Annotated in this window: 106 protein-coding genes and 4 pseudogenes (1 of these 110 cut by a window edge); 61 read left to right on the forward strand and 49 right to left on the reverse strand. The window is 70.9% G+C overall.

The window, feature by feature from the left end:
• Nucleotides 1-77: 77 nt before the first annotated feature.
• Together BS83_RS08730 and BS83_RS08735 are read right to left on the reverse strand one after the other, a co-directional pair.
• Nucleotides 78-728 (reverse strand): hypothetical protein, encoded by a 651-nt coding sequence (locus BS83_RS08730; protein ID WP_037603300.1) that lies wholly within the window; start codon nt 726-728, stop codon nt 78-80.
• Nucleotides 729-1,478: 750 nt separating this feature from the next.
• Complete coding sequence (locus BS83_RS08735; protein WP_037600638.1) at nt 1,479-2,144, reverse strand: DUF4097 family beta strand repeat-containing protein; 666 nt, start codon at nt 2,142-2,144, stop codon at nt 1,479-1,481.
• A gap of 230 nt (nt 2,145-2,374) precedes the next feature.
• Here BS83_RS08735 and BS83_RS08740 point away from each other — a divergent pair, with 230 nt between their 5' ends.
• Complete coding sequence (locus BS83_RS08740) at nt 2,375-3,088, forward strand: MarR family transcriptional regulator (RefSeq protein ID WP_037600640.1); 714 nt, start codon at nt 2,375-2,377, stop codon at nt 3,086-3,088.
• Nucleotides 3,089-3,676: 588 nt separating this feature from the next.
• On the opposite strand, the gene BS83_RS08745 is transcribed toward BS83_RS08740, so the two are convergent.
• Entirely contained in the window at nt 3,677-4,915 is a 1,239-nt protein-coding gene (locus tag BS83_RS08745) for an IS256 family transposase (RefSeq protein WP_037603301.1), read from the reverse strand.
• 356 nt (nt 4,916-5,271) lie between these two features.
• A complete protein-coding gene (locus BS83_RS45255; RefSeq protein WP_157597081.1) occupies nt 5,272-5,667 on the reverse strand; it encodes a DUF6188 family protein in 396 nt (131 codons plus the stop codon).
• 1,032 nt (nt 5,668-6,699) lie between these two features.
• Between BS83_RS45255 and BS83_RS08755 the strand changes: the two genes are divergently transcribed.
• The 3 genes from BS83_RS08755 to BS83_RS45260 all read left to right on the forward strand — a co-directional run bounded on the left by BS83_RS08755 (nt 6,700) and on the right by BS83_RS45260 (nt 8,725).
• Nucleotides 6,700-7,803, forward strand: a complete 1,104-nt coding sequence (locus BS83_RS08755) for a helix-turn-helix domain-containing protein (protein ID WP_037603303.1) — start codon at nt 6,700-6,702, stop codon at nt 7,801-7,803.
• A 21-nt stretch (nt 7,804-7,824) separates the two neighbouring features.
• Entirely contained in the window at nt 7,825-8,403 is a 579-nt protein-coding gene (locus tag BS83_RS08760) for an HD domain-containing protein (RefSeq protein WP_037603305.1), read from the forward strand.
• A gap of 178 nt (nt 8,404-8,581) precedes the next feature.
• The gene (locus BS83_RS45260) at nt 8,582-8,725 is read left to right on the forward strand and encodes a hypothetical protein (RefSeq protein WP_157597082.1); all 144 of its coding nucleotides are present in this window, start codon (nt 8,582-8,584) and stop codon (nt 8,723-8,725) included.
• A 1,087-nt stretch (nt 8,726-9,812) separates the two neighbouring features.
• Here BS83_RS45260 and BS83_RS08765 read toward each other — a convergent pair.
• Nucleotides 9,813-10,631: a hypothetical protein gene (locus BS83_RS08765; protein WP_037603306.1), complete on the reverse strand. Its 819-nt coding sequence runs from the start codon at nt 10,629-10,631 to the stop codon at nt 9,813-9,815.
• Complete coding sequence (locus BS83_RS08770) at nt 10,628-10,927, reverse strand: PadR family transcriptional regulator (protein ID WP_037603307.1); 300 nt, start codon at nt 10,925-10,927, stop codon at nt 10,628-10,630. Before BS83_RS08770 ends, BS83_RS08765 begins: the two co-directional genes overlap by 4 nt.
• Before the next feature lie 75 nt (nt 10,928-11,002).
• On the opposite strand from BS83_RS08770, the gene BS83_RS08775 reads away from it, so the two are divergent.
• A complete protein-coding gene (locus tag BS83_RS08775; protein WP_157597083.1) occupies nt 11,003-12,064 on the forward strand; it encodes a hypothetical protein in 1,062 nt (353 codons plus the stop codon).
• 176 nt (nt 12,065-12,240) lie between these two features.
• Here BS83_RS08775 and BS83_RS08780 read toward each other — a convergent pair.
• The 5 genes and pseudogenes from BS83_RS08780 to BS83_RS08795 form a co-directional block, all read right to left on the reverse strand.
• Nucleotides 12,241-12,564 (reverse strand): annotated as a pseudogene (locus tag BS83_RS08780) (IS701 family transposase); the annotation flags it as partial.
• Between the two features lie 201 nt (nt 12,565-12,765).
• Entirely contained in the window at nt 12,766-12,912 is a 147-nt protein-coding gene (locus BS83_RS08785) for a hypothetical protein (RefSeq protein ID WP_157597084.1), read from the reverse strand.
• Between the two features lie 625 nt (nt 12,913-13,537).
• A complete protein-coding gene (locus BS83_RS08790) occupies nt 13,538-13,894 on the reverse strand; it encodes a hypothetical protein (protein WP_037603310.1) in 357 nt (118 codons plus the stop codon).
• A 322-nt stretch (nt 13,895-14,216) separates the two neighbouring features.
• Complete coding sequence (locus BS83_RS45265; protein WP_157597085.1) at nt 14,217-14,726, reverse strand: hypothetical protein; 510 nt, start codon at nt 14,724-14,726, stop codon at nt 14,217-14,219.
• A gap of 151 nt (nt 14,727-14,877) precedes the next feature.
• Entirely contained in the window at nt 14,878-15,309 is a 432-nt protein-coding gene (locus BS83_RS08795; RefSeq protein WP_037603311.1) for a hypothetical protein, read from the reverse strand.
• A gap of 795 nt (nt 15,310-16,104) precedes the next feature.
• Between BS83_RS08795 and BS83_RS41570 the strand changes: the two genes are divergently transcribed.
• The 4 genes from BS83_RS41570 (at nt 16,105) to BS83_RS08815 (ending at nt 19,878) form a co-directional block, all read left to right on the forward strand.
• Nucleotides 16,105-16,542 (forward strand): hypothetical protein, encoded by a 438-nt coding sequence (locus BS83_RS41570; RefSeq protein WP_051942845.1) that lies wholly within the window; start codon nt 16,105-16,107, stop codon nt 16,540-16,542.
• 120 nt (nt 16,543-16,662) lie between these two features.
• Entirely contained in the window at nt 16,663-18,039 is a 1,377-nt protein-coding gene (locus tag BS83_RS08805; protein WP_037603312.1) for an IS1380 family transposase, read from the forward strand.
• 510 nt (nt 18,040-18,549) lie between these two features.
• Nucleotides 18,550-18,915, forward strand: a complete 366-nt coding sequence (locus tag BS83_RS08810; protein ID WP_051942846.1) for a methyltransferase domain-containing protein — start codon at nt 18,550-18,552, stop codon at nt 18,913-18,915.
• Nucleotides 18,916-19,212: 297 nt separating this feature from the next.
• Nucleotides 19,213-19,878 (forward strand): hypothetical protein, encoded by a 666-nt coding sequence (locus BS83_RS08815; protein ID WP_157597086.1) that lies wholly within the window; start codon nt 19,213-19,215, stop codon nt 19,876-19,878.
• A gap of 305 nt (nt 19,879-20,183) precedes the next feature.
• Here the strand turns inward: BS83_RS08815 and BS83_RS08820 are convergent, their stop codons facing one another.
• A complete protein-coding gene (locus BS83_RS08820; RefSeq protein WP_037603314.1) occupies nt 20,184-20,618 on the reverse strand; it encodes a hypothetical protein in 435 nt (144 codons plus the stop codon).
• A 156-nt stretch (nt 20,619-20,774) separates the two neighbouring features.
• On the opposite strand from BS83_RS08820, the gene BS83_RS08825 reads away from it, so the two are divergent.
• The 12 genes from BS83_RS08825 to BS83_RS08885 all read left to right on the forward strand — a co-directional run bounded on the left by BS83_RS08825 (nt 20,775) and on the right by BS83_RS08885 (nt 32,477).
• Nucleotides 20,775-21,293 (forward strand): SigE family RNA polymerase sigma factor, encoded by a 519-nt coding sequence (locus BS83_RS08825; RefSeq protein WP_037603315.1) that lies wholly within the window; start codon nt 20,775-20,777, stop codon nt 21,291-21,293.
• The gene (locus tag BS83_RS08830; protein WP_037603316.1) at nt 21,290-22,360 is read left to right on the forward strand and encodes a hypothetical protein; all 1,071 of its coding nucleotides are present in this window, start codon (nt 21,290-21,292) and stop codon (nt 22,358-22,360) included. Before BS83_RS08825 ends, BS83_RS08830 begins: the two co-directional genes overlap by 4 nt.
• Nucleotides 22,361-22,636: 276 nt before the next feature.
• Nucleotides 22,637-23,566 (forward strand): hypothetical protein, encoded by a 930-nt coding sequence (locus BS83_RS08835; RefSeq protein WP_037603317.1) that lies wholly within the window; start codon nt 22,637-22,639, stop codon nt 23,564-23,566.
• 137 nt (nt 23,567-23,703) lie between these two features.
• Entirely contained in the window at nt 23,704-24,183 is a 480-nt protein-coding gene (locus BS83_RS08840; RefSeq protein ID WP_037603318.1) for a hypothetical protein, read from the forward strand.
• Nucleotides 24,184-24,261: 78 nt separating this feature from the next.
• On the forward strand, nt 24,262-24,702 hold the full coding sequence (locus tag BS83_RS08845) for a hypothetical protein (protein ID WP_232248177.1): 441 nt from the start codon (nt 24,262-24,264) through the stop codon (nt 24,700-24,702).
• Between the two features lie 162 nt (nt 24,703-24,864).
• Nucleotides 24,865-25,380 carry a SigE family RNA polymerase sigma factor gene (locus BS83_RS08850; RefSeq protein WP_037603320.1) on the forward strand — a complete coding sequence of 172 codons (516 nt, stop codon included), beginning with the start codon at nt 24,865-24,867 and terminating at the stop codon, nt 25,378-25,380.
• The gene (locus BS83_RS08855; RefSeq protein WP_037603321.1) at nt 25,377-26,384 is read left to right on the forward strand and encodes a hypothetical protein; all 1,008 of its coding nucleotides are present in this window, start codon (nt 25,377-25,379) and stop codon (nt 26,382-26,384) included. Before BS83_RS08850 ends, BS83_RS08855 begins: the two co-directional genes overlap by 4 nt.
• 222 nt (nt 26,385-26,606) lie before the next feature.
• A complete protein-coding gene (locus BS83_RS08860; protein WP_051942847.1) occupies nt 26,607-27,941 on the forward strand; it encodes an FAD-dependent oxidoreductase in 1,335 nt (444 codons plus the stop codon).
• A 533-nt stretch (nt 27,942-28,474) separates the two neighbouring features.
• Nucleotides 28,475-29,194 carry a hypothetical protein gene (locus BS83_RS41575; RefSeq protein ID WP_051942848.1) on the forward strand — a complete coding sequence of 240 codons (720 nt, stop codon included), beginning with the start codon at nt 28,475-28,477 and terminating at the stop codon, nt 29,192-29,194.
• 174 nt (nt 29,195-29,368) lie between these two features.
• Nucleotides 29,369-29,917 carry a hypothetical protein gene (locus BS83_RS08875; RefSeq protein ID WP_051942849.1) on the forward strand — a complete coding sequence of 183 codons (549 nt, stop codon included), beginning with the start codon at nt 29,369-29,371 and terminating at the stop codon, nt 29,915-29,917.
• A gap of 5 nt (nt 29,918-29,922) precedes the next feature.
• Nucleotides 29,923-31,272 carry an MAB_1171c family putative transporter gene (locus tag BS83_RS08880; RefSeq protein WP_037603322.1) on the forward strand — a complete coding sequence of 450 codons (1,350 nt, stop codon included), beginning with the start codon at nt 29,923-29,925 and terminating at the stop codon, nt 31,270-31,272.
• Between the two features lie 23 nt (nt 31,273-31,295).
• Nucleotides 31,296-32,477 carry a cytochrome P450 family protein gene (locus BS83_RS08885; RefSeq protein WP_037603323.1) on the forward strand — a complete coding sequence of 394 codons (1,182 nt, stop codon included), beginning with the start codon at nt 31,296-31,298 and terminating at the stop codon, nt 32,475-32,477.
• A 315-nt stretch (nt 32,478-32,792) separates the two neighbouring features.
• Here BS83_RS08885 and BS83_RS48260 read toward each other — a convergent pair whose 3' ends face one another.
• From BS83_RS48260 to BS83_RS08890, 3 genes and pseudogenes are all read right to left on the reverse strand, one after another.
• Nucleotides 32,793-32,924 (reverse strand): hypothetical protein, encoded by a 132-nt coding sequence (locus tag BS83_RS48260; RefSeq protein WP_269664844.1) that lies wholly within the window; start codon nt 32,922-32,924, stop codon nt 32,793-32,795.
• 14 nt (nt 32,925-32,938) lie between these two features.
• Nucleotides 32,939-33,316: pseudogene (locus tag BS83_RS48840) on the reverse strand (NUDIX hydrolase); the annotation flags it as partial.
• A 172-nt stretch (nt 33,317-33,488) separates the two neighbouring features.
• Complete coding sequence (locus BS83_RS08890; RefSeq protein WP_037603324.1) at nt 33,489-35,669, reverse strand: cellulose binding domain-containing protein; 2,181 nt, start codon at nt 35,667-35,669, stop codon at nt 33,489-33,491.
• A gap of 427 nt (nt 35,670-36,096) precedes the next feature.
• Here BS83_RS08890 and BS83_RS08895 point away from each other — a divergent pair, with 427 nt between their 5' ends.
• Nucleotides 36,097-36,939 (forward strand): DUF427 domain-containing protein, encoded by an 843-nt coding sequence (locus BS83_RS08895; RefSeq protein WP_198035185.1) that lies wholly within the window; start codon nt 36,097-36,099, stop codon nt 36,937-36,939.
• An 8-nt stretch (nt 36,940-36,947) separates the two neighbouring features.
• Here the strand turns inward: BS83_RS08895 and BS83_RS43690 are convergent.
• Nucleotides 36,948-37,091 (reverse strand): annotated as a pseudogene (locus BS83_RS43690) (transposase family protein); the annotation flags it as partial.
• Between the two features lie 201 nt (nt 37,092-37,292).
• Here BS83_RS43690 and BS83_RS08905 point away from each other — a divergent pair.
• Complete coding sequence (locus BS83_RS08905; RefSeq protein ID WP_037603327.1) at nt 37,293-37,736, forward strand: hypothetical protein; 444 nt, start codon at nt 37,293-37,295, stop codon at nt 37,734-37,736.
• 159 nt (nt 37,737-37,895) lie between these two features.
• Here the strand turns inward: BS83_RS08905 and BS83_RS08910 are convergent, their stop codons facing one another.
• The 4 genes from BS83_RS08910 to BS83_RS08925 form a co-directional block, all read right to left on the reverse strand.
• Nucleotides 37,896-38,468, reverse strand: a complete 573-nt coding sequence (locus BS83_RS08910) for a hypothetical protein (protein WP_037603328.1) — start codon at nt 38,466-38,468, stop codon at nt 37,896-37,898.
• A gap of 460 nt (nt 38,469-38,928) precedes the next feature.
• Nucleotides 38,929-39,399: an LVIVD repeat-containing protein gene (locus BS83_RS08915; protein WP_037603329.1), complete on the reverse strand. Its 471-nt coding sequence runs from the start codon at nt 39,397-39,399 to the stop codon at nt 38,929-38,931.
• Nucleotides 39,396-39,926: an LVIVD repeat-containing protein gene (locus BS83_RS08920; protein WP_037603330.1), complete on the reverse strand. Its 531-nt coding sequence runs from the start codon at nt 39,924-39,926 to the stop codon at nt 39,396-39,398. Before BS83_RS08920 ends, BS83_RS08915 begins: the two co-directional genes overlap by 4 nt.
• Before the next feature lie 72 nt (nt 39,927-39,998).
• Entirely contained in the window at nt 39,999-41,213 is a 1,215-nt protein-coding gene (locus BS83_RS08925) for an RNA-guided endonuclease InsQ/TnpB family protein (protein WP_037603331.1), read from the reverse strand.
• Nucleotides 41,214-41,388: 175 nt separating this feature from the next.
• Here BS83_RS08925 and BS83_RS08930 point away from each other — a divergent pair, with 175 nt between their 5' ends.
• From BS83_RS08930 to BS83_RS08940, 3 genes are all read left to right on the forward strand, one after another.
• A complete protein-coding gene (locus BS83_RS08930; RefSeq protein WP_037603332.1) occupies nt 41,389-41,835 on the forward strand; it encodes a hypothetical protein in 447 nt (148 codons plus the stop codon).
• A gap of 403 nt (nt 41,836-42,238) precedes the next feature.
• Nucleotides 42,239-42,550: a hypothetical protein gene (locus BS83_RS08935; protein WP_157597087.1), complete on the forward strand. Its 312-nt coding sequence runs from the start codon at nt 42,239-42,241 to the stop codon at nt 42,548-42,550.
• Nucleotides 42,551-42,709: 159 nt separating this feature from the next.
• Nucleotides 42,710-42,940 (forward strand): hypothetical protein, encoded by a 231-nt coding sequence (locus BS83_RS08940; RefSeq protein ID WP_051942850.1) that lies wholly within the window; start codon nt 42,710-42,712, stop codon nt 42,938-42,940.
• Nucleotides 42,941-43,021: 81 nt separating this feature from the next.
• Here the strand turns inward: BS83_RS08940 and BS83_RS08945 are convergent, their stop codons facing one another.
• Nucleotides 43,022-43,270, reverse strand: coding sequence for a hypothetical protein (locus BS83_RS08945; RefSeq protein ID WP_037603335.1), 249 nt, complete (start codon nt 43,268-43,270; stop codon nt 43,022-43,024).
• A gap of 147 nt (nt 43,271-43,417) precedes the next feature.
• On the opposite strand from BS83_RS08945, the gene BS83_RS08950 reads away from it, so the two are divergent.
• The 3 genes from BS83_RS08950 to BS83_RS08960 all read left to right on the forward strand — a co-directional run bounded on the left by BS83_RS08950 (nt 43,418) and on the right by BS83_RS08960 (nt 45,912).
• Nucleotides 43,418-43,855 (forward strand): hypothetical protein, encoded by a 438-nt coding sequence (locus tag BS83_RS08950; RefSeq protein ID WP_037603336.1) that lies wholly within the window; start codon nt 43,418-43,420, stop codon nt 43,853-43,855.
• A gap of 55 nt (nt 43,856-43,910) precedes the next feature.
• Nucleotides 43,911-45,209, forward strand: coding sequence for an IS701 family transposase (locus tag BS83_RS08955; RefSeq protein WP_037603337.1), 1,299 nt, complete (start codon nt 43,911-43,913; stop codon nt 45,207-45,209).
• Between the two features lie 67 nt (nt 45,210-45,276).
• Complete coding sequence (locus tag BS83_RS08960; RefSeq protein WP_037603338.1) at nt 45,277-45,912, forward strand: hypothetical protein; 636 nt, start codon at nt 45,277-45,279, stop codon at nt 45,910-45,912.
• A 240-nt stretch (nt 45,913-46,152) separates the two neighbouring features.
• Here BS83_RS08960 and BS83_RS08965 read toward each other — a convergent pair whose 3' ends face one another.
• Nucleotides 46,153-47,406, reverse strand: a complete 1,254-nt coding sequence (locus BS83_RS08965; RefSeq protein WP_051942678.1) for an IS701 family transposase — start codon at nt 47,404-47,406, stop codon at nt 46,153-46,155.
• A gap of 310 nt (nt 47,407-47,716) precedes the next feature.
• Between BS83_RS08965 and BS83_RS08970 the strand changes: the two genes are divergently transcribed.
• A complete protein-coding gene (locus BS83_RS08970; protein WP_157597088.1) occupies nt 47,717-48,115 on the forward strand; it encodes a hypothetical protein in 399 nt (132 codons plus the stop codon).
• 21 nt (nt 48,116-48,136) lie between these two features.
• Here BS83_RS08970 and BS83_RS08975 read toward each other — a convergent pair.
• The 3 genes and pseudogenes from BS83_RS08975 to BS83_RS41580 form a co-directional block, all read right to left on the reverse strand.
• Nucleotides 48,137-49,056: pseudogene (locus tag BS83_RS08975) on the reverse strand (IS630 family transposase).
• A 59-nt stretch (nt 49,057-49,115) separates the two neighbouring features.
• The gene (locus BS83_RS08980; RefSeq protein ID WP_198035186.1) at nt 49,116-49,385 is read right to left on the reverse strand and encodes a hypothetical protein; all 270 of its coding nucleotides are present in this window, start codon (nt 49,383-49,385) and stop codon (nt 49,116-49,118) included.
• A gap of 158 nt (nt 49,386-49,543) precedes the next feature.
• Nucleotides 49,544-49,846: a transposase gene (locus BS83_RS41580; RefSeq protein ID WP_157597089.1), complete on the reverse strand. Its 303-nt coding sequence runs from the start codon at nt 49,844-49,846 to the stop codon at nt 49,544-49,546.
• A gap of 195 nt (nt 49,847-50,041) precedes the next feature.
• On the opposite strand from BS83_RS41580, the gene BS83_RS08990 reads away from it, so the two are divergent.
• Complete coding sequence (locus BS83_RS08990; protein WP_051942852.1) at nt 50,042-53,110, forward strand: COR domain-containing protein; 3,069 nt, start codon at nt 50,042-50,044, stop codon at nt 53,108-53,110.
• 161 nt (nt 53,111-53,271) lie between these two features.
• Here the strand turns inward: BS83_RS08990 and BS83_RS08995 are convergent, their stop codons facing one another.
• The 9 genes from BS83_RS08995 to BS83_RS09035 form a co-directional block, all read right to left on the reverse strand.
• Complete coding sequence (locus BS83_RS08995) at nt 53,272-54,933, reverse strand: APC family permease (RefSeq protein WP_037603341.1); 1,662 nt, start codon at nt 54,931-54,933, stop codon at nt 53,272-53,274.
• Nucleotides 54,930-56,396 carry an MFS transporter gene (locus BS83_RS09000; protein ID WP_084713262.1) on the reverse strand — a complete coding sequence of 489 codons (1,467 nt, stop codon included), beginning with the start codon at nt 56,394-56,396 and terminating at the stop codon, nt 54,930-54,932. The genes BS83_RS08995 and BS83_RS09000 overlap by 4 nt, the downstream gene beginning before the upstream one ends.
• A 61-nt stretch (nt 56,397-56,457) precedes the next feature.
• Nucleotides 56,458-57,606 (reverse strand): ABC transporter substrate-binding protein, encoded by a 1,149-nt coding sequence (locus BS83_RS09005; RefSeq protein WP_051942853.1) that lies wholly within the window; start codon nt 57,604-57,606, stop codon nt 56,458-56,460.
• Complete coding sequence (locus tag BS83_RS09010) at nt 57,603-58,472, reverse strand: alpha/beta fold hydrolase (protein ID WP_037603342.1); 870 nt, start codon at nt 58,470-58,472, stop codon at nt 57,603-57,605. Before BS83_RS09010 ends, BS83_RS09005 begins: the two co-directional genes overlap by 4 nt.
• Nucleotides 58,469-59,179: an ABC transporter ATP-binding protein gene (locus BS83_RS09015; protein WP_198035187.1), complete on the reverse strand. Its 711-nt coding sequence runs from the start codon at nt 59,177-59,179 to the stop codon at nt 58,469-58,471. Before BS83_RS09015 ends, BS83_RS09010 begins: the two co-directional genes overlap by 4 nt.
• Complete coding sequence (locus tag BS83_RS09020; RefSeq protein ID WP_037603344.1) at nt 59,172-60,809, reverse strand: branched-chain amino acid ABC transporter ATP-binding protein/permease; 1,638 nt, start codon at nt 60,807-60,809, stop codon at nt 59,172-59,174. The genes BS83_RS09015 and BS83_RS09020 overlap by 8 nt, the downstream gene beginning before the upstream one ends.
• Nucleotides 60,810-60,813: 4 nt before the next feature.
• Nucleotides 60,814-61,689 carry a branched-chain amino acid ABC transporter permease gene (locus BS83_RS09025; protein WP_037603345.1) on the reverse strand — a complete coding sequence of 292 codons (876 nt, stop codon included), beginning with the start codon at nt 61,687-61,689 and terminating at the stop codon, nt 60,814-60,816.
• A gap of 80 nt (nt 61,690-61,769) precedes the next feature.
• Entirely contained in the window at nt 61,770-62,297 is a 528-nt protein-coding gene (locus BS83_RS09030) for a YbhB/YbcL family Raf kinase inhibitor-like protein (RefSeq protein WP_037603346.1), read from the reverse strand.
• Nucleotides 62,298-62,330: 33 nt separating this feature from the next.
• Nucleotides 62,331-62,987: an IclR family transcriptional regulator gene (locus BS83_RS09035; RefSeq protein ID WP_084713264.1), complete on the reverse strand. Its 657-nt coding sequence runs from the start codon at nt 62,985-62,987 to the stop codon at nt 62,331-62,333.
• Nucleotides 62,988-63,097: 110 nt separating this feature from the next.
• Here BS83_RS09035 and leuC point away from each other — a divergent pair, with 110 nt between their 5' ends.
• The 5 genes from leuC to BS83_RS41590 all read left to right on the forward strand — a co-directional run bounded on the left by leuC (nt 63,098) and on the right by BS83_RS41590 (nt 67,978).
• The gene (gene leuC / locus BS83_RS09040; RefSeq protein ID WP_037603347.1) at nt 63,098-64,495 is read left to right on the forward strand and encodes a 3-isopropylmalate dehydratase large subunit; all 1,398 of its coding nucleotides are present in this window, start codon (nt 63,098-63,100) and stop codon (nt 64,493-64,495) included.
• Between the two features lie 27 nt (nt 64,496-64,522).
• Nucleotides 64,523-65,143, forward strand: coding sequence for a 3-isopropylmalate dehydratase small subunit (gene leuD, locus BS83_RS09045; protein WP_037603348.1), 621 nt, complete (start codon nt 64,523-64,525; stop codon nt 65,141-65,143).
• A gap of 75 nt (nt 65,144-65,218) precedes the next feature.
• On the forward strand, nt 65,219-65,878 hold the full coding sequence (locus BS83_RS09050; protein WP_051942855.1) for an L-threonylcarbamoyladenylate synthase: 660 nt from the start codon (nt 65,219-65,221) through the stop codon (nt 65,876-65,878).
• Complete coding sequence (locus tag BS83_RS41585) at nt 65,875-67,164, forward strand: MFS transporter (protein WP_051942856.1); 1,290 nt, start codon at nt 65,875-65,877, stop codon at nt 67,162-67,164. The genes BS83_RS09050 and BS83_RS41585 overlap by 4 nt, the downstream gene beginning before the upstream one ends.
• Before the next feature lie 130 nt (nt 67,165-67,294).
• Nucleotides 67,295-67,978 (forward strand): response regulator transcription factor, encoded by a 684-nt coding sequence (locus BS83_RS41590; protein WP_157597090.1) that lies wholly within the window; start codon nt 67,295-67,297, stop codon nt 67,976-67,978.
• 35 nt (nt 67,979-68,013) lie between these two features.
• Here the strand turns inward: BS83_RS41590 and BS83_RS09070 are convergent, their stop codons facing one another.
• The 5 genes from BS83_RS09070 to BS83_RS09085 all read right to left on the reverse strand — a co-directional run bounded on the left by BS83_RS09070 (nt 68,014) and on the right by BS83_RS09085 (nt 72,955).
• Nucleotides 68,014-69,399 carry an MATE family efflux transporter gene (locus tag BS83_RS09070; RefSeq protein ID WP_084713265.1) on the reverse strand — a complete coding sequence of 462 codons (1,386 nt, stop codon included), beginning with the start codon at nt 69,397-69,399 and terminating at the stop codon, nt 68,014-68,016.
• A 93-nt stretch (nt 69,400-69,492) separates the two neighbouring features.
• Nucleotides 69,493-70,500: a TauD/TfdA family dioxygenase gene (locus BS83_RS09075; protein WP_037603351.1), complete on the reverse strand. Its 1,008-nt coding sequence runs from the start codon at nt 70,498-70,500 to the stop codon at nt 69,493-69,495.
• Between the two features lie 339 nt (nt 70,501-70,839).
• A complete protein-coding gene (locus BS83_RS46355) occupies nt 70,840-71,139 on the reverse strand; it encodes an acyl-CoA dehydrogenase family protein (RefSeq protein WP_198035188.1) in 300 nt (99 codons plus the stop codon).
• Nucleotides 71,058-71,939, reverse strand: a complete 882-nt coding sequence (locus BS83_RS45270) for an acyl-CoA dehydrogenase family protein (protein ID WP_051942859.1) — start codon at nt 71,937-71,939, stop codon at nt 71,058-71,060. Before BS83_RS45270 ends, BS83_RS46355 begins: the two co-directional genes overlap by 82 nt.
• Nucleotides 71,933-72,955, reverse strand: a complete 1,023-nt coding sequence (locus tag BS83_RS09085) for a ScbA/BarX family gamma-butyrolactone biosynthesis protein (protein WP_084713267.1) — start codon at nt 72,953-72,955, stop codon at nt 71,933-71,935. Before BS83_RS09085 ends, BS83_RS45270 begins: the two co-directional genes overlap by 7 nt.
• A gap of 179 nt (nt 72,956-73,134) precedes the next feature.
• On the opposite strand from BS83_RS09085, the gene BS83_RS09090 reads away from it, so the two are divergent.
• Both BS83_RS09090 and BS83_RS09095 read left to right on the forward strand, forming a co-directional pair.
• Nucleotides 73,135-73,809, forward strand: coding sequence for a ScbR family autoregulator-binding transcription factor (locus BS83_RS09090; protein ID WP_084713268.1), 675 nt, complete (start codon nt 73,135-73,137; stop codon nt 73,807-73,809).
• A 106-nt stretch (nt 73,810-73,915) separates the two neighbouring features.
• Entirely contained in the window at nt 73,916-75,052 is a 1,137-nt protein-coding gene (locus BS83_RS09095; protein WP_037603353.1) for a hypothetical protein, read from the forward strand.
• A 148-nt stretch (nt 75,053-75,200) separates the two neighbouring features.
• On the opposite strand, the gene BS83_RS09100 is transcribed toward BS83_RS09095, so the two are convergent.
• Together BS83_RS09100 and BS83_RS09105 are read right to left on the reverse strand one after the other, a co-directional pair.
• Nucleotides 75,201-75,836 (reverse strand): hypothetical protein, encoded by a 636-nt coding sequence (locus tag BS83_RS09100; protein ID WP_051942860.1) that lies wholly within the window; start codon nt 75,834-75,836, stop codon nt 75,201-75,203.
• A gap of 260 nt (nt 75,837-76,096) precedes the next feature.
• Nucleotides 76,097-76,741, reverse strand: a complete 645-nt coding sequence (locus BS83_RS09105; protein WP_232248178.1) for a ScbR family autoregulator-binding transcription factor — start codon at nt 76,739-76,741, stop codon at nt 76,097-76,099.
• 314 nt (nt 76,742-77,055) lie between these two features.
• Here BS83_RS09105 and BS83_RS41600 point away from each other — a divergent pair, with 314 nt between their 5' ends.
• From BS83_RS41600 to BS83_RS09175, 14 genes are all read left to right on the forward strand, one after another.
• A complete protein-coding gene (locus BS83_RS41600) occupies nt 77,056-77,649 on the forward strand; it encodes a TetR/AcrR family transcriptional regulator (RefSeq protein WP_198035190.1) in 594 nt (197 codons plus the stop codon).
• A gap of 235 nt (nt 77,650-77,884) precedes the next feature.
• Nucleotides 77,885-78,553, forward strand: coding sequence for a class I SAM-dependent methyltransferase (locus BS83_RS09115; protein ID WP_037603354.1), 669 nt, complete (start codon nt 77,885-77,887; stop codon nt 78,551-78,553).
• Between the two features lie 4 nt (nt 78,554-78,557).
• Entirely contained in the window at nt 78,558-79,610 is a 1,053-nt protein-coding gene (locus BS83_RS09120; protein ID WP_232248180.1) for a pyridoxal-phosphate dependent enzyme, read from the forward strand.
• Nucleotides 79,611-79,725: 115 nt separating this feature from the next.
• Complete coding sequence (locus BS83_RS09125) at nt 79,726-81,483, forward strand: hypothetical protein (RefSeq protein WP_157597092.1); 1,758 nt, start codon at nt 79,726-79,728, stop codon at nt 81,481-81,483.
• Nucleotides 81,484-81,610: 127 nt separating this feature from the next.
• Nucleotides 81,611-82,072, forward strand: a complete 462-nt coding sequence (locus BS83_RS09130; RefSeq protein ID WP_232248182.1) for a DUF2000 domain-containing protein — start codon at nt 81,611-81,613, stop codon at nt 82,070-82,072.
• A gap of 33 nt (nt 82,073-82,105) precedes the next feature.
• On the forward strand, nt 82,106-83,122 hold the full coding sequence (locus tag BS83_RS09135) for a hypothetical protein (protein ID WP_037603356.1): 1,017 nt from the start codon (nt 82,106-82,108) through the stop codon (nt 83,120-83,122).
• Nucleotides 83,123-83,213: 91 nt separating this feature from the next.
• The gene (gene ahcY, locus BS83_RS09140) at nt 83,214-84,650 is read left to right on the forward strand and encodes an adenosylhomocysteinase (protein WP_037603357.1); all 1,437 of its coding nucleotides are present in this window, start codon (nt 83,214-83,216) and stop codon (nt 84,648-84,650) included.
• A 36-nt stretch (nt 84,651-84,686) separates the two neighbouring features.
• The gene (metK, locus tag BS83_RS09145) at nt 84,687-85,913 is read left to right on the forward strand and encodes a methionine adenosyltransferase (RefSeq protein WP_037603358.1); all 1,227 of its coding nucleotides are present in this window, start codon (nt 84,687-84,689) and stop codon (nt 85,911-85,913) included.
• A 131-nt stretch (nt 85,914-86,044) separates the two neighbouring features.
• Nucleotides 86,045-87,028 (forward strand): carbohydrate kinase family protein, encoded by a 984-nt coding sequence (locus BS83_RS09150; protein ID WP_037603359.1) that lies wholly within the window; start codon nt 86,045-86,047, stop codon nt 87,026-87,028.
• A complete protein-coding gene (gene metH, locus BS83_RS09155) occupies nt 87,025-90,549 on the forward strand; it encodes a methionine synthase (RefSeq protein WP_037603360.1) in 3,525 nt (1,174 codons plus the stop codon). Before BS83_RS09150 ends, metH begins: the two co-directional genes overlap by 4 nt.
• A gap of 13 nt (nt 90,550-90,562) precedes the next feature.
• The gene (metF, locus tag BS83_RS09160) at nt 90,563-91,495 is read left to right on the forward strand and encodes a methylenetetrahydrofolate reductase [NAD(P)H] (RefSeq protein WP_084713269.1); all 933 of its coding nucleotides are present in this window, start codon (nt 90,563-90,565) and stop codon (nt 91,493-91,495) included.
• A 36-nt stretch (nt 91,496-91,531) separates the two neighbouring features.
• Entirely contained in the window at nt 91,532-93,001 is a 1,470-nt protein-coding gene (locus BS83_RS09165; protein ID WP_037603361.1) for an FAD/NAD(P)-binding protein, read from the forward strand.
• Between the two features lie 88 nt (nt 93,002-93,089).
• The gene (locus BS83_RS09170; protein ID WP_051942862.1) at nt 93,090-94,328 is read left to right on the forward strand and encodes an ATP-grasp domain-containing protein; all 1,239 of its coding nucleotides are present in this window, start codon (nt 93,090-93,092) and stop codon (nt 94,326-94,328) included.
• A gap of 2 nt (nt 94,329-94,330) precedes the next feature.
• The gene (locus BS83_RS09175; RefSeq protein ID WP_037603362.1) at nt 94,331-95,329 is read left to right on the forward strand and encodes a hypothetical protein; all 999 of its coding nucleotides are present in this window, start codon (nt 94,331-94,333) and stop codon (nt 95,327-95,329) included.
• A gap of 85 nt (nt 95,330-95,414) precedes the next feature.
• Here BS83_RS09175 and BS83_RS09180 read toward each other — a convergent pair whose 3' ends face one another.
• Nucleotides 95,415-96,581 carry a hypothetical protein gene (locus tag BS83_RS09180; protein ID WP_037603363.1) on the reverse strand — a complete coding sequence of 389 codons (1,167 nt, stop codon included), beginning with the start codon at nt 96,579-96,581 and terminating at the stop codon, nt 95,415-95,417.
• Between the two features lie 261 nt (nt 96,582-96,842).
• Here BS83_RS09180 and BS83_RS45275 point away from each other — a divergent pair, with 261 nt between their 5' ends.
• The gene (locus BS83_RS45275; protein WP_037603364.1) at nt 96,843-97,934 is read left to right on the forward strand and encodes a hypothetical protein; all 1,092 of its coding nucleotides are present in this window, start codon (nt 96,843-96,845) and stop codon (nt 97,932-97,934) included.
• Here BS83_RS45275 and BS83_RS09190 read toward each other — a convergent pair.
• The 3 genes from BS83_RS09190 to BS83_RS09200 are packed head-to-tail and all read right to left on the reverse strand — an operon-like array spanning nt 97,865 to nt 101,702.
• A complete protein-coding gene (locus BS83_RS09190; protein ID WP_063774139.1) occupies nt 97,865-99,127 on the reverse strand; it encodes an MFS transporter in 1,263 nt (420 codons plus the stop codon). The genes BS83_RS45275 and BS83_RS09190 overlap by 70 nt on opposite strands.
• Nucleotides 99,124-100,392 carry an ATP-grasp domain-containing protein gene (locus BS83_RS09195; protein WP_051942863.1) on the reverse strand — a complete coding sequence of 423 codons (1,269 nt, stop codon included), beginning with the start codon at nt 100,390-100,392 and terminating at the stop codon, nt 99,124-99,126. Before BS83_RS09195 ends, BS83_RS09190 begins: the two co-directional genes overlap by 4 nt.
• Nucleotides 100,393-100,415: 23 nt before the next feature.
• On the reverse strand, nt 100,416-101,702 hold the full coding sequence (locus tag BS83_RS09200) for an ATP-grasp domain-containing protein (RefSeq protein WP_051942864.1): 1,287 nt from the start codon (nt 101,700-101,702) through the stop codon (nt 100,416-100,418).
• Between the two features lie 149 nt (nt 101,703-101,851).
• Between BS83_RS09200 and BS83_RS09205 the strand changes: the two genes are divergently transcribed.
• Nucleotides 101,852-103,111, forward strand: a complete 1,260-nt coding sequence (locus tag BS83_RS09205; RefSeq protein ID WP_051942865.1) for an ATP-grasp domain-containing protein — start codon at nt 101,852-101,854, stop codon at nt 103,109-103,111.
• A gap of 24 nt (nt 103,112-103,135) precedes the next feature.
• On the opposite strand, the gene BS83_RS09210 is transcribed toward BS83_RS09205, so the two are convergent.
• Entirely contained in the window at nt 103,136-105,028 is a 1,893-nt protein-coding gene (locus BS83_RS09210) for an AfsR/SARP family transcriptional regulator (RefSeq protein ID WP_051942866.1), read from the reverse strand.
• 231 nt (nt 105,029-105,259) lie between these two features.
• Between BS83_RS09210 and BS83_RS09215 the strand changes: the two genes are divergently transcribed.
• The 7 genes from BS83_RS09215 to BS83_RS09245 all read left to right on the forward strand — a co-directional run bounded on the left by BS83_RS09215 (nt 105,260) and on the right by BS83_RS09245 (nt 111,948).
• Nucleotides 105,260-106,207, forward strand: a complete 948-nt coding sequence (locus BS83_RS09215; RefSeq protein ID WP_198035192.1) for a ScbA/BarX family gamma-butyrolactone biosynthesis protein — start codon at nt 105,260-105,262, stop codon at nt 106,205-106,207.
• 2 nt (nt 106,208-106,209) lie between these two features.
• Complete coding sequence (locus tag BS83_RS09220; protein WP_037603365.1) at nt 106,210-106,470, forward strand: hypothetical protein; 261 nt, start codon at nt 106,210-106,212, stop codon at nt 106,468-106,470.
• A gap of 36 nt (nt 106,471-106,506) precedes the next feature.
• Nucleotides 106,507-107,235, forward strand: a complete 729-nt coding sequence (gntA, locus tag BS83_RS09225) for a guanitoxin biosynthesis heme-dependent pre-guanitoxin N-hydroxylase GntA (protein WP_037603366.1) — start codon at nt 106,507-106,509, stop codon at nt 107,233-107,235.
• A gap of 75 nt (nt 107,236-107,310) precedes the next feature.
• Nucleotides 107,311-108,057: an SDR family NAD(P)-dependent oxidoreductase gene (locus BS83_RS09230; RefSeq protein WP_232248186.1), complete on the forward strand. Its 747-nt coding sequence runs from the start codon at nt 107,311-107,313 to the stop codon at nt 108,055-108,057.
• A gap of 6 nt (nt 108,058-108,063) precedes the next feature.
• Nucleotides 108,064-109,098, forward strand: a complete 1,035-nt coding sequence (locus BS83_RS09235; protein WP_037603368.1) for a hypothetical protein — start codon at nt 108,064-108,066, stop codon at nt 109,096-109,098.
• A 67-nt stretch (nt 109,099-109,165) separates the two neighbouring features.
• Nucleotides 109,166-110,632, forward strand: coding sequence for an aminotransferase-like domain-containing protein (locus BS83_RS09240; RefSeq protein ID WP_063774331.1), 1,467 nt, complete (start codon nt 109,166-109,168; stop codon nt 110,630-110,632).
• On the forward strand, nt 110,629-111,948 hold the full coding sequence (locus tag BS83_RS09245) for an MFS transporter (protein ID WP_037603369.1): 1,320 nt from the start codon (nt 110,629-110,631) through the stop codon (nt 111,946-111,948). The genes BS83_RS09240 and BS83_RS09245 overlap by 4 nt, the downstream gene beginning before the upstream one ends.
• Here BS83_RS09245 and BS83_RS09250 read toward each other — a convergent pair.
• The 3 genes in view from BS83_RS09250 to BS83_RS09260 are tightly spaced (each overlapping or abutting the next) and all read right to left on the reverse strand, a layout consistent with a single transcriptional unit that may run on beyond the window.
• Nucleotides 111,926-112,276: a hypothetical protein gene (locus tag BS83_RS09250; protein WP_037603370.1), complete on the reverse strand. Its 351-nt coding sequence runs from the start codon at nt 112,274-112,276 to the stop codon at nt 111,926-111,928. The genes BS83_RS09245 and BS83_RS09250 overlap by 23 nt on opposite strands.
• Entirely contained in the window at nt 112,273-113,061 is a 789-nt protein-coding gene (locus BS83_RS41605; protein WP_051942869.1) for a GNAT family N-acetyltransferase, read from the reverse strand. Before BS83_RS41605 ends, BS83_RS09250 begins: the two co-directional genes overlap by 4 nt.
• A protein-coding gene (locus BS83_RS09260; RefSeq protein WP_051942870.1) for an ATP-grasp domain-containing protein crosses the window boundary here: on the reverse strand, nt 113,058-113,620 show its final stretch. Its footprint extends 718 nt past the window's final position; 563 of the gene's 1,281 nt are visible here — the last part of the coding sequence; its start codon lies off the right edge, out of view — the gene reads right to left on this strand; it ends in the stop codon at nt 113,058-113,060. The genes BS83_RS41605 and BS83_RS09260 overlap by 4 nt, the downstream gene beginning before the upstream one ends.

The raw sequence follows: 113,620 nt of genomic DNA on the forward strand, positions 1-113,620 counted from the left end.
AGGACCGCGCCGGAGTTCACCGCGGACAGCAGCGCGTCGACCGAGTCGAAGAGGTCCTCTGGCACCGGGCGTCTCCTTCAGCGTGCGTTCGGGCGGGTCGGATCCACACGCGGGTCGCCGTGGAGCGCGTCGAAGACCGGTTCGGCCATGCACGCCGTCAGATCGGCCGAGTCGCACCGCAGCGTGAAACCGGCGCTGCGTCCCAGTGCGGCGGCCGAGACCGGTACCCGGGGCCGGTAGTAGCACTCCAGCTCACGGCCGGTGAACCCGTTGCCGGTGCCATGCGCGAGGCCGGGCGCGGTGGCCGGTGGCGTGGGTGGAAGGGGGAACGACGGCAGCGCCACGATGTCGTCCTCGGCGGCCAGGTGCAGGATGCCGTCGTCGGCGGTACGGAACGCGATCACGAGGTCGACTCCCCCGCCGCGGCGGTCCGTCGGCAGGCCGTGGCCCTCCAGGACCCGGCTCAGCTGGGACGGCGCGATGCCCGCGGCCGTGCTGAGGGTGCGCCGGTTCGCGTAGGGGCCGGAGGTGTCCGCGCGGGCCAGGGCGATCTCCTTCACCGTGCTCAGGCGGGCGTTCAGGCGCTGGAGGTCTGCGACCAGCTCGACCAACTCGTCGAAGTCCGTCGCCGTGGGCGGTGCCACAGGAGCCCCGCGCAACGCGCCGGCCAGCACACGGGCCAGATCGTCCGTGATGTCGAACCGCTCCCCGCCGATCTCTACCCGCATCCCCCACCGCCCTCAAAAGCTACACCTGACTCAAATGCTACAGAGGGGTGTTGTTTTCTCCGCACGGCACGCGCGGGTGCCGTGCGGGTGCCGTGCGGTTGTCGTGCGGTTGTCGTGCGGTTGTCGTGCGGGGGCGATGAGGTCGGAAGGGCGCGGGGGTGTTCGGGCGTGGGTGGGTGGGGTGTCGGGTTGTGTCCGGCTGCTGGTGGGTCCGGGTGGGGTGGTCGGCGACGTGGCGTTGCGGCGTGCGACCGTCGGGGCGCGGCGCTCGGGTTGGTCGGTGTGGGGTGGCGGGTCCGTGTGCGGTCGCTGCGCCGTGGCTCTTCAAGGCCCGGGCTACCGGGCGTAGCGTCCACACCCATGACGCCGCCCGGCAGGCCTGCGGATGCCGCCGGGCGCTGGGCGCTGGGCGCGGCGTGCCGCAGCCGCGCTGCTCTGGGTTTCGATCACTCGCGGCCGGTATGCCGGCACCGGCGTCGACCCGGCCCGGGCCTGGTTCGTGACCGGGAGCCGGCGGATCGGGTCGGACCCGCCGCCGCCGAGGTCGCGCGTGGGCTGGTGGAGTCGGTTTCGGTATCGCGTCGCGCGCCGGGTGTGGCGGGGACAGGACGGTCGGGCCGGGTGTGGCCGTCGGCAGGGCGGGGGCAGGGGCGCGGTGGTTCCGGCGGATCGGGTCGGGCATGGTGTCGTGGCGCTCGGGGCGGGGTTCTGGGCCGGTGTGCGGCGTTGGGATCCCCGCCCCGTTCCGGGTCACAGGCTGTGGGCGGTGATGTCGCCGCGGTGGGTGGTGGCGCGGATGGTGAGCCCGGTGGCGCCGTCGTTCTTCAGGGCGTTGCTGACACGGCCGTGGCCGGTGCCGGCGTTCAGGGAGGCGGAGACGCCGGGGGCGGCGGCGACGGTGACGTGGCCGTCCTGGGTGCGCAGGTCGACGGTGCCGCGGTGGGCCTCGGCGACGGTGATGTCGCCGCGGTGGGTGGTGATCTGGGCCGGGCCGGTGATCCGGCCGATCTCCACGTTCCCGTCGACGGCGGTCAGGCGCAGGCTCGCGGCCTCGTCGACCTTGATGTGCTGGTAGGCGCCCTCGAAGACCAGGTCGCCCAGGCGTCCGACGACGCGCAGTTCACAGGCGTCGGCCTTGGTCTGGACGTGGGAGCCGGCGGGCAGCTGCACGGTGACCTGGACCGACCCGGACGGGCCGAACAGCTGGTTCTTCGGCTCGGCGGTGCTGATCCGCAGCACGCCGTCGGTGTGGGCGACCGAGACCTGCTCGGCGGCCTTCACGTCCCGGCTGCGGGACGGGTCGGCGGGGCGGACCTCCACGGTGATGTCGGTGCGGTCGGCGGCGATCAGGTGGACGCGTCCGGAGGGGATGCCCAGGACGGCGGTGACCGGGGCGGTGGCGGGGAACTTCTGCATCATGCTCTCCTGTGTGCGTTGCTGTTTCTGATGTCGAGAACGCTACGTTGCGTTCTAGGTTTCGGCAACACACTTGTTGCGCCAAATCAGCTTCAGTACAGGTCAATGCCTGGATTTCGTTGCACCGAGCTTAGATCTAACGCAACGACAGGAGGAGGGATTCGTTGCATTGATGTGGAGTGAACGCTAGGGTGGCGGCGAAGAGGACAGCTCACACGAGGGAGACGCAGGTGCCGGGAGGCCGACTCACCGCACAGGAACGCCAGCAGATCGCCTCAGGGCTGGCCGACGACCTCCCCTACGCCGAAATCGCCCGCCGCCTGGACCGCCCCACCTCCACCGTCACCCGCGAGGTCGAACGCAACGGCGGCCCCACCGCCTACCGCGCCGACCTCGCCCACCGCGCCACCGAACACCGCGCCCGCCGCCGCAAGCAGGCCGCACCCCGCGGCCCGGGCCCGGCGGGGCGCGGACGCGACGACGTCGCGCTGCGGGAGTACGAGGAGAGCTTCACCACCCTGCTGATGGGCCAGGGCCTGCCCCGGATGACCGCCCGGGTCCTGACCCGCCTGATGACCGCCGACACCGGCGTCACCGCCGCCGAACTGGCCACCGGCCTCGACATCAGCGCGGCGTCCGTCTCCAAGGCCATCACCTTCCTGGAGGCACAGGGCCTGACCCGCCGCGAACGCGACGAACGCCGCCGCGAGCGCTACTTCGTCGACGAGGACGTCTGGTACCAATCCACCATCGCCGCCGCACACGGCATCGCCCAGGTCGCCACCACCGCCCGCCAAGGCATCCCCGTCCTGGGACCCGACACCCCCGCCGCCACCCGCCTGGAAAACATCGCCCGCTTCAGCGACTTCATCAGCGAAACCATGCTCCACGCCGCCGAACAGGTCCGCGCCATCCTCCACACCAAACCCCCCACCACCCACTGACCGGCCAACCCCCAAGCCACCCCCTAGTGCTCCAACGCGGCTTCGCGACCCAGCCGGCCCCCGGCCCACCGCGCCCACCCCCGGGGCACGACACGCACACCACACACCACAAGAACCGGCAGGACCCAGCAGAAACCAGCCACCACCACACACAAGAGGGACCCGGCGGCCACCACCGACCCCGACCCGGTGATACCCATCCCCGAAACCAACCGACCCACAGCCCCGCAGCCACCACCGAACCCGAACACACGCCCCGAACCGAGGCACGGCCACCCACACAGAGCCGGGCCGAGTCGCGCAGCGCGCCCGCGTGCAGCGGGACCGGACACCGCCTCACCCCCCGAACCGACCCCGCATCAGGCGACGCCGGCCTCAGCGGAAATGTCCGCCAAGGCGGCCACCCACCGGGCCGCACAAACCCACTCCAGGACGGGCACCAGGCAACCACCAGCCCCGCCGAGCCTGCTGAGCAAGGCCGACCCCGACCCCACAGCAAACAAGCACCACCGAGAAACCCGTGCCTAGAAGCAAGGTCACGTCCGCTGGCGTGGTGTATCGACGGCCAGTCGGTGATCTCTTTGCAGATTAGGCGGTGAGGGCGGTCGGGTTGGTGTCGTCGGTGGGTTCTCCCTCGATCGGGTGGAGGCGGCAGCGGCCGAGGATCTCGGACCCGATGTAGCGCCGTTGCTCGGCCCATTCGTCGCTCTGCTCGGCCAGGACAGCGCCGACCAGCCTGATGACGGAGGCTCGGTCGGGGAAGATCCCGACGACGTCGGTGCGGCGGCGGATCTCCTTGTTCAGCCGTTCCTGCGGGTTGTTGCTCCAGATGCTCTTCCAGACCGTGCGTGGGAAGGCGGCGAACGCCAGCAGGTCCTCGCGGGCGTTCTCCAGGTGCTCGGCCGCGGCGGGGAACTTCTCGTGCAGCGAGCCGATCACCTGACCCATCTGCTGATGGACCGCGTCGGCGTCGGGCTGCTCGAACACGGTCCGCAGCAGTGTGGCGACCCACGGCTGGGCCGATTTGGGGACCTTAGTCAGGAGGTTGCGGGCGTAGTGGGTGCGGCAGCGCTGCCAGCTCGCGCCGGGCAGGACCCCGGCGACGGCGTCGACCAGGCCTGTGTGGGCGTCGGAGACAACCAGCTTCACCCCGGCCAGGCCGCGGGCGACCAGGGACCGCAGGAATGCGGTCCAGCCGGCTCCGTCCTCGACGGTGGCGACGTCCAGGCCCAGGACTTCGCGCTGGCCCTCGTTGTTGACGCCGACGGCGACCAGGCATGCGATGTTGACCACGCGGCCGCCCTCGCGGACCTTCTGGGTCAGCGCGTCGAGCCAGACGAAGGTGTAGGGCCCCTGGTCCAGGGGGCGGTTGCGGAACTCCGCGACCCGCCCGTCCAGGTGCTTGGCCATCTCGCTGACCTGGGACTTCGACAGCTGGGTGACGCCCAGGGTCTCGGCGAGCTTCTCGACACGGCGGGTGGAGACGCCGAGCAGGTAGGCGGTGGCGACGACCGAGATCAGGGCCTGCTCGGCCCGGCGTCGGCGTTCCAGCAGCCAGGTGGGGAAGTAGGAGCCCGACCGCAGTTTGGGGATGGCCAGCTCGACGGTGCCGGCGCGGGTGTCCCACTCGCGCGGGCGGTAGCCGTTGCGGTGGTTGACGCGTTCGTCGCTGACCTGCCCGTATTCGGCGTTGCAGAGAGCGTCGGCCTCCGCGGACATGAGCGCGTCGGCGAACGTCTTGACCATCGCGCGCAGCAGATCGGGACTCGCCGAGGCCAAGTTCGCCTCAATCGTGGCGTGCAGGGGCAGACTGTCAGGTGCGGTCATCGTGCTGGTCTCCTTCGGGCTTAGACACCTCGAAGATCAGCCGATGGCCGTTCAACTATGCGGGCACCCAACCGATTCAGGAGCAAACCCCCGGATCAGGTGGAAACCCGTACACCATTTCCCAGGACGCAACCATCTTTCAGACACGCTCCGAGGTCGAGCTTCCCAGCGACCGGCACCCAGGCCGAGATCCGGGGAATCCTCGGCGGCTCCCTCGACAGGCCGTCTACCACCGCGACGCACTGCTGTGGATCCACGGGAACGGCGCGAACGAGAGCCTACGGTCAACGCTGCAGGGAGCCCGCCGGAAAATCCGGAGGACTCCCTGTCACAGACAATCCGTCACCGGGCCAAGCCTAGCCCGCCGAAGAGTTTCCCTCGCAAGACCAGGAAAATACTCCCGGAAATGAGATCTCTACCGTCGAGCCACGCCCGGCTGCTCGCGAGTTCAAATGGATACCCGAATCGAAGACCAATCGAAGCGCGCCAGACTTAAAGGCCACTGCAGACAGAATCCGCGACCGAGTAATATCCTCCAAAATCTCCTCAGACACCGCTGCGAGAGATTCAGTACGAGCCCTTGGAGCTGTTACCGCCCCGACTGAAACAACTGCAGAGTTTCCGACCTTGATCCAGCCGTCGGCACCGAGCTCGATGGTTGTTACCTCTCCGCGACGAACTGCACTGATACGCGTATTGCGGAGTCCAAGGATCCATCGATCATCATTTTCGAGAACCGTCAGTTGGCTCATGGCGCCATCCTACTCATCGGGAAGGTGGTCAAACAGGTTGCCAATGCTATCCTCTGCCGGACTTCCGTCCGGGAGCTGCGGGTAGACCTCGCCCGTCTTGAGGTCGACGAGAATATCTGGATTCTTGTTACCACCTATACCACGCCATCCCTTCCCGGCCTTGACAGCATGGATCGCATCCTTGATCTGCTTTGTCCTTTAGCCGAGATCGCTGGCAATTGCCCCCTCCTTTGATGCCAGATCCATGTCCTCGGCATCGGATGCAGCTCCGGTCGACCAGCCGGAATTGGCTTCGTTCATCATCGTGCTGATGTCATTGCCGAAGCCCTGGGCGCCCGCAATTCCTATCTTCAGCCCGCCGTATGCGACGCCCGCAGCACCCAGCAGGTGCAGCCGCAGGGCTCCTGATGGCTGTGGACGACGTCGCCAGCGCGCGGGGTGAACACGCGGGACACAGACGGTGCAGCCGTGGATGCGTCTCGCCGCGGCAGGCTCCGGAGTGCGCGTGGGTCGCCGTCACGGAGACGACTCACCGTCACCTGGTTCGACGTGACAGGAGCAGGCGCAGGGCACCTTCACCCAGCCGAGTACTCGGTCTTGGTAACCCGGGTGGTGGCACATCTCATGCAGGTCGGGCCAACGGTCGGCACCAGTCCGGCACTCCGGAGTCGAGTACGCCCGCGGCAGCGGACCGGACACTACGCCCTTCACCGGAATCGTCACGGCTGACTCCAGCACGCCGCACACTTCACCACGGCGACCACCCTGCGGGCCACACGCTGCAGGCCGGCCGGAATCAACAGGGCAGCCCGGTTCCCGCAGGAGACGCACGACTCGCCCAGGATCTGCGCCCTCGCCAGGGCGACCGCAAGCGGTTGGTTCGCGGCAACGGTGGTTTCCACGGGTCAGCCCTCCACTACGCTGAGTTGCTGGCTTGAAATGCGTAGGTATGACGGTAGAAATCAGCGATCTCCGCCAGAAGTGACCCGCAGTACGAGTTGCGGAGCCCGCGCGACGGTACGAAGGCGACACATGTCCCCCGAGCCCCGCCCAACCCTGACCGGCAGTCAGGGTTCCCTTCCGCGTGCCCGCAGCGGAGTGATCAGCGGCTACGTCCTGCGCCTTGTCCGGGAACACCTCGCCCTCACGCAAGAGCAGCTCGCACAGCACCTCAGCGTCTCCCTCGACACGATCGCCGGCTGGGAGACAGGCCGCAGGGCCCTCACCGCCGTGTCGGTCGGCCAGATGCTCATGTACCGGCACACCCTGCTGAACTTAGGCGCGACTGCCGATCTGGTGACCGCGCTCGACCGTGCCATGGAAGCCGACGTGCTCCTCACCTCCGCCCTCGAGGAGCGGCCCACTGAGGCGAGCCCGCTTGGTGCCTGGGTGATGCAGCGCGACCTCGCGGAGATGCTCACCTGGCCATTGCACGGCCGCGCACCGGAAGCAGCCGCAGCACCGGCCGTCCGGCCGCGCCGCGGCCCCGTCCCCAGCGGCCCAACTCTCGGCGAGCAGGAAAGGACGAGGTTCTTCGCCTCACTGCGCACCACCGCCGAGCAGGCCCGCCAGCCCGAACAGTTCCTGCTCCGCCGCCAGGCGCTCTACTTGGCGGGCTACGATCGCAGCCCGGACACCGGCGGCTGGGTCGCCCACCAGGAACACGAGACCCGGCCCGGCGACTGGCTGCAGCACTGGCTCACCGCCCGCTCCGTCGCCTCCATCGGCGCCCGCCAAGGCGACCACGACCGGGTTGCCTCGTTCGTCCGCACTGCCGTCGCCGGCGACGACCGCGGCGAGGCCGCGAACCTCAACTACTGGGCCTACTGGGTCGGCGAGACCTCCACGATCCAACTCGACGACTCATTCATCGCCACCGGGCAGGCGGGCGACTGGACCGGCCGACGGCTCCTGCAGCACCTCGTCGACCGCCTTGACCCGCGCTTTGGCTACCGCGAGCTGTATATCCACACCCTATGGGCGCTGATCGCCGCCCGCCCCGGCCTCCTGCAGTCCACCGACCGCGTGGTCCTGCGCGACCGCATGGAGATCCTGTTGGATAGCGGGGAGATCTCGGCCCAGGCCGGCCGGGAGCTCGAAGGAGTCAGGTACGCGCTGCGCCTCGCCCCTGGGTGAGCGCCGGAAGAGGGGCTCACGGTGACCGAAGACCTGTCCAAGGTGGCGGACTTCCTGTTCGAGACCGGCACGCTCAAGAACGCCCGCCGCACGGGCTGGTGGATGGCAGGAGTCCGTGACCCAGAGAGTGTCGCCGAGCATTCCTGGCGCACGTCGCTGCTGGCCTCCGTCATCGCAGGCCTAGAGGGTGCTGACCCGGCGCGCGCCGCGCTGATGGCGGTCTGGCACGACTCCCAGGAGTCCCGCACTGGGGACGTGAACCACCTCGGGAAGAAGTACCTGGGCCAGGAGGCCGACCCCGTCCACGTGACCGCCGACCAGACTGCCGGGATGCCCGCGGCGCTCGCGAAGTCGATTCAGGACGTGGTCGCCGAGTATGAGGCCCGGCAGACACGGGAGGCGATCTGCGCGCGGGACGCGGACAAGCTGGAGTGCCTGCTGCAGGGCATCGAGTACAAGGCGCAGGGCTACGAGCACGCGCAGCGGTGGATCGACAACAGCCGCGGCCGGCTCACGACAGAGTCCGCGAAGCGCCTGGCGGACGAGCTCATCGGTCGCGGCTCAATCGGCTGGCTCAAGACAGTGATGGGCGAGAGCTGATGGATCGACTCTGAGCGATACGGCCCCGAAGGCCCCGGACCGCGCACCGCCACGCGTAGGGAACTTGGCGCCCCGCACGCGGCCGGATCGTGGACGCATCTGTACATCTGAGCCTGTCAACGAGCACGCCAACGGCCCCGCCCGGTTCGCCAGCGCGGGGCCGTGGCATCATCGCGGCATGCTGATCGCTGCAAGCGTCCCGCGTGCCGGAGCAGGAATGTCGATGCCTGCGTGGCTTGCGGTGGCTCTGATCGTGGCCTCCACCGGAATTGCTGCGGTGGTCTTCGTGATCTCTTCCCGGCGCGAGGCTCGGAAGAAGTAGCCGCCGCAGGCTGTGTCACCGCGCTGGGTGGAGGCCCCAGACCATCCCCGCGGGTGCGGGGAGCAGATGCTGAGCACGGCGGACATGAACGCTTCGAAGGGACCATCCCCGCGGGTGCGGGGAGCACACCAGGATGCGCAGGTTCTTGCGCTCCCAGTCGGGACCATCCCCGCGCCCACGGGGATGATCTCCCGGAGACCCGGAGGCCATCTACCAGGCGAACCGGGACGGCTGCACCCTGCGCTCGCAGGGATGGTCCCAACCAGGTGGCCTATATCGCATCATCGAGCGCGTCTGCTCCCGGCAAGTGCGGGGAGGGTCCCATGCCGTTGGCCAGGGCGTCCGTCGGGGTGCCTTGTTCCCGGGCCCGTCACGACGTGGGCTGACGACTGCTTCCCGCGACTGCGGGGATGCTCCCTGCGTCGGCTCGTTCACCGGGACGTTCGAGCGCTGCTCCCCGCGCCCGCGGGGATGATCCCTTCACGTAGGCCGCGCTGTTCGGGTGGCTGATCTGCTCCCTGCACCTGCGGGGATGATCCCGAAGTCCTCGGGCGGCCGCTTCCCCGACACGAGGACCGCGCTGGTCACCCCCGCGTCGGCGAAGAGCAGGCCGCTGGTCAGGCAGGGTCCGGGCCGAGGTTCGAGACACCGGGAGCACCGTCACGCCCCGAGGATCGCGAGGTTGGCGGGCCGACCACCCCGCCAACGCGTGAGACCGATGATAGTGAGCGTCCTCGCGGCCCTGCTGGAGGTACTCTCTCCTGACGCGGGACGCAGATGCGCTCCCTGGGCTGGCTCTGCAGCGTCAGCCTGGGTCTGTGCGGCTGGGAAGCCGCGTTGCCGTCAGTGTCATCTGGCCGCTGACGGACGACGCCGAGGTCCTGCAGATCGCGCTCGTTGTCCCCATCGCCGCAGGCGGTGGGCCCGGCATGGTCCGGGAGCTACCAGTGGCGGCACGGCCACACCGAGCCTCCGCCGCTGCGACGCCGCGTGGCACGGCCCGTACTCGAACGGCTCCTGGGTGTCCGAAGGGCCCGTCGATCCAGGTTGGGGCGGTGGAGCCACGGGCGAGCTCGCGTACTCGACGTCAGTTCCCGGAGATCACCCTCAGATCGCGCAGGGTCGCGGCCAAGGCGCCGGCCAGGAGGACGAGGCAGCCGGCCGCCGCCACGGCGATCCGGTCGGGATGGGGACGACCAAAGCAAACGGCGAGGGCCACCGCCCCGGTGAGCAGGCTGCCTGCGGTCAGACTCCACAGGCCCAGGCGCAGGCTCGCAGCGGATGGCAGGACGAGCACGGCGCCGCCGACGTCCGAGACCGCACGAGCGGTCTGGACCGCGGCCGCGGCCAGGGCGAGCCACCAGGAGGCGACTGCCAGGTGCTCCCACAGCCCGGCTCGCCCCGTGTGGACCCGCGCGAGCACCACCACGCCAGCCCCGAGCAGCGCGGGAACGCCCAGACGACGGGCGGCACGACCCGCCAGGACGCCCAGCGCGCCCGCCGAGAGTTTCGGGCGCGGCGCGGCGAGCCCGAGCCCGAGCAGCAGCAGGGCGGCACAGGCGCGCGCCGGCCAGGGTCCGCCCGGCGCGTCGGCGAGGGGGGCACCCTGCTCCCCGATTGCGTGGCCGAGCAGCACGGTGAACAGTGCGACCGTCACGCCGAGTGTCGCGGCCCGGCCGAAGCGTCTGTCGCGGGCGTCGGCGCGGCGAACGTCAGTGGGCCCGGCATCGACGAGCCCGGGGTCGACGGGCCAGAGGACCGGGTGCAGCCACAGGTCGGCGGCGCCGCGCAGTGCGTCGGACCAGCCGCGCCAGCCGGCCGCCCGCACCTCCTCGGCCATGGCCTCGCCCCAGCGGTCACGGAAAGCGGGCGGGTAGAGCCGCACCAGTCGGTCGGCGACGCTCATGTGGAGCTCACTCCCAAGCTGCGCAGCCCCGCGGCGGCCACCTTGGCCATGGACCGCAGTTCCCGTTCGAGCACCGCCCGCCCCTCGGCAGTCAGCCGCACGGGGCGCTGCCGCCCCGATTCCTCGACCGGCTCGACAAGCCCCTTGGCCTCCAGCCGGGTGAGTGCACCGTACAGGCTGCCGGGGCCGAGGCGCTCCCCGACCAGCCGCTCAATGGCCGCGTTCACGGCATAGCCGTGCAGCGGCCCGTCGGCCAGGGCGCAAAGGACCAGCCTCTGGGCGTCGTTGGCCTGCATGCCGACCGCCTCCCTCCGTACGCAGGGACTCAGATTACTACGCACTGTGTAGTACGCGGCATGTACTATGCCGCCATGCCCAACCGTCCCGACGCGCAGCCCGCCGACGTGACGCTCCCCGCCGGCCACCCCGCCCGGGCCGCGGTCCGCCGGGCCGCCCGCGACGCCCTCGCCGCGGCCGTGCTATTCACCGCCTTCGCCGAGGTCACCTCCCACATCCGGGCAGTGCGCGCGGGCAGCCCGTGGCAGGACGACCCCTACGACGCCGTGGTCTCGTTCACCCTGTTCCTGGTCCCGGCCCTGGCGGCGCTCGCCGCCGCTCGGTCTCTTCTGCTGCGAAAGGACGAGCCGCAGCCGCGCTTCCGGATCGGTCAGCTCCTGCGCGCCTGGGGCGTGTGCGCCGCACTGATCGCGACCACCGCGCTCACCGACTGGACGGCCGTGGCCCTGCGCGCCGACCGGAGTCTGTGGAGCAGCGTGACGCCCTGGGTCGTCGCATCCCTGGTGCTCCCCACAGCGGCGGCCGCCGTGGCGGGCGCGCGCGTCCTGCGAGCTCGCCGGCTCCTCCCGCCGGGCCCTGGCGGGCGCGGGGACGGTCCGGTGGCGGGTGACTGGCTCGACGATCTGGCGCCCACGGTCCGGTACCTGGCCGTGCTTCTCCCAGCGCCGTTGACGCGTCGAGTGGACCGAACTGTGACGCATCAGCGCTTCGCCTCCACCGTGCGGTTCACCCGCCAGCACATCGTCGGCCTCGCCGGGGCGGCGGCCGGGCTCGGCGGCGCGCTGCTGGCCGCCGCGGAGGCCGTCGGCGAGGGCTGGACCGACCCGCTGCTCTGGTTCACCGCCGCATGCGTCCACGCGGGCGGGTTCTTCGCCTTCGCCATGCTCTGCAACACGGCGCTGGCGATCTCCGTACCGCGCCCGAACGACCGCCGTCGCGGGCCCGCGCAAGCCGTGCGCTACGCCGTCACGGCGGCGGCTCTCGCCGTTCCGCTCACCGGAGCGCTGCGGGCACCGTTGCGTCCGCTGATCGGCCCTACGGACACCGTTCCGGCTCTCGCCGAACTGGTCCTCACCGGCGCCGCTGTCGCGGGCGTACTCACCTTCGTGATCACCATCGCGCTCGGCTCCGACTAGTACTCCAGTGAGAGTTCTTCGTTTTCCCTGGTCAGCAGCCTGGCGGTCAGGAGTGAAGCGGGGCTGCGCCGGGGGTGGAGGAGCGTTCGCGGGATGTCACGCGAACGAGCGGCCGCGCCGCATGTAGTGGCAGCGACGTGCGTGTGCCTTCTGGCGGCGGCGCCAGGTGGACCAGGTCAAGGTGCGGTCGCGGGACGCAGGATAGTGGCGGGGCCGAGTTGCCAGCAGACGGCGAATCTCGGCCGGGGTGAGATCCACGAGATCGGGCGTGTCCCGAGCGCGTCCCCCTTTTCGCGCTCCTGGGCTGCCATAACCGCGAGGAATGCGTGGGCGAGCATCGCGAGGGTGATGTGCCGGTACCAGCCCACGAAGCGCCGCACTTCGTACTGGTCCAGGCCGCGCGAGCCAGCGATCTGGACCAAGTCCGCGAGGGTCGCGTCCAGCGGTGCGAAGGCAAGGTAGAAGGCAATCTCGTCGGCCCTGGTGATGCCGCGGCGTGCAGCGCACGCTCAGGTCGTCGACTGGGGTGCGAAGCTGGTGGACGACAGCGGCGGCGACCGCAGCTGGCGGGTCTTCGCGGACCGGCGGGCCATCCGTTCTGCCTCTGCGGCGTGCGGAGCCGACTGAGCCAGCGGGGCCGAAGGCAGCGCAAAGCCCCCGGTGCGCCGGAATCGGAGGCTTCGTGCTGCCCGCGTGAGGGATCAGACGGTCACGCCTTGCGCCCGCAGGTAGGCGAGCGGGTCGACGTCCGAGTTGGGCGTGGCGCACGCCTCGACGTGCAGGTGTGGACCGATGACGTCGTACCAGGCTGCGGCGATGGCGGCGACCTCGTCCCGGGAGAAAGCCATGAGGGTCCGGAACTCCCAGTCCGGGAAGAACGGCCCGGTCACACGGCGTCCAAGCGCTGCTCGATGGTCTTCGTGTACTACCACAACGTCCGGTAGGCCACGAGTGCCTGGCAGGGCTGCGCCGGCCTGACCGCGCGAACGGCGACCCACGGGTCGCCGCCCAGGTCAGCACCTGGGGTCGGCCTCGTGAGAGGCCTCTCCGTGGAGTCATCGCCACCAGGATGGTCCGGCACGCCTTCGCGCGCCGGACCATCCTGCGCCGCGGTTCGCGGCGGTGCCTTCGATGCATATCGGCTTGGTCGCTCTGATGCGGTGTGATGATCTTCTTCCTGGACCGGGCTGCGAGCGAGCCAGGTCGTCGCCGAGGTGACCGGCGCAAGCGCGGAGCGGGTCGCGCCGCTCTCAGGTCCGGATCTCGTGCGCGAGATCATGGACGGCCCACCCTGCCGCCGCCCCGGGGCAGCACCACTTCGGTGCCGTTCCAGGCGGGCGAAGATGCTGCTGGCTCGCCGACCTCTGCCGCCGTCACCTCGCTGCCGCAACCGAGCAGGAGTGATCCATCAGCGAGGACGGTGCCACCGGGCGAGACCGCCACCGCGTCGTAGAGATGGCGCCTGGCCTGGTATCAGCCGGCGTCGGCTTCAGGGCCGGACCAGCTGCCGCTCTCCTGCGGCCGGAGGATCGCCTCGAAAGTCAGGTCGCCTGCACTGCAGGTGAACGTCGGCGAGTAGTTGATGTCCCAGACCTGGTCGCTTCTGTCGTTCCAGTTGATGTCGTACACGTCGCCGCACCCGCTCGCCAGGCGGAGGTAGAAACGCTCGTCCGTGCTGGCGAACGCCTGGTCGACGTCCCAAGTGGCGTAGGCGCGGTCCCAGGTGACGTAGTGCAGGCACAACGTGTACCGGGCCCCGAAGTTGCTGTGATAGGGCTGTGAGCAGAAGACGGGCTCGTCGGCGTGCGCGGCCCCGGCGCCCAGACCCACGAGTCCGGCGGTCGCGAGGCCCCAGGGCTGCAGCAGTGCGGGCGACTATGGCGAGTTTCGAATTCATGTGCCTTCCATACTCGTTGGCTTTGGTTCCGCTCGAGTGGGGCAGACCAGTACTCAGCAAGGCAGGTTGACAGGCGAGGTCCAAGGCTGGGACACCCCGAGACGGCCTCAGGCTTGCCGGCTCAGGGGCCGGTCAAGGGCCCGTCGGGGCCGTGCGCCGCAGCAGCATTCGGACCCCTGGGTGATGTCCTTGACACACCTGATCCTTGTCGGCTGTGTCGTCAGGGAGATGACGCGTCAGAATCGGGGACGCAGCTCACCGGAAGCAGTCTCCAGGCGATTCGGCGGGACCGTACACGTGGCCACTCTCGGTGAACCACATCTTGGTGTAGTAGCAATAGCCAGGGGTGACGACTTCGCCGAATTCGTCGGTGATGTTGATGGCCTTGGCGAAGCTTCCCTGAAAGTCGCCCCAGTCGGAGACCGAACTGTCCCAGTTCGGCTCTCCCGGGACCGGGCTTCCGTTGGAGCCGAGGTACTTCCATCCCGTCTGCGTGTAGAGATGGATGGCGGTACTTGGGGAATAGGCGCTGCCGCCTCCCCAGAAACGGCTCGTTTCCTGAACGGAGTCGAAGCAGGGGTTGAGCTGAATTCCATACGGGTAGACGCCGGGAGCGGTGTTGCCCCGGCACGCCGCGGTGTTCCCCCAGTAGGTGGTCGCCGCTTGAGCGTTACCGCCGGCCGAGAGCAGCGCGCCCGCGGTGAGTCCGACGGCACATATGACCCTTGCTGCCGCAGCTTTCCTGCTTCGCGTGAAAATACGCATAATGGTCCTCTCGATGGTCGGGGTGGAGTGAATCGATGGCTGCGATCCGGATGCCGGCACCTGGCCGGCGTTCTCGCCCTGGATCCCGTCACGGCAGGTCTTGCCCTGCGAGCCGCAGTCATCCGCGATCGGGATCCGGCCAGCATTCCTCTTACGTGTAGTCCGGGCTGCATTCGATCGGGGACCTCGTCGTGAGGTCCCACACGCACACCGCGTCGTACAGAACGTCGCCGCTGCTCGCCGACCCGTGCCACCAGGTGGGCGTGTCGGCGCCGGTGTTGGGCGCGTACGCGTCTGCGGCCTTGAAGGCGTCGGGCCATTCGGGGGACTCGTTGGACTTCCACTGCGCAATGCTGATCTCGCAGTCGTCATGAGCGTGATCCCAGGTATGGCCGGTTACGTGATTGCCGTCCCAGGTGGTCCAGCCGAAACAGTTGCCCGACCAGGCAGACCAGTTGGCGCCATCGGCGTGGGCGCTGGGCGCCACGAGGAGGCCGGCGGCGACGGTCGCGAAGGTACAGAACGCGACCGTGACGGACGCGGGTCGTGCGACGCAGCGCTTGAGCGCCCGCAGTGCATGCAAGGTCCCTACTCCAATTCGGCATTGTGTGTCCGCCCCCCAGGACCGTCCCGCTTTCAAGGACGAGTCGCTGCAGCATGCTGTCCCGAGTCGTGTCGGCACCGGCGCGCCGGAATCACGGACAGGTGCGTTTACTCGACGGGGCTTTGGCGGGCAGCTGATCGTGCTCGGTGCGGCGGATCGCCCTGGACGATGATCCACCGTCGGGTGCCTGTCCGCCAGGAATGTGAAGTGTCCATGCTGCGAAGACAGCGCCGGAGGACACGAGTGGACACCAGTGGACACGGGCGGACCTGCTCGACCGCGCCGTTGTGAGGGTTCGCGACGCCTGCCGCTCCCACCGCTTCGCCCCGCGGCCGACGTGGCGGAGGCCGTCAGACGGACCGCAGGACACCGACCGGCCGACTGAGCCGGCGTACCTTGCGGGTCCACGACGCCTTGCGCTCTCGCTTCACGTGCCTATGTCGCGGGAACGGAAAAGCGCGACACTCATGGACACGACTGGACGGGTGAACGCGGCACTGGACACCAACGACTCGGGAGCGAGAGTTCGCGCGCGCCTGGAGCGGCTGTGCCATGAACCAGCCGGGCCGGCTCGCGTTCAAGTCGATTCCCGGCAACAAGTGGTGCTTCTAGCCTCGGGCTTTCATGAATGTCGGACGAGGTGTGAGGGCCGGACGCCAGCCCTTGTCGCTGACCTGCCGCGATGCCCTTCTGGCTTCTTGCGGCTGTGACTTGCTGCTCTGCACCTGCTGGTGAGGGTTACGCCAACACAGACTGTCTGAAACGCTGTGCAGCATGGACGTATCCCAGCTCACCGCCGAGGACTACGCGTCCGCAGAGGACGCCCAGCAGCGGCTCGCGAGCCCGTCCGGTGCCGCGCCGAGCCTCTTTCGACAGATGAAGTCGTGGCAGGACTTCGTGACCGGTGTCGAGGAGGGCTTCGACACGACGTGGCTCTGGGAGTACCACAACGACCTGGGTTGCCGTGATTGGCTACACGACGCCGGTCCGCTGCTCACCCCGGCGTTGCGGACGCTGTGTCAGACCGTGATCGATGAGTGTGACGCCCGCTACCGCGCGGCGACGGGGCCGGCCATGCCACAGGTACCCGGGGCAAGCCGGTGGACGGTGCAAGGCAGGTGGTGGCACGACCGCTTTCCGTTGTTGATCGACCATGACGAGGACGTGGAACTGCCGCCGTCCTGGTCGCCGACGCCCAAGCGCCTGCTCTAGCGGGATGTCGCCGGAAGCGATCCCGTCCCATCCTTGATCAAGTAAATGGAGAGCACTGCTGACCTGCAACGATGGGACTTCTCTAGGGTCCTGTCAGCTGCAAGGAAAGAAACTCTCCAGGTGAGCAAACGTAGTGGGCTGTACCCGCGTGTCCGCGTCCGGGGCGATGGTGAGGGGGCGGTCTCGCAGGCCGGCGGGGTGCTGCTGGTGGAGGCCGCCCGCCGGGTCGGCCTGGACGCCGGCCTTTCGAAGGCGCTCGCACCGTGGCGCAAGCCGCGCACAGTTCATGATCCCGGCAAGGTCCTGCTCGACCTCGCCCTGGCGGTCGCGTTCGGTGGCGACTGCCTGTCGGACATCGGCGTGCTGCGGGCCGAGCCTGCCGTGTTCGGCCCGGTGGCATCCGACCCTACGGTGTCCCGGCTGGTTGAGGCCCTGGCCGCAGCGGGTCCCCGCGCGCTGGAGGCCATCCGCCAGGCTCGGTCCGACGTGCGCCAGCGAGTCTGGAAGCTGGCCGGCAACGCCGCGCCGGACTTCGGCGGCGAGGTGATCGTGGACATCGACGGCGTGCTGGTCCTGGCCCATTCGGAGAAGCAGGACGCCGCCGCAACGTGGAAGAAGACCTTCGGTCACCACCCCCTGGTCGCGTTCGTCGACCACGGCCGCGAAGGGTCGGGAGAGCCTGTCGCGGGTCTGCTGCGGCCCGGGAACGCGGGCAGCAACACCGCTGCCGACCACATCACTGTCACCCGCCAGGCACTGTCCCAGCTCCCGAAGAAGTACCGCCGTGGACGGCGCACGCTGATCCGAACCGACTCCGCCGGTGGCACCCACGAGTTCCTGAACTGGCTCACCCGGCGTGGGCGGTGGCTGTCCTACTCGGTCGGGATGGGCATCACCGACGCCGTCCACCAGGCCGTTCTCCTGGTTCCCGACTCGGCCTGGACCCCGGCCGTCGAACCCGGCGGCGACATACGCCACGGCGCGTGGGTCGCCGAGATCGCAGGCGACGTCCTGAAGGGCTGGCCGAAGGGCATGCGGCTGATCGTCCGCAAGGAACGGCCCCACCCCGGAGCCCAGTTGCGGTTCACCGACGCCGAGGGGATGCGGCTGACCTGCTTCGCGACGAACACCACCGGCACCGCGACCGCGGCCCTGGAACTACGGCACCGCCAGCGCGCGCGGGCCGAGGACCGCATCCGGGCGGCCCGCGACACCGGCCTGCGGAACCTGCCCCTGCACCACGCCGCCCAGAACCAGGTCTGGCTGGAGGTCGTCCAACTCGCCCTGGACCTGCTGGCCTGGATGCCGATGCTCACCCTGACCGGCGAAGCCCGCCGATGGGAGCCCAAGCGCCTGCGGTTGCGGCTGTTCTCCGCCGCCGCCCGGCTCGTCACCACCGGCCGCCGACGCTGGCTCCGACTCGGCCGGCACTGGCCCTGGATCCCGGTCATCATCGCCGCGTTCGAACGACTGCAGGCCCTACCTGACCCCGGCTGACCAGCAACAACACCCGCCCCGACGAGCAGCACCACACCCGGAGCAGTGGAACCCGGCGCCCACCCGACGTGACAAGCCGGGCCGCAGCCATGCCCACGACCAGCCCGAACAGCCGAAACGGCCCGCCGAGCAAACCGACGGACCGTCACGAAACATCGAGGCTAGGACGGCGGGCAGCCCAATGTCGGCTCCCTCGACATCGATATCGGCTACGTCTGCAACAACACCCCGTACGACATGCAGCTTCACGGCGGCCCGTTCGGCCACTACGAAGAGCGACTGGCCCAGCTACTCCAGACTCACGGCCGGGGTTCGCGAAGCTCGTTTCGCTCTCGCCGAGGCATCGCAACTTCTCGGCTCCCCGGCCGCGGATTTGGGCCGCCCCACCCAGGGGGAACCGAGTCTCAACCAAGGGCTGGGGCCCCGAGGCTATATGCGCCCTGCGGAGCGTTCCCCGACCGGGTACTGGCTGAGGTATGCCGCGTCCTGCGCCCGGGCGGCCGGCTGGTCGTGGCGGAACCCGACTGGGAGTCCCTGGTCTTCGACCACCCGGACCTGGAGGCTTCGCGCGCCTACACACGCCACCTGGTCGACAGGATCGTCCGCAACGCCCTCATGGGACGTCAGCTCGCCCGTCGTGCGGAACAGGCCGGGCTCCAGGTCCGCGACGTCGTGGCCGTCACCTCGGTTCTGCGCGACGCGCGCGAGGCAGACCGGGTGCTGGGGCTGCAGCGCAATGCCCAACGGGCCGTGGACGCCGGCTACCTCACCGCGACCGTGGCGCAGCGGTGGCTGGACGGCCTCACGCGTGAGCCGTTCCTGGCCGCCGTCACCGTCTACATCGTCGCGGCCGACCGTGCCGCCGGCGCAGCGTGAGAACCCGCAACGTCAGGAACCTGTCACCCGCGGCGAGGCCGCATCACCCAGCGAAGACAACCGTGCCGGTCAGTAGGGGCGCTGACGAGGGTCAGCGCTGTGCTGGGGGCGAGCGTGCTGCGGACGCTGTTCAACCCGGTGGCAGCCAGGATGCTGCCCCGCAGCCCGAGCGAATACAGCTAGCGATCACCGGCTGAGAAAACCTTGAATGTGCCTCATCACTGACACGCCGGTCGGGCAGGGGCACAATCGCATCGGCGGCCGGTCCAGGAGAGCCCGGCGCCTGTGGAGCGGGGGATGACGATGGGCGACGTGCCGTCCGACGCCGAACTGGAGCGACAGTGGGCACGGATCATGCGCGAGTTGCCTCCAGGTGCCGCTCAGAAACTGGACAACCTGGCGGAAGCGCTGCGGACGGAGCTGGTGGCGCCAAAGAAGGCCTGGAGCCGCGAGTGGGGCAGCGTTCTGGGGCAGTACCCGGACCCGGAGAGCGGCTGGTCGTTGCCTCATCTGCGCTGGGCTGCCGTGATGCACGCCCGGCTTGCCAACAACGAACTCCTCAGGCACAGGCTCGTAGTGCACGACGGTCTCGAGAGCCTCCCGCGCCCGTGGCGGCTCGACCGGGACCAGGGCCGGTTGGAGTGGGACCACCCCGTGTCGTTCCGACGTCCGGACGGCGTCCGGGTGGAGGCCGTGCCGGGCAGCGTTGCCCTGATCGTCGGCTACGCGGACGCACCCGCCGTGGCCCAGGCCTTCTCCGTGGATGACCTCGGCGTGGCTCGTTGGCCATGGCAGAGCGACCTGCTGATAATCGTCGTCGACGTCTTCAAGGTCGTCCAGGGGCCGGGAACCCAGGTCGACCTGCTGACCGAGATCGCCGCTGCGATGCGGCGCGAACTCGCGGCGATAGGCGTCACCGATCCCGTGGCTTGGCTGGACTCCCTGGACACGACCGGCGACTGACGCGCCGCCCCTGGGCATGACCGCGAGCACCGAGCAGGCACCGGCCCGGCTGGGTCAGCAGCGTCGGTCAGGACGGAACCCGAGCTGGATGCAGCCCGGCATGGGCTAATCCATGGGCGCGGGACCGGGTTTGGCGCGCCTCGTTCCTGCCGCAGCCTGTCCCGTCGGATGCGCCGTGATTCCGGTGCGACGCTCTCGTGCGGCGGATTGAGCTGCCCGACCCTCGCCGCCAGATCCTCGAGCCGAGTGAGGCTTGCCGACAGTTCTTCGAAATTGATGGCGCTGCCCGTGCACGCCAGGTCGGTCTATGCTCTGCGGCGCTCTCGGCGATCCTCCGCCAAGGAGCCGAGCTGGTCGCGGAATTGGGGCGGCACGAGGAAACGCGGCCGGTTGAGCGTCACGATGACGCCCACCAGCAGGCCGCTCACCGCGGTTCCTACCAGGATCGCCACGAGGAAGATCATGAGGACCGTGGTACCCCAGCCGTGCTTGTTCGCTGACTCCCCGGCGAGGCCGAGGAAGTCGACCGCGAGGATGAGGCAGCTGACGAGCCAGAGGAAGACGGCCTCCGGCACCAGGGCACGCACGATGCCCTGCTGCAGCCCCTTGCTCACCGCCGGGTTCGGCCGGGTCAGCCATGCCGGGCACGGCAGGTTCCGCCAGGTGAGCCGACCGGCGCGGAACATCGCGGTGCCCGACCACGCACAGATCAGCACCACGACTGCTGCCAAGATGATCATTGGGCCTCACTGCTAGGACCGGGCGCCGGCCAGCGTATGGGCCACGCCGTCGATACGGAAGCCACTGGTGGCGCTCGTCACACGCGACCGGCGCCGTTCGGTGTGCAACCCTTCCGTCTTTCATCGCATTAGACGGGTGTGAAGGGAGGTGGACCGGTGACGGAACACCAGGGTGATGCCGAGTTCTGCGAGTTCGCGGCCGCGCGAGTGACGTGGCTGCGGCGGATCGGATATCTGCTGTGCGGGGACTGGCACCAGGCGGACGACCTGACGCAGATCGCACTGACGCGGCTCTACCGACACTGGGGGCGGGTCAGCCGCATGGACAATCCCGACGGCTACGCCCGCACGACGCTGGTCAACGCCTTCCTCGCGGAGCGGCGCTCGCCGTGGCGGCGGGTCCTGCTCCAGGCGCCTCCCGAGCGGGAGCTGCCGGTGGCGGACCTGGTCGCGATCCTCGACGTAAGGGAGGCGCTGGCCGCTCTGCCGCCGAGACAGCGAGCGACGGTGGTGTTGCGCTACTACTGCGACCTGAGTGTGGAGCAGACCGCACAAGCGCTGGACTGTTCCGTGGGGAACGTGAAGAGCCAGACCTCGCGCGGGCTGGACGCCCTGCGCCGGGCACTTGCGGCGTACGCCACTGACACTGCGGCGACGGAAGGGCTCCGGCGATGATCGACGAGCGAGAAGAGCTCCTGACCCGGGCCCTCGGTGCGCTGGCCGGGGATCCGGCCCCACCGTGCCGGGTCGACATCGGCTCGGTGGTCGCCGCCGGGCGCCGCGACCGCGGCAGGCGCCGCGTCTGGAAGGTCGGCAGCGCTGCCGCACTCGCCGGCGTGGTGATCGGCGCGGGTCTGGTCATCCACCACGGCGACGACGTCGAATCGACACCCGCGCACAGACCCCACAAGTCACTCCGCGCCCCTGCCCCTGTGCCGGCTCTCGCGCTCACCCTCACCCCGGACGACCCGCACCAGGTCCTGAAGCCCGGCGGACAGGCCGGGATCGTCCTGATGAAGATCACCAACACGACCGGAGCCGCCGAACAGTTCACCGGCCTTGTCAGCTTCTGGCCCAAAGGCTCGCTGACCTTGAGCCGGCACGACACCGACGTCACGTTCACCTCCGTGGGCGGCGCCCCCAAGCTGCCGGCCACGACCGACGGCTGGACGCATCCCGTCTCGATCCCCGCCCACGCCAGCTACACCTGGAAGGCGGCGGTGCGGGCGACGACGGCTTGGCCGCGCAACGACAGCGGTCTCGGCTTCGAGGTCGGCGTCCTCGGCCAGAACCCCTTCGTCATCAACAAGCAGATGACCTGGTACGCCGTCGGATCCGCGAAGACCGGCCCCATCGTCACCGCCTTGGCCGGAGACACCCGTCTGGCCCCCGGCCACCCGGCCGTCGAGAAGCTCACCGTGACCAACCACAGCGGCGCCAGGATCGACCAGCCGCTGACCATCCAGGCGAGCCTCGCCCCGCCCGGCCCCACTCGGCTGGCCATCGACGAATGGATCGGCACCACCGCCCACGGCCACTGGCAGGCCCTCACCAACCCCACCCTGCAGGTCCCGGCAGGTCTGGACAACGACGCCACCAGCACCTTCACCCTGCGCGTCCGGGTGGTCAGCTACAGCGGGCCCACCAGCCAGGTCAACGCCGACCTCATCGCAATGGACCAGGACACCACTGGCCCCGGCACCACCGCCGACCAGCCACTCACCGTCCTGCGAACACTCTGACCCCTCAGGTGACCCTCCCGGCGATGCGGGGTGTGGCGGTGACGCAGGGGCGTCGGCGGGAGGGGATCTTCGTGGTGTCGTGGACCGCGGCCCGGGGTTTCGCGGACGAGCCGGCGGTGTGGTGGGCCGCGTCGATGACCGCAGGGTCGAAGCCGGGTGTTCGTGGGCCTGAATAATGCTCCCATGAGGGCAGAGCTTGTAACGAAGGTTCAGATGCCGCAGCCGGGACTCAGCCGGCTCAAGGGCGGTCGCGGATGGCAGCTGCAGGAGGGAGGCATGCTCAAGCTCCTCGACTCGGAGTTTGCTCCGGTCCGGCAGTACGACCTCGGAGGCCAGGTCTCGTCGTTGGCCGTCAGCCCGGACGGGGCTCGCGTCGTCGTCGGCGGGAAGGATGACATACGCCTCGTCGACGAGCACGGCGACGTTCTCTGGTCCGTACGACACGCCCCCTGGGGAACCGGGTATTCGTACTCCGGCTCGTGTGAATTCTCGGCGGACGGACAAACCGTCTGGGCCACCGTCCCCGAGACCGAACTGGACTCCGACGAGGAGGACGGGCTCTGGGGAGACGATCAGGAGGTGGAGACGGCGGCTCCCAGTGGCAGCTGGAGTGCGCCCGAGGGCTGGGGCGACCAGTGGTGGGTGATCGACGCCACGACCGGCAAGATCATCGGGCGCAGGTGGCTCGGGTGCGAGGCCACGGGCTCGGTGACGCTTCGCCATGCGGACGGGGTGCACATGGGCCTGAATGTCGGGGAGGGTCAGGACGGCTCACGCATCTACTGGGGCAGTGTCAATGACGGCTCTCCGCAGGTGGTGACCAACGGTGACGTGTCGCGGGCCCTGGCCGACCTTCATCCCGACGGTGCCACCTACGTGACCCTCCCGCGCGATTCGGACGGGCTCATGCTCCACGACTTCTCCAGCAGGTCCGTGATCGCGCACCGGCCGAACAGCGATTTTCTCGAAAGCGACGAGTGGCCGCTCCACGCCCAGTACCTCGACCGGGAGACAATTCTCCTGGAGACGGTTGACAGAAAATGGAAGACTGCCCGCCATCTCGCTTTCGACGCCCTTCGCCTGGAATACCTGGGAGAGGTCGTGTACCCCACGGGCATCGACAGCTCGACATTTCATTCCGTCCACGCCGGCACGTGGGCGACGAACGATGCCGGCGGTCTCTGTCAGTGGCGGCTGACTGTATAGTCCCGCACCCCGGACGGCGGCGGACGGTGCTGGCGCGGAAGGGGCCGGTCGGCGTCAGATCCGGTAGCAGCAGGGGTGACCTCGACCCTGGTTGCTGGGATCGGTCGAGGCGGGAATTCGAGTTGGGGTGACGTCATATGTCGGACGAGAGCGAGATCGAAGCCGTCCTGGCCCGGCTGCGGGCCTCCGGAAGCGACGAGGAGTCCGAACCTCATCCGCTGGCCGGTGAGCTGGTTCTCCCCGACGGGCGGCCCGCACCGGAGTGCATCCGCGCGTGGGCGGCATTCGACAGCTTCTACCCGTTGAACGGTGGCCGCAGCAGCGTGCCGGTCGCCGACCTCGAGGGCGTCCTCCTCGTGCAGCCGATGAGCCATGTTCTGCGCCATGTGTGCCTCGAGTCGATCGAGGACGAGGTCGACGAGGAGACGACGGAATACCTCGAGGAGCTCATCGAGGACCTGTCCGCAGACCTTGAGGGCTATGGGGCCGTCCTCGCGAACGAGCACCCGGACCCGGTCCTGTGGATCTCCGGCACGGGCGAGGTGAGCATCCTCTGGTACAAGCACGACGCCTTCGACCGGCGGATCCGGTTCCTCGACATGGTCGCCGGGCTCTGAAGCGACGTGACCGTACTTCTCGGAGACAAGCGCCGGTTCGCCGCCGAGGTCGGCGACTGGGACAACGCACTGTGTCGGGTGGACCTGTGGGCTGCTGAAGAGTGGCTGACCTGCGACGACAACATGGCCTTCGCCGGGCAGTTTCGCCGTGGCGTGCTGGACACGGCCGCCTGGCTCCGTACGGGGCAGGGCTCCCCGCTGCCGTTCGACGGCTTGTCCCCGCAGTCCACGCACCGGCGTCTCCTGCGCAACGCCGGGACCGACGACGAAACCGAAGCAGAGTACGAGCTGCGTACCCGCTTCCGGGCCCTGACCTGGGGGCCGACGACCGACAACGTGATCGCTCACCTCTTCCGCGACGCGGACCGCTTGCTGCTCACTGTTCAGTTCTGGCGCGAGGAACACCTGATCAAGCATCCCGAGGACGCGGGCAAGGTCCTTGTGGCGGAGATCCCGACCGTGGAGTTCGTCACGGTCCTGGAAGACCTTGCCGTGGTGCTCGCCGGTGGGGCCCGCTGATCTCCACCGCGATGGTCGAGGAGGGGTGGCGGGTGGGGCCCGTTGTTCGCGGTTCCTGCCCGCGGTGGCACGGCGCCCGTGCTCGGGGCGCTCGGTGAACGCCTCCGATCTCGTGCAACCATTCGGACCCGCCGGGGATTAGGGAGGCGGAAAGGAGGCCGAGTGACAGGAAACGATCGGGATGAGGACTTCACGGCGTACGTCAGCGCCAAGCTGGCCTGGCTTCGGCAGGTCGCGCTCGTCCTGTGCGGTGACTGGCATCGTGCGGACGACCTCACCCAGACGACGATCACCAGGCTGTACACCCACTGGCCTCGGGTGAGCAGGATGGACAACCCCGATGGCTACCTCAGGACGATGCTGGTCAACGCCTTCCTCAAGGAGCAACGCTCCATCAGCCGGTGGCGGTTCATGCGGACCGCGGAGGACTGGGCGGCCCCGCAGTTCGACGTGGAGGCGGGGCTCGACCTGCGCCGAGCGCTTGCCGCGGTTCCGCCGCGTCAGCGCGCGACGGTGGTGCTGCGTTTCTACGAGGACCTCACTGTGGAGCAGACCGCCGAGGCGCTCAACTGCTCGACCGGAACCGTCAAGAGCCAGACGGCACGCGGCCTGGAGGCGCTGCGCCGCGTGCTCGAACCACGCAGTCCGGCGATGGCCGAAGGAGGTGCAGGTCAGTGACTGACCAGTCGTACGAGCAGGACTCTCTGGCCCGGGAGCTGGCGGAACTCCCACCCGTCCCGGCCCCGCTGGGCACGGTGGACGTGAACAGGGCCGTCCATGACGGGAGGGCCCGGATCCGGCGGCGGCGCGGAGCCACAGCCGCTGCGGCGGCCGGGCTGGTGGCGGTCGCCGTGCTCGGCCTGCTGGTGGGCGGGGTCGGAGGGTCCGACTCCAGCTTGCCGGTGGAAGTCACCTCATCGCGTCCCACCGTCGATCCGCACGATCCGCTCACCCTGTCCGCCGGCTTCGGCTGGCTGCCTCCGGGGTTCACCAAGGTCGTCCGGTCCCGGGGGAACGGGCAGGAGTACTTCGGGGCCTACGTTCCCGACCCGCACAGCTCGCTTGCCGTCGCGGACGTTCTGGTCTCCTTCGAGACGGGCTCCCCTGTGCTCCCGAAGACGGCCACCTCTGCCCCGGACGTGAACGGACGCCCGGGGTACTGGATCACCGCGAGCAAGCCGGTCAGCCCGAACCGCGCCCTGGTCCTGCTGTGGCAGGCCGCCGACGGGCGCTGGGTGAGGATGGAGGCCAGGAGCATGCCGGGGACTGACCCGAAGCGGGACCTGCTGCGCACCGCGGCCGGGTTCGACGTTCGGGAGGTGTCGGTCCCCCTGCCCTTCCACGTGTCGAACACGGAGTCGGGGCTCACGGTGGACAACATCCAGATGACGACGACGGACAGCGGCGCCAAGTGGATGGTCACCGCGAGCTTCAAGAAGGGGAACTACGACGTCGGCCTGCTCGTGGGCCCGGCGAACGCCTACGACGCGAGTAACTTCTCCGGCCTCGTGAACTGCGCCATTCACGCGGGGATCAAGGCCTGCACCTTCGGGGGCGAGCTCGCCTACCGCGCCGAGCCGGTCCCGAGTGACGCGGCGTGGGTCAAGCGGTTCATGTCCCTCGCCGACGTCACCCTGCTCGACACGGACGCCCGTCACTGGACCACCGACGTCCTGCGCTGATGCCATGCGTTCTCCGGCGCGTGCGCCGGGGGCGACGGTTCTCCCGAACCGGGTGGGCCGTCGCCCGCGCGCACGTGCATCAGTTTCGACCGGCCGATTCGTGCCCCTGACAGGACCGAGTCGGGTACGGAAGGATGACGCCGAAGATCATGTCGGGTGCGGTCGAGCCAGGATGTTGAGGTCCGGATGGGCGAGGGCGGCAGGGTTCGTTGGGGTCGAGCGGTGATCGTGGGCGGGAGCTTCGCGGGCCTGGTCGCCGCACGGGTTCTTGCCGACCACTTCGACGAGGTGGTGCTGGTGGAGCAGGACGAAGTGACCGATGAGACGGGCGTCCATCCGCATACTCCGCAGGGTCATCATGCCCACGCGATGCTCGCCAGAGGCGCCGAGGTCCTCGAGGGGCTCTTTCCGGGCCTGCGTGCTGAGTTGGCCAGGCTGGGCGCGCCCGTCTACGAGTACGGCGAGCGCATCAACTTCCTGCTGCCGACCGGCTTCGCCCCGCGCTGCGAAACCGGGGTGCTCATTCAGTCGTTCACCCGCGGCACCCTGGAACGCACGCTGCGCCGCAGGGTCCTCGAGTCTCCGCGCGTCGTGGCGCTGTCGTCGGTCCGCTGCGAGGCTCTGGTCTCCGCCCGGGCGGGTGCGGTCACGGGTGTCCGGTACCGTCCCGTCGGCGGCGGCGGTGAGTCGGTCGTGCTCGACGCCGACCTCGTGGTGGACGCCTCAGGTCGGGCGGGGGGTCTGGACGAGCGGCTCGGCGCCCTGGGTGTCGTCGTGCCGGCCCCGCGGGTCCTGGACGGGCGTGTCACCTACGCCTCGCTCAACTTCCCCCGGACGCGGACGGCGGACTTCGATGTCGCCTACCAGATGACCTTCGCGCCCGGGATCGCGCGGGGCGGTGTTCTGGTCGCCGTGGAGGGCGACCGTTGGACCTGCTCGCTCTTGGGCCACAAGGACCAGGCTCCTCCCGTCGACGCGGCCGGCTACCTGGGCTTCGCCCGCTCGTTGGGCAATCCTCGGCTGGCCGACCACCTCACGGAGCGTTCCGAGGCCGAGCGTGTCCATCGCTACACCCACGTGCACAGTCGCTGGAACCAGTACCACCGCGGGAGGGGCTGGCCTGAACGGCTGGTCGTCGTCGGGGACGCCGTCGCGGCCTTCAACCCGGTGTACGGACAAGGCCTCACCGTCGCGGCGTTGGAGGCCGAGCTGCTGCGTCGCAGCCTGAGTGCCCGTCATTCCCGCGGCGGCGGCCTCGACGGTGTGAGTCGTCCGTTCCAGCGTGGGGTGGCCGGGCTCGTGCGCGGGCCCTGGACCTTGTCCGGCAGCTCGGACTTGATGTGGGACCAGCGGAAGCAGCCCCTTACGGCCAGGATCTCGCACTGGTACAACCGCCGCCTGCTCGCCGCCGCGGTCGACGACCCGAAGGTGTGGACCCGGTTCGTCAGGGTGATCAACATGAGCGCCTCCCCCGGCACACTGTTCCATCCCACCGTCGTGGCCAAGATCGTCCGGACCGCCGTGCTCACCCGCGCTGCGCCGACGGCGCGCCGGTAGCGGCCGCGTGAGTCGAGCACCAGCCGCCGGCACGGCTCTCGGCGGCGCGGGCACGCGCGCCCTGCTCGGCGGACGGGTGCGCTGGGCACCCAGGGCGGCGGCATGCCGCGGCGGACCAGTCGGTGCGGCCCCCCGGCCGCGGCACCTCCTGGTCCGCCACGGATATGCGGAGCCGGACACAAGGCCCGGCCCTTCGTCTGCCCGGAGCGATGCGGATGGCGCTCGTGGCAGGGGTGACTGGAAGGACCCCCTTGCGAGCTCTCCGCCGGGCAAGCCGACTTCACTGTCCGCGACCGGAATTGGCCACGGTTCGGTCCCCCGTCACGCTGTGGTCCCGTCCCAGGGCACGCCACCAGGTGCATCCGTCGGTTCGGCGGCCCATCGTCACGTCAGGTGGTCGGCACGTCCACGATCGTGCAGATTCCCCCGACTTCTTGTCAAGCCCAATAGATGGATGACATAGGCGAGCTGATCTCTCGTCAAGTAGAGTAGATGCGCGGGGGGATCCGGTGGAGTCTGAAGGAGTTGATCGAGTGGGTGACGCCTCACTCGCGGCCCGCGTGGCCGAGAGGCTCGACTACCTCATGCGGACCGGCCATCCCGACGGCGGCGGTCCCACCGACTACGCAGCCGTCGCGGAGGCGAGCCATGCCTACGCGCGCGAGCACGGCGGACCCACCATCAGCCACCAGGGCGTCTTCAACCTACGCAACGCGAAGACGGCGAACCCGAGCGTCAACAGCCTGGAAGCCCTGGCCCATGTGTACGGGGTCGACATCACCTACTTCCTCGCCGAACCGGACCAGGGCGGCGACCGGCCTGCGCCGACGACGGATGACGCGGGCGCGGGCGCCGCCGACCCGGAGGCGGTGCTCGGCCGGCTGTTGCTGCTGGTCTCGATCAGGGAGCGCCGTGATCTCGAGGGGAACTACGGCGACAAGGAGCTGGCGAGGCTCGTACAGGGCCAGGGCGGCCATCTCACGGAGGACGACATCGTGCGGCTGCGCGGCGGCGAGTGGCAGCCGCACCTGACGGCCCGGCTGACGTCGTTCGCCACCGCCAGCGGCGTGCCCGCGGCCTTCTTCTTCGACGACGAGGTCGCCGCCAGGGTGTCCGAGGACCTCAAGCTGCTGAGCGCCTTGAGGGACATCGGGGCCCGGCAGGTCGCGATGCGCATGGTCGAGCTCGACCCCGAGGACGTGTCGGCGATCAGACCGATGATCGAGCACTTGATCAGCCGGAAGAAGTCGTAGGGCGCGGTGGTTCTGGCTGACGGGGCGCGGCGGGCCCGGCGGGGTCGGGCGCGCCGGGCCGGGATAGGCTCCGGCCCGGTCGTCATGATTCGCGAGAGCTGGGGCCGGACGCCCGGGGGGTCACATGAGGTCCGTATCTTGGCATGATCCGGTCATAGATGGGGAGGTCGGGAGTTGAACGACAGGGAGCTGAGGCGCGCCTGCGCCGACCTGGTCGACGGCCTCGACGTCCCGCGCCCGTTCTCCATCCCGGCGCTGGCCGAAAGCATCGCGGCGCGCCGCGGCCGGAACATCGAGATGGTGCCGATGCCCATGGCTCCTCGCCCGGCCAGCCCTTGCGGGTTGTGGGTGGCCACGGACCACACCGACTACGTGATGTATTCCGAGCAGACGACGCGTCGGCAGCAGCAGCACATCCAACTGCACGAGCTCGCCCACATCGTGCTCGGCCACAAGTCGACCGAGTCCGACGCGGACGAGATGTCCCGGCTCCTCATGCCGAACCTCGATCCCGCTCTGGTCCGGCTCGTGCTCGGCAGAACGGTCTACGACACCGAGGAGGAACGCGAGGCCGAGACCGTGGCCAGCCTTCTCCCCCTCCACGCCGGACGCCAGGCGGCGGTCCCACCGACGCAACGCCCCGAACTGTCCAGGGGGACCGAGAACCTGGCCTGGCATCTCGGCGCCGCCCTCGAGCGCAGCGCCCGACGGAATCAGGACTGACCGACATGCTGCTGTTCACCGTCGTCTACGGTGTCCTCGCTCTGATCAACACCTGCGCGCTGGTCTACAAACTGCGGGACCTGGTGCGGGACCCGCGCAACCGGGAACTCCGGCTGCTGTGCCTGGCCATCGCGACCTACGACGCCCCGTTCGTGCTGGCCTCCCCCGCCGTGTACACGGGCATCGACCACGTGCTGGGGATCGCGAACTTCGCGACGCTCCTCGTCTACATCAGCGTCGCCGTCTGTCTGACCGCCTTCGTCGCGCTCCTGGTGAGCTGGTCCTCGGCCCAGGACAAGATCCGCCTGCGACACCGTCTTCTGGTGAGCTACTCCGTGGTCACCCTCGCTGTGATGACGGCGTTCTTCTTCCTCGGCCAGAGCCACGTCGACGGCGTGGAGCACCCGATGGACTTCGACGTGCACTTCGAGGCCACGCCGTACATCTCGGTCTTCCTGATCTCCTACCAGCTCCTTTTCTGCGTGAGCCAGGCGATGCTGGGGATCCTGTGCTGGCGGTACGCCCGGATCGTGTCGGACCGCCCCTGGCTGGCCAGGGGCCTGCGGATCGTGACGGTCGGCTCCGTGTTCGGCGAGGGCTACTCCGTCCCGAAGATCGTCAACATGGTGTGGGACCAGGTGGGCCCGAGCCCGATGCACACCTTCAGCAGCGTCGTCGCCCCGATGAGCGCCAGCGTGGCCGCGGCCCTGTTCTCCCTCGGATTCACCATGCCGGCCTGGGGTTCCGGGTACGCCCGCACCCGCGAGCGGGCCGCGGCCTACCGCCGCTATCAGCGCATCTACCCGCTCTGGCGCGACGTCGCCGACACCCTGCCCGGCCTCGTGCTGTTCAACAGCCCGCCGCGCACCACGCGCTGGACGGCGGGAAGGCTGTGGCGCCTGGCGGGCCCACAGGTCGTCGAGGTGCGCGACGGACGGGTGGCCCTGCGGCCGAAGAACGACCCCGAGGTGCAGTACACCCTCGACGACATCGCCCTGCTCCTCGCCCGGCAGATCACCGAGATCCGCGACGCGCAGTGGCAGCTGCGGCAGCTCTTCACCGCCCAGACCGCCGCCGTCGCTCGGTCGCTCGCCGAGGACCAGGGCCTGACCGGTGAGGACGCCGACGCCGTGGCCGAAGCCGCGCAGCTCGCCATCGCGCTGCGGGCGCGCGCGGCCGGGGTGCAGGTGCCCGGCGAGGACGGGAGCCCGCTGATCGATCCCGGCGGCGAAGGCGGCGCAGGCGACGACGACGAGGCGGCATGGCTCATGAAGGTCGCCGACGCCTACCGCACTTCGCCGATCATCCCGATCGCACTGTCCCGCACCTTCGAGAGCGAGTGGGCCGACGCGTGACCCGCACATCACCCTCCCCTGCGATGCCGTCGCTGTTCACCGCGGCTCTGCTCGACGACCCGCACACCGGCTACGCCGCCCTTCGGGCCGCAGCCCCGATCCAGCGCACCACGACCCCGGACGGCGCCCCGGTCTGGCTGGTCACGCACTACCAGGACGTACGCCGTCTGCTCGCCGACGACCGGCTCTCGCTGAACAAGGCGACCGCCTCGACCGTCGGCGACCACGGCGCCTCCATGCCGCCGGAGCTGGACGCCCACATGCTCAACGCGGACGCGCCCGACCACACCCGGCTGCGGCGCCTGGTGTCGAAGGCCTTCACGCCCCGCAGCATCGAGGCCATGCGCCCGGTCGTGGTCCGACGGGTCGACGAGCTCCTCGCGGCCCTGGAGGATCGGGAGAGCGTCGACCTGATGGCGGCGCTGGCCATGCCGCTGGCTCTGTCCGTGATCTGTGACGTCCTCGGCATCGAGGAGGCCGACCGGGCCGACTTCCGGCAGTGGACCAACACGCTGCGCTCCCCCGCGCCGGACGCCGCCGTGGCCTCACGCCAGGCCCTGAAGAGCATGCACGCCTTCCTGCGCGACCTCATCGCCGGCAAGCGCGCCGGCACGCCGGGCGACGACCTGCTCTCCCAGATGATCGCCGCACGTGACGAGGGGGACCGCCTGTCGGAGGGAGAACTGGTCGCGATGGCGTTCCTGCTCCTCTTCGCCGGCTACGACAACGCGGCGAACCTCCTCGGCACGACGCTCCTCGCGCTGCTGACTCACCCGCCGGTGCTCCACGACCTCCGGTCGGGCACCGTGCCACTGGACCAGATCCTGGACGAGGCGCTGCGGTGGGAAACCCCCTCGATGCTCGCCTCCCGGCGGTTCGCACGCGAGGACATCGAGTTCGACGGCCACGTCATCGCGGCCGGCGACCGTGTATGGCTGTCGCTGGTGTCCGCCAACCGGGACGAAGACCAGTTCGCAGCGGCATCCGAGTTCCGTCCCGACCGCGGAGGAGCCGGCCACCTCGGCTTCGGCCACGGCCTGCACTACTGCCTGGGCGCTGCGCTGGCGCGTCTGGAGGCGAGCGTGGCGATCGAGGCCCTCGTGACCCGCCTCCCACGGCTCGCCCTGGCGCGTCCGCCGGAGGAACTGGAATGGGCTGCGTCCTACCGCTCGCGAGGGCTGGTGACCTTGCCGGTCACCTGGTAGCGGTCGGCAGTGCCGGGCGACGCCGACGGCAGCGCCGCGTGGCGGCTCGCGTCGTCGGGATCGGACGGTGCGCCGGCGCACACGCGACGAGGCGGGCGGAGATCCGAGGACCAGGAGCCCGAGGCAGCCGGAAGAGCCCGGCAGAACGAGCAGACGGCCCTGGTCACCTGCTCGGCGAGCCGCCCCCTGCACTGTCGGGTCGAAGACTCAGAGACAGGTGACGGCGCGGCCGAGACCGCGTGCGGCGGCGAGCGTACCGGTGTCGATGAGGGTGTCGGAGTGTCCGGCGGACCGGACGGACGCGACTCGCCGCCGCTACACCTGCTGCTCCACGGGGCCGTCCACGCTCCGGGTCCGCCGGGCCAGCTGCTCGTAGGCGCCCAGGCCGTAGACCTCGTACGCGACCTGGGCGACAGCGGCTGCCTGGGCCTCACCGGGCGGCCCCAACGCAGCCGCTGTCCTGCGGCGGCCAGCGGCACCCAGGCGCGCCGGTAGACGATCCCGTTGTCCGGGTCAGGGGTCTGCTCGAGCCACTCATCGACGCGGGCCACGACGCGCAGTTGCGCGATCGAAGCCTGCTGGTCCTCGCTGACCAGTTGGAAGCCCAGCGGGACGAGGTCCCGCAGGGTCACGTCCGCTTCCTCAAGGGCCTCGCGTCGGACCGTCGCCTGCCAGTCGGCGTCGGTGTCCTCCGGCGTCCCTCCAGGGAGGTTCCACGCGCCGGGCATCTCGATCAGGAGCACACGGCCCCGGTCGTCGACGATCCAGGCGTACACCTGCCGGACGGGAATGCCCGCCGGGGCGGGCCAACTCGGATGCCAGGCGTAGGTGGTGGTCACAGCTCGTCAGGGTAGCGGCGTCCGGCCCTGCGGTACGGGCAATCCGCCGGGGCCGGACGGGCCGGGCACCGGGCCGGTGCCTGATGTTCCGCCGCGCGGCCGGGCACCACGGGCGGTGTGCCGTCGGCGGACACACCGCCCGGCATCTCCAACCACTCTCGCCTGTCGCACTTCAGCCGCAGGCGGCGCCGTTCAGCGTGAAGCCGCCAGGCGCCTGGTTGCTCCCCGAGTACGAGGCGTTGAAGCCGACCGTGGTGCTCGCGCCCGGTGCCAGCGTGCCGTTGTAGGAGAGGCTCGTCGCGGTCACCGTGCTGCCCGACTGGGTCCAGGTGGCGTTCCAGCCGTTGGTCAGCTTCTGGTTGCCGGGCCAGCCGAAGAAGAGTGTCCATCCGTCGACCGGCGTGCTGCCGGTGTTGGTGAGCACGAGGGTGGCGGTGAAGCCGCTGCCCCAGTCGTTCACCGAGTATCCGACCTTGCAGCCGCCGCCGGTCGCCGCAGGCGTGGTGACGGTGAGGGTGCCCGAGCGGGCCGAGCGGACTCCCGCCGTGTCCTTCGCGTAGACGGCGAAGGTGTACGCCGTGTTCGGTTGGAGCGCGCTCACCGTGGCACTCGCACCGGTCGGTGAGGCGACCACGGTCTCCGTGCTGCCGGACACCTGCACCACCTGGTAGCCCGCGAGGCCCGTCTGGCTCGTGGACGGCGCCCAGCTGAGGTTCACCGAGGTGCTGGTGACGCCCGTGGCGGTCGGCGTGCCGGGGGTGGTCGGCGGCGTCGCCGCGCCGCCCGGTTGCAGGGAGAGGAGCACCGCGCTGTACGGCGCGACGGTCTGCGAACCCGCCGCGCCTGCGCTCGCGGTGGTCAGCGTCGCGGCGGCTCCTGCCATCGTGGTGACCGTCGGCGCGCCGGAGGCGGGGGTGAATCCCGCGTAGGACAGGCTCACCTGGTAGGTGTTGACCGGATCGTCGTTCACGAGCAGGACGCGCAACGAGCCGTCGGCGGCCTTCACGCTGTAGGCCTGGAGCAGGGACTGGCTGGAGCCGGCGGAGACCAGGGTGTCGCCCGGGTGCGCGAAGCGGCTGAGCAGCGTCATGCCGTTGTACGCCGGGAAGGGCGTGTCGGCCGCCGGCTCGCACAGCTGGGCGCCCGCGACGGCGGCGCAGCTTCCGTCGGCGAGCATGCCGTAGTCGCCGTAGGCGGCCGTGCCGTTGAGCGAGGAGCTGTTGTCACCGGTGGTGACGATCCCGTTGTGGATCTGCCACCAGTCCACGCTCGAGACGCCGCCTGCGAGCCAGCCCAGGTAGTCCTGCGGCAGGAACAGGGCGTTGACCAGGCCGACGGTCTGCTTGCCGGGGTTGGACGAGACGGAGTTGGTCTCGGTCACCATGACCGGCACCGACGAGCTGCCGGCGTACTGGCCGAGCTGTGAGCGCAAGGTGCTCACCATGGTGGGGATCTGTGCGGCGTCGGCGAGCAGTCCCGCGTCCGTGGGGCCGGGCGGGGTGACGCTGCTCGGGTTCTGCGGGTACCAGTGCACGTCGGCGAACCCGATCTGCCCGGCCAGGGCCGTCATCACGGTCTGGTTCCACGGCTGCGGGCTGCCCGCCGAGGTCGTGCCGTCGGGCCAGTTGCCGGGCGCGGTGAGCACGACGCCCACCTGGATGGTGGGGTCGACGGCTTTCATCGCGGCGATGTACGCCTTGACGTTCTGCGCGTACACCGCCGGCCCGCAGTTGGCCGGGTTCGCGCCGGTGGAGCAGTGCTTGTCGGTCTCCCAGTCGGCGCCGTAGGTTCCGTTGCCGTAGATCTCGTTGCCGATCTCCCAGTACTTGATGTGGTAACCGTGCGTGATGTTGGCGTACCGCACCCAGTCCGCGGCCAACTGCGCGCCGGTCTCGGCCGGGGACTCGGCGGCGCCGATGACGTCTCCGCTGCCGTAGTTGACCGTCACCATGCCCTGGGCGCCGGACTGCTGGAGCATGGTGGCGTACTGGTCGAAGTCGACCGCCTGGGTGCCGTTGGTGAGGTCGCTGTTGGTCTTCCAGTTGTAGCTGTCGGACGAGCTGCCGCCCGGGAAGCGGACCAGGCCGACGCCGGCCTGCTTCAGCAGGCCCGGTACGGCGGCGTCGGTCAGTTTGCTGTCGTAGACCGAGGCGTTGGTGCCGATCGCGGTGGTCGGCACGGTGGCGAGGGACTGTGCTGCGTTCACGCTCACCGTGGCCGTGGTTGCGGAGGTGGCCGCGCCGGAGGTGGCCGCGCCGGCGGTCGGCGCGGAACTCCACAGCGGTCCGGCCGCCAGCAGGGCTGCGGTGGCCAGGAAGACGGGCAGGCGTAACGTGCGCGATGGAGGTCGCATGGGCGTGGACCGTTCTGTCTCGACGGGTGGGCTACCGGCGGGGCATCGCGACGGGTGTGGGTCCGGCCGCCGACCGTGCCCCGAGGGTCGGACGGCGAGTCGGCCGACGTCAACGGCGCCACCTTCCGTCACGATGGGCGCCTGGCTCACCTGCGGAGATCTACGGGATCACCGGATGTAGCTTTCAGGACCCAGGCCTTCCGCAGGAATGGAACCGCCCGCCGGCATCCACGGCTCATCCCGGTTCTCCGGGCCGGCCGACTCTTGGAGGGTGTTGCACATCCCGAGGCGCGGACAGGCCTACCCCTGAACTGAGCTGCGGTTTCGCGCGTCGAGGGCGAGGCTGGACATGTGTGTGACGGCTTGGACCTACAGTGGATCTTGCCAGGAGATGTGCGGGCGGAGGGAGTCGGTGATGAGTACGCGAATGCGCAGCTTGCTTGCCGCAGGGCTGGGTGAGCTCCGGTACGAACCGATCGACAAGCGCATCCGCGCCGTCCTGGACGGCGGCACGGTCGTGGACACCACGAGGGCGGTGCTGGTGTGGGAACCGCGCCGGATCGTGCCGTCGTATGCCGTTCCTGCGGATGACATCGCCGCGGAGCTGACGCCGGTCGGCCTGGTCGCCACGGACACGGCGGACAGCACCGGCGCGCGCATGCCCGAGCTGTCCGCCCGGCCGGTGCTCGACCCCTCCGTCCCGTTCACGGTGCACAGCGCCGAAGGCCGCGCGGCCGATCTCAGAGCCGGGCGGCGGCAGCTCGCGGGCGCCGCGTTCCGTCCCGCCGACCCCGCCCTGGACGGGTACGTCGTCCTGGACTTCCGCGCCTTCGACACCTGGTACGAGGAGGACGAGCTCAACGTGGCCCACCCCCGCGACCCGTTCCACCGCATCGAGGTGATCCCCAGCTCCCGTCACGTGCGCGTGGAGCTGGACGGCCACGTCCTGGCCGAGTCGTCCCGGCCCACGCTGCTGTTCGAGACCATGCTGCCCACCCGCTACTACCTGCCCGCAGACGACATCCGCGCCGAGCTCACCCCCAGCAGCACCCGCACCTGGTGCGCCTACAAGGGCGAGGCGTCCTACTGGTCAGCAGCGGCGGGTGATCGCGTCGTGGCCGACATCGGCTGGACGTACCAGGAGCCCCGGCACGACGCCGCGCACGTCCAGGGCCTCGTCGCGTTCTTCAACGAGCGACTCGACTTCATCGTGGACGGTGAACGCGCCGAGCGACCGATCACCCCGTGGTCGCCCCGACCGAAAGCCTGAAGGCGGCAGCGATGCCGCTGCTCGAGCACCAGGAGTGGCCCGGTGCGATCGACGATGCGGTCCGCCGCGGACTTCGACAGCCCGAACAGAGGCGCAAGCTGTCACAGCGTCAGGTTCGTGCGCCGGTAGGCCGCCACCAGCGGCACCCGATCCATCCGGCCCGGTGCCAGTTGGCGATCATGAAGACGGCAGGCAATACCGACAGGCCGATGACCCAGCCCTCGGACAACCATTCAGACGCTTCGCCACGGTCGCCCTTCCGACCGGTCTCGCCGCAGCCGTCCGCGGCGGAGACGACGTCGGCCAGGTGCCCGGAGCGCTCCGCGGTGGACGGCCCCACGTAGTCTCGAGCCGTGGTGGACGAACACGTGGCAAACGACGCCTTCAAGAACCGATGCACGAACGCGGCGCTGACGTTGAGGTCATGCGGCGGCTACTTCATCGAACGCATCACGTTGGACCGGTCCAACGAGGACAACAAGGACAAGGCGCTGGACGTGTGGCTGCGAGAGGGACCTTGGAAGCCCGATGTGGTCGTCTCCCTGTCCAATCTCTACTCCGTCCGCCCGTGGGAACCCGCCTTGGGAGCTTCGCCCATCTTCGGGATCTCCCTCATCCACCTGCCGAAGATTCCCTTGCCCTGGCCTGCAGAAGCCGTCGGCCGTCTCGACCGTTCCGAGGATCTTCCCGAACTGGTCTGGCTGAGGATCTCGGGCCCGGTCGAGGTCGACGCTGTCGCCTCGATTGTGACTGTCTATCAGGCACAGAGCGACGATGAGGCTTCCGAGCTCCGGTGACGGTCCGAATCTGACGCAGTTCTTCACGCGCGACCCGCATCCCAGATCACCGGCTCCCATGGAAGGGCGGGCGGAGAGCGGCTGTCTGCCGCCCTCGGGGTGGCCTGCGGAAGTCCCGATGGAACAGGACTGCCCCAGTTCACTACCGCGTGGCCGGGACTACTTCATGATCGCCGTGCGCCTGGCTTCGGCTCGATCGAAGATCACCGTCACGTCGTCGGTGGCGAACTGGAACCGGTCACCCTGCCAGCGTCCGGCTGCGATCCATACCGATTCCGGCGTGGATCGCTGCATCGCATCGGGGCCGAGGTCCAGGCGCACCCAGCACGGTGTCGCACCTCCCGAGGCCCAGTCGACCCACGCCAACTCGGTGCCGACGATCTCCCGACCCAGCAGTTGCTGCCAGCGAGGATGGCTGGCAACCGGTACGACGACTGGACCCCATAGCTCGCCAATGTTGGTGAGGAACGCCTCGAGGGGTTGCTCGAAGACCTCCAAGCCGTAGCAGCCGAAGGTGTTCCCCCAGGTGAAGGTGAACCGGACTCCCAGGTCCGTGGTGAGCCGGCACCCGTGGGTCGGCTCGTGGGATGTGCCGCGGTCCCAGGTCAGCGGCTCGCGCCCATCCTCGTCGCTGCCGGTCATCAGGGCGTACTCGACTCCCGTGACGCGCAGTCCGCGCAGCGAGGCCACGACGCGCTCGAGCTGCGAGTGGGTGAGCCGAGGAGGGGTCATGCCGTGATCATCTCACTGCTCGGCCACGGTGTTGGACAGGCGAACGGGCGGGTGGGTGGTCCGGCATTTGGTGGCGGCGACAACCGACGGGCTGCGGCTTTGACGTGCGCCACGAGGATGCGTTCGCCGGGGCAACAGCTGCGAGCCGCTGCCAGCGGAACCGGTGACTTCGCCGCCAGCACCTCCGCGCCCGCTTGCAGCGCGGCCGCAGTCAGCTCGCACAGCTCGGCCTCCGTGGTTACGCCGGCCCCGTAGAACCCTTCGGGTCCGAGCTGGGTCGGCGCACCCGAGGCATGGATGGCGATGTCGTTGACATCCTCCCCGCGCTAGACCACGGGACTCCGGCCGCACCCGCGGTGTGGGGCTGGCGCCCTATACCGCCGGCGTTCCGGTGGGTTCCTGCCGTTCCGTGCGCTGGCCGGTTCCGGCGCCCGGACTGGACTCGCTCGGCTCCGGGCGTCTACGGGCAGGGCTTGCGGAAGGCTGATTCCGGCGCGTAGGTGCCCCATTGGGCCGCGGTGACGGTGTTGCCGGTGACCGTGCACAGCTGGGCGGCCACTGCCCTGGGGTCGGTGTCGACGAAGGACACGGAGTACTCACGCTGGATCAGCAGCTTCCTGCCGTCCGTGGTGAAGCCCATCGAGGCGATGGTGTCGACCGCGTCGCCCGGCGGGGTGAGGGTGGCGAGCCGGACCGGGTGGGCGGGGCTGGTGATGTTCCACAGCTCGATCGCGGTGCCGTTGGTGACGGCCATCATGGTGGCGCTGTGGTTGATGCTGACGGAGGTGACTCCGGTGAGCGTGGCCATGTCGGCGACCTGGCGCGGGTGTCCGGGGTCGGTCGTGTCCCAGAGGGTCAGGGCGTCGTTGCTGGGACCGGTCGTGGCCAGCAGCCGGTTGTCGTCGGACAGCGCCAGTTGCGGTCCGATCATCCCCTCGGGCGCGGATGACGTGACCGGTGTCCCGCCCAGGACCTTGACCAGGTGCATCTGCGCCCCGGAGGTCCCGGCGGCGGGCTCGAACGCGACGACGTCGCCGTCGGGTCCGCCGCCGGGGGCCGCCTGGCCGAGATCGTTGCTGAGTCGACCGGTGTGACGCCCCGCTTGACGGGGTGCGCGGGGTCGCGGACATCCCACCAGTCGAACCCGGTCGGCGTCAGAACCAAGGCCGTCTTCCCGTCCGGCAGGACCACGGCGACCGTGGTCACTCCGTGGGTGTCCGGATAGGGGAAGGAACCGGCCTCCGTGGCCCGCATCGCGCCGGAGAGCCGCCAGAGGTGCACCCGGCCGTCCTCGGACAGCACGGCCGCCAGGTCGCCCGCGGAGTCGGCGCTGACGTAGTTCTGGAAGCGGGGAATCAAGGTCTCGGTGTGCCGGTCGGCCGTACCCAGCCGGGCCCCCTTGACCGGGTGACGGGGGTCGGTCAGATCCCAGAGCTGGACGGTGCCATCGAGAGCCACCGTCAGCAGCGTCTTCGCGCTCAGGAAGGAGACGACGTGACTACTCCCCGGCGTGAACGCCAGGGCTTCTCGCTATGCCGGTTGGGCTTCGCGACGGGCCAGCCCGGCCCGTAGAACGTTGATCGCTCCCACAGTGTCAGCGTGCGCGCGGTGGCCGCAGCTGACGCAGTGGAATGTCTCCTGTGTGGGCCGGTTCTCCTTCGCGGTGTGCCCGCAGGACGGGCAGGTGCGGGAGGTGTTGCGGGGGTCCACGGCGACCACCACTCGACCGGCGCTTTCAGCCTTGCTGGTGAGGATCGTGAGGAACACCCCCCAACCGGCATCCATGATCGAGCGGTTGAGTCCGGTCTTGGCTGCTGCCCCGTTGGGCAGGAAGACGCCCGGCGTCTCGGGATCGGGCTTGGGCGCGACCGAGCGGGACATGTTGCGGATCTCGAGGTCTTCGTGCGCGATGAAGTCGTGCTCACGGACCAGGGTGAGGGTGGTCTTGTGCGCGTGGTCCAGGCGCTGGCGGCGGACCTTGCCGTGTAGCTTCGCGACCTTCTCGACCGCCCGCTGGTGGTTGCCGGTGCGCTTGTCGCGGCGGACACGCGGGAACCGCGAGAGTGCCTGCTGTGCGGATTCGAGCTTCGCGGCGGCGGTACGGCCGTGGCGCGGGTTGGGCACGAACTCGCCGTTTGAGTCGGCGAGGAAGTTGGCTATGCCCAGGTCGATCCCGATCACGCTACCGGTCGCGGGCAGCGGTTCGGGCTGCTCCTGCTCGGCGGTCAGGATCACGTACCAGCGCTTTCCCTCACGCTTCACGGACACCGTCTTGACCTTGCCGGCCACCGGCCGGTGCTGGTTGACCTTGACGTGTCCCACCCCCTGGAAGCGGACGCGGGTCTGCGGGTCGTGCGGAGTGGCATCCCAGCGGACCCCGTCCCCGTCCTTGGGGAACTCGACCGTGTCGAACCATTTGACGCCCCGAAAGCGGGGGTATCCGGGCTTGTCACCATTCTTGATCCGGCGGAAGAACGCTGCGAACGCCTTGTCCAACCGGCGAAGCGTCGCCTGCTGGCTAGAGAATGACCAACGCCCCTGACGCTCCGGGTCGAACGCGCGGATGTCCTTGAGCTGCGCGGACTGCTGCCCGTACCGGACCGTCGTCTTCGAGGGATGACGGTAGGCGTCACGCCGCTCCTGCAACGCCGCATTGTAGAGAGAGCAGTGATCCCGAAGCATCTCCGACAAGGCCTGCTGCTGGCCCACGGTGGGCCTGATCAGGAACTTGTACGCCCGGATCATCCGGCCCACCTCCTCTCGGCTTCGGTGATCAACATGCCACACCCCACCGACAACGGGCATGACCAGACCTGAACCTCACCCCGCAACGCAGAGACCCCCGCCGCTACACGGCTCCGGGTTCGAGATCGCATTCCCGCCCGGCCTAAAGGCCGGGATTCCCTGCGAAGATCAAGGGATGGGAGCGGGCACGGCCGTCTCCTTCACGCTGGAGCAGTGCCTGTTCTACGGCGTCTCCCTCACCGCTCCCTTGGTGCGCGAGGTGACCCTCATCAATATCGCCGTGTTCGGCCTCGTCTTCGGCGCGGCGGCGACACTCGTCTTCGGTTTCCTCGCCGCCATGGAGGCACCGCTCGACACCAGTTCCGCGGCGACTCCCTCAGCGCTGCTGTCCGCAAACCGCAGGGAGGCCGGGCGGCTGCTTCTGCTGCTGGTCCCACTGCTGACGCTCGCCGTCGCCGGCGTCGGCCAGGTCGTCGTCACCGTCCTGCAGGGCACCCTCGGCCCGCTGGTGTGGGGAACGAGCGGATTCGAGATCGGCGCCGTCGGCGGGGCAGGCGGCTCCGTCGCCTACATCCTCACCTTCACCGCTTGGGGCCAGTGGCTCGTCCTGGTCCGCTTCTAGCTTCCGCTCACCGGCCGACTCCCCTGGAACACCCGCGCGTTCCTGGACGACGCCTACCGGCGCGGCGCACTGCGCCGCTGCGGCGCGGTCTACCAGTTCCGCCATGTGCGCCTCCAGCACCACCTCGCCCGCGCACACCGCCGACAGGCTGGCCACTTCACGGAGGCTCGCCTCTCCGACAACGTCACGTGAGCTCGCAGCGAGCATCGAAGAACCTGGGCACCCTTGCCCGTTCGTCCGTGCTACGCCGCGGGGTCCCGATGACGACCTGTGTGGACCCGTTGCCGCCTGCGTGCCCGGCCTCGGGTACTGAGCCCGGCGTGGCGCGCGTATGGTCCGCCGGGTGGATCAAAAGCAGCTCATCGTCGCTCATCGTCGCGCTGAACGCATAGGCTGACGGGTTGTGAGCGGCAACGACGACGTGCGGATACGCGACGGTCTCCGTCGGAAGCAATCAGTGCGATGCCGGGTGACGGGCCACCGGGGCCGCTTCGGCGTCGAGGTCTCTGTGGTCACTCCTGGCATCGAAGTCCCCGCCTTCATCGACTTCGTGAACCTGACGGACAGCCCTGAGCATCCGCTCCCCGAGGACTTCCCAGCGATCGGGAGCGTCCTGGACGCAGTCGTGCTCGACGTCATGTCCTCGGGCGAACTGCGGCTCGCCGTATGCAGTCAGTGGGGTGTTCGATTCTCCGGAGGTCCGCCTGTGCGATGATCCCGAGATGGATGGCCTTGTTCCTGGTGCTCGTCGCTCCCTGCTCATTGCGTCGCTCACAGTTGTGGCTGCGGATGCGTCGGAACAGTTGGCCTGCGTGGACCGATACCGGATGGGAACGGACGGATCGCGCTGGACTTCGAACACGCTTACCGAGGCGTGTCCGGCGCCGGCGAAGCTGAGCTTGATCGGGAAGTCCTGGCAGATCTGAAGACGATCGACGAGATCTTCGATGGTATGAGCGGCCAGGACCAGGCGGACCGCTGGTGCGATAAGGCCCTGGCAGCTGACTCTGGATGGGCCGAGACAAGGGCTTTGGCTCGCCGGGTTCTCCTGGTGCTCGTGGGCAATTGGCGACTGCCGATGCCCGAGCTGCGCGAGTGGCCGTGATCAGGGATTGTCCAGGTCACTGCCCTGGCGGTCGGTCCGGTCAGCGGCCGGCCCTCTGCTAAAGCCGGGTCAGGATCCTCTTCACGGTGGGCCGATGCTCGGGCGGGCGTCCAAATCGTCCAGCAGCCACTGGTCGATCATCTTCTTGAACGGCTTCAATCTGGGCGAATGCCGCCTCGGTGTCCGCCGCGGCGCGGATACCGCCGAAGAATGTGCCTCGCGCACCAGACGCCGGTGAACCCGTACCTGCACGCCAGCGCGGACCGACAACTCCTCGCCCCACGAGTTCCGGCGGATCAGTAGGAACAGCTCTTCCTTCGAGGACACCATCCGGCGTCGTCCTCTCACGGTGACCTAGTACTCCAGCTGTAGATCTTGATCTTGGCCTGTGGGCGGAGGGCATCTCGGGTCGGTGGGTCGATTTCTGCTGGCCGCGGGCTGGTAGACCGAGCCCGGTGGAGCAGGCACTGTTCCCCGGTGAGCATCGTCATCAAGTTCTTCGTGGCGCCGGACGCTGAAGCTGCCGCTGGTGTCGCGGAGGGTGGTCCTGACGGGGTCTTCGAGTCGCTGACGTTCGGCAACTTCGATGTCGAGGAGGCCCTGATCGAGTGGGAGGGCATCTTCACCGGTCGGAGCTTTGAGGAAGTCCTTGACGACGATGTGCCCGAGACTGTTGCCGACCTGGGCGACAGCGAGGGGCCGCTCGTCCTCGCCGTCTCCGGCACCCTTCAAGCCGCCCTGAGCTCCGCCAGCGAGGACCGGCTCGCTGAGGTCAGCCTGCTGTGGGTGGCCGAGCGGGCGGCGGACGGCGAGGTCTTCGATCCCGAGATCGCCGTGTGGATCCTGGGCGGCTTGGCCAACGTGGCTCGCACTGTCGGCGAGGGAGACGAGAAGTTGTACTGCTGGGTGGCGTAGAAGGGACGGCCACCGTTGATCATCGTCGGTTGTGTGGACAGACGAAGATCAGCCGATGGCCGTGGGCCACAGCGTAGACCCTGCCCGGTGGCAGCCGGTGTTCGACAGCTTGATGGCGAGGGTGGCAGGGCGGTTCGCCCGGGTCGAGCCGCGTCGCAGAGCACGGGCGTTCGTGCTGGGCCTGCTGGCCGAGCTGCCGCGGAAGAACTGCTGGACGATCGCCGAGCACGCCGGTGACAGCAGTCCGGCCGGGATGCAGCACCTGCTCAGCCGCGCGTCCTGGGACGCCGACCGAGTCCGCGACGACATACGGGACTTCGTGGTAGAGCACCTCGGCAACCAGGACGCCGTCCTCGTGGTGGACGAGACCGGCGACCTGAAGAAGGGCACCGCGAGCGTCGGGGTGCAACGCCAGTACACCGGAACCGCAGGACGAATCGAAAACGCCCAGGTCGCCGTCTACCTCGTCTACTCCACTCCGGTTGGCCACGCTGCCATCGACCGGCGCCTCTATATCCCACACTCCTGGACCCAGGACCCCGACCGGTGCCGAGCGGCTGGCATCCCAGAGAACACGGGGTTCGACACCAAGCCCGCCCTGGCCACCGAGATGATCGCCCAGACCCTGGAGGCCGGCGTCACGGCCGCATGGGTCACCGGCGACGAGGTCTACGGCGGCGACCCCCACCTCAGCGCCGAGCTGGAGCGCCGTCAGATCGGCTATGTACTGGCCGTCTCACGCAAGCGACCGATCCCGACCCGCGCGGGCGTCTTCACGGCCGGCATGCTGGCCCACTGCCTCCCGAAGACTGCCTGGCAGCGACTCTCGGCCGGAGACGGTGCCAAAGGACACCGCTTCTATGACTGGGCACAGGTCGAGATCGACAGCCCGTCCGGCAGCAAGGGTCACCGGTCATTGCTCATTCGACGCAACCGGCGAACCGGCGAACTCGCCTTCTACCGTTGCTACTCGGCCGCTCCCGTTCCCCTGAGCACCCTGGTCAGGGTGGCCGGACGCCGCTGGACGGTGGAGGAGACCTTTCAGTCCGCGAAGGGACTGACCGGGCTCGACGAGCACCAGGTCCGCCGCTGGACCTCCTGGCACCGCTGGACCACGCTGGCCATGCTCGCACACGCCTTCCTCGTAGTCACAGCCGCCATCGAACGGACCTCCGTGGCCACCTCACCAGGGCTCGCTCCGCTGACCTGCGGCGAGATCCAACGCCTCTTCGCCGCCTTCACAGCACCAATACCCCGCAGCCTGGCGCACCGACTCGGCTGGTCGCGTTGGCGCCGACGACATCAGGCCCGCGCGCGCAGCAGCCACTACCAGCGCCAAGCCCTTCAACGGTAACCTTCCCGGTCACGGCACTGGCTTTCCCCTTCGCCGGTCTTGAGCGACGTGGATGTAAGGAGCGCGGATGGGCGGGATGGGGGTCTGGGTCGTCGGCGTTGTAGCGGACGATGCTATTGAGGACGCGCGTCGCCGATTCCCCGACGCGGCAGGCGCCCACGGCACGTGGCCGGCGTCGTCCGCCGACGTAAGCCAGTGGTGCGAGTCTCTCGAGCCTGCGGAATTGCCCGATGGGACACCCGAGCGGCCGTCGAGCATTGACGAAATCGCGCGCTTTGCCGACGCGGTCTACAGAGTCCGGAACGACGAGACCGAGGTGGACGAGTTCCAGGACTGCCTGCTTCACCTGGTCCCGCAGCAGGAGAGCGAAGGCATGTTCTGCTCCGCCGTACCCAGGGGCGACGGCGCAGCGGCGCTCATGTGGGGGCTCGGCCGCGACACGACGCTGCGAATCCCAGGCTGCTGCGGGCAGTTCCTGTTCGATGCCGCCCAAGTGCATGCCGCGCTTCCTGCGGCCGAACAAGCGCTCACCTTTCCCCTGCGGCGCCGGGCCCACGTGACCGCCCGGATCCGGCAATGGCTAGACGAGATGGCGGACGACCCGAACTGCGACATCGACGAGCTGATCGACGGCCCACTTCGGGTGCTGCGTCACGCGGCGCGCACCGGAGTCGGCGCGGTCGGGCTCACTCTCTGGTACTAACAGGAATTCATGGAGGCCGTGGTCGCTGCACTAGCAAGATCAAGATCTACAGCTGGAGTACTAGTACTCCAGCAGGACTTTGCTATCTGACCTGGGGCGATGCAGGCGGAGTGGAGTGTAGTCAGGGTGCCAGGCGTCAGGGGCGGCTTCGTGTGGGCTGCCCCTCGATCGTGTGACTGCGCCGTCGGTAGTGGCTGCGGCGGGCGACGGCCTGGCGTCGTCGACGCCAGGCGGACCAGCTCAGCGCGTGAGTGCGGGGCGAGCGCCGTGGCGGACACGGGCCACCGCCGCCGCCAACTGCCAGGAGCCTGCGGATCTCCGCCACGGTGAGGTCGACCAGGGTGCCGGAACCGTTTCTGCAGCCCCTTTTGACGCCGCGGCGGCCGCCATCGCGGCCAAGAACGCGTGCGCGAGCATGGCGAGCGTGATGTGCCGCATCCAGCCGGTGTAACGGCGGACTTCGTACTGATCCAGACCGCATTCGTTCTTCGCGGCCTGGAAGCACTCCTCGATCGCCCACCGCATCCCCGCGATCCGCACCAACTCCGTCACGGTGGTCTCCGGCGGCGCGTAGGCGAGGTAGTAGGCGATCTCGTCCGGCTTGGCGATGCTGCGGCGGGCCATCGCCCAGCGTGCTCGGACCAGGACCTCGCCCTGGTAGTCGTACTCCGCCACGGCCCGCAGCCGGATCGCCGCCCAGTCGTAGACGCGCGGGCCCTTGGCGCCGTCACCGCACGACATCCGCTCCCAGGCCTCGTCCGGGGCCTGCGCGAACAGCCAGTCGATGCGGGGACCGCCCAGGCTGAACTGGGACTTGGGCACCGCCAGGACGTAGCCGACACCGGATTCCTCCAGCAGCCGGCGGAAGCGTCCCTCCTGCCCATAGGCCGAGTCCGCGGTGACCCAGGCGATGGGCAGATCGGAGCCCAGCGCCCGCAGCACCAGCCGCTTCGCCAGCTCGCCCTTGGTGCAGAACTCCCGCTCGTCGGGGATCCTCGCCGCACGGCAGCGATCGCGGTCTTCGGTCCATGACTTGGGCAGGTAGAGCTCACGGTCGACCAGGGCCCGGCCCCGGACGGAGGCATAGGCGGCGAACACTCCGATCTGGCAGTTCTCGGTCCGGCCGGCGGTGCCGGAGTACTGGCGCTGCACCCCGGCGGAGGTGGTGCCCTTCTTCACGAAGCCGGTGTCGTCGAGGATCAGTACCCCGTCAGGCTCGCCCAACCGCTCGGCGACAAATGCCTGCAGGTCATCGCGGATCTCGTCCGGGTCCCACGCGGCCCCGGCGAGCAGATGCTGCAAGCCGTCGGGGGTGCGGTGACCGGCCTGCTCGGCCAGCTGCCAGCTGTTCTTCCTGGCGACTGGAGCCAGCAGGCCGCGCACGTAGTCCCGCATCCGGCGCCGCGCTTCGACGCGACGGAAGCGGTGTCCCACGGTCAAGAAGAGTTCGTCCAGTTCGCGGTCCCACGTCTCGGCGACGGTCTCGGTGATCACATCGAGAGGCTGCCCCGCCGCAGCCACTACCGACGGCGCAGTCACACGATCGAGGGGCAGCCCACACGAAGCCGCCCCTGACGCCTGGCACCCTGACTACACTCCACTCCGCCTGCATCGCCCCAGGTCAGATAGCAAAGTCCTGCTGGAGTACTAGCCGTGAGCATCCCAGCGCTCCCCGCAAAGTGGGGCTAGTGCTCTGACCACATAGTTCACCGGGTTGGCGGCGTGCTGGGTGCCTCGGTGGATCCGGCGGCGGAGACCCCCGCCATAGGAGATTGAGGGCAGGGCGGGATGTCGGAGGGTGAGGATGGAAGAGTCGCAGATGCGCCTCGGCAACGATGTTGCGTGGCTGGACCTGACTCGGATAGGTGAAGACACCTGGCGGGTCACCGCAGACTGGTGCTCCCAGCTGACTGCCGAGTTCGCCGCTCACCTCACCGATGCCGAGGTCATGGACTTCGCGGGACGGATGCTCTCCCACTTGGACGCGGCGTCGGGGGCGAGCTTCTCAGCGGCGGTCACCCCCGGCCGGAACAATCCGCTGGTGTTGAAGGCGGAGCCCGTCGAGGACGGTTACGCCTTCTCCGTTCGCCTGACTCCCAATGGTGACGACGGCGCATGTCACCTGCAGATGGAACTCGATCCGATCGCGATCCCGGACCTGCGCGAGGTGTTCGACGCGCTGCACGCGTCCCTGGTGGTCTGACGGTCTGGAGTGCGGGGTCGGTCAGGCCGCCGCTGTGAGCGGGCGTCCACCCCAGCGGATGCCCTTCTCGCTGCGGACCCGAGCACGCTCCCTGCGCTGGGCTGTCAGCACGTCGGGGTGTCGGGCGTTCTCGCAGGTAGGCTCCTCGCCCACCGCCGGATCTTGTCGCCCTTGTGGGCCGACAGGTTGTCCAAGATGACGTAGCTCGGAGCGCCGTCCGGTCTAGCCGCGCGGATCGACCTGAGCGCGGCCAGGGTGTTCGCGGCGCCCTTCTTGCGGCGGTTGACGCCCCAGAGCCTGTCGTCGCCGACCGATTAACAGCCGTGGAAGTAACGGACTCCGTAGGTGCGGTGGTAGGTCGCGGGATGCCGCTCAGGGTGGCCGGCCCGAGCCCAGCCTGAGCCGGCGGCAGGCCGGATGCCGAGCGGACCGAACTCGTCGAACGCGAAGACCCGGTCGGGGAAGCGGTCTAGGACGTGCTCGCTCCGGTCGAGCTTGGTGTCACGGTCGGGGTCGGGTGATTCCTTCCAGGTCTTGGTGCGCTGGAAGGTGACATCGCGGCGGGCGAGCAGGCACCGTAACGCCTCGCGGCCGATCCGTATGACGCGGCCGTGGACTTTCCGCAGGTAGGCGGCGAGTTTGCGGATGGACCAACGGGTGAAGGGCTGGCAGAGCTTGGTCGGGCGGGTAGTGGGCGTCGCGACGACGAAGTCCTCGTCGTCAGGACTGATCAGGCGGGGACGGCCTCACGCCCACCGAGGGTCCAGGCAGGCCAGGCCGATCTCGTTGAACCGGTGGATCACATCGCGGACGGTGTCCTCGTCGGCCTGCACCAGTTGGGCGATCACCGGGACCCGGTTCCCGCCGGCCGACGCCAGCAGCATCATCGCCCGCCGGAACCACACCGAACTGGTGCTGCCCCGGCGCACGATCTGCTGCAGCTTCTAGCTCAAGCCGGAACAGCCCCGGACGCTCCTACGAGCTCGTAAAACGATCTTGGCTACGCAACCGGGCGCTTTCCGTAGTATGCGCGCAAGGTCCTGGCCAGCTTTCGCTGGATCGCCCGGAGGATCGGGAGGGTGGCTTCGTCGGTGAGCCCGGTGGTCGTTCGCCACTCGACGCCCGAGCCGACGAGGTCACTGACGAAGACGATCTCCGCAGCCAGAAGGGTCCGCGCCCAATCGACGGGCTTGATCGGATCATCGTCGCCCAGAGCGCGGCTCAGGATCCGGCACTGATCGAGCAGATCGCGAGCGTCCACGAACCCCATTCCGAAAGCGAGTTCGTCGCTGCACCGCGCGGGCCCGCCCCATTCACCGAGAGCCCGTCGCAGCAGTCGAACCTCGTCTTCCGCCAGGACCTGGCTTGGCCTCACACCTTGCTCCGACATCCGTCCCGCCCTTCCGTCCTCGTCACAGGACGATCAAGCTACCCCTTTCGGAGTCTCCTCCAGCAGATCAGCGAGCAGGCGAGCGAGGCAAAAGCGTCGTGGAGGTCCTGGCGACTTTCCCAGCGGACGGCGAGGCGCTTGAACTGGTGCAGAAGGGCGAACGTCTGCTCCACGACGTACCGCAGCTTGCCCAGGCCATGAATGTCGGGCTGACCTTTGCGAGAGACGACGGGCAGGATCCCTGGCCGTAGCAGTTTTTTCCGGTTGGGGTTGCTGTCGCAGCCCTTGTCGCCCAAGAGCGCGTCGGTGACGGCAGCCTCAAGAGCCCGCTCGTCGACCACATTCCGAACCACGAAGCCAACCTACGGTGACCCACCGACATCCGTCTCCACCGGCAGCCCCGCATCTGCCGGATGGCGTTTGCGCGTGGTCGGTGTGCGGGTGGAGAGGGCAGGTGTTGTGACCCATAACCCCACATCCGGAGCCTCGATCGGGGACGATGGGCAGTCTGTGATCAGGCCGTCTGAGGGGACTGGATGACGACCCGCCCTACCACCGCGAGTCAGGAGGTTCAGAAGCGCTTCGACGACGCCGTGCGAGCGGGCGGGAAACAGCTTGACCTTGCCGGGCTCCACCTGTCGGAGCTGCCGGACTGGGAGGCGTGGCCGAGCGACCTCGGCGGACTGGCGCACCTGGACCTGTCCTACAACCTGCTGACCACGCTGCCGGAGTGTCTGCGCAACCTCCGTCAGCTCGAGAGCATCGACCTGGAGGGGAACGGGCTCGCCTCGCTGCCGGACTGGCTGGAAAGCCTCAGCGGACTCGTGACCTTGTATGTGGGACGGAACAACCTGACGGATCTCCCGCGGTGGAGACCTGGGGTGTTCGACCGCCTGACGGACGTGGACCTCTCTGGAAATCAACTGTCCGAGCTGCCCCCATGGATGGCCGAGCTCCCCAATGTCCTGGCTCTCTACCTACGGGACAACCGGCTTACGTCGCTCCCTGAGTGGCTGGGCAACTTCGGCCGTCTGAACTCCCTGGACGTGTCCGGCAACGACCTTGGGGCGTTGCCGGAGTGGCTGGGGAGGTTGAAAGGCCTGGCCAGGCTGTCCGTGGGCCGCACCGGACTGTCGGAGCTCCCCCGGTCACTGCAGTTCCGGTCTCTCGAGTACCTGGACCTGTCCGGGAACCGGCTCACACAGCTTCCCGACTGGGTGGGCACCCTGCCCGTGCTGAGGGAGCTGGACTTGTCCGGCAACGCCCTGTCGGCCCTGCCGGAGTCGCTGGGCACCCTGGCTGCGCTCAGCATCCTGGACCTTTCGAGGAATCCGCTGCCACAGGTCCCGCCCGAGATCCAGGGGGCGCAGGCCGCGGTCGCGTTCCTGCTGGGGGTTCAGGCGGACCCCGTGCAGTTGTGGACGTCGAAGATGCTTCTCGTCGGTCAGGGAAGGTCCGGCAAGACGTCCCTGCTGAAGGCCCTGCAGGGGCTCGAACACGATCCGGGTGAGCTGAGCACGCACGGGGTGCACGTCGCCGGACTCGAGTTGGCGCACCCGCGTCGGGAGGGGGTGACGATGGAGCTGAGCACCTGGGACTTCGGGGGCCAGGACATCTACCACGCCACCCACCAGTTCTTCCTCAGTGAGCGCTCGTTGTTCCTGCTCCTGTGGGACGCGCAGGTCGGCTGGGAGGAGAGCAAGCTCTACTACTGGCTCGACATGATCAAGGCCCGGGCGCCGCACGCGCCCGTGGTGCTGGTGGCCACCCATCTGGGGCCGCGGCCTCCGGACCTGCCGCTGCACCTGCTCCACGAGGCCTATCCCGGCATGATCGCCCGCAGCGTGGCCGTCGACAGCGCCACCGGTGAGGGCCTGGACGAGTTGCGGGCCCTCATCACGGGTCTCGCCGCCGACCTGCCCTTGATGGGAATCCGTTGGCCACGGTCCTGGCTCGACTCCGCCCAGTCGCTGCGGCAGCGACCCGACACCCACATCACCAGCGAGGAACTCCAACGTGCCCTGGACGAACACGGCATCGGCGATCCAGTGCACCGGCACGCGCTGGCCACGGCGCTGCACAGCCTGGGAGACATCCTGTACTACCCGGGCGACGAAGACCTCGCCGACATGGTGGTGCTTCGCCCGCAGTGGTTGACCGGCTACCTGAGCAAGGTGCTGGACGACCCGGAGGTGCGACTCAATCACGGGATTCTCACGGCGGAGGCGCGGCGGCGAATCTGGCATGACCTGGAACCGGGCCTCCGAGAGCATTTCGTGTCGATGATGGACCGGTTCGACCTCTCCTACCGGACCAGTGAGCACAGCAACGTCCTGGTCGTGGAGCTGCTGCCGTGGCAGCCCCCGGCCTACGGCGACGTCTGGGACGAGCAGCCTGCCGGCGGCGAGCGCGAGCTGCGGTTGCGCTACCGGCTGCACACGGTGCCGCCGGGGATCCCGACCTGGTTCATCGCCCGTGAGCACCGCTTCACCACCGGGCTGCACTGGCGGACCGGCGTCGTCCTGGCTCACCCCGACGGGGAGCACCGCGCTCTGCTCAGCGTGGACCGTCATGCCAGAACGGCGGAGCTGACGGTCCGCGGCCCCTATCCGCACGACTTCTTCGCTCTGCTGAGTGACGGTTTCGAAGAGACCCTCGGTCGTTACCCGGGACTCGAGGTCACCCGTCTGGTCCCCTGCCCCCACCACGACCAGGACGGGGAGCACTGCGCTCACGAGTTCCCCCACCAGCTGCTGCTGCAGCGGCTGCGCCGGACGCCCCCGCTGGTCCGGGTGGAGTGTCCGGTCCACCTCGATCCGCCGCTGGATGTGCGACAGCTTCTGCAGGGCCTCGAACCGCCGGCGCCCGAGCGGTCGGTCGAGCTGGCTCAGGCCGCCCTGGAAGCGGTCCAGCACCTGGAGCACGCCGTCACGCAGCAGCACGGTGACGTCGTCGACCAGCTGCGGCAGGTCCGCGCCCAGCAGCAGTCGATCGCCACCGAGCAGCAGCGCCGCTTCCTGGCGCTCGCGCGGATGCAGCGCGATGCCCAGGAGGTGGTGTGCCCGTCCGTCGTGTCGGTCCTTCCGGCCCGTCGACGGATCGGTGGGGTGCTGCCGGTGAAGATGCTGCACTTGCACCTGTACTGCGAGGCTCCCGGGGCCTGGCACCGCCTTCCGGGGGTCGCCCCCTACGAAGTCCGCCTGTCGTCGGAAATAAGGCGGACCGTCCTACCCTACGTCCAGCGGGTCCTCACGGTTCTCAAGTACGCGGTTCCGGTGGCTGGGGCGGCCGTGGGCATCGCATCGGAGGATCTGGCCAAGCACCTCAAGGCCGACATCGAGACCATGGAAGCCCTGATCGAGGGTCTCCCTGATCAACTGCATGAGCCCCAGCACCTGGTGGCCCCGAGCGTCCGTGTCGTACGGGCGGAGACCGATGCCGCGTTCCGGCGTATGCAGGACCTGCTGACGCACCTGGACCCCAAGCGCTCGTGGGCGGGTCTGAGCAAGGTGAGCACTCCCGAGGGCCACGTCTACTGGCTGTGCCCCGCCCACGCGACGCAGTACCGGGGCCTTCCGGGAGATGCGGTGTCACCGACCGCCTGATGCCGGGCCGGCGATCCCGCCACGGGAGGAAGGATCGGACGGGCCCGGCAGCGAGGGCCACCAGCCGCGGCGCGGCTCGGCCGGCACGGAGCTCGGCGTACGGGCAGGCCCGGCGCGCCTTCTTGGGGGGATCCGAGGGCGCGCCGGGCTCTGGTCCGGCGTCAGGCGACGGCCGTGGCGGGCGGGGCCGGGAGGTCGCGGGACTCGTCCGCGGCGACGGCGGTGACCACGGCTTCGGCGGGCAGGGCCTTGCGGACGGCGTAGTAGTAGACGGCCAGACTGTAGGCCGTGACGGTGGCGAGGTCCCACCAGTTCGGGAGGATGCCGCGGGCGGCGGTGCCGTAGCGGCCCAGGTAGCCGATGAGCAGCATGCCGCCGAGCCAGGGGGCGATCCACAGGGCGGAGCGCCAGTGCAGGTCGGTGCGGGCTTCGGCGGGGGTCAGGCGGCGGATGCCGGCGAAGACGGTGAGGCCGAGGGCCAGGGAGGCGCAGATCTTCCAGTTGGCCTCGAAGCCGGACCAGTAGACGGTGAGGTTGGCGAAGACGAACGCGAGGGGCGACAGGACCCGCCAGGCCGGGGTGCGGTAGGGGCGGTGGCGGAAGGGGTCGCGCAGGCGCAGGGCGTGCAGGGCGACCGGGGCGTAGGCGTACATGATCATGGTGGCGGAGGTGACCAGGCCGACCAGGGACTGCCAGCTGGGGAACGGGAGCAGGCACAGTTCGCCGATGACGAAGGCGGCGAGGATCGACCAGACCGGGACGCCGCGCACGTTGATCCGGGCCAGTTGGGCGGGCAGGGAGCGTTCCCGGCCCATCGCGTAGGTGATGCGCGCGGTGGTGCCGACGTAGACGAGGCCGGTGGCGGCCGGGGAGACGACGGCGTCGAGGTAGAGCACGAAGGCGAGCCACCCGACCCCCAGGGCGCTGGCGATCTGGGCGTAGGGGCCGAAGGCGCCGGCCCCGATCGGACTGGCCCAGCCGTGCACGAGGTTGGCCGGGACGAGCGCTCCGATGAACGCGGCCTCGAGCAGCAGGTAGACGACCATGCCGATGACGGTGGAGACGATGACGGCGCGGGAGACGTCCTGCTGCGGGCGGCGCGCCTCGCCCGCCATCTGGATGGCCTGTTCGAAGCCCTGGAGGGCGAAGACGACGCCGGCGGGCAGCGCGGCGAAGACTCCGTGGACGCCGAAGGGCATGAAGCCGCCGCCGGCGGTGAAGTTGCCCGCGTGGAAGGACAGGGTGACCAGCACGACGACGGTCAGCAGCGGGACGAGGGTCTTCCAGACCACGGCGACGGCGTTGGAGTCCGACAGCATGCGCACGCCGACGAGGTTGATCAGGGTGAACAGGAGCAGGAACGCGCTGGCGATGGCGATGCCCGGCCAGGTCAGGTCGCCGTGGGGGTCGAGAATGGTGACGTGGCGGCTCACCCAGCCGATGTGGGCGGTGTAGGACAGGGTCGCCTCGACCTCGATCGGGGCGATGGTCACCGCCTGAAGGAAGGTCATCCAGCCTGCGGTGAACGCGGCGAGGGGTCCGAAGGCGAAGCTGGGGAACCGAGCCGTGCCGCCGGCGAAGGGGTAGGCGGCGCCGAGTTCCGCGTGGACGAGGGCGATCACCAGGAGCATGACGGCGGCGAGGGCCCAGGAGATCAGGGAGGCGGGCCCGGCGACGGTGGCGGCGGTCAGCGCGCCCAGCAGCCAGCCGGATCCGATGATGGAGCCGAGCGAGACGAACATCAGGCCCCAGAACCCGAGGTTGCGCTGGAGGCCTCTGGGGGCGCCGGTGACGTGCACGGGGGCGGTGCTGGTCGTTGTCATGGGTTGTTCTCCTTCGTGGCGGACGGTGTGCGGGAGGACACGTGCAGGGGCCGGGGTCGGTCGGCCGGGGTGGCGATGCCTTCCAGGGGGCGGGCGTTGGTGGCGGGCCCGAAGGCGGCGATGACGAGCGCGACGGTGACCATGGCGGCCGCGGAGACCGTGAAGACCCAGGCCGTGCCCGCGTTGTGGAGCAGCGGCACCAGGACGAAGGGCATGGCCGCGGTGGACAGGCGCGACATGGCGTAGGCGCTGCCGGTGGCGACGGCACGCACCGAGGTCGGGAAGAGTTCGGTCTGGTAGACGTGGAAGGCGTTGGAGAAGACGTTGGAGACCATCGTGTAGGCGAGGCCTGCCAGGACCAGCCACACGGGGCTGGCGGCGAGCGCGTAGCCGAGGCCGAGGGCCGCCATCAGCAGCGCGGAGCCGGTGATGAGCCACTTGCGTTCGACGCGTTCGATCAGGGGCAGTGAGAGCAGGGATCCGATCGGGTAGCCGAGGTAGGCGGCCGCGGTGTAGCCGAGGGAGCCCACGACGGAGTAGCCCTTGGCGGTCAGCACCAGCGGGGCGAGGCTGCCGAAGCCGTAGTAGCCGAAGGTCTGCAGTGTCTGGAAGGCGCCCATGAGTGCGGTGTTGCGGGCCAGCGGTCGGCGCAGCAGCGCGCGGATGGGCAGGCGGGGCGCGGGGTCGATGTCGTGGCGGGGCGGGGCGAGGGGACCGCGGCGGGCGGCCTGGTGTTCGAGCTCGGCGGTGATGCGGGCGGCTTCGTCGTGCCGGCCGACGGCCTCGAGCCAGCGGGGCGACTCGGGCAGGGCGCGGCGGACGAAGGCGACGGCCACGGCGCCGAGGGAGCCGGCGACGAGCAGCCAGCGCCAGCCCTCGAGGCCGAGCAGGTGTGAGGTGGCCAGGGTGCGGCCCAGCAGGCCGACCACGGGGACGCCGCAGAAGGCGACGGTGTAGGCGACGGCGATGAACCGGCCGCGGACGCGTTCGGGCAGCAGGTCGGCGAGATAGGTGTCGGCGACGGGGAGTTCCGCGCCGATGCCGATGCCGGCGACGAACCGGGCGATGACCAGCCACAGCAGGGTGGGGCTGAACGCGCCGGCGAGCGAGGCGGCCGAGTAGAGCGCGAGCGTGGTCAGGAACGCGGTGCGGCGCCCGATCCGGTCGGCGACCAGCGGCAGGACGCAGGCGCCGAGGAAGGCTCCCAGGAACGCGGAGCTGAGGATCCAGGGGAGCCGGCCGGCGGTGACGTGGAAGTCCCGGACGAGGGTGGCGCTGAGGACTCCGGCGAGGAAGACCTCGTACAGGTCGAAGAAGAGGCCGAGGCCGATGACGGCGGTGATCCGGCGGTGGGCGGGCAGGACGGGGAGTCGGTTCAGGCGTGCCGCGACGGAGAACACGGCGACGGGGGCCCCGGGGGTGGGCGCCGTGTTCGCTGCGCTGGTGGGGATGGCCTGCGTCATGGGTGGTGGGCTTTCTCCTGGGTCGCGGGGGCGGCCGGGTGGCGCCGCCCCCGCGGGCTGGTCAGTTGATCGGGCTGTAGACGCCGTTCTCGATCACCAGGGGGACGGCCCGGTAGTTGCCGTCGCGTCCGGCGGTGAAGTTGAAGCTGCCGAGGACCGTGTCGAGGTTCTTCGTCTGCTTCAGCCCGGCGAGGATGCCGGCCCGGTCGGCGCCGCCGGTGGCGATGGCGTGGGCGAGGATGAACGCTCCGGCGTAGGCCTGGGCGCCGAACTGGTCCGGGTCGGTGCCGTAGGCCTTGCGGTATTCGGCGACGAAGGCCTTGGACAGGGGGTCGGCGGAGTGGGAGTCCCAGGCCGAGGCGACCAGCGTGTTGTTCGCCGCGGCACCGGCTCCGCCGATGAACTTGGGGCTGTTGAAGCCGTTGCTGCCGACCACGGGCTGGTTCAGGCCGAGTTGGCGGGCCTGCTGCAGCAGACCGATGCCGCCCTGCGGGACGGCGGCGACGAACAGGGCGTCGGGGTTCGCCTGCTTGGCCTGGGTGAGCTGGGCGGCGAAGTCCTTGTCGGTGGAGGCGAAGGACAGCTTGGCGGCGAGCTGGATGCCCTGGGCCCGCATGGCGGCTTCGAAGGTCTTGGCGGAGGAGGTGGTGGTGGCGTCGTCGTCGGCGTAGAGGAGGACGGCGCGCTTGATGTGGTAGCGGGCCTTGGCGGCGGCGACGGCCTGCGGGACGAGTTGGCTGTCCGTCAGGGAGTCGCGCCAGATCTTGTCGCCGACGTCGGTGATGCCCTTGGTGGCGGAGGCGGAGACGAGCAGCACCGGCACTCCGGCGCTCTGGGCGACCGGGGAGGTGGTCTGGGCGCTGGTGGAGGAGGTGGGGCCGATGATCGCGGCCACCTGGTCGGCGTTGATGAGCTGGTCGTAGAGGGTGGACGCCTGGGCGACCTGGGAGTGGTCGTCGGTGAACTCGAAGTGGATGCGGCGGCTCGCGAGTATGCCGGAGGCGTTGATGTCCTTCTCGGCGAGTTTCAGCGCTCTTTGCTGGGCGGTGCCGAAGGGGGCGGCCGCGCCGGTGGTGGAGACGACGACGCCGATGTTCACGGTGCCGTCGCTGCTCGTCGCGCTGGCGGTGCCGGCGCAGCCGGAGGCGAGCAGGCCGAGTGCGGTGGCGGCGGCGGAGGCGGCGAGGGCGCGGCGGTTGCGGGGGTTCATGAGACTCCTCGGTCGGTGAGGTGGTGCGCGGCGGTACTGGTCACGAATTCGGTGACCAGGGCGTTGAAGCGGTCGGGCTCCTCGAAGAAGGGCAGGTGGCCGCTGTCGGGGAAGAGTTCGAGCCGGTGGTGCGGCAGGGTGGCGATGGCGCTTCGGGCGCTATCGAGTGGCACCCGGGGGTCTTTGCCGCCCCAGACGACGAGGGTGGGGGCGGTGACCTGGTGCAGCCGGTCGCGCACGTGCCACTGGCCGGCGAGGTGGGGGTCCATCAGCTCGGAGAGCATCAGGGTGTTGGCTGCGGTGCGTCCTGGCAGGGCCTGGGCGGTGGTGAAGGGCAGCAGGATCTCCATGAGCTGGTGCCGGGCGGCGGGCGCGAGATGGCGCAGTTCCCTCTCGACGTCCTGGTCCGAGCACTGGCCGGCTGCGGTGAGGGTGCTGCGGGTGAGGGTGTCGCGGACGGAGTCGTAGATCTGCTGGGCGCTGTGGAAGGCGGAGGCGGAGGCGGTGAGGACCAGCCGTTCGACGCGCCGGGGGGCGGCGAGGTGGGCGAGGACCGCGACCTGGGCGCCCAGGGAGCTGCCGAGCACGGTGAACCGGTCGTGGCCCAGGTGGTCGGCGACGGCCAGGACCTGGTCGCGGCAGAGGGCGGCGACGGGGCGGCTGGTGTCGGTGGGGGCGTCGCTGTAACCGCAGCCGGGCAGGTCCAGCGCGGCGACCTGGAAGTGGTCCGCCAGGCCGCGCACGGTGGGCGCGAAGAGGTCGGCGCTGAGTCCGCCGCCGTGCACCAGGACGAGGGCGGGCCCTCGGGTGCCGGCGGTCAGGATGCGGGTGCGCAGGCCTCGGATGCGCGCGAAGGCGATGTTCATGCCGGGCTCGTGGCGAGCGGGCGGGTCGCGCCGCCGCCGAGGTAGGCGGCGGCGACCGACTCGTCGGCGAGCAGGTCCTGCCCGGTGCCGGTGACCGCGAGGCGTCCGGTCTCCAGGACGGCGGCGCGGTCGGCGACGGCCAGGGCGCGGCGGGCGTTCTGCTCGACCACGACGACGGTGGTGCCGTCGGCGCGTATCTGTCCGATCAGGTCGAAGACCTGAGTGGCCATCAGCGGGGACAGGCCGAGGGTGGGCTCGTCGAGCAGCAGGACGCGGGGGCGCAGCAGCAACCCGCGGGCGATGGCGAGCATCTGCTGCTCGCCGCCGCTGAGGGTGCCGGCGGGTGCGTGCCAGCGCTGGGTGAGGATCGGAAAGCGGTCCAGTACGCCGGTGCGGTCGGTTCCGGCGATCGCGAGGTTGTCGCGGACACTCATGCGGGCCTGCACGGCGCGGCCTTCGGGGACGAGCACCAGGCCGGCGCGCACGCGCCGGTGGGAGGGCATGCGGGTGATGTCGCGTCCGTCGAAGACGACGCGACCCGCGGAGGGGCGCAGCAGTCCGGCGACGGCTTTGAGGGTGGTGGTCTTGCCGGCGCCGTTGGCGCCGACCAGGGCGAAGGTGGAGTCGTCGGGGACGGCCAGGTCGAGGCCGCGGACGACGTCGGGGGTTCCCGGGTAGCGGACGCTGAGCCCGGTTGTCTCAAGCACCAAGGTAGGCCTCGATCACTCGGGGGTCGTTGACGACCTCGTCGGGGGTTCCTTCGGCCAGGGGGGCGCCGGAGGCCAGGACCAGGACGCGGTCGCAGGCACGGCGGATCATGGCCATGTTGTGTTCGACCACCAGCACGGTGTGGCCCTGGGCGGCGTGCTCGCGGATGGTGTCGGCGAGTTGCAGGGCTTCGCTCTCGTTCATGCCGGCGGCGGGCTCGTCCAGGATCAGCAGGCCGGGCGAGGCGGCCGCGGCGCGGGCCATCTCCAGGCGGCGCTGGTCGCCGTACGCGAGCGCTCCGGCCAGGGCGGTGTCGCGGCCCGGCAGTCCGGCGCGGCCCAGCAGTCCGGCGGCGCGGGCGGCCAGGTCGCGGTCGACGCGGCGGCCCTTGGGCAGGGCGAGGATGCGGTGCCAGGCGGTGGCGGGCAGGGTGGTGACGGCCCCGGCGGTGACGTTGTCGCGGCAGGTCTGGTCGGCGAAGACGCGCAGGTTCTGGAAGGTGCGGCCGATGCCGCGGCGCGCGATGCGGTGCACCGGCTCGCCGGTGATCTCCTGGCCGCCGAGGTGGACGCTGCCGCGGTCGGGCCGGTACTGGCCGGTGATGACGTTGATGAGGGTGGTCTTGCCGGCGCCGTTGGGACCGATGAGGCCGAGTACTTCGCCGGGGGCGGCGTGCAGGGTGACGCCGGTCAGCGCCTTGACGCCGCCGAAGGAGAGGCTGACGTCCTCGATGTCGAGGGCGACGGGGCGGGCGGGGGCGGCGGGCAGTGGTTCGGCGACGGGGGCCGGGGCCCGCCGGGGCAGCAGACCGCCGAGTCCCTGCGGCAGGAACAGCACGACCAGGACGAGGATGGCGCCCTGCAGGGCGACGCTGATCCAGCCGGCGCCGACGCCGAGGTCGATCAGGCCCTGTGGGATGAGCGTGATGGCGACGGTGCCGAGGACGGTGCCGGTGACGCGGCGGGTGCCGCCGACGACGGCGCACATGACCACGGCCAGGGTCTGCTGCAGCGTGTAGTTGCCGGGGTCGATGTGGTAGTCGTGCAGGGCGCCGAGTGCGCCCGCGGTGCCGGCCAGCGCGCCGGAGAGCGCGAACAGGCGGATGCGGGTGGCGGCGACGTCGACGCCCTGGGCGCGGGCGGCGGGCTCGTCGGCGCCCAGGCTTTCGGCGCTGACGCCGAATCGGGTCCGGGCGAGCCGGGCGATGACCCAGCAGGCGGCGAGGGCGGTGATCCAGACGGTGGGCGCCTGGACGGTCCGCGGGATCGGGCCGAGGCCGACCGGGCCGCCGGTGAAGCCGAAGTTGACCAGGGCGAGGCGGATGACCTCGGCGAAGGCGACCGTGGCGATGGTGAGGTAGACGTGCCGCAGCCGGGCGACGGTGGCGGCCAGGAGCAGTCCGACCAGGGCGGCCGCGGCGGCGCCCGCGGCGGCGGCGAGCGGCCAGGGCAGGTGGGCGTGCAGGATCAGCAGGGCGCTGGTGTAGGCGCCGACGGCGCCGAGGCCGCAGTGGGCCAGGGAGAACACTCCGGCGCGCATGAGCACCGTCATGGACAGGGCGTACAGGACACCGATGCCCGCGTTGGACAGCAGGCTCTCGTTGGCGAGGTAGAAGCTGGTGAGGTTCACGGGCTCAGGCCTCTCTGGTCTGCACGGCGCCAAGGAGGCCGCGGGGGCGGACCAGCAGGACGGCGAGGATGACCGCGAATGCCGCGATGTCCTTCCAGTCCGCGCCCAGCCAGACGATGGTGGCGACCTCGGCGAGGCCGAGGAGCAGGCCGCCGAGGGCGGAGCCGACGGCGGAGCCCATGCCGCCGAGGATGATCGCGGCCAGGCCCTTGAGCTCGACGGAGTGGCCGAGGTCCGGGGTGATGCTGTTGAACTGCAGCACGAACAGCAGTCCGGCGAGGCCGCCGAGGACGGAGGAGAGGGCGACGGTGGAACGGTAGGTGCCCTCGACGTTGATGCCGGTGACGCGGGCGCCGGTGGGGTTCTCGGCGACGGCGCGGACGCGCCGGCCCCAGGCGGTGTACCGCAGGGCGGCGGCCAGGGCGGCCATCACCGTCAGGGCGACGGCGCCGCAGAGGATCTGGGCGAGGGTCACGTCGGCGCCGAGCAGGTGGAGGCCGGTGGTGGGCAGCCAGCCGTCGGGGAAGGTCTGCGGGTCGGGGCCCATCCAGCCGAGCATGGCGGCGTCGAGGACGGCGCCGAGCCCGATGGCGGCGACCAGGGTGCGCAGGTCGGCACCGGGGCGGCCGCGCAGTCGGCGCAGCACCGCCTGGTCGAGCAGGACGCCGACCACGCCGCAGCCGGCCATGGTCACCGGCGCCGCCGCCCACAGCGGCAGGCCGGCGCGGGCGCAGACCAGGGTGAGGTAGGCGCCGAGGGTGAAGATGGAGACCTGGGCGAGGTTGAGGATGTCGAGCACGCCGAACAGCAGCGAGAAGCTGACGGCGAAGAGCGCGTAGACGGCGCCGAGTGTGAGGCCGTTCGCGAGGTACTGGAGCACGGGTTGTCCCCCTTCGTGTGTGCGGCGTGCGGCCGCGGTGGGCGGCGGGCGGGAGGTGGGGCTCCCGCCCGCCGGACCCGTCAGCGGACCGGCCGCAGGACGGCGCGGGCCAGGGTGTGGGCGGTGAGGTTGAAGCCGACGAGGGCGGGGCTGAGGTCCGGGGCCACGTCGAGGGCGTCGGTGTCCAGGGCGTGGACGGCGAAGAGGTAGCGGTGCGGACGGTCCCCGGGCGGCGGGGCTGCGCCGTCGTAGCCGTCGCCGCCGAGGTCGTTGCGGGTGTGGAAGGCGCCGTCGGCGAGCTTGGCCTCGCCGCCCGCTCCGGTGGGGAGTTCGGTGGTGGTGGCGGGGAGGTTGACCAGGAGCCAGTGCCAGGCGCCGCTGCCGGTGGGGGCGTCGGGGTCCAGGCAGGTGACCGCGTAGGAGCGGGTGCCCGCCGGTGCGCCGGACCAGGACAGGTGCGGGGAGGCGTTGCCGCCGCCGGCGCTGTGGTGGGCGTGGGCGTCGGCGATGCGCTCGCCGGAGGCGATGTCGTTGCTGGTGAGGGTGAAGTCGGGGACGGCCGGGAGGAAGTTGTAGGGCTCCGGCGGGGTGGGACGGTCGAGGTTCATCTGGTTCTCCTTCTCAGTGGGTGAGACGGGCGGTCACAGGCGCTGGGCTGCGTGCAGCAGTTGGCGCCGGATCGCGGCGGCTTTCGGGCGGATCCTGCGGGCGGGGCCGCTGACGCTGAGGGCGGCCCTGATCTGGCCGTCGTCGCCGGGGACGGGCACGGCCACGGACCACACGCCGGGTTCGTCCTCGCGTGGCCCTTCGCCGAAGCCGCGCAGGCGGATCCGGTCGAGTTCGGCCGTGGTGTCGAAGCGGTGCTGGTCAAGGGCCCAGGCCAGGAGAACCTTGCCGGGGGCGGTGGCGGGCAGCGGCCATCCGGTGCCGCGCGGGACGGTGTCGCGCAGTCCCTGGTCGGGCTCGACCGAGGCGATGCACAGACAGCGGTCGTCCAGGCGGCGGTAGAGCTGGACGCTTTCCCCGGTCCGGTCCCGCAACTGACGCAGCACCGGATAGTTCACGCGTATCACCGGCTGGGATTCGCCCGCGCTGTTCCAGGCCCGCACCCGCATGCCGACGCTGAGGTAGCCGGACTGGGCGCGGTGCAGGACGTCGTCCTCGACCAGTTGGGCGACCAGCCGATGGGCGCTGGATCCGGGGATCCCGGTGGCCTCCCGTACCAGGTCAACGCTGTTCGCACCGGCCACGACGGCATCGACGATGGCCAGGACTCGGTCCATTCCAGTTCTGGGCATGACGTCCGGTTTCCCCTTCGCGCAACCGAGCTGACTGTGGTTAACTTACGACCCATCCGAAGGACGAGACAGTTCGTTTCACATACTGGACACTCTGAAAGTAGGGAACCGTGGCACCGACCACCCTCGTCGACAAGATCTGGGACCGGCACGTCGTCGATCGCGGCGAGGCCGACCTGCTCTACATCGACCTGCATCTGCTGCACGAGGTCACCAGCCCGCAGGCCTTCGAGGGCCTGCGCATGACGGGCCGTAAGGTCCGCCGGCCCGACCTGTCGATCGCGACGGCCGACCACGACGTCCCGACCGCCAACACCCACCTGCCGCTGGCCGACAGGATCGGGGCCAGGCAGCTGCAGCTGCAGATCGACAACTGCCGGGAGTTCGGCGTCGAGCTCCACCCGATGAACACCCCGGGCCAGGGCATCGTCCACGTCATCGGCCCGCAGATGGGCCTGACCCAGCCGGGCATGACCATCGTCTGCGGCGACAGCCACACCGCCACCCACGGCGCTTTCGGCGCGGTCGCGTTCGGCATCGGCACGAGCCAGGTCGAGCACGTCCTGGCCACCCAGACGCTGCGGATGGCCCGGCCCAAGTCGATGGCCGTCACCGTGGACGGGACGCTGCGCCCCGGGGTCACCGCCAAGGACCTGGTGCTGGCCGTCATCGCGAAGATCGGCACCAACGGCGGCACCCAGACGCTGATCGAGTTCCGCGGCGAGGCCGTGCGGCAGCTGTCCATGGCGGGCCGCATGACGGTGTGCAACATGGCCATCGAGGCCGGTGCGCGCAGCGGCCTGGTCGCGCCCGACGAGACGACCTTCGCCTACCTGGAGGGCCGCGAGCGCACCCCCAGGGGCGCCGCGTGGGAGCGGGCGCTGGAGGACTGGCGCACCCTGCACAGCGACGAGGGCGCGGTGTTCGACCGTGAGGTCCGTCTGCACGCGGACGACATCTTCACGCAGGCCAGCTGGGGCACCAACCCCGGTCAGACGGTCGGCATCGACCAGAACGTGCCGGACCCCTCGGCCTACGCCGACCCGTCCGAGCGGGCGGCCGCCGAACGCGCCCTGGAGTACATGGGCCTGACACCCGGTCAGGCCATGCGCGACATCGCGATCGAGACGGTGTTCATCGGCTCCTGCACCAACGGCCGGCTGGAGGACCTGCGGGCCGCCGCCGAGGTGCTGCGCGGCAGGAAGGTCAACCCGCGGGTCCGCGCGCTGGCCGTGCCGGGGTCCGCGGTCATCAAGGACCTGGCCGAGGCCGAGGGCCTGGACCAGGTCTTCCTGGACGCCGGCTTCGAGTGGCGTTCGCCCGGCTGCTCGATGTGCGTGGGCATGAACGGCGACATCGTCGCGCCGGGCACGCACAGCGCCTCCACCTCGAACCGCAACTTCGAGGGGCGGCAGGGCCCGCAGGCCCGCACCCACCTGGTCTCCCCGGCCACCGCCGCCGCGACCGCCGTGGCCGGCCACCTGGCCGCCGCCGCCGACCTGTCCTGACCGTACGAGCAAGAGAGCGACAAGACCATGGACCCCGTCACCCGCATCCGCGGCCGCGCCGTGCCGCTGGACCGCTCGGACGTCGACACCGACCAGATCATCCCCGCCGTGTGGATGAAGAAGATCGAACGGACCGGCTTCGAGGACGGCCTCTTCCAGAAGTGGCGCCGCGACAGCGAGTTCGTGCTCAACCGCCCGGAGCGGGCGGGCGCGACCGTGCTGGTCAGCGGACCGAACTTCGGCTGCGGCTCGTCCCGTGAGCACGCCCCGTGGGCGCTGCGCGACTTCGGCTTCAAGGTCGTCATCACGCCCGGCTTCGCCGACATCTTCCGCAACAACCTGCCCAACGTCGGCCTGGTGCCGGCGTGGGCGGATCCCGAGACGGTGCGCGCCCTGCTGGACGCCACCACCGCGGACGCCTCGGTGGAGATCACCGTCGACGTGGAGAACCGCCTGATCCAGTGCCCGGAGGCGGGCGTCGTCGACGCGCCGTTCTTCCTGGACGACGCGGCGCACTACCGGCTGGTCAACGGCCTGGACCTGATCGACATGACGCTGCAGCTCGACCAGGCGATCGCCGAGCACGAGCAGCGCCGCCCGGACTGGCTGCCCACCTGCAACGGCCAGGTCGCCGTCGCCGCCGGCTGATCCGCCCCGACCGGGTCCGGAGCCGTTCCCCCGGCGGCTCCGGACCCCCACCGTTCGAGAAGGGAAACCCCTGCCGTGACCCGCATCATCCGCCCCGGCGACGTCCAGGGCCTGATCTCCGCCGCCGACCGGCTGCGCCGCGGCGCCGTCGTCGTCGTACCGACCGACACCAACTACGGCGTGTTCTGCGACCCGTTCAACCCCGAGGCGGTGCGCCGCGTCTACGAGATGAAGAAGCGCGACGGCGGCAAGCCGCTGACGCTGTACGTCTCCTCCCCCACCGAGTGGCAGCGCTGGGCCAAGGACCCGGGTCATCCCGGCCTGGACGGCCTGCTGGACGAGGTCTGGCCGGGCCCGCTCAACATCATCGTGCGCAAGCGCCCCACCGTCCCCGACTGGGTGACGGCCGGTCAGGAGTCCGTCGCGGTCTTCCACAACCGCAGCCAGGTGCTGAACCAGCTGGCGATCTACGCGGGGCTGCCGCTGGCGGCGACCTCCGCCAACATCAGCGGGACCATGGACACCGGCCTGGTCGACTTCGACACCGCGGTGGAGCACCTGGGCGAGCACATCGACCTGGCCGTCCAGGGCTCCGGCGCCTCCGCCTACACCTCCTCCAGCACCATCGTGTCGCTGCTGGGCGAGCGCCCCGCGATCGTCCGCCAGGGCGACATCGGCCCCGAGATCGTCGGCCGCCACCTGACCGACCTGGCCGTCCCGGCCGACGCCCGATGAGCGCCCCCACCGCCACGGCCCCCGCCACCGCGGCGGGGGCTGCGGCCGGGACGGGCGCCCCCACGGCGGCGCTGCGCGCGCTGACCGGGTACCGCGTCGTCTCCCGCGCCTACTTCCACCTGCCGGTGCTGTTCGTCTTCCTGTTCCGCGGCCACCTGCCGCTGTGGGGGGTCGAGACGCTGATGGCGGGCTACGGGCTCACAGTGGCCGCGGCGCCCCTGGCGCTACGGCCGCTGACCCGGCGTCTGTCCCTGCCCGCTACCCTGGCGGTCGGCGAGAGCGTGAAGATCGCCGGCCTGGTGTGCCTGGCGCTCGGCCCGGGCTGGACCAGTGCGGTCGTCGGGCAGGTGCTGTCCGGCGCCGGTTTCGCGCTGACCGCGGGCACCGACTCGGCGCTGCTGAGCACCCTGACCTCCGGCGCGGACTTCCGCCGCAGGGAGGCGACGACGCAGGGCTGGATGTTCGCGATCTCCTTCGCGGCCGGCACCACCGGCGCGCTGCTGTTCGGCCGGGCGCACACGGCGCCGTTCGCCGCCTCGGGCGGCGCGGCCGCGCTGGCCCTGGTCTGCCTCGCGCTGACCGCGGCCGGGCTGCGCGACCGGACTGCCGCGCCGGCCCCGGCTGCGACCACGGCTTCGGCATCGGCATCGGCATCGGCATCGGCATCGGCATCGGCTCCATCGTCGGACGCGGCTGCGGCTACGGCCGGAGAGGAGCGGGCCGGGGACGGGGCCAGGTTCTGGCAGCAGTACTACGCGCTCAACCGGGCGTTCCTGCTGGCCCCCTACGTCGGCTTCATCCCCTACCTGCTGGCGGCCCGGCTGCATCTGGGACTGTCCTGGTTCGGCGCCGTGCTGGGGCTCTACACCCTGAGCGGATTCGCCGCGGCCCGGCTGTCGCCGAAGGTGATGGCCAAGGGCAGCCCCCGGCAGCTGGCCGCCCTGTCGACCGTGCTGACCGCCGGTGGGCTGGCCCTGCTCGCCGTGCCCAGTCTGGTGACCGCGTTGGCGGCCATCGTCGCACTGGGTCTGGCGGGCGGGTTCATCCGACCGATCGGCATGGCGAACCTCGAGCCCTACCTGCAGGGCCTGTCCGCACAGGCCCGCAGGACGATGACCGGACGGATGGAGCAGCAGCAGGCCGTGTGGTCGGCCCTTCTGCTGGTGGCCGGCGGGCTCCTGCTACCGGTGCTGTCCACGGTCGGGCTGTTCCTGGTCCTGGCGCTGGCCAACCTGGTCGTCCAGACCGTCGTCCTGCTCGGCGCACGAAGGAACAGCGCCGGCTGAACCGCCCGCTGCGGCCCTGCCCCTGGCAGGGCCGCAGCCGTCTGCCGGGGATCGGGGGCGAAGGCCCCGGCTGGCTGAGGCGACACACCGACCGTCACTTCGTCCGGAGAGGGGAAAGGGTGGCACCCGCATGCGAACAATCGACGACGAGAGAATGCCGCGGCCGCGCGGCGCCCGGAAGGAGACCGCCGTCTTCCTGGCGGACCCGGACCCGCTGGCCCGGCACGTGCTCCAGGACGCGCTGCGGCGCAGCGGCCTGGCGGTGACGGCGGCCAGCATGTCGCCGCGCCCCAAGGCGGTCGTGGCCAGGGTCGACGCGGCGGTGCTGGCCACCGATCACCGCGACTCGCCGCGGGACAGCATCCACACCTGGACGCAGCACCGGGTCCCGGTGCTGCTCATCGGGGTGGGCTGGACGCAGGACCGGCTACACGCCGCGTTGTCGGCGGGAGCGATGGGCTGCCTGGTGAAGGACAGCGCGACCGAACGGCTGGGGCCGGCGGTGCGGGCGGTGGTGAGCGGACACATGGTGCTCTCCCCCGACCTGATGGAGCTGTACGCGGGGGCCCCGCGTTCCGGGCAGCAGGTAGAAGGGCCGGTTCTCGTCGGCCGTTCCGCCACCCTGCTGACCTCCAGGGAGCGGGAGGTGCTGGCGGTGCTGGCCCAGGGCCTGTCGACGGCCGAGGCGGCCCGCCGTCTCGGGGTCTCCCCCGCCACGGTCAAGAGCCACATCTCGCACGCCCTGACGAAACTGGGGGCGCGGAACCGGATCGAGGCGATCCTGATGACCCGCCCGGACCTCAGCCGGGTCTGAGCGACGCCCGGGCCCCCGCGGAGTCGTCGGCCGGCTCAGACGCCGAGGCGAATCCACCGGTCGCCTCTGGCCCTGGCGCCCAGGAACGCGACGCGGACGGCGAGGAACACGCCGAACACCGCCCAGACGGCGGTCAGCGAACCGTGGTAGACGCAGCCGGCTGCCGGGATCACCGCCGCGGCGGTGCCCGCACCGGCCCAGGCGAGGTAGCGGCCGTCCCCGGCGCCGATCAGGACGCCGTCCAGAACGTAGACGGCCGCCGCCAGCGGCTGCAGCAGCCCGATCACCGGCAGGCTGTCGGCGAGTGCGTGACGCACGGCGGGCTGGTCGGCCAGCAGGCCCAGGTAGAGGGGCTGCGCCGCCCAGAGCACGGCGCCGAGTGCGGTCCCGGCGAGCACCGCCGCGAAGGTCATGCGGCGCACCGCGATCCGGGCCGTGCGGGGCTCCCCGGCCCCGAGGAGTCCGGCGACCACGGTCTGCGCCGCGATGGCGACCGCGTCCAGGGCCAGCGCGAGGAACATCCACAGGGAGAAGCCGAGCTGGTACGCGGCCAGCGGCGCGGCGCCGAGCGTGGCGGCGGCGCCCGCCAGGACCACGATCACCGAACGCATCGTCACGGTTCGCACCACCAGGGCGACGCCGGCGCGGGCGGCCCGCATCATCCCTGCGGGGTGCAGCCGCAGGCTGAGCCGGCGACGTGCGGAGTCACGTGCCACGACGGCCGCGAGGGCGGTTCCCATGGCGGTCTGGGCGATGACGGTCCCCCACGCGGAGCCCGCCACGCCCCAGCGCGCTCCGAAGACCAGTTCGGCGTTGAGCGCGGTGTTGACGGCGAAGCCGCAGGTGACGACGGTCAGCACGGTGCGGGAACGCCGCAGGCCGCGCAGTACCCCGGTGGCCGCGGTGGCGACCAGGATGCCCGGCAGTCCGAGCGCGCTGATGCGCAGGTACCGGACGGCCTGGGCGGCGATTCCGCCGGTGCCGCCGAGCAGGTGCACGGCCTCGGGGGCCGTCGCGGCGACGACGGCTGCCAGCACGACCCCCAGGACCAGGCCGAGGCCGACACCGTCGATGCCGGCCCGCAGGGCTCCGTCGCGGTCACCGGCGCCGATGCTGCGCGCCGCGCTCGAGGTGGTCGCGTAGGCGAGGAAGACGCAGGCGTTGACCAGGGCCGCCAGGATCGTCGCGGCGAGCGCGACGCCGGCCAGCGGGTCGGCGCCGAGGCGGCCGACCATGGCGCTGTCGGCGAGGAGGAAGGCGGGTTCGGCCACCAGGGACCCGAGGGCGGGCAGCGCGAGGCGGACGATGTCGGAAAGCGTGCCGACGCGACGCGCGGCGGGCGGGGTGGCGGCGGGCGGAGTGGCGGCGGGCCCGCCGGCAACTGCCTGCGGGCCGACGGCGGGAGCGGAGGTGGTGGTCATGGTGGCCGGTCTGTGGGAGGTGGTGGTGCGGGCGCATGGCTGGGGGGAGAGCCAGGCGCCCGCACCGGCCGGGCGACGGGAGTCGGCCGGGGGTCAGTCCGCGACGCGGCCGACGACGCCGTCGAGCCAGTCGCTGTTGTGGCGGTCCGCGGCGCTCTGGTCGCGGAAGGCGTAGGTCTTCAGCAGCCAGCGCTGGCGGGCGCGCTCGGGGTCGAGGATCTCGACCATGTCGCGGCTGTGCAGACCGTCCTGGTTCGCCAGGACGAACAGGTCCCGGTCCAGGATCTTGTGGCGGCGCTTCTTGGACTTGACGATGGCGTTCTTCAGGGCGAGGAGCGCCTCGTAGGCCGCGATCGGGGCGTCCGGCGCGACCCGCGTGCGCGTGTCGTAGTAGCGCAGGCTGTGGTCGTTCTCCAGGATGGCGTGCGGCTCGGAGACCGTCTGCGTGGAGTTGGAGTCACGCGAGTAGCGGTCGAAGGGGGTGATGAAGAGCGGCTGACGCAGCGTCTGCTGGTGCTCGTCGGTGAGGTTGGCCAGCACGTCGCGGCCGTCGGCGAAGCCGGTGTAGATCTGGTCCTCGACCGGGCAGCGCATGCCCAGCAGCGCCAGGAAGTCGGCGCGGACCGGATGGGCGGTTCGGTCGTTGTGGAAGTACAGCTCGCTGTCGGTCTTCTGGGTCTGCGTGCCGGTGTACCGGTTGACGGCGTAGACGTCGTGGAAGAAGTCGCCGTTGTTGCGGGTCTCGTAGGCCAGCAGCGGGGTGCCGACGACCTGGCCGAAGAGCTCGAGGAAGGTCTCCCCGACGAAGGTGGTCTTCTTGCGGTACTTGTCGGCGACCGGGTCGTCCTGCTCGAAGAGCGGGATCTCGGCGTCGACGGGGCAGTTGCGCAGGACGTGGGCGTCGGACTCGCCGGACTCCCGCTGGGCCCGCACGGTGGCGCAGGCCTGGAGGAAGTAGGCGGGGACCTCGCCGCGGGCGAGAACGTCGCCGACGGCGGCGGAGAAGGCGGAGTAGTCCTCATAGGGGTTCTTGGCCACCGCCGAAAGAAGGTGGAAAAGCTCGTCACGCTGCGCATCGGTGAAGCTGAAAACGGGCTCCATGGCTGGGGCGCTCCTTGGATGTCTCGGGATGCTGTCGTGCCGCGCTCGATGCTTCTTGCGCGGAGCGGCGGCAACATCGGCCGTTGGTTGAACTCCAGTTCGGGGAGCGAGATTTGGCTCGGTGCGCGTAGGCCGTTGGTGGAGGCGCCCGGAGCCGGGTCGAGGATCTCCACCCCGCGCGGGCGAGGACGGGGCTCCTTTCCGCGGCGGTGGAGGAGCGGGAGGGGCGTGGGATCGACAAAGAAGAATCCATCTGGAAGGTATGTTTTAGGACCGGAAGGCACGCCCGCTCCCTGGCGGGGCGGACGGGCCGTCGGTCGGGCTCGGAACATCAGGGCATCAGGACATCAGGGCTTCCAGGTGTCGGTCGTAGGCGGCGTCCAGATCGAGCGTGGCGTGACCGGCGATCGCGTGCACGTCGCGCCAGCGCCGCAGCAACGGCTCCCCCGCACCGTGCCCGCGGGCACCGGCGACCCGGACAAGACGTTCGACCGCCCGGACGCACCAGTCGACCGCCACCGCGCAGTCGCGCACGTTCTCGGCCACCGCGAAGGGCGTCACCTCTCCCGCGTCGGCGCGGCCTGCCGCGCCGAGCAACAGCAGCCGCGCACCCCGCACCTGGGCCGAGGCCTCCGCCACCGCGGCCGCCGTACCCGGGCGGGCCGGGCCGGCCCCGCCGCACTGCGCTGCCGGAGCGCGGCGACCACGTCCGCCACCGCGGCCTGCGCGGCGCCCAGTGCGGGGGCCGCGAACATCAGGCCCGCCACCAGGGGGAAGGGCACTCGGTGGCAGCGGGCCGCATCCGGGTCGCGGTGCGGCCGCGCCAGGTCGTCCAGGGTCATGGTCGACCAGGACGGGACGAACACGCCGTCGAGCTCCACGCTGTTGCTGCCGCTGCCCCGCAGGCCCACATGGTCCCAGGTGCTCAGGATCGTGCACCTGCGCACCGGCACCGCGAAGATCCGGTGCTGGTCTCCCGTCCGGCTGGCCAGCAGGATCCACTGCGCGTGGTCGACGCCGCTGGCGGGGGTCCACCTGCCGCTCAGCTGCCATCCGCCGGACACCGCGACGGCGCTTCCCTGGGGAGGAACGACCGCGGCGGCGATGCGGGTCTGCGCCCCCCTGGCCCACACCGCGGCGCGGCCGCGTTCGGGCAGATAGGAAGCCAGGCGACCATGGGCGGCGAACAGCGCCGCGCACCAGGCCGTGGAGGTGCACCCCTCCCCCAGCTCGGTGACCGCGCGCACGAGTTCGGTGAACGTCCCGGCCCGGCCGCCGTGGACGGCGGGAACGAAGTGGGCAGGAAAGCCGGCGTCGCTGATCTCGGTGGCCGTGACGTCGTCCAGGCGGCACCGCTCCTCGACGGCCTCGGCGCGCGGTCGGACGTGGGCGGTGAGGAGTTCAGCCGCGGACAAGAGTCCCGGGGCGATGGTCACCATGATCCCTGCTCCTCCTTCAGCGACCAGACGGTCAGTCCGCCGGCCACGACACGGTCGTTCTGAATGGCCGTCACCTCCCATACCCCGGTGCCCGGCTGGGTGGCGGCTCGGGCGGCCGCCCTGATCCGGACCGGTGCGTGGAAGCCGACGAAGGTGTTGAACTGGACGCCGATCCGCAGCAGTCGCGGGCGGACGGCGTCGCCCGCCCGCCGTCGTCCGGCGGCGTAGGAGGCCTGCCGAAAGGCCTCGACCAGCACCATCCCGGGGATGTGGTCGACCGGATGGTCGAAGTAGCCGGGATGGCCGGTGTCCGTCACGAGCGTCCAGCCCTCGGACCCGCCGCCCGAGGCGAGCAGCACGTCGGTGGGCCATCGGCACCCGACCGCCTCGGGCTCCGCCATCGCGGCGGGGCCGCCGTGCCTGCCGGGGCGCGGAAAGGACAGACCACTGCCGGGTCCGGCGGCCCGCAGGCGGGCGTAGTAGTCCGGGGCCAACGCCTCCCACCGGAGTGTGCCGTGACGGCGGATCACCCCGTCGGCGACGACGTCGGCCTCCAGAGCCGCGCCGAACCTGCGCGCGGTGGAGACGTGGCGCACGCAGCCGAGCTCCAGCGTCGCCTCCTGCCGCCGGGCCGGCCGCCAGGCGGAGAGGGCGGGCGTCTCCACCGTGACGCCGCAGAGCAGGAACTGGTGGTCGTGGGGAATCGCGTAGGCGCTGTGGGACAGGTGGATGGCGCTCTGCCGCATCGCCTCCGCGAACAACACCGGTTCGCCCTGGGGGTCGCTGTGGAACAACCGCCCCCGCGTCGGCCAGCGGGCGCCGACGCGGAAACGGTCCTCGGCCAGCCGCTCCACGTTCCTGAGCAGGACGGCGGCGGACGCCTGTTTGTGTACCATCTGCTGCGGGACCGTCACTTCCCTTCGGATCCCTACCGGTTCCGGACCTCTCGGCACCGGGGGCGGGCCCTCCCCCGCCGAACGGTCAAGCAGGGCCGAACCTTGGGCTTGCTGGACCATGCACCTCTCCCCCCATCAGGCGCGGGGAACGTGGGGCGTTCCCGCGTCGCACTGCCCTCCTCGGCGAACCGGGCTTAAAATATTCCGGTCGGCCGGTATATTACAAGCGCCGCTCACCCAGCGGACCGGCTTCACAGGTCGGGAACCCCCGGCCTGTTCGTGGAAAGGGCACCCCTCCGATGAGCCACACCACCCCTCACGCCGTCCCTCACGCCGTCCCTCCGGCCGTGCCCAGCGTCTGGACCAGGCGCAGCACCGGGGCCTCACCCGAACTGCGGCAGGAGCGCGCGGTGCGCACCCGCGCCGACGTGCTGCACGCGGCGGCGGAGTGCTTCGCCGAACACGGCTTCCGTTCCACGTCCCTGAAGGAGGTGGCCGACCGGGCCGAACTGACCAAGGGCGCGGTGTACTTCCACTTCCCCACGAAGGAGGCCCTCGCGGTCGCGGTCATCGAGGAGCACTACTCCACGTGGCCGCAACTCCTGGCGGAGCTGGCGGCCGAGGACCTCGGCCCCTGGGAGCTGGCCATGGAGATGCTCGACCGGGCGGCGCTCGCCTTCCGCGACGACGTCGCGGTCCGGGCGGGAGCCCGTCTGCAGATCGAACGCTCCCTGATCGACGCGCCCCTGCCTGAGCCCTACGTGGGGTGGGTGGAGGTGCTGACCGAACTGCTCGAGCAGGCGCGCCGGGCCGGCCAGTTGCAGCCGGACGTCGATCCCGCCGTCGCCGCCCGATGTCTGGTCGCGAGCTTCTTCGGCATGCAGCACATCTCCGACGTGCTGCACCGCCGGGCCGACATCCTCGAGCGCTGGGCCGAACTGCAGAAGACCTTCGCGAAGGCCATGCACGCCTGAGCACGACCCGTACATCCCTTGGAGGAGCGACCATGCCCCGTGCCGCCAGCGGCACCTGCACCACGCACTGTCTGCACGAGGCGCTCCGCCCGGGGGTTGCACAGCGATGACCCGCCCCGCCACCGAACTGGAGTTCGTGGGCACGCTGGATGACTACTGGTCATACACCAAAGTCCGCGACTGGATCCTGCTCCACCCCGATCTGGGCCGCACCGCGCTGCACCTGTACCTGCTCCTGCGCTCCATGCTCAGCGAGAAGCGCAGCACCTCGCTGCGCCGCATGTCCGTCGACCAGCTGTGCTGGCTGCTGCCCGGCATCAACGGCAAGCCGATCAGCAAGCGGACCGTCGAGGAGGCCCTGCGGGAGCTCAACCAGCTGGGCCTGGTGACCAATCCCGACCGGGAACGCCTGGTGACCTCGACCGGGCGGAACGGGATCACCAACTCCCTGCGCCGCTACCAGGTCAACGACCTGCCCACGGACCCCTACCAGGGGTGGCGCAACACCTGGGACAAACTCGACGCCTACCACCCCGACTGGCGCGCCGACCCGCCCGTCGCGCCGACCCACGGGATCCGGCCCGCCGTCGAACCGCGGAAAAACGCGGTCCGAACCAACCGGTCGTCCGACGACGCCGTCGAACCGCAGTTTTCCGCGCGGGCCGCGCGGAAAACTGCGTCCCGTCCGCAGAAATCTGCCCGACCGGAGCAGAAAAAATCTTCCGGCGCGCCGCTCACCAGCGAGAACGCGGCTCCCAAAGAAGGCTTTCCAAGAAGTTCTTCTCTCGCTGCACGGGCGGGTGGTCGCGGTTCACGGATCGAGCCGGCCGAGCACTCCGGGAGAGAGAACGCCGCACCGGCGGAGACCGCTTCGGTCGAAGCGGTCGCCGCAGCGCGGTTGATAGCCGAAGCCTGGTCCGACGGCGTGCGTCAGGGCGGCGGAGCGCGTATGCCGCGGCGTCAGGCGGCCCTGCAGGAACAGGCTGCCGACCTGCTCCAGGCAGGCGAGGAGGACGTCGACTGGCTCGTCGCCCGCGCCCGGTGGATGGGCCACCGCAAGCCGACCTGGTCCCGCTTCGAGGACGCGCTCACCTTCGAGGGCGACGGCGCGCCCCCGCGCACGGCGGTCACCGCCGCCCGCCTGCCCGCGCCCCGTTGCGGCCACTGCGACGACGGATGGCGCTACCAGGACCCGGAGAACGCGCTGGGCCCCTACCGGTGCCCCGACTGCGCTTCACGGTGACCACGGGAGCCGCCCTGCACGGGAGACAGGGCGCGTCCCGGCAACGGCGCGGGCGCTCGGCGGGCGGGCTCTTCGGCGCGCGGGGCGCCCGGACGGCCGACGAACGCCTGCGCCAGATCGCGCTCAGGGTTCAACGTCGCCCGATGCGTCATCGGGCGTCGTCCTCGAACGGAACTCGCGCGGCCAACCAGGTCCTCAGCTCGGCGCAGGCCGCCCGCTCCTGCGCCTCGGTGCCCCACCACCAGGCGAACGGCGAGACGTCGTTCTGCAGGTCGTCCCACCACCAGTCGGCGCACTCCTCCAGATGCCGACTGGCCACGGGCCCAAGCCCGGCGTCCCACCATGCCAGCCACGGCGTGACGGACGACGTCGCGGTGACGCAGCTTTCGAAGACCTCCCGAGCCGAGGTCGGCGGAGAGTCCTGTTCCAGGGTCCCGAGCCACCAGGCCTCCAGAAAGCCGCGAAGAGCCTGCACCTGCTGGTCGGGCCACTGGGTCCAACGGGCGGCCGCGAGCCCCCGGGCCATCAGATCCGGAGAGGTGGCGCCCTGCGCGAGCAATACGGCAACCTGCGGCAGCACCCGACGGATCACGGACGGATGGTCATCCCAATGGCCAGGAACCTCCTCCGCGACCATGCATACCAGGTCCGCGGGCAGGGCGACGTGGGCGGTCCGCAGCAGAGCGATTTCTTCCGCGCTGTAGCAGCGACCGCAGCCGGCTTCGTCCGGGTGGGCCGTCATGCCGGCGAAGGCCTCCGCGACACGGGCGATCGCGCGCTCCATGGGTCGGGCATCCGAGGTGGGCACGGCGACTCCGGTCGTCTACTCCCGCGAGCATGCTCACCGAAGGGAGCGACGTTACCAGGCCGTTCGACGGAGTCGACCGCCAGGCCTACTGCGACACATCAGTGACGACGGGGATCCGGTCGGCGACGCCGAACTGATGCGGGACGCCGTCGATCCGGTCGGCCTGCGCGGCTCCCGACGCGCCACACAGGCTCAGGCGGCTTCGAACAGCCGGGTGGAGAGAGGGCCCGGTCGGGTCAGGCCTGGATGCGGGCGACGATCAGGTCGCGCAGTTCCGCCCAGCGTTCCTGGAGGTCCGAGCGGCCGGTGAGGACGGCGGAGACGTGCTGGACGCCGAAGAAGCCGCCCACCAGGGCGCGGGCGACGGCGGCCGGGTCGACGTCGTCGCGGAGCTGGCCCTCGGCGAGGGCCGCGTCCAGGAGTTGGGTGAGCAGGTGCATCCAGCCGACGTAGGGCTGCGGGAGGTCCGCGTCGATGACGGAGCTCTCCAGCTGGAGGCGGGCACCGGCCTGGACGACGATGTCGTTGGCGAAGGCCTCCGCCGCGCCGTCGAGCATCGCGATGGCGGTCTCCAGGGGCGAGAGGTCGTCCTCGAGGATGCGTTCGAGCAGTTGGGGCCAGCGGGAGTAATGCTCCTCGACCACCGCGACCGCGAGGATCTCCTTGGTCGGGAAGTGGAAGTAGATGGCGCCCTTGGTCATGCCGACCTGGTGGGCCACGTCGAGGACGGAGGAGCTCTTGAAGCCCTTCTCGGCGAAGACGTGCGCTGCTGCGCGCAGGATGTGGGCGCGGGTCTGGATCGCGCGGTCCTGGCGGATGTCGGGGAGCATCCCCTCCGTGGAGGGTCCCGTCCAGCCGGGCATCGAGATCTTGGCTGTCACGCTGCGGTGCTCCTTGTGTCACGGTCGCAGGCTCCGACGGGACGCGCGGCACCCTTGCCCTTACAATATACCTTCTTGTAGGTATATTACAGAGCGCCACTCATAACCGGAAAGTGCCGTTCTGGATCCACGGCTGAGCACGTCGCAGCCGCACGGTGGACCGCGCCCCGCGAAACCGGAGGCGAGAGGTCCGACGCTCCCTCACCGAGCAGTTCCGGCCCGGAGATCAGGCTCTCCCCGACGCGCTGCGCGGGGCATGCGCACTCCAATAACATACCGATCAGAAGGTATCTTCCCGTGGACCAGAGGTGGCGATGAAGCAGGAACGGGCGCGCAGGACACGCGAGAGCATCCTGGACGCAGCCGCCCACGAGTTCGCCAGCCACGGCTACGAGCGGACCACCCTCAAGGCCGTGGCCGACCGGATGAAGATGAGCAAAGGCGCGCTGTACGGTCACTTCACCTGCAAGGACGAGCTGGCCGAGGAGATGATCCGGCAGGCCGGGCAGACCTGGCTCCTGATCCGCGAGAGCGCCGGCGCGCCGGGGAACCCGTGGCACGTGGCGCTGCGCTCACTCGTGACCGGGCTCGCCTGGTGCTCCCAGGAGGACATCCGCTTCGGGGCGGCGCTGCGCCTGCTGGGCGACCGGTCCACCGATGTGGCGTCACCGTCCGGATTCGTCGCCGAGTTGCAGCAGACGCTGGCCGAGGAACTGGTCCGGGCGCAGCGGTCCGGCGGTCTTCCCGACTGGCCGCCGGCGCAGGGGCTGGCCCGGCTGGTGGTCGCGCTGGTCGTCGGGGGCCGGCGGTCCGGTGAGGGCGGGGCCGCGAAGACGACCGCGGAGGATGTGGCCCTGCTCTGGGACATGGTCGAGTCCCTGGCGAGAATGCCCGCCCGGGGCCTGTGACCGCTCGCAAGGCGGGCGAACGGAAGGGGCCGGCGGCGCGATCCCGTGGGATCGCGCCGCCGGCCCCTTCCGCGTTCCCCCACGTCCCCGGCTTGGCCGCGGCTTTGACGCGCCCTGGACCTCCCTTGGCGCGGTGCGCCCAGGCTGGGTGCACGGAAGCGGGAGACAGGTCTCGGGAGACCCCGGACCGTCGACCCACCGTGCCGAGTACGTGCCATCAGCTACGGAGGAAAGCATGACCACGGAGTCCCCCTACAAGGAGCTTCAGTACGGGTGGGAGGCCGCGTACCAGCAGCAGTCCGCCGGCCCGCTCTGGCAGGACGATCCGATCCCGGTGATCCCCCAGGCGATCGAGGCCCTGACCGAGCTGGGCGCCCGCACGGTGGTCGACCTCGGCTGCGGCGACGGCCGCAACCTGGCCGCTCTGGTCGACGCCGGCTTCACGGCTCTCGGGGTCGACATCGCGCCGACCGGCCTGGAGCACGCCCGCAAGATCATCAAGCAGCGCTCCTTCCTGCTCCGCGCGGACGCGACCGAGCTGCCCCTGATCGACGGCAGCGTCGACGCGGTCACCTGCTTCGACGTCTTCGGCCAGATCCAGGACCCGAGCGAGCTCATCAAGGAGGCCCGCCGTCTGCTCACCGACGAGGGGGTCTTCATCACCAACGCGTTCACGCCCGAGGACGAGACCTACGGCGAGGGCGAGGAGATCGCGCCGAACACCTTCGCCTACAAGGACACCCTCTTCCGCTACTACACCGAGGAGGAGATCCGCGCGCTGTTCGACGGCTGGGAGATCATCTCGCTGAAGCGCGTCTCCTGGGACGACCCGCCGCACGGCGACTTCCGTCCCAAGCCGCACCGGCACGACAACTGGATCGTCTTCGCCACCCCCGTGGACTGACCGGATGCCCACTGTCGAAGACCGGGCACGGTCGTCGATGCAGGAGCGCCTGGAGAACTTCAGGGCGCTCCTGGGACCGACGCCGATCACGCCCGTCACGCTGAACATCGGTGGGCGCCCCCGGACCATCCACCTCAAGCTGGAGGGACACAACGTCGCCGGCTCCGTGAAGGCGCGCACGGCCTACGGGCTCGTGCGGAGCCTTCTGGAGCAGGGCCGGCTGCAGCCGGGGGGCCGACTCCTGGAGTCCACCTCCGGCAACCTCGGCATCGCACTGGCGACGCTGGCCCGCTATCTCGGAGTGAGCTTCACCGCGGTGGTGGACCCGCTGATCGCGCCCGAGTGCCTGCACCGGCTGTCCGAGCTCGGCGCGGACGTCGTGACGGTCACCGAGCGGGACGCCTCCGGCGGCTATCTGCTGTCCCGTCTGGCGACCGTGGCGGAGCTGCTGGAGGCCGACGACAGCTACGTCTGGACCAACCAGTACGGCAGCCCGGAGAACCCGGCCATCCACCGGGAACTGACGGGACCTGAGCTCCTGGGCCAGCTGCCGCGCTCTCCGGACGCGGTGTTCGCGGCGATATCCACCGGCGGGACCTTCTCGGGCATCAGCCAGTACTTCCGGGAGCACAGTCCGGGGACGGCGATGGTCGCCGTGGACATCGAGGGTTCGGTGGCCTTCCGTGGCAGTCCCGGCCGTCGGCACCTGTCCGGCATCGGGGCGAGTCGTCCGTCGGGCTTTCTGGACGACTCCCTGGTGGACCACTTCGCGATCGCGGGCATCTACGAGTCCGCCCACTACTGCCGTCTGGTCCTGCGGACCGCGGGTCTGCATCTGGGGGCCTCGGCGGGAGCGGTCGTCGCGGGCTGTGTCCGCTATCTGACGAGGCATCCGGAGACCGACCTCGTGGTCTGTCTCTGCGCCGACGGCGGCGAGAAGTACGCCGGCACCGTCTACAGCGACGCGTGGCTCCGGTCGATCGGACTGGAACCGCCGCCGGAAGCCGACGCCGTACCCGTCGCGTCCGAGGACGCTATCCTCTCTGGAGTTGGTTGAGAGAATTCCATGAATTACCCAGATCCGCAGGGCGCTGCGATCGGCAGGTCCGTGCACCGAGGGAATTACCACAATGCAGGGTGTCTCCGAGATCCGTGAAGAACTCGAACAGTATGTGCGTCGAGGTGCCGGGCTGCCGGCTCCGGCCGACGCGCTGGGCGCGCTCGGCTCACTCGCCGAGAGCGACCTGCAGCGCACGGACGAGCACGATCTCGCCATCCTGCTGTGCCTGGCCGGTCTCTGTGCCGGACTGGCCGGGCAGGGACCTTCGGTGTCCGACCTGAAGGCGGTCGCGGACCGCTACGCGGACACCTCGATCCTCTACACCGGGCGGGTTCTGCCGCGCGCCAAGGCGACCGTCGAGCTCGTCCACGAAGGACTTGAAGGGAAGTCCCTCGACAAGCTGGTCGAAGCTGCCGATTCGATCAGCCAGGGCTGGCCCGAGTATTCCGCTTCGATTTTCCCTGAGGCTTTTTTCCGGCTGTCGGGGAGAATGTCTGTCGAGAGTGCTGCCGAGGACTTCCGCGAGACCTCTTTCATCACCTGGAGGCGGGGGCTCGCGGAATGCGCCGCCGGGGCTGCCGACCGGGCGCTCACATCGTTCGGCGTCAGTCTCGCCAAATACCGGCAGTTCTCCTACTACGCGGACGCCGCCTGGCTCTACACCGACCTGGTGCTGACCCATCTGCTGACCGACGACCAGGAGGCCGCGATCCGGGTCCTGGACGAACAGCGCGGCTACGTGGACGAGGTGGTCGCCGCCGCCGGGCACCGTCCCACGACGGCGACCACCTCCTACGCCTTCCACCTCGGCGACGTCCGGAGCGGCAGTTACAGCTCCTTCGTCGACTCGGCCGCCGTCGGCCCCCAGGGGCTGAACGAGGACGACCGGGCGCTGCTTCGGCGCTATGTGAAGGTGAGCGAGAGCCTGTTGGCCTACAGCAGGTCCCACGCGCGCCGGGATCTGGACGCCGCGGTGGACCTGTTCTCCTTCGGCTGGCTCGGCTACCTCTCCTCGCCCTACCCGGAGATCTTCCGTCGGCTCGCCGAGCACGCCGAGGGGTCGGCCGCGGCCTCTCCGCTGCTGACCGCCCATGTGCGGTGGCGCGGAATGCTGCAGGCGACCCAACTGCGCCTGAGGTCCACCGAACTGATCCGGACGGCGACGGAACTGCGCGACCGGCTCCGGGCGGCCGGGCTGGACCGGGAGGCGGACATCGCGCTGCTCGACGCGGGGATGCTGCACTTCGCGCTGTACGGCAAGGCGGCCACGGCCGCCTGGCTCTCACCGCAGGTGCACGAGCTGCGGCGGCGGGTTCCCGGCCCGCTGCAGGCGGTGGTGGAGACGCTCCAGGTCCCGCCGCAGGCGGGGCTGCAGAGCACCCTGGCGAACTACCTGGGCGTCAGGGCGGTCTACCGGGTGCCGGACTTCATGTCGGCGCTGGGCGTCTTCCGCCGGGGCCTGCGCGGCCGCAGGGAGATGCCGGCCGAGGTCGACATCGCCTGCTGCGGGGAGACTCTGTGGATCAACGGAGTCATGATCTACGCGACCACCCCGCCGGCGCTGGCGGCCATCTTCCGTGAGCTCGGCCAGGAGCTCCGCTCGGCGCGCGCCGAGGACCGGGAGGTCGCCTTCCTGTCCTCGGTCGAACTGGCCGCCAGGACCGGGCGGACCACGACGGCCATCGCCCAGATGGTCCGCCGGTTCCGCATGGTCTGTCAGGAACAGCTGGACCGCAGTACCGAGCTCGGCCTCAAGCCGGACGACCTCCTCCAGGGACGCCCCGGCTACCGGTTCAACCCGATGCTGGTCGGCGAGGTGGCGTTCCATCCCGCCTCCGGCGACCGGGCGCCCGGTGCCGCCGAAGGGTGAGGCGCCACCTCACCCGTGGACGTCCCCGACGCCCCACCACCCGCACGACCGAACGACCCGAACCACTCACGCTCGCACCACCGAACCGACCGACCGCACCAGATCTCACCACCGTCAAGGAGTCCAGGTGTCCACGCTGACCGTCGATCCCTCCGCCGTCGACCCCGACTGGAAGTTCGCCGTCGTCCTGAAGGCGAAGCTGCCCGCCGGAGTCGCGCTCAACGCCGCCGCCCACACGTCCCTGGGTCTGGCCGCTCTGGCGGGGGCCGAGCACCCGGAGCTGGCCGCGAAGATGTCCTTCCTGAACTTCCTCGACGCCGACGGGGGCTCGCACGCCCCGATCTCCGGGCTGTCGCTGGTCGTGCTGGAGGGCCGCGCCGCGGGCCTGCGCCGGTTCCGTGCCGAGGCACGGGCGGCGGGGCTGCTGGTCAACGACTTCGTGTCGGCGATGACCGGAGACACCTACGCCGAGCAGCTGACCCGGGTGGCCGGCCTGCCGGAGGAGTCGCTGGACTACTACGCGGTCGCCGCCTTCGGTCGGCGCGACGAACTCGATCCGCTCACCAAGAAGTTCTCCCTGTGGAAGTAGCCCGGGGAGACCACCCGAGGGAAATGGGAACCCATGACAACCGCACCACCGCTCGTCGTGATCCCCGGCCGCCTGGTCGAGGAGGTGCTGCGTGACGCGCACGCGGAAGCACGGCAGATGGTCGAGGACGTCTACGTCCAGTCCTTCCAGGAACGGCTCGTCAACCCGGAGAGCCTCTTCCTGCGCCCGGCCCCCGAGGCCCGCGAACGGGTGATCGCGCTGCCGGCCTACGTGCCCGAGCCGACCCCCGCCATGGGCATCAAGTGGATCGCCAGCTTTCCGGAGAACCTGAGCGCGGGCCTCCCCCGGGCCTCGGCCACCATCGTGCTGAACGACGTCGCCACCGGATTCCCGGTCGCCCTGCTGGAGGGCGCTCGCATCAGCGGCTTCCGCACCGCGCTGTCCGCCCTGGTCGGCGCGAACGCCCTGGGCGACGGTTCCCGCCGGGCCGTCAAGTTCGCGGTCCTGGGCACCGGGTACATCGCCGACACGACCGTCCGCGCCTTCCTCGAGGACGGCTGGCAGTGGGACGAGGGGGCCGTGTTCGACCTCTCCCCCGACCGCGCCCAGGACTTCGTCGACCGGCTCGGCACGAACGGCGCCGATCCGCGGCTCGGCGTCGCCACGACCGCCGAGGAGGCCCTCGCCGGGGCCGACCTGGTGCTCCTCGCCACGACGGCCGTCACCCCGCACATCGGCGACCTGAGCATGCTCGCCCCGCACGCGACCGTCCTGCACATGTCGCTGCGGGACCTGACCCCCGCCGCCCTGGCCGGCGCCGACCACGTCGTCGACGACGTCTCCCACGCGCTGCGTGAGCGGACCTCGCTCGCCCTGGCCGTCGAGGACGGCACGGTGCCCCGCGCGGAGATCCACGCCGTGGGCGAGCTCCTCGTCGGCGGCGCCCGGCGCACCCCCGGCCGCAAGGCCGTCTACGCGCCCTTCGGCCTGGGCTCCCTCGACATCGCCCTCGGCCGGCTCGTCCTGGACCGCTCGCGGCATCTGGACGGCGCGCTCACCGTCGAGGACTTCTCCGGCATCGCCGGCTAGCGCACACCTCTGACCAAGCGACACCGGCGGCCCTCGTTGGCGCGCCGTCGATGCCCCCTGCCCGCTCACGCCTTCTCTGGAGCACACCAGCATGTCCACGACCCCCTTCGGCGACTTCAAGGTCGCCGATCTTTCCCTGGCCGCGTTCGGCCGCAAGGAGATCACTCTCGCCGAGCACGAGATGCCCGGCCTGATGGCGATCCGCAACGAGTACGCCGCCGCCCGGCCGCTGGCCGGCGCCCGGATCACCGGTTCGCTGCACATGACCGTGCAGACCGCGGTGCTCATCGAGACCCTCGCCGCGCTCGGCGCCGAGGTCCGCTGGGTGTCCTGCAACATCTTCTCCACGCAGGACCACGCGGCGGCCGCGATCGCGGTGGGCCCGAACGGCACGGTGGAGGACCCGCAGGGCATCCCCGTCTTCGCCTGGAAGGGCGAGACGCTGGAGGAGTACTGGTGGTGCACCGAGCAGGCGCTCACCTGGGAGGGCCACTCCGGCCCGAACATGATCCTGGACGACGGCGGCGACGCCACGCTCCTGGTCCACAAGGGCCTGGAGTACCAGAAGGCCGGCGTCGTCCCCGACGTGTCGACGGCCGAGAACGAGGAGCACCGGGTGATCCTGGAGCTGCTCCACCGCACCTCTCTGGACTGGACGGAGGTCGCGTCCGAGATCAAGGGTGTGACCGAGGAGACCACGACCGGTGTCCACCGTCTGTACGAGATGCACCGTGACGGCACGCTGCTGTTCCCGGCGATCAACGTGAACGACGCGGTGACCAAGTCGAAGTTCGACAACAAGTACGGCTGCCGGCACTCGCTGGTCGACGGCATCAACCGGGCCACCGACGTGCTGATCGGCGGCAAGGTCGCGGTCGTGTTCGGCTACGGCGACGTGGGCAAGGGCTGCGCCGAGTCGCTGCGCGGCCAGGGTGCGCGCGTGGTGGTGACCGAGATCGACCCGATCTGCGCGCTGCAGGCGGCGATGGACGGCTACCAGGTCACCACCCTGGAGGAGGTCGTCGGCCTCGCGGACATCTTCATCACCACGACCGGCAACAAGGACATCATCATGGCCGCCGACATGGCCAAGATGAAGCACCAGGCCATCGTGGGCAACATCGGCCACTTCGACAACGAGATCGACATGGCCGGCCTGGCGAAGATCGAGGGCATCGTCAAGGACGAGGTCAAGCCGCAGGTCCACACCTGGACCTTCCCGGACGGCAAGAAGATCATCGTGCTGTCCGAGGGCCGCCTGCTGAACCTGGGCAACGCGACGGGCCACCCGTCCTTCGTGATGTCGAACTCCTTCGCGGACCAGACCCTGGCCCAGATCGAGCTGTTCACCAAGCCCGAGCAGTACCCCGTCGGCGTCTACACGCTGCCCAAGGAGCTGGACGAGAAGGTCGCCCGCCTCCACCTGGACGCCCTCGGCGTCAAGCTCACCACGCTGACCCAGTCCCAGGCCGACTACATCGGCGTCAAGGTCGAGGGCCCCTACAAGCCCGAGCAGTACCGCTACTGACCTTCCGTTCCGGCTCTCATCCAAGGAGAAGTCTCCATGTCCCGCCGCCTGTTCACCTCCGAGTCCGTGACCGAGGGTCACCCGGACAAGATCGCTGACCAGATCAGCGACACCATCCTCGACGCCCTGCTCAAGGACGACCCGTCCTCGCGGGTGGCCGTCGAGACGCTGATCACCACCGGTCAGGTCCATGTCGCGGGGGAGGTGACCACGAAGGCCTACGCGCCGATCGCGCAGCTGGTGCGGGAGAAGATCCTGGAGATCGGCTACGACTCCTCCAAGAAGGGCTTCGACGGCGCCTCCTGCGGGGTCTCGGTCTCCATCGGGGCGCAGTCCCCGGACATCGCCCAGGGTGTCGACACCGCGTACGAGACGCGGGTCGAGGGTGCCGCCCTGGACGGGCACGAGGGTGACGAGCTGGACAAGCAGGGCGCGGGTGACCAGGGCCTGATGTTCGGGTACGCGTGCGACGACACGCCCGAGCTGATGCCGCTGCCGATCTACCTGGCGCACCGGCTCTCCAGCCGGCTGTCGGAGGTCCGCAAGAACGGGACCATCCCGTACCTGCGCCCCGACGGGAAGACCCAGGTCACCATCGAGTACGACGGTGACCGGGCGGTTCGGCTGGACACGGTGGTGGTGTCCTCGCAGCACGCGAGCGACATCGACCTGGAGTCGCTGCTGACCCCGGACATCCGCGAGTTCGTGGTGGAGCCGGAGCTGAAGGCGCTGGCCGAGCGGGGGATCGAGCTGTCGACGCAGGGGTACCGGCTGCTGGTGAACCCGACCGGCCGGTTCGAGATCGGCGGGCCGATGGGTGACGCGGGCCTGACCGGCCGGAAGATCATCATCGACACGTACGGCGGGATGGCCCGTCACGGTGGTGGCGCGTTCTCGGGCAAGGACCCGTCCAAGGTCGACCGTTCGGCGGCGTACGCGATGCGCTGGGTGGCCAAGAACATCGTGGCGGCCGGGCTGGCCAGGCGGGCCGAGGTCCAGGTCGCGTACGCGATCGGCAAGGCCGAGCCGGTGGGTCTGTTCGTGGAGACCTTCGGCACCGAGTCCGTCCCGGTCCTGAAGATCCAGGAGGCGGTGACCAAGGTCTTCGACCTGCGTCCCGCCGCGATCATCCGCGACCTGGACCTGCTCCGCCCGATCTACTCCCAGACCGCCGCCTACGGCCACTTCGGCCGCGAACTCCCCGACTTCACCTGGGAGCGCACCGACCGCAAGGACGACCTGCGAGCGGCCGCGGAGGCGTAGGCCTCCCGGCCCTCCGGGGCCGCCTCCGGGCCTGCTCCCCCACCCCTCCCCCACTGCTCCACCGACGTCACCGCCCCTGCGCAACCGCCATCCGCCCCGCGCACCACCGCCTCTAGGACAAGGAGTTGACCGTGCGAATCGCCGTCACGGGATCGATCGCCACCGACCATCTGATGCAGTTCCCGGGCCGGTTCACCGACCAGCTGATCGCCGACCGCCTCGAGACGGTCTCGCTCTCGTTCCTGGTGGACGAGCTGGAGGTGCGCCGGGGCGGCGTCGCGGCCAACATCGCGTTCGGCCTCGGCAGGCTCGGGCTGCGCCCGGTCCTGGTCGGCGCGGTCGGCGCCGACTTCGACGGGTACCGGGCCTGGCTGGAGGAGAACGGCGTCGACACCGACTCCGTCCACGTCTCCAGCACGGCGCAGACCGCCCGCTTCATGTGCACGACCGACCTGGCACAGAACCAGATCGCCTCCTTCTACGCCGGGGCGATGGCCGAGGCCGCCGGCATCTCGCTGAAGGAGACCCTGGCCGCCGGCGGTGGGGCGGACCTGGTCGTGGTCTCGCCGAACGACCCCGAGGCGATGGTCCGCCACACCGAGGAGGCCAGGGCACTGGGCATCCCCTTCCTGGCCGATCCGTCGCAGCAGCTCGCCCGACTCTCCGGCGAGCAGGTGCGCACACTGGTCGACGGAGCCCGCTACCTGTTCACCAACGAGTACGAGTCGGCGCTGCTGCTGGAGCGCACCGGCTGGACCGAGGACGAGGTGCTCACCCGCGTGGGCGCCTGGATCACCACGCTGGGCCCCCGTGGGGCGCAGATCCGGCAGACAGGGCTGCCGACCGTGACCGTCGCGGCTGTTCCCGAGCTCAACGTCGCCGACCCCACGGGTGTCGGCGACGCCTTCCGGGCCGGCTTTCTCGCGGCGGTGAGCTGGGGCCTGGACCACGAGGACGCGGCCCGGCTCGGTTGCGCCTGCGCCACCGTCGTCCTGGAGAGCATCGGTTCGCAGGACCAGCGCCTCGGCGCGGAGGGCGTCGTCGCGCGCATCCGGCAGGCCTACGGCACCGAGACCGCGGACCTCCTCGCGAAGCACCTGGCGGTGACCGCGTGAGCTCCGCCCAGGAGCGCGCTGACGCGCTTCGTGCGGCGTTGGCCGCGCGTGTGGTCGTGGCCGACGGGGCCATGGGAACGATGCTCCAGGCGCAGGACCCGACGTTGGAGGACTTCGAGGGCCATGAGGGCTGCAACGAGGTCTTGAACGTCTCCCGCACCGACATCGTGCGGGCGGTGCACGAGGCCTACTTCGCGGTCGGCGTGGACTGTGTGGAGACGAACACGTTCGGCTGCAACCTGTCCGCGTTCGCGGAGTACGACATCGCGGATCGGATCTTCGAGTTGTCGGAGGCCGGGGCGCGGCTGGCGCGTGAGGTGGCGGACGGGTTCGCGGCCGGGGACGGGCGTCAGCGGTGGGTGCTGGGTTCGATCGGGCCGGGGACGAAGCTGCCGACGCTGGGCCACATCGCGTTCGACGCGTTGCGGGAGGGGTTCCGGCAGAACGCGGCGGGTCTGATCGCGGGTGGTGCGGATGCGCTGCTGATCGAGACCAGTCAGGACCTTTTGCAGGTGAAGGCGGCCGTTCTGGGCGTGAAGGCGGCGCTGACGGAGGCGGGGCTCACCCTTCCGATCATCGCGCAGGTGGCGATGGAGACGACCGGGACGATGCTGCTGGGTTCGGAGATCGGCGCGGCGCTGACGGCGTTGGAGCCGTTGGGCATCGATCTGATCGGTCTGAACTGTTCGACCGGTCCGGACGAGATGGGTGAGCACCTGCGTCATCTGGCCCGCCATGCGCGGGTCGGGCTCTCCTGCATGCCCAATGCGGGTCTGCCGATCCTCACGAAGGACGGTGCGCACTTCCCGCTCGGTCCGGCGGGGCTGGCCGACGCGCATGAGGCCTTCGTCAGGGACTACGGGCTGTCGCTCGTGGGTGGTTGCTGTGGGACCACGCCGGAGCATCTGCGGGCGGTGGTGGAGCGGGTGCAGGGCAGGCCGGTGACCGTTCGCACGCCCCGGCCGGAGGCGGCGGCGTCGTCGCTGTATCAGCCGGTGGCGTTTCGGCAGGACACCTCGTATCTGGCGATCGGTGAGCGGACGAATGCGAACGGGTCGAAGAAGTTCCGTGAGTCGATGATCGCGGGGGACTGGCAGGGGTGTGTCGACATCGCGCGGGAGCAGATCCGTGAGGGTGCGCACCTGCTGGATCTGTGTGTGGACTATGTGGGTCGTGACGGTGTGGCGGACATGAAGGAGCTGGCCGGCCGTCTGGCCACCGCCTCCACGTTGCCGATCGTGCTGGACTCGACGGAGCCGGAGGTGTTGCGGGCGGGCCTGGAGCTGCTGGGTGGGCGGGCGGTGCTGAACTCGGTCAACTTCGAGGACGGCGACGGGGACGAGTCCCGGTACGGGCGGATCGCGGCGCTGGCGGCCGAGCACGGTGCGGGGTTGATCGCGTTGACGATCGACGAGGAGGGGCAGGCGCGGACCGCGGAGAAGAAGGTCGCGATCGCGGAGCGGTTGATCGGTGATCTGGGGGCGCGGTTCGGGATCCGGGAGTCGGACATCCTGGTCGACTGTCTGGCGTTCACGCTGGGGACGGGGCAGGAGGAGTCGCGGCGGGACGGGATCGAGACGATCGAGGCGATCCGGGAGTTGAAGCGCCGCCATCCGCAGGTGCAGACGACGCTGGGGTTGTCGAACATCTCCTTCGGGCTCTCGCCGGCGGCGCGGATGGTGTTGAACTCGGTGTTCCTGCACGAGTGTGTGGAGGCCGGGTTGGATTCGGCGATCGTGCACGCGGCGAAGATCTTGCCGATGGCCCGGATCCCCGAGGAGCAGCGCGAGGTGGCGCTGGACCTGGTCCACGACCGGCGCCGGGAGGGGTACGACCCGCTGGCGAGGTTCCTGGAGTTGTTCGAGGGGGTCAGTGCGGCGTCGGTGCGGGCGGGGAAGGCGGAGGAGCTGGCGGCGCTGCCGCTGGAGGAGCGGCTGCAGGCGCGGATCGTGGACGGTGAGATCAACGGCCTGGAGGAGGACCTCACCGAGGCGTTGGCGGTGCGGCCGGCGCTGGAGATCGTCAACGAGGTGCTGCTGGAGGGCATGAAGACGGTCGGTGAGCTGTTCGGGTCCGGTCAGATGCAGTTGCCGTTCGTGCTGCAGTCGGCGGAGGTGATGAAGAAGGCGGTGGCCTACCTGGAGCCGCACATGGAGAAGTCCGACGCGGAGGGCAAGGGCACCATCGTGCTGGCCACGGTCAAGGGCGACGTCCACGACATCGGGAAGAACCTGGTCGACATCATCTTGTCGAACAACGGCTACCACGTGGTCAACATCGGGATCAAGCAGCCGGTCGCGGCGATCGTGGAGGCCGCGACCGAGCACCGCGCGGACGTGGTGGGGATGTCGGGGCTGCTGGTGAAGTCCACGGTGATCATGAAGGAGAACCTGGAGGAGCTCAACCAGCGCGGCCTGGCCGAACGGTTCCCGGTGATCCTGGGCGGCGCGGCCCTGACCCGGGCGTATGTCGAGCAGGACCTGCACGAGATCTACCAGGGCGAGGTCCGCTACGCCCGCGACGCGTTCGAGGGCCTGCGGCTGATGGACGCGCTGATGGCCGTCAAGCGCGGCGTCCCGGGCGCGGTCCTGCCCGAGCTGAAGCAGCGCCGCCACGCGCGCGTGGAGGTCGCCGAGCCGGAGGAGACCACCACCCGCTCCGACGTGGCCGCCGACAACCCCGTCCCCTCCCCGCCGTTCTGGGGCGACCGCATCGTCAAGGGCATCCCGCTGGCGGACTACGCCTCCTGGCTGGACGAGGACGCCCTGTTCAAGGGCCAGTGGGGACTGAAGGCCGCCCGTGAAGGGGCGGCGCGAAGCGCCTCGAACAAGGGTGGCGGCGGGCGACGGGAGGGCGGCCCCTCGTACGAGGAGCTGGTCGAGTCCGACGGGCGGCCGCGGCTGCGGATGTGGCTGGACCGGCTGCAGACCGAGGGCCTGCTGGAGGCCGCGGTGGTCTACGGCTACTTCCCCGCCGTCGCCCGCGGCAACACCCTGGTCGTGCTCGGCGAGGACGGCAAGGAACGCACCGACTTCACCTTCCCCCGCCAGCGCCGCGGCCGCCGCCTGTGCCTGGCCGACTTCTTCCGCCCCGAGGAGAGCGGCGAGAAGGACGTCGTCGCCCTGCAGGTCGTCACCATGGGCAACCGGATCTCCGAGGCCGCCAACGAGCTGTTCGCCGCGAACTCCTACCGCGACTACATGGAGCTGCACGGCCTGTCCGTCCAGCTCGCCGAGGCCCTGGCCGAGTACTGGCACGCCCGGGTCCGCGCCGAGCTCGGCTTCTCCTCCGAGGACCCCAAGGACATGCGCGACATGTTCGCCCTCAAGTACCGCGGGGCCCGCTTCTCGCTGGGCTACGGCGCCTGCCCCGACCTCGAGGACCGCGCCAAGATCGCCGAACTCCTCCGCCCCGAACGCATCGGTGTCCACCTGTCCGAGGAGTTCCAGCTGCACCCCGAACAGTCCACCGACGCCATCGTCATCCACCACCCCGACGCCACGTACTTCAACGCCCGCTGAAAGGACACACCTCATGGCCGAGCGCTACCGGCGTGCTCCCCAGCCCAAGCTCGGGGAACTGCTCGCCGCCGGTGACACCTCGTACTCCTTCGAGTTCTTCCCGCCTCGTTCCGAACTCGCCGAGCGCCGGTTCTGGAAGGCGCTGCGCCGGGTGGAGGCGGCCTCCCCCGCGTTCGTGTCGATCACCTACGGCGCGGGCGGGACCTCCCGCGACCAGACGATCCGGATCGCCGAACGCGTCGCCACGGAGACCACGCTGACCCCGGTCGCCCACCTGACCGCCGTCGGGCACTCCTTGGCCGAGCTGCGCAACATCGTGGGCCGGTACGCCGAGGCCGGCATCACGAACGTGCTGGCGCTGCGCGGTGACCCGCCCGGCGACCCGCGCGCCGACTGGGTCCGGCACCCCGAAGGCTTCGACCACGCCGCCGAGCTGGTCGAAATGATCAGGGAGTGCGGGGACTTCTCCATCGGTGTCGCCGCCTTCCCCGAAGGCCACCCACGCTCCCGCGACCAGGACGTGGACCTGCGTCACTTCGTGGACAAGTGCCGGGCCGGCGCGGACTACGCGATCACCCAGATGTTCTTCCGCGTCGAGGCCTACCTGCGGCTGCGCGACCGTCTGGAGGCGGTTGGCTGCGACACCCCGGTGATCCCCGAGATCATCCCCATCACCGACCACGCCCAACTGAAGCGGTTCGCCGCGCTCAGCGACGCGACTCTCCCGCCCGCGCTGGCCGCGCAGTTGGAGCGGCACCGCGACAGCCCGGACGACGTCCGGCGGATCGGCATGGCGCACGCGCACGAGATGTGCGCCCGCCTGGTCGACGCCGGGGCGCCCGGCCTGCACTTCATCACGCTGAACCGGGCCGAGGACGCGCTGGCGCTGCAGGGTGCCGTCGCCGACCGTCTTCCGCTGCCCGCGGCCCTTCCCTTCCGTGCCTGACGACCGTCAGTCCTTTTGGAGCCTGAGTGTCCTTCCATGAACCACAGAACTCTGATCATCGGCGGTGGCGCCACCGCGGTGTCCGCCCTCACCCAGTTGGTCCGCGTCCCCTCGGTGACGTCGATCACCACCATCGATCCCCGTCCGGCCGGGCTTGGGCATGCGTTCGGGGTCACCGATCCGCAGCTCCTGTGCAACACCTCGGTCGATGTCACCTCCCTCGACCCTGACGGGCCGTCCGGCCTGCTTCGCTACCTGACCGAGCGCGGCTGGCCGGTCGGGCCGGACGACTTCGTGCCGCGCTACCTGGTCGGCCACTACTGCCGGGAGGTGTACCTGCGCAGCCGGCGCGACGCGGAGCGTCGCGGGATCGCGGTCGACCACCGGTCGGCGCGGGCGACGGCCATCCGCTCCCGGATCACCGGGCCCGGCCCGGACGACCGGGAGTACACGGTCGAGCTCGACGACGGAAGCCGGGTGACCGGTACCGAGGTGCTGGTCTGTCTCGGGCTGGACCGGCCCCGGGTGCCCGAGCTCGTCCGTGAGCACCTGGGCCGTCCCTCGCTGCTGGCGCAGCCCTATCCGGCGGACCGGCTGAGGTCGCTGCCCGGCGACGGAAGGGCTCTGGTCCTGGGCAGCAAACTGTCCGCCGTCGACGCCGCCCTGGTGCTGTGCCGCCGCGGCGTCGAGACCGTGATGGCGTCCCCGTCCGGCCGGCTGCCCGCCGTCAGGACCCGGTTGCGGCGGCCCGAGCGGCCCTTCCTCGACAGGCGCGGGTGGCGGCGGGCCTCCCCCGGCTCCCCGCACCTGGACCTGGGCCTGACGCGCCTGCTGGTGTCCGCGATCCGCAAGGCGGGCGGGCGGCTGCCGCTGCGCGAGCAGACCTCCGACGCGCTCTCGGCGCGGCAGCGGCTCGACGACGAGCTGGCCCTCGCGGCCGCCGGCCGGGTGCCGTGGCAGGATGTCGTGGCCGAGGTCATCGACGCCGTCAACGAGTGGACCGCCCCCTGGGACGCGTCCCTGCGCGCCGAGGTGCTGGGGCGGTACCGCGAGGTGATGTCGCGGTACATCTCCTCCATCCCGCAGCGCAACGCCCGCCTGCTGGACGAACACATGGCCGCGGGACGGCTCCGGCTGGCCCCCGGCTTCCCTCTCGAGGTTCGTCCCGAGGGCGCGGGCTGGCGGGTCGAGTGGCCGGACGGCCGGAGCGAGCGGTTCACCCACCTCGTCTGCGCCACCGGCTTCCAGCCGCCGCAGGTGGACCTGGCCGGGCCGGGCCGTTACCGGATCGGCGCGCCGGTGCACGGCGACACGGCTCCCGAGATCACCGAGGATCTGCGGCTGCGCGACGCGCACCGCGGCGGCACCGAGCGGATCTGGCTGCTGGGGGCGGCCGCCCACCAGCGGACCGCCATCGTCAACTACCTGAACGCCGCGGCCAAGCACGCCAAGCGCGTGGCCGCCGAGATCGCGGCCGAGACCCCGCGCGCCCGATCGGCCGCCTGATCCCCCGCACGGCCCACCACGTCCGTTCCATGCCCACGTCCCGAGCAGCGACAGAAAGCCACCTCCCGTGATAGTTCTCGTCAACCCCGTGTCCACCGGAGCCGAGCTGGCCCAGGCCTTCCGCGAGGAGGGCGCCGAGTGCCTGCACCTGTACGAGCCCGAGCACCTGCCGGCCTACGACGCGGACGACGTCTCCCCGCACACCTTCCTGCACCGGGACCGCGAGGACACCCTGCGGCTGCTGCGGCAGGTCGGCGCCACCGCGGTGATCGCGGCGAGCGAGTTCGGCGTCACGCTCGCGGACACATTGGCCGCGGCGCTCGGACTGGACCACCACCGCCGCGAGTTGATCGGGGCCCGCCGCGACAAGCAGCTGATGGTCCGGGCCCTGGAGGCCGCCGGCGTCCCGACGGCCCGCACGGTGCCGGTGCGCTCGGAGGCCGCGCTGCGGCGGGCTCTCGCCGCATGGACCGGCGGTTTCCCGGTCATGGTCAAGCCGCGCAACAGCGCCGGCAGCGACGGCTGCCGGATCTGCCGCACGCCCGAGGAGGCGCTGGCGGCGTTCGGTGCGATCGCCGACGAGTGGAACCTGATGGGCGAGCGCAACGACGAGGTCCTGCTCCAGGAGTTCCTGGCCGGAACCCAGTACATCGTGAACACCGTCAGCCGGTCCGGCCGGCACCTGCTGTCCGAGGTCTACCGCGAGCGGATCGACCACGTCGACGGCGCTCCTGTGCTGCGGCACATCATCTCCCGCCCCACGCCGACCGCCGAGGAGGACGGGCTGGTCGCGTACGTGCTGGACTGCCTCGACGCCCTGGGGATCCGTGAGGGAGCGGCCCACACCGAGGTGATGCTGACCCCGGCGGGGCCGCGTCTGATCGAGGTCAACTCCCGGGTCATGGGTCCTTCCCTGTCCCCCGACCCCTACTTCGCGGGGTTCGGCTACAGCCAGCAGCATCTGGTGGTCGAGCGGTACCTGCGCCCGGAGGCGTTCGCCGCCCGTTTCGAAGTCCCCTACGCCCCGGAGCGCATCGTCGCCAAGGCCTTCCTTCGGCCGCACGGGGACGGCGTGCTGCAGGCCGTCGACGGTCTGCGGACGCTGCGGCGGCTGCCGGGGTTCCACAGCCTCGACAAGATGCCCGCCGTCGGCGAACCCGTCCGCGACCGGTACCTCACCACAGCGGCGTCCGGCATCGCCTTCTTCGTCCACGACGACGCCGAGGTGCTCGACGCCTCCCTGGCCGCGCTGCACGCGCTGGAGGACTCCGGCGCCCTGTTCCGGCTGCGCCCCGAACCGTCCCTGGTAGCGCAAGGAGTCAACTGACCATGCCGATCGCTCTCATCCTCGTCTCGGTCCTGCTGCAGGCCACCGCCGACGGCTATCTGTCGGGGCGTCTGGGCGTGGACAGCAGCCTGGGCTTCTCCTGTCTGGCCTTCGTCACCGCCACCCTCGCCTGCACCGCCTTGTACGCGATCCGGCGCGCCCGGAGCCGGACGAGGGACGGAGGGCGGCCTGCGCCGGAGCCGGAGCCAGAACGGCGCCGCCTGCTGCTGGGGCTGATGGTGCGGATGAACCTCGCCACCGCCGTCACCTTCCTGGGGTTCTACCTCTCGCTGGCCTGGGTGCCGGCGGCCCTGGCGAGCAGCGTCCAGTCGGGAGTGGGGCCGCTGGCGGTCATCTGCATCGGCCTCGCGGCGAAGGAGAAGGCTCCGGCGCGCAGCCGCACGGCGTACGCGGCGGTGCTGCTGGCGCTGTCCCTGGCGGTGGCGGTGCTGCTGGACGGACGCGTGGCGTCGCTGAGCCCCGCCGCGCTCGCGGGCACGGTGCTCGTGGCCGTGTCCGGGGCGTCGGCCGCGCTGCTGGCCCGGCTGTCGCGCCGGCTGGGCCGGGCGGGCGCGGACCCGACCTGGGTGATGGCCCATCGGTTCCATCTGACGTACCTGTGCGCGGGGGGCGTCCTGCTCGTCAGGGGAACCGGGGGAAAGCTGGTCGCCGGTCACATCCCCTTGCCGGTCATGGCCGTGGTCGCGCTGGCCGCGGTGGCGCTTCCCCTGCTGTTGCTCCAGATCGGACTGCAGCGGGCGGACCCGCTGGCGGCCATGGTGCTGCTGAGCATGCTGCCCGGGCTGGTCTATCTCACGCAGGCCGTGCTCGGCGGCGGTTTCCGTCCGGCGCCTGCCGTGCTGATCGGTGCGCTGGTGCTGGTGGCGGCGCTCGCCGCACGTCCCCCGCGGCCCGCAGGGCCGCCAGAGGCGGCGTCCGGGGCACAGTCACCCGAGGCCGCCCGGGTTTCCGTCGCCGACTCGGCGTGTGCCGTCTCCTGAGGCGCGCCGACTGCGGAGCCGGCGGGTACGCGGAGGGGGCCCACCGGCACGGTGGGCCCCCTCCGGGTTGTGCGTGAGGACGGCCTCAGTCGGCGTAGTCGAAGAGCGTCCCGGTGTCCTCCATGCTGTGGACGACCGCTGCGGAGCTGCGCAGCAGGCTCTCGTCCTCGTGGACGAAGTACGCCGACCCGTGGGCGCCGGCGGACGCGGCGCCGGTCGGTGCGGGGCTGCCCGGCTGCGGGAGTCCGGCCACGCTGTGGAAGCCGGGCAGACGGCGCAGCCGGTTGAGCCCGGGCATGCCGCGGAGCCTGCCGTGACCGGGACGGGCGTGCAGGTCGACACGGATCAGCCCCTGCGGCCGCCCGTACGGCTGCGCCAGCCGCAGCTCGAAGTGGTCGGGACGCAGCAGACTCTCCGCCAGGAGGTGGGCGCGGGTGGTGCCCAGGGCGGCGAAGTAGGGGTCGTCCGGCTGGCGCGGCCCGTCGAACCAGGGCTGGACGTGGGTCGGCCGCGCGCCGTCCGCGCCGAGTCGGAGGCCGACGGCGGCGGCGCCCTCGCGGATCCCGAGGGCGTCCAGGCACGCCCGCGCGGCGGCGACCAGCTGCTCCTCGGCCGCCGTCAGCGCGGCCCGGGTCTCGCTGTGGCGGAGCCTCACCACCCCGTCGGCGACGGTCTCGTGGTGGCGGCGCACCTCGGTGACGAGGTGGCGTCCGCGGGAGCTGACCGTGTGCACCTCGTAGCCGTCCCCCTCGGGCAGCCCGTGGAGCAGCAGCGGCATGTCCAGCCGCTCGGCGCCCGAGGCGTCGCGCATCGCGCTGATCGCCGCCCGGGCCTGTTCGGCGGTGCGGCACAGCCGCATCACGCCGGTGGCCCGCCCTGAGGCCGGGCGGACCACGGCGGGCCAGTCGTTCCATGTGTCGAGGAGCTCGTCGACGGCGCTGTCGCGGGCGAGGGTGGCGCCCTGGACGGCGGGGAGTCCGGCCTGCCGCAGCGTCGTGGTCATCAGGGCGAGGTCGCTGCGGGCGGAGGCCAGTTCGGGGTCGTGCCGGGGCAGGTCGAGCTCCCCGGCCAGCTGCTCGGCGTAGGCGCCGCCGATCGGGCTGGCGGCGATGACGGCGGTGGGCCGCAGCCGGGCGAGCCGGTCGGCGTCGTGCCGGCCCCCGGAGTAGACGGGAACGAAGTCCGCTCCCAACTCCTGGAAGGCCCGGGCCAGATCCGCGCCGCTGAACACGGGAGAGACGAGTACGAACATGCTGGAGACCCCTCGGGACGGTCGGGTGTCGTGGGCGGCCCGGGGGTGTCCCGAGTCGATTCAGCACAGCAGAAGGGCCGACGGGTCGAGAAGCGCCGCCCCTGGTCCGCTTTCCCTGGACTTGACCGGGATTTGAACGGCCTGCGGCGGCCCGTCGCCTGCCGGTTCCGCGATACGGGACAGTGCTTGAGGAAATAAGATTCCTGCCAGTAGGTTTTTTCTCATCGGACAGACCGTCACCTCAGCACCCACGGGGGAAGCATGATCGCGAGCACGGACTGGGACGTCCTGTTGAGCCGCGTCGCCGCCGCCGGCCGAGCCGCCGCGCCCGACGCCTCGGCCGTTCTGGAGGCGCTGCTCTCGCTGGACGGGACGATTCCCGTCCCCCGAGGGCTCGGCAGCCTGCCCGCGGAGTCGCGCGCGCTGGTGCGCCTCTTCGGCTCGGTGCCGTGCCGGGCCGTCGCCCTCATGGACGGCTGTGGTGCGCGTACCGTCGAGGCAGGGCACGCCACGGTACGGGTGGGCCTCACCCCGACCGGCCGGGTCCAGCTGGTCGGCCCGGACCAGGACGCCGAGCCGGTGGCCCTGGTCCGCGGTACCGGCGTCGCCGCCCGACGACAGCTCGGCCGCGCGGTGACCCGCTGGCAGGCGGAGCGCCGGCAGGCCGAGTCCGAACGGCTGCGGCTGCGCGCCTGGCTCGCCGCCCGGACGCGGACCGAGCTCGACCGGCGACTGGACCTCATCGACCGCGCACTGGCCCGGACGGCGCCGGTCCGGGTCTACGTGGGCGACCGCTGCTTCACCAGCCCGGGCGACGGGAACGTTCCCTGGCGGTCCGTCGGCGCAGCCGACGAGGCCGACCTGCTGCGCGCCCTGCGCGCCCGCCCGGTGGAGGAGTGGAGTAGCGAGGAAGCCGCGCTGGTGGCGGGCCTGTGGGTCCTGCTCGCCAGCGGTCCGCCCTCGCGCCTGGAGGAAGCCGACGGTCTCCACCTCGATCCGGGAACGCTGGCCAGGTTCCTCGCCGAGCGGGCCGAGGGGTACGGGCTGGATCCCGGGCCATGCCATCGCGACATCGGTTCCCTGCTGAGGCTGGCCGCCGCGGTCGCCGTGCGACGGGAGCAGTTGCCGGCCCCGGCGAGGCTCTCGCACCGGGAGGCCCCCCGGGTGAGGCCCTGGGGCGAGGAGCGGCCGCGGTCGACCGTCCCCGTCCCCAGGCCTGGGCCCGGGGCCCTCGCCGGACCGGCCGGGATCGGGCGCGCAGCCGGACGCCGGGACGTGACCGGCTACAGGCCGGCGGAGACCACGGTCGCCTCGGCCACCGTGGCGGCCTCGGCGCCGGCCGGGGGTTCCTGACGCTCCGTCCGCCTGCGTGCGAGCACGCCCGGCACGGCCGCGAGCACGGCGACCAGTCCGCAGGCGACGGGGACGACGAAGGCCGTCCGGGGGCCCGCCGCGGCGACCACCTGCCCGGCCAGGGCCGCGCCCAGCGCGATGCCGAAGCCGAGCCCGGTGCTCGACCAGGTCATCCCCTCCGTCAGTCGCTCCTTGGGCACCGCGGTCTCGATCACTCCCAGCGCGGTGGCCATGGTCGGCGCGCAGGCGCCGCCGGCGACGAACAGGGCGACGCCCAGCAGCAGCAGATTCCCCGTCAGCAGCAGCGGCACCATGGTCACCGTCATCAACGCGGTGCCGACCAGCAGGCGCTGACGCAGCGTGCCGCGCGGACGGAAGCCGCCGTAGGCCAGCCCGGCCGCCGCGCTGCCGACGGCATAGACCGCCAACACCGGGCTGGCCAGCGAGGAGTGGCCCTGCGCGGCGGCCAGGGCCATGGTGACCACCTCCACCGAGGCGAAGATCGCCCCGATGGCCAGGAAGGTCAGCACCAGGGCCGGCATGCCGGCGAAGCGCAGGGCGCTGCCCCGGTGCACGGTGCGGGCCCGGGCGGTCCGCGGCGGTTCGGTCGCGGTCTGACGGGCCAGCAGCCAGCAGCCCAGCGCGAGCAGGGCGGCCGCCAGGAACAGGGCGCTCTGCGGGGCGAGGGTGGTGGCCAGGCCGATGGCCAGGACCGGTCCGACGGTGAAGACGACCTCGTCGACGACCGACTCCAGGGAGTAGGCCGGGTGCAGGTGCTCGGTCCCGCTCAGCAGCGCCGCCCAGCGGGCACGGACCATCGATCCCGCGTTGGGGATCACGCCGGCGCCCGCCGCGGCCACGAACAGGGTCCAGTGCGGCGCGTCCAGGGCCGAGGCCAGCGCCAGCGCGGTCAGTGCGGCACTGCCGGTGGCAGCGGCGGGCAGCAGCACACGGCGCTGGCCGTGGCGGTCGACCGCGCGCGACAGGCGCGGGCCGACGATCGCGTAGCTGATGGCCTGGGTCGCGGTCACGGCTCCGGCCAGGGCGTAGGCGCTGGGGCGTTGGGCCAGCATCGCGACGATCGCGAAGCGGAACATCGCGGTGGCCAGTCGGGCGATGAGCCCGGCGGAGCTGAAGGCCAGGGTCCCTGGCACCGCGAAGATCCGCCGATAGGGCGTCAGCAGCCGCGTCATCGTGACCGTCCCGCCGACGCCGTCAGGACCTGCCGGTCGGCCCGCAGCCCGGACGGGGCGTCCTCGGGCTCCAGTTCCTCCAGCCGGCAGCGGTAGCCCTCGATGGTGGTCCTGATGGCCTCCTCCACCGCTTCGGGGCTCGGGCCGCGGTAGCGGAAGCGCCCCAGGATGAAGCGGTAGCCGCCCTTTCCGTCGAACAGGTGCCCGGCGGCGGGCAGTTCCTCCGCGTACAGGTGGGGCACCGTCCCCGTCATCGAGGGCCGGGAGACCAGCCTGGTTCCGCGCGGTTCGGGTACCAGCAGGAAGCCGCCGTGCTCGGCGTCGGGCCGGTCGCCGGCCGGGACCGTCCGCACCGGCTCGCCGAGTTCCAGCCTGATCCAGTCGCCGATCAGGTCCACGCCGTAGACGTCCTGGAACACCCAGGGGATCTCCCCGCCGCCGAAGCGCGCGCCGACCTCCAGGAAGACCGGCCCGGTGCGGGTCTGGATCAGTTCGAAGTGGAAGGCGCCCCGGTCCAGGCCCAGCGCCTGCAGGCAGGCCTCGGTGAAGGCCAGCATCTCCTCGGCCTCAGGTCCGGTGTGCACGGCGGAGCCCAGGGGACGGCCCTGGGAGAAGCCGTAGCAGGTGTCCATGTAGCGGGAGGCCCGGCCGAAGATCATCGCCCGCTCGTCCATCAGCCCGTCGACATGCCAGACGGGGCCCTCCACGAACTCCTCGACCTCGTAGTCGCTCAGGTCGGTGCCGGCCAGGACGGCGTCCAGGTCCTCGTCGGGGCGGACCACGAAGGTGCCGACGCTGGCCGCGCCGGCCCGGGGCTTGACCACGACGGGCGCGCCGAGCGCGGCCCGGAACTCCGCCACCTGCGCGACGCCGGTGACCTCGCGGAACTGCGGCACCCGCAGTCCGCCCGCGGCCACCCGCTCCTTCATCCGGGCCTTGTCACGGAAGACGGTGACCGCCTCGGTGTCGGGTCCGGGTATGCCCAGCCGTTCGCGGACGACGGCGCCGGTGAGCAGGTCGAACTCGGACAGCGCCAGCAGCGTGTCGAAGGGGCCGACGGCCCGGTGCGCGGCCTCGGCCGCGGAGATGACGGGCGCGGGGTCGGCGAGATCGGGCACCACCTCGATGTGCCGGGCCGCGTCGGGGATGCGCGGCAGGTGCTTGGGCACGGTGACATAGCTGACCTGGTGCCGGTCGTGGTCGATCCGCGAGCCGTAGTCGCTCTGGTGGTCGTCGTCCCAGCGGTTGATGATCAGGATCTTCACGGTGGTCTTCTCCTCTGCGCGGCTCAGTGGCCGGCGGGGACGGCCGAATGGACGGCTTCGCGGACGTATCGGTCGGCGCGGGCGATGCGCTCGTCGAGGGCGGCGCGGCTGGGCGCTTCGATGGCGATGTGCCCGAAGCGACTGTGCAGGTCGACCGCGTGGTGGACTTCCTGGCCCTGCTCCGCGGTGACTTCGGCCTCGATGCAGCCCTCGATCCGCAGCAGGCGTTCGAGCAGTCGGGCCGGGTCGTCCATGCGGCCGGGCTCCTGCACACTGAAGAAACGGACGCCGGCCGCGCCCCGGGGGGCGGTGCGGGTGACGGTGGCGGGCTGGGGCAGGCCGGCGAAGGAGCGCACGGCCAGCTCCCACATGTCCGCGCCCCAGACCGCCTGGACCAGCCAGGGGATCCGGTCGCCGCCGAGGCGGGCGCCGACCTCCATGACGAAGGGTCCGTCGGGGGTCAGCCGCGCCTCCAGGTGGAAGCAGCCGACGGTGATGCCCAGCGCACGGACGGCGCGGTGGACGGTGTCGACCAGCTGCGCGCGCTGCTCGTCGCTGATCGCGGCCTCCACCACGTGGCCGACCTCGACGAAGGTGGGCTCGGGGCCCAGGTGCTTCTCGGTGACGGCCAGGACGTGCACGCGCAGGGCGTCGCCCGCACCCTCGACATAGCCTTCGACGCTGAACTCGGGCCCGGAGACGTAGGTTTCGGCCAGCAGTGACGGTCCGAGGACCTTTCCGTAGTCCTCGATGGGGTGCTCCCGCACCTCGGCGAGGTAGTCGGCCAGCTCGGCCGCGCTGTCCACCCGCCGCACGTACTGGCTGCCCGAGCCGTCGACCGGCTTCAGCACGGCGGGCAGCCCGACCTTCGCGATCACCGCGGCGGGGTCGGCGTCGGTGCCCAGCAGGGTGTTGCGGGCGACGCCGACTCCGGCGGCGGCGAGCTCCGCCTTCATCAGCGCCTTGTCGCGCAGGGCGTCGACGACCTCGGGGGCCAGGCCGGGCAGGCCCAGGGCGCGGGCCAGGTGCGCGCAGGTGTCGACGACGTACTCGTATCCGGGCACCACGGCGACCAGTCGGGTGCGGGCGGCCAGGTCCCTGCCCGCCTCGATCACGGCCTCCAGGTCGCGGATCTCGGTCCGCGTGTAGTCGGCCCAGCCGGCGTCGATCGCCATGCGGACGTGCGCGGGCAACTGCTCGACCGGCTTGCGGTCGAAGACGTGGGGTCGCAGTCCGAGCCGCTGAACGGCGAAGACCAGGCCGCTCCCGGAGGAGTTGGGCTCGACGACGAGGACGGTCTGCTCGGACATGCCACTCCCTAAATGTCATCTCAGCTGCTTTTGATGTGCTGATGATGTCATCTTAGGCATCTCAAATGACATACTCGCACCCCCGTCTCACCACGTGGACATTGGCTGCGGGTTGGTCGCGCCTTGACCGGGCCGCCGTAGGAAGGACCATGACCACGACACTGATCCTCGGCGGCGCGGCCCCGGCGGCGACCGGCTACGTCCACGACATCTGCGCCCGCGCCCTGGCCCAACTCCGCGCGCGGGGAAGCCGTATCGTCCTGACGGACCTGGCGGGGAACCTGGACTCCAGCCCCGAGCTCACCCGGCTTGCCGACGACGTGGCGGCGCTGGACTTCACCGACGCGGAGCGCTGCGTCGAGTGGGCCACCGCCTACGCGGCGGAGTACCGGATCGACGCGGTGCTCGCCTTCCGCGAGTACGCCGTCGTGGCGGCGGCAGAGGTCGCCGCGGCGCTCGGCCTGCCAGGCAATCCGCCCGAGGCGGTGCGGCGGGTCCGGCTCAAGGACGCCTGCCGCGAACACCTGCGCGGGCACGGATTCCGCCAGCCCACGCTGCGGTTGTGCGCCGACGGGCGGGAGGCCGAGGCCTTCCACCGCCAGGTGGGCGGCGCCGTGGTCGTGAAGCCGCGCAGCGGTTCCAGCAGCGAGGGCGTGGAGCGGGTCGACGACCCGGACCAAATGCCCGCCGCCTTCGCCCGCGCGTGCGACGCGGACGGGGTCGCCCTGGTGGAGACCTTCGTGGACGGGCCCGAGTTCAGCGTCGAGGGCATCATGGCCGCCGGGCGGCCCCGGGTGCTCGCCGTGACCGCGAAGCAGGTGTCGGCCGAATCGTTCGTCGAGTGCGGCCACACCATGCCGGCACCGATCGGCGCTGCCGCCACCGAGGCGGTCACCGCCGAGGTCGAGCGGGCGCTCGACGCGCTCGAGGTGCGCCACGGCCTGTTCCATGTGGAGTGCTGGCTCACGGCGGACGGCGTCGTGCTGGGAGAGGTCCACGTCCGTCAGGGCGGCGACTGGATCCACGCCATGGTGGAGTGGATCCATCCGGGCTTGGAGCTCTACGGCGCCTGGCTGGACGACCTCCTGGGCCGCCCGGTCGACCCGCCCACGGCCCCGCGGCGCGGGGCGGCGGCCCGGTTCGTGACGGTGCCGGAGGGCACCGTGGCCGGCATCGACCGGTGGGAGGAGGTCGCCTCCCGCTCCGACCTCCTGGCGGCCGAGCTCACACTCCGGGTCGGCAGCCGCACCAGGGCGGTCAGCTCCAACCTGGAGCGGTACGGGGTCCTGGTCGTGGGCACCGCGTCGGCGGCCGCGGCCGGACCGCTGGCCGACCGCCTGCTGGCCTCGGTCGACATCCGCCTGGCCCCGCCGGCCCCGTTGATGCGGGAGGCGTGCGGCGTCCGCTGACCGGGGCGGTCGGGTGACCGGCCGTCAGCCGCGGATGTGCGGGCCGGCCGGGCCGGCCGAGCAGTGGACGCGCGGGCGCAGCCGCGAGGCGGTCCTGAAGCGGACCGCCGGCTGGCCCTCGGCCCGCCGATGATGCGCCGAGGGGGCCTGGCCGCGGGCGGCGCAGCTGAGACGGACCAGGGTCGGGACCCGGAACCCGGCCCCGGTCGCTTGGTCGCGGTCGCACAGCAGGTGCGCGTCGAGCACCGCCTCGATACGGGACTCGGCCCGGTCGGGGCGGAGGCCCAGGACCCGCCCCAGTTCGGCGAGGTCGAACTCGCGGTCCCCCAGACCGGCCAGCAGCGCGAGGGTCTGCCGGTCCCCCGCGTCCAGGCGGTTCAGCGCCGTGTCGAACCGCTGCCGGACGTCCAGGTCGGCGATGCTCAGCTCGGCCAGGCGGCTCTGCTCGGGCGCGAGCCGGCCGGCCAGCTCGGCGGCGGTCAGGGCGGGTCGCGCCGCGAGGCGCTGTCCGGCGGTCCACACCGCGAGCGGGAGCAGGTCGCAGCGCTGGACCAGTTCCAGGGCCGCACCCCGATCGGCCGCCACGCGGTCGGGTCCGGCGGCGGTGGCCAGCAGGGCGAGCGCGTCGGTGGCGGAGAGCCGGTCCAGGCTCACGCCGCCGCTGTGGGGAAGGCCGGCCAGGCGCCTGCGGCTGGTGACGATGGTCGCGCAGTCCCTGCCGCCGGGCAGCAGGTGGGCGATCTGGTCGTTGGCGGCCGCGTCGTCGAGGAGCAGCAGCACCCTGCGGTCGGCGGTCCAGCTGCGGAACCGACGGGCCGACTCCTCCAGCGAGGTGGGCAGTTCGCCCACGGCGGTGGTGCGCAGCAGGCTGTGCAGGGCGTCCAGCGGGTCGCGGGGCCGGCCGTCGGGGTCGTGCAGGGTGAGGAACAGCTGCCCGTCGGGGAAACGGTCCTTGACCCGCTGCGCCGCGTGCACCGCCAGTGCCGTCTTGCCCGAGCCGGGGCCGCCGCTGACGGTGACCACGGCGCCGGGGCGGCCCAGCCGGCGTTCCAGCGTGGCCATTTCGGCGGACCGGCCGACGATGTCGACGTTTCCTGAGGGGATCTCGGCGGGCCTGATCCGCACGGAGGGCCGGGAGGCGGGCGACCGCTCGGGCATGTTCAGTCCGGGGGCGGAGGCGAGCACGGCGTTGTGCAGCCGCTGCAGGCGCTCCGACGGTTCCAGGCCGGCCTGGTCGACCACGTTCCGGCGCAGCCTGGCGTAGCAGCCGAGCGCCTCCTCCCGCTGCCCCGACCGGTAGGCGGCCAGCAGCAGCTGGGCGGCGAACTCCTCGCGCAGCGGGTGCTGCCGGGTCAGCGTCTGGAGTTCGGCGACCAGTTCGCGGTGGCGTCCGATGCGCAGGTCCACCTCGATCCGCTGCTCCAGGGTGGCCAGCCTGGTCTCCTCCAGCCGGGCGGCCTCGGCGGCCAGGACCGGACCGTGGACGACGTCGTCCAGCGGGCTGCCGCGCCACAGGGCCAGGGACTCGCGCAGCAGGCGCGCGGCCCGGGCGTGGTCGTTGTCGGCCAGGGCGGCGCGGCCGAGGGAGAGGCGCTGCTGGAAGACGTGGAGGTCGAGCTCGCCCGGCTGCAGCACGATCCGGTAGCCGTTGGGGCGGGTCTCCAACCACTGGCGCTCCCCCGTCGAGGGAGCGCCGGCCAGCATCTTGCGCAGCTGGTAGAGGTAGGTCTGGATGGTCTTCCTGGCCAGTCGCGGGGGCTCCTGGTCCCACAGCTCCTCGCTCAGGGTCGCATGGGAGACGATCCGCCCGGCGTTCAGCAGCAGTGTGGCCAGGACACGCCGGGGCATGGCCGCGGCCAGGGTGAGGTCCTGCACCCCGTCGCGCACCTCGACCGGTCCCAGTACGGAAAAGTCCACGACCCCTCCAGTCCCGCTCAAGAAAAATACCTTCGGGAAGGGTTTTTATCACCGAGGCAGACGAGGGTCAACGCGCCGGCATGCGGGACATCGTCGGCATCGCCCCTGACCAGCGGGGACTCAAGCGGTTCTCAAGGTGTGAGACGGCGCTTGCTCGCTGAATATTCCTGCCGGTAGGTTTTTTTCAAGTCGATCGCCCACATGGGCGGCCAGGGGAGGACTTTCTCTGTCATGCGCCACTCACTTGCCATGCTCGACGGGCCTGCCGCCGCTTGCACCGCGGGGCGCTACGAACAGCCGGTGCCGCGCGGCCTCGTCCACCGGGCCTCGGTCTCCGAAGTGTTCTTGACCAACCTTCACCAGGACCGGGCGGACGCCTTCGTGCTCAGCGCCCAGTGGCCCCGCGGACACAGCTACTACCGCAGCCGCGCCGGCCTGCACGATCCGCTGCTCTTCGCGGAGACCACCCGGCAGGCCGGGCTGCTCATCGGCCACTCCGGCTACCAGGTCCCGCTCGGGGACCAGTTCATCCTGAACGGCCTCGACTTCGACATCGCCGACGCGGGTCTGGCCTGCGGCTCGACCCCGACCGACCTGCTGCTCCAGGCGCGCTGCGACAACGTCCAGCGGCGCGGGCAGCGGCTGGTGGGGCTCGACCTGCAGGTGGCCCTGTACCGCGACCTGGAATGGGTGGGGCAGGCCCGCTGCCGCTTCAGCTGCGTCTCCCCGGCTGTCTACCGGCGGCTGCGGGGCGAGGTGTCGCACCGGCCCGCACCGGACGCGGCCTCCCTGCCCCCGGTGGACCCGGCGGCCGTGGGCCGCGACAGTGCGGCCGACGTCGTCCTCTCCCCCGGCTCCCGCCCGGACACCTGGCTGCTGCGCTGCGACCGGAGCCATCCCGTGCTCTTCGACCACCCCGTCGACCACGTCCCCGGAATGGTCGTCCTGGAGGCGATGCGCCAGGCCTCCCTCGTCCTGACGGCCGACCCCACGGCGGTGCCGCTCTCCTGCCGGACCGACTTCCTGCGCTTCGCCGAACTGGACCGGCCCGCCGAGGTCACCGGCCGGATCGAGGCGCGGAGCCCGGACGGCACCACCTCCGTCAGGGTGGTCCTGGCCCAGGACGGCGACATCGTGGCCGAGAGTGTGCTGTGGTTCCGGGACGGAGCCGGGAGCTGACCGTGCGTCCGATCCTCACGGCGCTGCTGCGCCGCCTGCTGCACCGCTGGTCGGAGGGCCTGCGCGCCTGGTGGGCCGAGCTGAATCCGGTGGTGATGCTCCGGGTCCCGCTGACCTTCCCGCCGCGTCCGGTCCACCTCGACCCTGACGAACTCCCCGTACCCGCCTCCCGGACGCCGCCGCACCCGCCGGCCGCTCCCCCGGCCACGGGCTCCGGGCCGGGCCGGGAGCCGACGCCGGCCCGCTCCGGCCGGGCCGCCTGAAACACCGAGTCCTGTCCGAAGGGAAGTGCCGGCCCCATGCCCGCGCACCGAAGAGCCACGGCGATCGCGAGAGCGCCGGAGCCGGCGGCGGAGGCCGTCCGCGGATCCCTCGTCGAGTGGATCAGCAGCGAGTCCTTCTCCTGCCTGGGCGGGAAGGCGTCGCTGCGCCGGGGGATCCTCACCTGCGCCGAACTGGGCACGATGGGCACCGGTTCGGCCACGGCGGCCCTGCACGCGGGGCTGCGTCGCTTCGTCCTGGACGGCCCCGAGGGCGACCGCGAGGACGGCCCCGCCCCGGCGGAGAACTTCCGGTCCTTCGTCGCGCTCTTCGACGGACCCACCGATCTCGCCGAGCCGGAGTTCGAGCGCTTGCTGTGGTTGCAGCTCGCGCGGCTGCACCGCCTCGACCGGCGGGAGCACGCGTGGGCCCCGGGCGTCGACATCGACACGGAGTCCGGGGACTTCGGCTTCAGCGCGGTGGGCCATCCGTTCTTCGTCGTGGGCCTGCATCCGCAGGCCTCACGGATCTCCCGACGGTTCTGCCGCCCGGCCCTGGCCTTCAACTCGCACCACCAGTTCAGGCGGCTCAAGGCGAACGGATCGTACGACGGCCTCCGCCGGAAGATCCGGGACCGGGAGCTGCGGCTGCAGCACTCGATCAATCCCAACCTCGCCGACTTCGGTGAGGTCTCCGAGGCCCGGCAGTACTCGGGGCGGCCCGTCGGCCCGGCCTGGACCTGCCCGGTTTCGCTGCACGACACCTGAGCGCCGCTCAACTCGACCGCGACCGCACACGCGAGAAACGGGGATCCCGTGCAGAGCCACACACGATCGGCGGTGGTGACCGGAGCGTCCTCCGGATTCGGACGCGCCACGGCGCGACGCCTGGCGTCGCAGGGACGGCCCGTGGTGGCGGTGGCCCGCAGGATGGACCGCCTCAAGGAACTGTGCGACGAGGTGCCCGACGGGCGGGTGCTGCCCCTGGAGGTGGACGTCCGCGACCAGGACGCGGTCGCCGAGGCGTTCGCCCTGCTCCCCGACGACTTCGCCGACGTGGAGGTCGTCGTGAACAACGCCGGCCTCTCCAGGGGCTTCGGCCCGGTCCAGTCCGCCGCCGTGCACCAGTGGCGCGAGATGGTCGACACCAACGTCATGGGGCAGTTGCACTGCCTGCAGGCGGTGCTGCCGCACCTGATCGCGAGCGGCAGCGGACACATCGTCAACATCGGCTCGGTGGCCGCCGTCTACCCGTACACGGGAGGCAACGTCTACGCCGCCACCAAGGCGTTCACCCACCAACTGAGCCTCGGCCTGCGGACCGACCTGGAGGGCACCGGCGTCCGGGTGACCTGCATCGCGCCCGGCATGGCGCGGACCGGGTTCGCGCTCGTGCGCTTCGACGGCGACCAGGAGCGGGCCGACGCCCTGTACCGGGACGTCGATCCGCTGACCGCCGAGGACATCGCCGAGGCCGTCTCCTGGTGCCTGGCACAACCGGCCCGGGTCAACGTGAACATGATCGAGATCATGCCGACCTCCCAGCCCTTCGGCCTGGGCTTCCGCTCCCCCACCACTGCCAAGGGATAGAACACCATGTCGCGCGTATGGAGCACCAACGACTGGGACCCGCTGGAGGAGATCGTTCTCGGCACGGCGCAGGGCTTCACCTCGCCGCCGGTGGACGTCTCCGTCCGGCACTTCTTCGAGCCCCCGCCCGGCGCGGAGCAGGAGCGGATCAGCGCCTCCACCCTCCGAAGGGTCGTCGAGGAGACCGAGGAGGACTTCCACGACCTGAGCAAGCTGCTGGAGGCCGCCGACGTGACGGTCCGCCGGCCCGAACCGCCACGACCGGACCTGCGCTACTCGGCGCCGGGCTGGGCGTCGGTCGCCATGCACGCCCTCATGCCGCGTGACTGCCTGCTGGTGCTCGGCGACAGGATCATCGAGGCGCCCATGGCGATGCGCGCCCGCTACTTCGAGACGCTCCCCTACCGCCGCCTGCTGGACGAGTACTTCGAGGACGGCGCCGCCTGGCTCGCCGCGCCGAAGCCGACGCTGCCGGACGAGACCTACCGCTACGAGCCGGGCCGTTCCGTCGTCGCCGAGCTGGAACCGCTCTTCGACGGCGCGAACATGCTGCGCTGCGGACGCGACGTGTTCTTCAACGTCAGCAACTCCGGCAACCGCAAGGGCGCGGCCTGGATCCGTCGGGTCCTCGGCCCCGACTACCGGGTCCACGAGATGTCCATCTGCTCCGACCACGTGGGCACGACCCTGCACATCCTGCGCCCCGGGCTGCTGCTGGCCAACTCCGCGCGCCTGAGCCCGGACCGCATCCCCGAACAGCTGCGGGGCTGGAGGACCGTGTGGGTCGACGAACCCGAGGACGACGGCTACGCCTTCGGCTGGCCCCGCGCCTCGGTGTGGATCGGCATGAACATCCTCGCCCTGGGCCCGGACCGGGTCCTGGTCCCCGACAACCAGCCGCGGATCATGCGTCAGCTCGAAGCGGTCGGCGTCGAACCGGTCCCGGCCAGGTTCCGCCACGGACGGACCTTCGGCGGCGGACTCCACTGCTGCTCCCTGGACGTCCGCCGACGCGGCGAACTCGCCGACCACCTCTCCTGAGCCCGACCGGCCCCTTCTCGTTGGAGTCCCCTTGCCTCCCGGCGCCATGCCCAAGGTGAACTACTCGTTGACCGCACTCCAGGCCGTCCGACTGCTGGGCGACTGGGTCGACGGGCGACCCGCGTACGTCGCCCTGGCGTCGGCCTTCCGCGCGCTGATCACCGACGACCGGCTGCCCGTCGGCACCCGGATCCCCTCCGAGCGGAGCCTCGCGACGCACTGCGGGATCAGCCGGAACACGGTGACGGCGGCCTTCGGCCTGCTGCGCGCGGAGGGCTACCTTGAGGGCGCGCGGGGAGCCGGGAGCGTCACCGCGTTCCCCGGCGAGGCGCGGCGCCCGCGTCCCGCCCCGGCCGAGCGGCCCGCGGGCGCTGCCGCGGGCGCGCGCATCGACCTCGCCACGGACACGACGCCCGACCCCGGCCCGCTGCTGACCGACGCCGTGCACCACGCCGCCGCGCAGCTGGGCGGCCACCCGGCGGACGCCGCCCACTCCCGGGTGGGCCTGTACGAGCTGCGCGAGGCGATCGCCGCCCACTACGGCCGACGCGGCCTGCCCACGACGCCGGGCGAAGTGATGATCACCACCGGCGCCTACCAGGGCTGGGGGCTGCTGCTGCGCCTGATGGCGCGCCGGTTCGAGCCGGTCCTGGTCGACTCGCCCACCGATCCCGACGCGCTGCACGCCATCCGGTCGATCGCCGGACGGCCGCTCCCCGTCGGCCTCGGCCCCCAGGGGTGGGACCCCGACCTGGTCGGCTCGGCGCTCCGCCAGGCACGGCCGGTGCTGGCGTACCTCATGCCGGACCATCACCGTCCCACCGGCCACCTCATGTCCGACGCCGCCCGACGGCAGGTGGTGTCCGCGGCGCGAAGCTCCGCGACCGTCCTGGTCGCCGACGAGACCCTGGCCGACCTCACCCTGGACGGCACCGCGGCGGCGCCGCTGGCCTGCTACGGCAACCGCGGCGAGGTGGTGAGCATCGGCTCGCTCTCCCCGGTCCTCTGGAGCGGGCTCGACCTCGGCTGGATCCGCGCGTCGGCCACGGTGATCGGCCGGCTGGCCCGCCTGCGAGGGCCGGGCGACGCCGGCAACTCCCTGGTCAACCAACTGATCGCCTGCCGTCTGTTCGAGTCCCACGACGCGCTGCTGACGGAGCGCCGCACCGTGCTGCGCACCCGCAGGGACGCCTTGGTCGAGGCGCTGCGGGCGCTGGCACCCGACTGGCGTTTCACCGCGCCACGCGGCGGGCTGTCCCTGTGGGTGGACCTCGGGGAACGGATCGGCTCGCGGCTCGCGGCCGCGGCCTCGACGCACCACGGCGTCGACGTGCTGTCCGGCTCCCGCTTCGCCGTCGAGGGGTCGCTCGACGGTTTCGTCCGTCTCCCCTACGTGCAGCCCGCCGACGTCCTCGCCGAGGGCGTGCGGAACCTCGTCCGGGCCGCGGCGCACCTTCGGGGACCGCAGGTGCGGGAATCCCACCATCAGGGACCGCGCCTGTCGCACCGGGAGCGGGAGTTGGTCGCCGCATGAACCCCGCCGTCGCACCCGGCGCACCCACCCGGCAGGCCACCTCGCCGCGCCGGGTACCCCCGCTCCGAGTCGCCGCGTTCCGGAGCCTGTGGACCGGGGACGCCGTCGCGCGCCTGGGCCACCAGATCGCGCAGTTCCTGCTCCCGCTGCTGGCCGCCACCGCGCTGCACGGCACGGCGTTCGAGGTCGGGGCGGTCTCCGCGGCGCAGTTCGTGCCGGTCGTCGTGCTGTCGCCGGCGGCGGGTTCCCTCGCCGGCCGCATGCCCACCCGGACCCTGCTGGTGGCCTGCAACCTGCTGCGCGGCGTCGCGACAGCGGTCCTCGCGGCCCTCTGCCTCGTCACCGGCCTGAGCTTCTGGCCGCTGGTCTGCGTCGCGGTCGTCGTCGGATCCGCCGCGGTGTTCCACGACATCGGCTACGACGCGGCGGCTCCCCGGCTCCTCTCCGGCAACCAGCTGACCGCGGGCAACGGCCTCTTCGAAGCGAGCTACTCGGCGGCGCAGCTGGCGGGACCCGCACTGGCCGGGTACGGAGCACGCCGCCTCGGTCTCACCCCGACGGCCTCGGTGGTCACGGCGCTCTTCCTCGCCGCCATCGTCCTCTTCCGGACCGTGCGCCTCCCGGCTCCCGCCGCAGGCGGCGACGGCACGCCGAGCGGGATCACGATGCGGGCGGGGCTGGACTTCGTGCGCCGTAACAGGTCCCTTCGCGACCTGTGTCTGCAGTCCGCGCTGTTCAACCTCCACGAGCAGGCGTTCCTGACCGCTTTCATGATCTACGGGATCCGGTCCCTGCACCTGTCCGGGGGCGCGATTGGGACGGTGCTCGGGGTCGGCGGCGGCGCGGCCCTGGTCGGCTCACTGGTCGTCGGAAGGGTCGGGCCCCGGATGCACGCAGGAGCGGTGGTCTGCGGATCCCTGATCGTCGCCGGCCTCTCGCTGCTGGCGGGATGCGTGCTGGCCAGGTTCGCTCCGGCCGAGGCCGTGCTGGCGGTGGCCTTCGTCGTCAACGGCGTCGCCCTGGCGGCCTACAACGTGTTCGCGCTGAGCTTCCGTTCGGCCCTTCCCCCGCCGCAGTACCTGGGCGCCGTCACCGCGGTCTACCGGCTGGTCGCGATGGCTCCGCTGCCGCTGGGGGCACTGCTGGGCGGGGCGCTCCTCGACGCGCTGGGCGGCTCGGCCGCCCTGGTGCTGGTCACCGGATCGCTGACGCTCACCTCCCTGCGCCTGCTGCGTTCTCCGCTGCGCCGGACGCGCACCGTGGACGCCGGTGCGGAGCGGTCCGCTTCGGAGGTCAGCCCCGAAGCAGACCGCTGAGGGCCGCTGCCAGGACCGACGCCCAGGCCAGACCGACACCGAGCGCCAGTTGCAGGGCCCTTCGCCGCCTCGTCCTGACGGCGAGCAGCACGGCGTGCACCCCGCTGGTGACACAGGCCGCGGTGAGGGTGCTGAGCCCGATGACGGCCGCCACGGACGCCTTCTGGTGCACGGACCGATGGGCGGCCTCCGTGAGGACCACTGTGAGCAGCACACCGAGCGCGAGGAAGAAGACCCCCTCGACCAGAGGCCCGGCGGCGACCAGGCGGCGCGGCCGGATCCACTGCACGATCAGGGCGTCGGCGCGAAGCCGGTCCGGCCCGGTCACAGGTCCAGCACCAGATCGCTCACCGGCGTGGCGGTGCACAGCAGCATCTCGCTCTCCTCCAGCTCGGCACAGGGCCGGGTGTGGCAACTGACGGTGCCTCGGGTCAGCGACGTCCGGCAGGTTCCGCAGACCCCGGCCCAGCACCGCGAGTCGACCTCGATCCCGTGGTGGTCCGCGAACTGCAGGAGCGAGTCGAACCGCGGGTCCCAGCGGTGTGCGGTACCCGAGCGCGCGAAGCGGACCGTCAGTCCGGCGATCCGGCCCAGGACGTCCGGGGCGTCGAAGCCGCCGGTGGTGGTGCGACCCAGCGGCACCGAGCCCCGAGCCGGCCCGGTGCGCCCGGCGCCGCCTGCCGGAAGTCCGGCGGCGTCGAGCCGCTCGAAGCCGTGGCGCTCGAACCAGCCTGCCGCCGTCCCCGAGAACAGGACGACCTCCCGGACCGCCCGGGCGTGCAGCTCGGCGAGCAGGCTCGCCAGCAGCACGCCGCCGAACGCCCGGCCACGCAGGCCCTCATGGACGGCGAAGTTGTAGATCTCGGCGCGACCGCCGCAGCGTGCCGCACCGGCGCACGCCACCAGGGTCCCGTCGGCCTCCAGGACGAAGAAGTCACCCACCCGCTCCTCGTACTCGGTCCGGCGGCGCGGAAGGAGGGCACCGGCGGCGACGTGGGGCGCGGACAGGTCCAGGATCCCGTCCACGTCCTCCGGCCGGGCCGGCCGGAAGGCCACGTCGAGCAGTTCCTCTCCGCCCCTGCTGAGCTGCAGGACCGCTGCCGCGGTGATCATACGGCCCCCTCCCCCACCGCGAGCAGCACCGACGACTCCCGGGCGGGCAGGGCCGCTTCCTCGCGGGCGGGCAGCGGCTCGGCCGTCACGACGTACCGCTCGAAGATCTGCAGCACGGCCTGACGCACCTCGGCCTGGTCGCGGCCGCGCAGCCGGAACCGGCCCCCGACGTGCCAGTAACCGCCCGTGCCGTCGAACACGTCGCCGACCGCCGGGCTGATCTCCTCGTAGACCTGCGGGATCCCACCGCCCAGACCCCGCACGTCCGTGATCCGGCTGGGCAACGGTCGGGGCTCGGGCATGAGCGCCCAGCCTCCCGCGCGGTACTCGTCGAACTCCTCGGGAGCGGTCCGCGACGGCAACCCGAGGGTGGCGCGGAAGGCCTCCTCCATCAGGTCGATCCCGTACAGGTCCCGGTGGATGAACGCGACCTCGGCGCCGCCGGGCCGAAGCCCCACCTCCAGGAAGACCAGCTCGCCCGCGGCGGTGCGGATGAGCTCCAGATGGAAGGGCCCGTCCGTCAGGGCGAGGGCGTCCAGGCAGTCGGCCGCGAAGGAGA

It is taken from the genome of Streptacidiphilus rugosus AM-16 (genome assembly GCF_000744655.1).
Classification (GTDB): Bacteria; Actinomycetota; Actinomycetes; order Streptomycetales; family Streptomycetaceae; genus Streptacidiphilus; species Streptacidiphilus rugosus.

Excerpts from the sequence above, each read along its gene's own strand:
- BS83_RS08730 (WP_037603300.1), bottom strand. The coding sequence starts at position 728 with ATGCGGGTAGAGATCGGCGGGGAGCGGTTCGACATCACGGACGATCTG.
- BS83_RS08735 (WP_037600638.1), bottom strand. The coding sequence starts at position 2,144 with ATGCAGAAGTTCCCCGCCACCGCCCCGGTCACCGCCGTCCTGGGCATC.
- BS83_RS08745 (WP_037603301.1), bottom strand. The coding sequence starts at position 4,915 with ATGACCGCACCTGACAGTCTGCCCCTGCACGCCACGATTGAGGCGAAC.
- BS83_RS45255 (WP_157597081.1), bottom strand. The coding sequence starts at position 5,667 with ATGAGCCAACTGACGGTTCTCGAAAATGATGATCGATGGATCCTTGGA.
- BS83_RS08755 (WP_037603303.1), top strand. The coding sequence starts at position 6,700 with ATGTCCCCCGAGCCCCGCCCAACCCTGACCGGCAGTCAGGGTTCCCTT.
- BS83_RS45260 (WP_157597082.1), top strand. The coding sequence starts at position 8,582 with ATGCTGATCGCTGCAAGCGTCCCGCGTGCCGGAGCAGGAATGTCGATG.
- BS83_RS08765 (WP_037603306.1), bottom strand. The coding sequence starts at position 10,631 with ATGAGCGTCGCCGACCGACTGGTGCGGCTCTACCCGCCCGCTTTCCGT.
- BS83_RS08770 (WP_037603307.1), bottom strand. The coding sequence starts at position 10,927 with ATGCAGGCCAACGACGCCCAGAGGCTGGTCCTTTGCGCCCTGGCCGAC.
- BS83_RS08775 (WP_157597083.1), top strand. The coding sequence starts at position 11,003 with ATGCCCAACCGTCCCGACGCGCAGCCCGCCGACGTGACGCTCCCCGCC.
- BS83_RS08785 (WP_157597084.1), bottom strand. The coding sequence starts at position 12,912 with ATGGCTTTCTCCCGGGACGAGGTCGCCGCCATCGCCGCAGCCTGGTAC.
- BS83_RS45265 (WP_157597085.1), bottom strand. The coding sequence starts at position 14,726 with ATGCGTATTTTCACGCGAAGCAGGAAAGCTGCGGCAGCAAGGGTCATA.
- BS83_RS41570 (WP_051942845.1), top strand. The coding sequence starts at position 16,105 with ATGGACGTATCCCAGCTCACCGCCGAGGACTACGCGTCCGCAGAGGAC.
- BS83_RS08815 (WP_157597086.1), top strand. The coding sequence starts at position 19,213 with ATGACGATGGGCGACGTGCCGTCCGACGCCGAACTGGAGCGACAGTGG.
- BS83_RS08820 (WP_037603314.1), bottom strand. The coding sequence starts at position 20,618 with ATGATCATCTTGGCAGCAGTCGTGGTGCTGATCTGTGCGTGGTCGGGC.
- BS83_RS08830 (WP_037603316.1), top strand. The coding sequence starts at position 21,290 with ATGATCGACGAGCGAGAAGAGCTCCTGACCCGGGCCCTCGGTGCGCTG.
- BS83_RS08835 (WP_037603317.1), top strand. The coding sequence starts at position 22,637 with ATGCTCAAGCTCCTCGACTCGGAGTTTGCTCCGGTCCGGCAGTACGAC.
- BS83_RS08840 (WP_037603318.1), top strand. The coding sequence starts at position 23,704 with ATGTCGGACGAGAGCGAGATCGAAGCCGTCCTGGCCCGGCTGCGGGCC.
- BS83_RS08880 (WP_037603322.1), top strand. The coding sequence starts at position 29,923 with ATGCTGCTGTTCACCGTCGTCTACGGTGTCCTCGCTCTGATCAACACC.
- BS83_RS08885 (WP_037603323.1), top strand. The coding sequence starts at position 31,296 with ATGCCGTCGCTGTTCACCGCGGCTCTGCTCGACGACCCGCACACCGGC.
- BS83_RS08890 (WP_037603324.1), bottom strand. The coding sequence starts at position 35,669 with ATGCGACCTCCATCGCGCACGTTACGCCTGCCCGTCTTCCTGGCCACC.
- BS83_RS08895 (WP_198035185.1), top strand. The coding sequence starts at position 36,097 with ATGCGCAGCTTGCTTGCCGCAGGGCTGGGTGAGCTCCGGTACGAACCG.
- BS83_RS08910 (WP_037603328.1), bottom strand. The coding sequence starts at position 38,468 with ATGACCCCTCCTCGGCTCACCCACTCGCAGCTCGAGCGCGTCGTGGCC.
- BS83_RS08915 (WP_037603329.1), bottom strand. The coding sequence starts at position 39,399 with ATGATCGGACCGCAACTGGCGCTGTCCGACGACAACCGGCTGCTGGCC.
- BS83_RS08925 (WP_037603331.1), bottom strand. The coding sequence starts at position 41,213 with ATGATCCGGGCGTACAAGTTCCTGATCAGGCCCACCGTGGGCCAGCAG.
- BS83_RS08930 (WP_037603332.1), top strand. The coding sequence starts at position 41,389 with ATGGGAGCGGGCACGGCCGTCTCCTTCACGCTGGAGCAGTGCCTGTTC.
- BS83_RS08945 (WP_037603335.1), bottom strand. The coding sequence starts at position 43,270 with ATGGTGTCCTCGAAGGAAGAGCTGTTCCTACTGATCCGCCGGAACTCG.
- BS83_RS08955 (WP_037603337.1), top strand. The coding sequence starts at position 43,911 with ATGGCCGTGGGCCACAGCGTAGACCCTGCCCGGTGGCAGCCGGTGTTC.
- BS83_RS08960 (WP_037603338.1), top strand. The coding sequence starts at position 45,277 with ATGGGCGGGATGGGGGTCTGGGTCGTCGGCGTTGTAGCGGACGATGCT.
- BS83_RS08970 (WP_157597088.1), top strand. The coding sequence starts at position 47,717 with ATGGAAGAGTCGCAGATGCGCCTCGGCAACGATGTTGCGTGGCTGGAC.
- BS83_RS08980 (WP_198035186.1), bottom strand. The coding sequence starts at position 49,385 with ATGGGGTTCGTGGACGCTCGCGATCTGCTCGATCAGTGCCGGATCCTG.
- BS83_RS08990 (WP_051942852.1), top strand. The coding sequence starts at position 50,042 with ATGACGACCCGCCCTACCACCGCGAGTCAGGAGGTTCAGAAGCGCTTC.
- BS83_RS08995 (WP_037603341.1), bottom strand. The coding sequence starts at position 54,933 with ATGACAACGACCAGCACCGCCCCCGTGCACGTCACCGGCGCCCCCAGA.
- BS83_RS09000 (WP_084713262.1), bottom strand. The coding sequence starts at position 56,396 with ATGACGCAGGCCATCCCCACCAGCGCAGCGAACACGGCGCCCACCCCC.
- BS83_RS09005 (WP_051942853.1), bottom strand. The coding sequence starts at position 57,606 with ATGAACCCCCGCAACCGCCGCGCCCTCGCCGCCTCCGCCGCCGCCACC.
- BS83_RS09010 (WP_037603342.1), bottom strand. The coding sequence starts at position 58,472 with ATGAACATCGCCTTCGCGCGCATCCGAGGCCTGCGCACCCGCATCCTG.
- BS83_RS09030 (WP_037603346.1), bottom strand. The coding sequence starts at position 62,297 with ATGAACCTCGACCGTCCCACCCCGCCGGAGCCCTACAACTTCCTCCCG.
- BS83_RS09035 (WP_084713264.1), bottom strand. The coding sequence starts at position 62,987 with ATGCCCAGAACTGGAATGGACCGAGTCCTGGCCATCGTCGATGCCGTC.
- leuD (WP_037603348.1), top strand. The coding sequence starts at position 64,523 with ATGGACCCCGTCACCCGCATCCGCGGCCGCGCCGTGCCGCTGGACCGC.
- BS83_RS41585 (WP_051942856.1), top strand. The coding sequence starts at position 65,875 with ATGAGCGCCCCCACCGCCACGGCCCCCGCCACCGCGGCGGGGGCTGCG.
- BS83_RS41590 (WP_157597090.1), top strand. The coding sequence starts at position 67,295 with ATGCGAACAATCGACGACGAGAGAATGCCGCGGCCGCGCGGCGCCCGG.
- BS83_RS09070 (WP_084713265.1), bottom strand. The coding sequence starts at position 69,399 with ATGACCACCACCTCCGCTCCCGCCGTCGGCCCGCAGGCAGTTGCCGGC.
- BS83_RS09075 (WP_037603351.1), bottom strand. The coding sequence starts at position 70,500 with ATGGAGCCCGTTTTCAGCTTCACCGATGCGCAGCGTGACGAGCTTTTC.
- BS83_RS45270 (WP_051942859.1), bottom strand. The coding sequence starts at position 71,939 with ATGGTGACCATCGCCCCGGGACTCTTGTCCGCGGCTGAACTCCTCACC.
- BS83_RS09085 (WP_084713267.1), bottom strand. The coding sequence starts at position 72,955 with ATGGTCCAGCAAGCCCAAGGTTCGGCCCTGCTTGACCGTTCGGCGGGG.
- BS83_RS09090 (WP_084713268.1), top strand. The coding sequence starts at position 73,135 with ATGAGCCACACCACCCCTCACGCCGTCCCTCACGCCGTCCCTCCGGCC.
- BS83_RS09095 (WP_037603353.1), top strand. The coding sequence starts at position 73,916 with ATGACCCGCCCCGCCACCGAACTGGAGTTCGTGGGCACGCTGGATGAC.
- BS83_RS09100 (WP_051942860.1), bottom strand. The coding sequence starts at position 75,836 with ATGGAGCGCGCGATCGCCCGTGTCGCGGAGGCCTTCGCCGGCATGACG.
- BS83_RS41600 (WP_198035190.1), top strand. The coding sequence starts at position 77,056 with ATGAAGCAGGAACGGGCGCGCAGGACACGCGAGAGCATCCTGGACGCA.
- BS83_RS09115 (WP_037603354.1), top strand. The coding sequence starts at position 77,885 with ATGACCACGGAGTCCCCCTACAAGGAGCTTCAGTACGGGTGGGAGGCC.
- BS83_RS09120 (WP_232248180.1), top strand. The coding sequence starts at position 78,558 with ATGCCCACTGTCGAAGACCGGGCACGGTCGTCGATGCAGGAGCGCCTG.
- BS83_RS09135 (WP_037603356.1), top strand. The coding sequence starts at position 82,106 with ATGACAACCGCACCACCGCTCGTCGTGATCCCCGGCCGCCTGGTCGAG.
- ahcY (WP_037603357.1), top strand. The coding sequence starts at position 83,214 with ATGTCCACGACCCCCTTCGGCGACTTCAAGGTCGCCGATCTTTCCCTG.
- metK (WP_037603358.1), top strand. The coding sequence starts at position 84,687 with ATGTCCCGCCGCCTGTTCACCTCCGAGTCCGTGACCGAGGGTCACCCG.
- metF (WP_084713269.1), top strand. The coding sequence starts at position 90,563 with ATGGCCGAGCGCTACCGGCGTGCTCCCCAGCCCAAGCTCGGGGAACTG.
- BS83_RS09165 (WP_037603361.1), top strand. The coding sequence starts at position 91,532 with ATGAACCACAGAACTCTGATCATCGGCGGTGGCGCCACCGCGGTGTCC.
- BS83_RS09175 (WP_037603362.1), top strand. The coding sequence starts at position 94,331 with ATGCCGATCGCTCTCATCCTCGTCTCGGTCCTGCTGCAGGCCACCGCC.
- BS83_RS09180 (WP_037603363.1), bottom strand. The coding sequence starts at position 96,581 with ATGTTCGTACTCGTCTCTCCCGTGTTCAGCGGCGCGGATCTGGCCCGG.
- BS83_RS45275 (WP_037603364.1), top strand. The coding sequence starts at position 96,843 with ATGATCGCGAGCACGGACTGGGACGTCCTGTTGAGCCGCGTCGCCGCC.
- BS83_RS09190 (WP_063774139.1), bottom strand. The coding sequence starts at position 99,127 with ATGACGCGGCTGCTGACGCCCTATCGGCGGATCTTCGCGGTGCCAGGG.
- BS83_RS09200 (WP_051942864.1), bottom strand. The coding sequence starts at position 101,702 with ATGTCCGAGCAGACCGTCCTCGTCGTCGAGCCCAACTCCTCCGGGAGC.
- BS83_RS09205 (WP_051942865.1), top strand. The coding sequence starts at position 101,852 with ATGACCACGACACTGATCCTCGGCGGCGCGGCCCCGGCGGCGACCGGC.
- BS83_RS09215 (WP_198035192.1), top strand. The coding sequence starts at position 105,260 with ATGCGCCACTCACTTGCCATGCTCGACGGGCCTGCCGCCGCTTGCACC.
- gntA (WP_037603366.1), top strand. The coding sequence starts at position 106,507 with ATGCCCGCGCACCGAAGAGCCACGGCGATCGCGAGAGCGCCGGAGCCG.
- BS83_RS09235 (WP_037603368.1), top strand. The coding sequence starts at position 108,064 with ATGTCGCGCGTATGGAGCACCAACGACTGGGACCCGCTGGAGGAGATC.
- BS83_RS09245 (WP_037603369.1), top strand. The coding sequence starts at position 110,629 with ATGAACCCCGCCGTCGCACCCGGCGCACCCACCCGGCAGGCCACCTCG.
- BS83_RS41605 (WP_051942869.1), bottom strand. The coding sequence starts at position 113,061 with ATGATCACCGCGGCAGCGGTCCTGCAGCTCAGCAGGGGCGGAGAGGAA.